Source organism: Paenarthrobacter nitroguajacolicus, assembly GCF_007786235.1.
Classification (GTDB): Bacteria; Actinomycetota; Actinomycetes; order Actinomycetales; family Micrococcaceae; genus Arthrobacter; species Arthrobacter nitroguajacolicus_A.
Genome location: NZ_VNFK01000007.1, coordinates 113,641 through 211,084 on the forward strand (window position 1 = coordinate 113,641; position 97,444 = coordinate 211,084).

General features: G+C 64.2%; 83 protein-coding genes (1 of these 83 cut by a window edge). 32 read left to right on the plus strand and 51 right to left on the minus strand.

The annotated features are described in order from the left end of the window. The 6 genes from FQP90_RS11345 to FQP90_RS11370 all read left to right on the plus strand — a co-directional run. Nucleotides 1–624 carry the 3' portion of an ABC transporter permease gene (locus FQP90_RS11345; protein WP_144650234.1) on the plus strand. 354 nt of this gene lie to the left of the window's left edge, so only the last 624 of its 978 coding nucleotides appear in the window; its start codon lies off the left edge, out of view; its stop codon occupies nucleotides 622–624. A gap of 10 nt (nucleotides 625–634) precedes the next feature. Then, entirely contained in the window at nucleotides 635–1,561 is a 927-nt protein-coding gene (locus tag FQP90_RS11350) for an ABC transporter permease (protein WP_144650236.1), read from the plus strand. Then, nucleotides 1,558–2,520, plus strand: coding sequence for an ABC transporter ATP-binding protein (locus tag FQP90_RS11355; RefSeq protein WP_144650238.1), 963 nt, complete (start codon nucleotides 1,558–1,560; stop codon nucleotides 2,518–2,520). The genes FQP90_RS11350 and FQP90_RS11355 overlap by 4 nt, the downstream gene beginning before the upstream one ends. After that, a complete protein-coding gene (locus FQP90_RS11360) occupies nucleotides 2,517–3,611 on the plus strand; it encodes an ATP-binding cassette domain-containing protein (protein ID WP_144650239.1) in 1,095 nt (364 codons plus the stop codon). Before FQP90_RS11355 ends, FQP90_RS11360 begins: the two co-directional genes overlap by 4 nt. After that, a complete protein-coding gene (locus tag FQP90_RS11365; protein WP_144650241.1) occupies nucleotides 3,608–5,158 on the plus strand; it encodes a glycoside hydrolase family 32 protein in 1,551 nt (516 codons plus the stop codon). Before FQP90_RS11360 ends, FQP90_RS11365 begins: the two co-directional genes overlap by 4 nt. A gap of 143 nt (nucleotides 5,159–5,301) precedes the next feature. Further along, entirely contained in the window at nucleotides 5,302–6,717 is a 1,416-nt protein-coding gene (locus tag FQP90_RS11370; RefSeq protein WP_144650407.1) for a glycoside hydrolase family 32 protein, read from the plus strand. A 24-nt stretch (nucleotides 6,718–6,741) separates the two neighbouring features. On the opposite strand, the gene FQP90_RS11375 is transcribed toward FQP90_RS11370, so the two are convergent. The 12 genes from FQP90_RS11375 to FQP90_RS11430 all read right to left on the minus strand — a co-directional run bounded on the left by FQP90_RS11375 (nucleotide 6,742) and on the right by FQP90_RS11430 (nucleotide 18,663). After that, on the minus strand, nucleotides 6,742–7,218 hold the full coding sequence (locus FQP90_RS11375; RefSeq protein WP_144650243.1) for a heme-degrading domain-containing protein: 477 nt from the start codon (nucleotides 7,216–7,218) through the stop codon (nucleotides 6,742–6,744). Beyond that, a complete protein-coding gene (locus FQP90_RS11380) occupies nucleotides 7,211–8,227 on the minus strand; it encodes a Gfo/Idh/MocA family protein (protein WP_144650244.1) in 1,017 nt (338 codons plus the stop codon). Before FQP90_RS11380 ends, FQP90_RS11375 begins: the two co-directional genes overlap by 8 nt. Before the next feature lie 4 nt (nucleotides 8,228–8,231). Next, complete coding sequence (locus tag FQP90_RS11385; RefSeq protein ID WP_144650246.1) at nucleotides 8,232–9,140, minus strand: TolB family protein; 909 nt, start codon at nucleotides 9,138–9,140, stop codon at nucleotides 8,232–8,234. Nucleotides 9,141–9,235: 95 nt separating this feature from the next. After that, the gene (locus tag FQP90_RS11390) at nucleotides 9,236–10,234 is read right to left on the minus strand and encodes a sugar phosphate isomerase/epimerase family protein (protein WP_144650248.1); all 999 of its coding nucleotides are present in this window, start codon (nucleotides 10,232–10,234) and stop codon (nucleotides 9,236–9,238) included. Between the two features lies 1 nt (nucleotide 10,235). After that, nucleotides 10,236–11,441: a Gfo/Idh/MocA family protein gene (locus FQP90_RS11395; protein ID WP_144650250.1), complete on the minus strand. Its 1,206-nt coding sequence runs from the start codon at nucleotides 11,439–11,441 to the stop codon at nucleotides 10,236–10,238. Nucleotides 11,442–11,474: 33 nt separating this feature from the next. Continuing rightward, nucleotides 11,475–12,596 carry a Gfo/Idh/MocA family protein gene (locus FQP90_RS11400; RefSeq protein WP_144650252.1) on the minus strand — a complete coding sequence of 374 codons (1,122 nt, stop codon included), beginning with the start codon at nucleotides 12,594–12,596 and terminating at the stop codon, nucleotides 11,475–11,477. Beyond that, entirely contained in the window at nucleotides 12,593–13,369 is a 777-nt protein-coding gene (locus tag FQP90_RS11405) for a sugar phosphate isomerase/epimerase family protein (protein ID WP_144650254.1), read from the minus strand. The genes FQP90_RS11400 and FQP90_RS11405 overlap by 4 nt, the downstream gene beginning before the upstream one ends. A gap of 68 nt (nucleotides 13,370–13,437) precedes the next feature. Continuing rightward, nucleotides 13,438–14,331, minus strand: coding sequence for a carbohydrate ABC transporter permease (locus FQP90_RS11410; RefSeq protein ID WP_144650255.1), 894 nt, complete (start codon nucleotides 14,329–14,331; stop codon nucleotides 13,438–13,440). Next, nucleotides 14,331–15,290, minus strand: a complete 960-nt coding sequence (locus FQP90_RS11415; protein ID WP_144650258.1) for a carbohydrate ABC transporter permease — start codon at nucleotides 15,288–15,290, stop codon at nucleotides 14,331–14,333. The genes FQP90_RS11410 and FQP90_RS11415 overlap by 1 nt, the downstream gene beginning before the upstream one ends. A 13-nt stretch (nucleotides 15,291–15,303) precedes the next feature. After that, on the minus strand, nucleotides 15,304–16,632 hold the full coding sequence (locus tag FQP90_RS11420; RefSeq protein WP_144650260.1) for an ABC transporter substrate-binding protein: 1,329 nt from the start codon (nucleotides 16,630–16,632) through the stop codon (nucleotides 15,304–15,306). A 115-nt stretch (nucleotides 16,633–16,747) separates the two neighbouring features. Further along, a complete protein-coding gene (locus FQP90_RS11425; RefSeq protein ID WP_144650261.1) occupies nucleotides 16,748–17,563 on the minus strand; it encodes a hypothetical protein in 816 nt (271 codons plus the stop codon). Further along, complete coding sequence (locus FQP90_RS11430) at nucleotides 17,560–18,663, minus strand: Gfo/Idh/MocA family protein (RefSeq protein WP_144650263.1); 1,104 nt, start codon at nucleotides 18,661–18,663, stop codon at nucleotides 17,560–17,562. Before FQP90_RS11430 ends, FQP90_RS11425 begins: the two co-directional genes overlap by 4 nt. A gap of 199 nt (nucleotides 18,664–18,862) precedes the next feature. Between FQP90_RS11430 and FQP90_RS11435 the strand changes: the two genes are divergently transcribed. Continuing rightward, nucleotides 18,863–20,080 carry an ROK family transcriptional regulator gene (locus tag FQP90_RS11435; protein WP_144650266.1) on the plus strand — a complete coding sequence of 406 codons (1,218 nt, stop codon included), beginning with the start codon at nucleotides 18,863–18,865 and terminating at the stop codon, nucleotides 20,078–20,080. Nucleotides 20,081–20,165: 85 nt separating this feature from the next. Next, entirely contained in the window at nucleotides 20,166–21,359 is a 1,194-nt protein-coding gene (locus FQP90_RS11440) for an MFS transporter (RefSeq protein WP_144650267.1), read from the plus strand. A gap of 213 nt (nucleotides 21,360–21,572) precedes the next feature. On the opposite strand, the gene aceB is transcribed toward FQP90_RS11440, so the two are convergent. Both aceB and aceA read right to left on the minus strand, forming a co-directional pair. Further along, nucleotides 21,573–23,225, minus strand: a complete 1,653-nt coding sequence (aceB, locus tag FQP90_RS11445) for a malate synthase A (RefSeq protein WP_144650269.1) — start codon at nucleotides 23,223–23,225, stop codon at nucleotides 21,573–21,575. 92 nt (nucleotides 23,226–23,317) lie between these two features. Further along, on the minus strand, nucleotides 23,318–24,649 hold the full coding sequence (gene aceA, locus FQP90_RS11450; RefSeq protein ID WP_144650270.1) for an isocitrate lyase: 1,332 nt from the start codon (nucleotides 24,647–24,649) through the stop codon (nucleotides 23,318–23,320). A gap of 156 nt (nucleotides 24,650–24,805) precedes the next feature. Here aceA and FQP90_RS11455 point away from each other — a divergent pair, with 156 nt between their 5' ends. Then, complete coding sequence (locus tag FQP90_RS11455; RefSeq protein WP_144650272.1) at nucleotides 24,806–26,320, plus strand: XRE family transcriptional regulator; 1,515 nt, start codon at nucleotides 24,806–24,808, stop codon at nucleotides 26,318–26,320. Nucleotides 26,321–26,547: 227 nt separating this feature from the next. Next, on the plus strand, nucleotides 26,548–27,303 hold the full coding sequence (locus tag FQP90_RS11460; RefSeq protein WP_244296720.1) for a MerR family transcriptional regulator: 756 nt from the start codon (nucleotides 26,548–26,550) through the stop codon (nucleotides 27,301–27,303). Nucleotides 27,304–27,441: 138 nt separating this feature from the next. On the opposite strand, the gene FQP90_RS11465 is transcribed toward FQP90_RS11460, so the two are convergent. Continuing rightward, a complete protein-coding gene (locus FQP90_RS11465) occupies nucleotides 27,442–28,056 on the minus strand; it encodes a TetR/AcrR family transcriptional regulator (protein WP_144650276.1) in 615 nt (204 codons plus the stop codon). A gap of 303 nt (nucleotides 28,057–28,359) precedes the next feature. On the opposite strand from FQP90_RS11465, the gene FQP90_RS11470 reads away from it, so the two are divergent. Then, nucleotides 28,360–29,292 carry a cytochrome b/b6 domain-containing protein gene (locus FQP90_RS11470; protein ID WP_144650277.1) on the plus strand — a complete coding sequence of 311 codons (933 nt, stop codon included), beginning with the start codon at nucleotides 28,360–28,362 and terminating at the stop codon, nucleotides 29,290–29,292. Between the two features lie 78 nt (nucleotides 29,293–29,370). Here the strand turns inward: FQP90_RS11470 and FQP90_RS11475 are convergent, their stop codons facing one another. The 5 genes from FQP90_RS11475 to FQP90_RS11495 form a co-directional block, all read right to left on the minus strand. Continuing rightward, nucleotides 29,371–30,207 (minus strand): hydroxymethylpyrimidine/phosphomethylpyrimidine kinase, encoded by an 837-nt coding sequence (locus FQP90_RS11475; protein WP_434373259.1) that lies wholly within the window; start codon nucleotides 30,205–30,207, stop codon nucleotides 29,371–29,373. A gap of 48 nt (nucleotides 30,208–30,255) precedes the next feature. Continuing rightward, nucleotides 30,256–31,236, minus strand: coding sequence for a TAXI family TRAP transporter solute-binding subunit (locus FQP90_RS11480; RefSeq protein ID WP_144650281.1), 981 nt, complete (start codon nucleotides 31,234–31,236; stop codon nucleotides 30,256–30,258). Continuing rightward, nucleotides 31,229–32,641: a sensor histidine kinase gene (locus tag FQP90_RS11485; RefSeq protein WP_144650284.1), complete on the minus strand. Its 1,413-nt coding sequence runs from the start codon at nucleotides 32,639–32,641 to the stop codon at nucleotides 31,229–31,231. Before FQP90_RS11485 ends, FQP90_RS11480 begins: the two co-directional genes overlap by 8 nt. Further along, entirely contained in the window at nucleotides 32,638–33,300 is a 663-nt protein-coding gene (locus FQP90_RS11490; protein WP_144650286.1) for a response regulator transcription factor, read from the minus strand. The genes FQP90_RS11485 and FQP90_RS11490 overlap by 4 nt, the downstream gene beginning before the upstream one ends. Nucleotides 33,301–33,446: 146 nt before the next feature. Continuing rightward, nucleotides 33,447–34,844: an MFS transporter gene (locus FQP90_RS11495; protein WP_144650288.1), complete on the minus strand. Its 1,398-nt coding sequence runs from the start codon at nucleotides 34,842–34,844 to the stop codon at nucleotides 33,447–33,449. A 476-nt stretch (nucleotides 34,845–35,320) separates the two neighbouring features. On the opposite strand from FQP90_RS11495, the gene FQP90_RS11500 reads away from it, so the two are divergent. Next, nucleotides 35,321–35,854, plus strand: a complete 534-nt coding sequence (locus tag FQP90_RS11500) for a methyltransferase family protein (protein ID WP_144650290.1) — start codon at nucleotides 35,321–35,323, stop codon at nucleotides 35,852–35,854. 65 nt (nucleotides 35,855–35,919) lie between these two features. Here the strand turns inward: FQP90_RS11500 and FQP90_RS11505 are convergent, their stop codons facing one another. Genes FQP90_RS11505 through FQP90_RS11515 form a run of 3 tightly spaced genes read right to left on the minus strand, consistent with a single transcriptional unit; the run spans nucleotide 35,920 to nucleotide 38,010 of the window. Next, nucleotides 35,920–36,390 carry a hypothetical protein gene (locus FQP90_RS11505; protein WP_144650292.1) on the minus strand — a complete coding sequence of 157 codons (471 nt, stop codon included), beginning with the start codon at nucleotides 36,388–36,390 and terminating at the stop codon, nucleotides 35,920–35,922. A gap of 46 nt (nucleotides 36,391–36,436) precedes the next feature. Next, on the minus strand, nucleotides 36,437–37,351 hold the full coding sequence (locus FQP90_RS11510) for a TIGR01777 family oxidoreductase (protein ID WP_144650294.1): 915 nt from the start codon (nucleotides 37,349–37,351) through the stop codon (nucleotides 36,437–36,439). After that, nucleotides 37,348–38,010, minus strand: coding sequence for a TetR family transcriptional regulator (locus tag FQP90_RS11515; protein ID WP_144650296.1), 663 nt, complete (start codon nucleotides 38,008–38,010; stop codon nucleotides 37,348–37,350). Before FQP90_RS11515 ends, FQP90_RS11510 begins: the two co-directional genes overlap by 4 nt. A 251-nt stretch (nucleotides 38,011–38,261) precedes the next feature. Here FQP90_RS11515 and FQP90_RS11520 point away from each other — a divergent pair, with 251 nt between their 5' ends. Then, complete coding sequence (locus tag FQP90_RS11520; RefSeq protein WP_144650298.1) at nucleotides 38,262–38,966, plus strand: queuosine precursor transporter; 705 nt, start codon at nucleotides 38,262–38,264, stop codon at nucleotides 38,964–38,966. A 144-nt stretch (nucleotides 38,967–39,110) separates the two neighbouring features. Here FQP90_RS11520 and FQP90_RS11525 read toward each other — a convergent pair whose 3' ends face one another. From FQP90_RS11525 to FQP90_RS11565, 9 genes are all read right to left on the minus strand, one after another. After that, nucleotides 39,111–40,040: a type IV toxin-antitoxin system AbiEi family antitoxin domain-containing protein gene (locus tag FQP90_RS11525; protein WP_144650300.1), complete on the minus strand. Its 930-nt coding sequence runs from the start codon at nucleotides 40,038–40,040 to the stop codon at nucleotides 39,111–39,113. 234 nt (nucleotides 40,041–40,274) lie between these two features. Next, nucleotides 40,275–41,585 carry a tRNA guanosine(34) transglycosylase Tgt gene (tgt, locus tag FQP90_RS11530; protein WP_144650302.1) on the minus strand — a complete coding sequence of 437 codons (1,311 nt, stop codon included), beginning with the start codon at nucleotides 41,583–41,585 and terminating at the stop codon, nucleotides 40,275–40,277. 47 nt (nucleotides 41,586–41,632) lie between these two features. After that, complete coding sequence (locus FQP90_RS11535) at nucleotides 41,633–42,343, minus strand: SRPBCC family protein (RefSeq protein WP_144650304.1); 711 nt, start codon at nucleotides 42,341–42,343, stop codon at nucleotides 41,633–41,635. 60 nt (nucleotides 42,344–42,403) lie between these two features. Next, nucleotides 42,404–43,423, minus strand: a complete 1,020-nt coding sequence (locus tag FQP90_RS11540; protein ID WP_144650306.1) for a DUF6707 family protein — start codon at nucleotides 43,421–43,423, stop codon at nucleotides 42,404–42,406. Between the two features lie 73 nt (nucleotides 43,424–43,496). Next, nucleotides 43,497–44,036, minus strand: coding sequence for an NUDIX hydrolase family protein (locus tag FQP90_RS11545; protein ID WP_144650308.1), 540 nt, complete (start codon nucleotides 44,034–44,036; stop codon nucleotides 43,497–43,499). A gap of 77 nt (nucleotides 44,037–44,113) precedes the next feature. Then, the gene (locus FQP90_RS11550; protein ID WP_208759992.1) at nucleotides 44,114–44,722 is read right to left on the minus strand and encodes an RraA family protein; all 609 of its coding nucleotides are present in this window, start codon (nucleotides 44,720–44,722) and stop codon (nucleotides 44,114–44,116) included. Then, on the minus strand, nucleotides 44,719–45,126 hold the full coding sequence (locus FQP90_RS11555; RefSeq protein WP_144650312.1) for a RidA family protein: 408 nt from the start codon (nucleotides 45,124–45,126) through the stop codon (nucleotides 44,719–44,721). The genes FQP90_RS11550 and FQP90_RS11555 overlap by 4 nt, the downstream gene beginning before the upstream one ends. Next, nucleotides 45,123–46,490: an MFS transporter gene (locus FQP90_RS11560; RefSeq protein WP_167510460.1), complete on the minus strand. Its 1,368-nt coding sequence runs from the start codon at nucleotides 46,488–46,490 to the stop codon at nucleotides 45,123–45,125. The genes FQP90_RS11555 and FQP90_RS11560 overlap by 4 nt, the downstream gene beginning before the upstream one ends. Nucleotides 46,491–46,788: 298 nt before the next feature. Next, complete coding sequence (locus FQP90_RS11565; protein WP_144650314.1) at nucleotides 46,789–48,000, minus strand: PucR family transcriptional regulator; 1,212 nt, start codon at nucleotides 47,998–48,000, stop codon at nucleotides 46,789–46,791. Between the two features lie 136 nt (nucleotides 48,001–48,136). Here FQP90_RS11565 and FQP90_RS11570 point away from each other — a divergent pair, with 136 nt between their 5' ends. From FQP90_RS11570 to FQP90_RS11590, 5 genes are read left to right on the plus strand one after another with little or no spacing between them, the layout of a single operon-like run. Further along, complete coding sequence (locus FQP90_RS11570) at nucleotides 48,137–49,468, plus strand: MFS transporter (protein WP_144650316.1); 1,332 nt, start codon at nucleotides 48,137–48,139, stop codon at nucleotides 49,466–49,468. Beyond that, on the plus strand, nucleotides 49,465–51,087 hold the full coding sequence (locus tag FQP90_RS11575) for a thiamine pyrophosphate-dependent enzyme (protein ID WP_144650318.1): 1,623 nt from the start codon (nucleotides 49,465–49,467) through the stop codon (nucleotides 51,085–51,087). The genes FQP90_RS11570 and FQP90_RS11575 overlap by 4 nt, the downstream gene beginning before the upstream one ends. 13 nt (nucleotides 51,088–51,100) lie before the next feature. After that, entirely contained in the window at nucleotides 51,101–52,507 is a 1,407-nt protein-coding gene (locus FQP90_RS11580) for a gamma-aminobutyraldehyde dehydrogenase (protein WP_144650320.1), read from the plus strand. An 8-nt stretch (nucleotides 52,508–52,515) separates the two neighbouring features. Beyond that, the gene (locus tag FQP90_RS11585) at nucleotides 52,516–54,237 is read left to right on the plus strand and encodes an amidohydrolase (RefSeq protein ID WP_144650322.1); all 1,722 of its coding nucleotides are present in this window, start codon (nucleotides 52,516–52,518) and stop codon (nucleotides 54,235–54,237) included. 8 nt (nucleotides 54,238–54,245) lie between these two features. Further along, complete coding sequence (locus FQP90_RS11590) at nucleotides 54,246–55,502, plus strand: M20 family metallo-hydrolase (RefSeq protein ID WP_144650324.1); 1,257 nt, start codon at nucleotides 54,246–54,248, stop codon at nucleotides 55,500–55,502. Here FQP90_RS11590 and FQP90_RS11595 read toward each other — a convergent pair. Beyond that, nucleotides 55,499–56,194 carry a hypothetical protein gene (locus FQP90_RS11595; protein WP_306439406.1) on the minus strand — a complete coding sequence of 232 codons (696 nt, stop codon included), beginning with the start codon at nucleotides 56,192–56,194 and terminating at the stop codon, nucleotides 55,499–55,501. The two genes, FQP90_RS11590 and FQP90_RS11595, sit on opposite strands and share 4 nt — an antisense overlap. Before the next feature lie 128 nt (nucleotides 56,195–56,322). Between FQP90_RS11595 and FQP90_RS11600 the strand changes: the two genes are divergently transcribed. Then, nucleotides 56,323–56,916: a YdeI/OmpD-associated family protein gene (locus tag FQP90_RS11600; protein ID WP_144650328.1), complete on the plus strand. Its 594-nt coding sequence runs from the start codon at nucleotides 56,323–56,325 to the stop codon at nucleotides 56,914–56,916. A 38-nt stretch (nucleotides 56,917–56,954) separates the two neighbouring features. Here the strand turns inward: FQP90_RS11600 and FQP90_RS11605 are convergent, their stop codons facing one another. Continuing rightward, nucleotides 56,955–58,151, minus strand: coding sequence for a glycoside hydrolase family 76 protein (locus FQP90_RS11605; protein ID WP_144650330.1), 1,197 nt, complete (start codon nucleotides 58,149–58,151; stop codon nucleotides 56,955–56,957). A gap of 91 nt (nucleotides 58,152–58,242) precedes the next feature. Here FQP90_RS11605 and FQP90_RS11610 point away from each other — a divergent pair, with 91 nt between their 5' ends. Continuing rightward, nucleotides 58,243–59,031 carry an SDR family NAD(P)-dependent oxidoreductase gene (locus FQP90_RS11610; RefSeq protein ID WP_144650332.1) on the plus strand — a complete coding sequence of 263 codons (789 nt, stop codon included), beginning with the start codon at nucleotides 58,243–58,245 and terminating at the stop codon, nucleotides 59,029–59,031. Next, nucleotides 59,031–60,302, plus strand: a complete 1,272-nt coding sequence (locus FQP90_RS11615; RefSeq protein ID WP_144650414.1) for an acyl-CoA dehydrogenase family protein — start codon at nucleotides 59,031–59,033, stop codon at nucleotides 60,300–60,302. The genes FQP90_RS11610 and FQP90_RS11615 overlap by 1 nt, the downstream gene beginning before the upstream one ends. A gap of 24 nt (nucleotides 60,303–60,326) precedes the next feature. Here FQP90_RS11615 and FQP90_RS11620 read toward each other — a convergent pair whose 3' ends face one another. From FQP90_RS11620 to FQP90_RS11630, 3 genes are all read right to left on the minus strand, one after another. After that, nucleotides 60,327–61,154 carry a DUF1684 domain-containing protein gene (locus FQP90_RS11620; RefSeq protein ID WP_144650334.1) on the minus strand — a complete coding sequence of 276 codons (828 nt, stop codon included), beginning with the start codon at nucleotides 61,152–61,154 and terminating at the stop codon, nucleotides 60,327–60,329. Nucleotides 61,155–61,398: 244 nt separating this feature from the next. Further along, the gene (locus FQP90_RS23290) at nucleotides 61,399–62,679 is read right to left on the minus strand and encodes an Ig-like domain-containing protein (RefSeq protein WP_167510461.1); all 1,281 of its coding nucleotides are present in this window, start codon (nucleotides 62,677–62,679) and stop codon (nucleotides 61,399–61,401) included. A gap of 96 nt (nucleotides 62,680–62,775) precedes the next feature. Continuing rightward, entirely contained in the window at nucleotides 62,776–63,546 is a 771-nt protein-coding gene (locus FQP90_RS11630) for a hypothetical protein (protein WP_144650338.1), read from the minus strand. 150 nt (nucleotides 63,547–63,696) lie between these two features. Between FQP90_RS11630 and FQP90_RS23765 the strand changes: the two genes are divergently transcribed. The 6 genes from FQP90_RS23765 (at nucleotide 63,697) to FQP90_RS11660 (ending at nucleotide 70,655) form a co-directional block, all read left to right on the plus strand. After that, on the plus strand, nucleotides 63,697–65,247 hold the full coding sequence (locus FQP90_RS23765) for a sigma-70 family RNA polymerase sigma factor (RefSeq protein ID WP_280115966.1): 1,551 nt from the start codon (nucleotides 63,697–63,699) through the stop codon (nucleotides 65,245–65,247). Between the two features lie 172 nt (nucleotides 65,248–65,419). After that, complete coding sequence (locus tag FQP90_RS11640; protein WP_144650340.1) at nucleotides 65,420–66,343, plus strand: ATP-grasp domain-containing protein; 924 nt, start codon at nucleotides 65,420–65,422, stop codon at nucleotides 66,341–66,343. Between the two features lie 50 nt (nucleotides 66,344–66,393). Next, nucleotides 66,394–66,951 carry a glycosyltransferase gene (locus FQP90_RS11645; protein WP_144650341.1) on the plus strand — a complete coding sequence of 186 codons (558 nt, stop codon included), beginning with the start codon at nucleotides 66,394–66,396 and terminating at the stop codon, nucleotides 66,949–66,951. A 55-nt stretch (nucleotides 66,952–67,006) separates the two neighbouring features. Then, complete coding sequence (locus tag FQP90_RS11650) at nucleotides 67,007–67,327, plus strand: hypothetical protein (protein ID WP_144650342.1); 321 nt, start codon at nucleotides 67,007–67,009, stop codon at nucleotides 67,325–67,327. A 117-nt stretch (nucleotides 67,328–67,444) separates the two neighbouring features. Beyond that, nucleotides 67,445–70,243, plus strand: coding sequence for a phosphoenolpyruvate carboxylase (gene ppc / locus FQP90_RS11655; RefSeq protein WP_144650344.1), 2,799 nt, complete (start codon nucleotides 67,445–67,447; stop codon nucleotides 70,241–70,243). Between the two features lie 106 nt (nucleotides 70,244–70,349). After that, entirely contained in the window at nucleotides 70,350–70,655 is a 306-nt protein-coding gene (locus FQP90_RS11660) for a hypothetical protein (protein ID WP_144650346.1), read from the plus strand. A gap of 10 nt (nucleotides 70,656–70,665) precedes the next feature. Here FQP90_RS11660 and FQP90_RS11665 read toward each other — a convergent pair whose 3' ends face one another. Then, nucleotides 70,666–71,298 (minus strand): DedA family protein, encoded by a 633-nt coding sequence (locus tag FQP90_RS11665; protein WP_144650348.1) that lies wholly within the window; start codon nucleotides 71,296–71,298, stop codon nucleotides 70,666–70,668. A 54-nt stretch (nucleotides 71,299–71,352) separates the two neighbouring features. Between FQP90_RS11665 and FQP90_RS11670 the strand changes: the two genes are divergently transcribed. After that, nucleotides 71,353–71,892, plus strand: a complete 540-nt coding sequence (locus tag FQP90_RS11670) for an O-acetyl-ADP-ribose deacetylase (RefSeq protein WP_144650350.1) — start codon at nucleotides 71,353–71,355, stop codon at nucleotides 71,890–71,892. A 12-nt stretch (nucleotides 71,893–71,904) separates the two neighbouring features. Here FQP90_RS11670 and FQP90_RS11675 read toward each other — a convergent pair whose 3' ends face one another. Next, nucleotides 71,905–72,834 (minus strand): RluA family pseudouridine synthase, encoded by a 930-nt coding sequence (locus FQP90_RS11675; protein ID WP_144650419.1) that lies wholly within the window; start codon nucleotides 72,832–72,834, stop codon nucleotides 71,905–71,907. A gap of 151 nt (nucleotides 72,835–72,985) precedes the next feature. On the opposite strand from FQP90_RS11675, the gene FQP90_RS11680 reads away from it, so the two are divergent. Then, nucleotides 72,986–73,621, plus strand: coding sequence for a winged helix-turn-helix domain-containing protein (locus FQP90_RS11680; RefSeq protein WP_144650352.1), 636 nt, complete (start codon nucleotides 72,986–72,988; stop codon nucleotides 73,619–73,621). Then, complete coding sequence (locus FQP90_RS11685) at nucleotides 73,614–74,306, plus strand: SRPBCC family protein (protein WP_144650354.1); 693 nt, start codon at nucleotides 73,614–73,616, stop codon at nucleotides 74,304–74,306. The genes FQP90_RS11680 and FQP90_RS11685 overlap by 8 nt, the downstream gene beginning before the upstream one ends. Nucleotides 74,307–74,384: 78 nt before the next feature. On the opposite strand, the gene FQP90_RS11690 is transcribed toward FQP90_RS11685, so the two are convergent. Then, nucleotides 74,385–74,960 carry a TetR-like C-terminal domain-containing protein gene (locus FQP90_RS11690; protein WP_144650356.1) on the minus strand — a complete coding sequence of 192 codons (576 nt, stop codon included), beginning with the start codon at nucleotides 74,958–74,960 and terminating at the stop codon, nucleotides 74,385–74,387. Between the two features lie 88 nt (nucleotides 74,961–75,048). Here FQP90_RS11690 and FQP90_RS11695 point away from each other — a divergent pair, with 88 nt between their 5' ends. Beyond that, nucleotides 75,049–75,546: a DUF4188 domain-containing protein gene (locus FQP90_RS11695; RefSeq protein ID WP_144650358.1), complete on the plus strand. Its 498-nt coding sequence runs from the start codon at nucleotides 75,049–75,051 to the stop codon at nucleotides 75,544–75,546. 60 nt (nucleotides 75,547–75,606) lie between these two features. Here the strand turns inward: FQP90_RS11695 and FQP90_RS11700 are convergent, their stop codons facing one another. Continuing rightward, a complete protein-coding gene (locus FQP90_RS11700) occupies nucleotides 75,607–77,061 on the minus strand; it encodes a MocR-like transcription factor YczR (protein ID WP_144650360.1) in 1,455 nt (484 codons plus the stop codon). Between the two features lie 61 nt (nucleotides 77,062–77,122). On the opposite strand from FQP90_RS11700, the gene FQP90_RS11705 reads away from it, so the two are divergent. Next, nucleotides 77,123–77,752, plus strand: a complete 630-nt coding sequence (locus FQP90_RS11705) for a membrane protein YczE (RefSeq protein WP_144650362.1) — start codon at nucleotides 77,123–77,125, stop codon at nucleotides 77,750–77,752. Between the two features lie 6 nt (nucleotides 77,753–77,758). Here the strand turns inward: FQP90_RS11705 and FQP90_RS11710 are convergent, their stop codons facing one another. The 10 genes from FQP90_RS11710 to FQP90_RS11755 form a co-directional block, all read right to left on the minus strand. Then, the gene (locus FQP90_RS11710) at nucleotides 77,759–78,595 is read right to left on the minus strand and encodes a DNA-formamidopyrimidine glycosylase family protein (protein WP_144650364.1); all 837 of its coding nucleotides are present in this window, start codon (nucleotides 78,593–78,595) and stop codon (nucleotides 77,759–77,761) included. Continuing rightward, nucleotides 78,588–83,567 carry a DNA glycosylase AlkZ-like family protein gene (locus tag FQP90_RS11715; protein ID WP_144650366.1) on the minus strand — a complete coding sequence of 1,660 codons (4,980 nt, stop codon included), beginning with the start codon at nucleotides 83,565–83,567 and terminating at the stop codon, nucleotides 78,588–78,590. The genes FQP90_RS11710 and FQP90_RS11715 overlap by 8 nt, the downstream gene beginning before the upstream one ends. Before the next feature lie 55 nt (nucleotides 83,568–83,622). Beyond that, nucleotides 83,623–84,255 (minus strand): DUF4232 domain-containing protein, encoded by a 633-nt coding sequence (locus FQP90_RS23435; RefSeq protein WP_144650368.1) that lies wholly within the window; start codon nucleotides 84,253–84,255, stop codon nucleotides 83,623–83,625. A gap of 104 nt (nucleotides 84,256–84,359) precedes the next feature. Beyond that, nucleotides 84,360–85,097, minus strand: coding sequence for a YcnI family copper-binding membrane protein (locus FQP90_RS11725; RefSeq protein ID WP_144650370.1), 738 nt, complete (start codon nucleotides 85,095–85,097; stop codon nucleotides 84,360–84,362). A 121-nt stretch (nucleotides 85,098–85,218) separates the two neighbouring features. Further along, the gene (locus FQP90_RS11730) at nucleotides 85,219–85,839 is read right to left on the minus strand and encodes a hypothetical protein (RefSeq protein WP_144650372.1); all 621 of its coding nucleotides are present in this window, start codon (nucleotides 85,837–85,839) and stop codon (nucleotides 85,219–85,221) included. A gap of 119 nt (nucleotides 85,840–85,958) precedes the next feature. Further along, the gene (locus FQP90_RS11735) at nucleotides 85,959–86,519 is read right to left on the minus strand and encodes an SRPBCC family protein (RefSeq protein WP_244296713.1); all 561 of its coding nucleotides are present in this window, start codon (nucleotides 86,517–86,519) and stop codon (nucleotides 85,959–85,961) included. A gap of 123 nt (nucleotides 86,520–86,642) precedes the next feature. Further along, nucleotides 86,643–88,625 (minus strand): serine/threonine-protein kinase, encoded by a 1,983-nt coding sequence (locus FQP90_RS11740; RefSeq protein WP_144650374.1) that lies wholly within the window; start codon nucleotides 88,623–88,625, stop codon nucleotides 86,643–86,645. A gap of 72 nt (nucleotides 88,626–88,697) precedes the next feature. Further along, nucleotides 88,698–92,987 carry an FtsK/SpoIIIE domain-containing protein gene (locus FQP90_RS11745; protein WP_144650376.1) on the minus strand — a complete coding sequence of 1,430 codons (4,290 nt, stop codon included), beginning with the start codon at nucleotides 92,985–92,987 and terminating at the stop codon, nucleotides 88,698–88,700. Nucleotides 92,988–93,044: 57 nt separating this feature from the next. Next, a complete protein-coding gene (locus FQP90_RS11750) occupies nucleotides 93,045–94,388 on the minus strand; it encodes a hypothetical protein (RefSeq protein ID WP_144650378.1) in 1,344 nt (447 codons plus the stop codon). Next, the gene (locus FQP90_RS11755) at nucleotides 94,385–97,246 is read right to left on the minus strand and encodes a hypothetical protein (RefSeq protein WP_144650380.1); all 2,862 of its coding nucleotides are present in this window, start codon (nucleotides 97,244–97,246) and stop codon (nucleotides 94,385–94,387) included. Before FQP90_RS11755 ends, FQP90_RS11750 begins: the two co-directional genes overlap by 4 nt. Between the last annotated feature and the right edge of the window lie 198 nt (nucleotides 97,247–97,444).

Consider the following 97,444-nt stretch of genomic DNA (forward strand, 5'->3'; position numbering starts at 1 on the left):
CTGCTGGGCATCCTGGCCGCTTGGCGGCGCGGGGGAGCCATCGACTCCGCGCTTCCGCCCGTGCTGGTGTTCATTGGCTCGTTCCCGTACTTCTGGCTTGCGATGGGTGCGCTGTACCTGTTCGGCGTAGTGCTGGGTTGGTTCCCGATCCGCCATGCCTTCACCGACGGTTTGGAGCCGGCGTTCACCTGGGAGTTCATCGGCGACGTCGGTGCCCACCTTGTGCTGCCGGCGCTGACGATCGTTCTGGTGTCCATCGGCGGCTGGATGCTCGGCATGCGCAACACCATGATCGCCACGAATTCCGAGGACTACATCACCATGGCCGAAGCCAAGGGACTCCGCCCGGGCCGCATCATGCTCCGCTACGCAGCACGCAACGCCATGCTCCCGTCGGTGACGAGTTTTGGCATGGGACTGGGATTCGTGGTGGGTGGCGCGCTGCTTACGGAGGTGGTGTTTGCGTACCCCGGCGTCGGCTACCAGCTCCTCAACGCCGTCCAGGGACTGGACTACCCGCTGATGCAGGGCCTGTTCCTGACCATCACCGCTGCTGTTCTGCTGGCCAACTTCCTGGTGGACATCCTGTACGTCCGCCTCGACCCGCGCGTGCGCAGCAACTAGAGGACTGATCATGACAACCACACTTCTGAAGCAGACAACACCAACACAGGCTGTCCGCAAGCCCAACCGCAGCTTCATCCACGGCCTTATCAGCAACAAGAAAGCGCTGACAGGCATGGCCGTAATGGTCATTTTCATTGCACTGGCATTGCTGGCACCGGTTTTGTTTCCGGGCGATCCCTCGAGGATCACGGCGATGGCCTCCCTGGAGCCTTCAACCGAGCACTGGCTGGGCACCACCGCCAAAGGACAGGACGTGCTCGCGCTGACCGTCCACGGCTCACGGAGTTCTTTGTTCGTGGGACTGACCGTGGGCCTGGCATCCACCTTTATCGGCATCCTGGTTGGCCTTGCTTCGGCATACTTCGGCAAATTCATTGACGAAGCACTGTCCTTGGTCACCAACGTTTTCCTGCTTCTGCCCGGCCTCCCACTCCTGGTCATCCTGGCCGCCTTCCTTCCGCCGGGTCTGGGCACAGTGATCCTGGTTCTCGTGGTCACCGGCTGGGCCGGGTCAGCCCGCGTCCTGCGCTCACAAGCACTATCCATCCGCTCCAAGGACTTTGTAGCCGCGGCCGTGGTGTCCGGCGAACGTGCAGGCCGGATCATGTTCCGCGAGATCCTGCCCAATATGGCCTCGATCGTCATGGGCACCCTGCTGGCGTGCGTCATTTACGGCATTGGCGCCCAAGCGGGCCTGGAGTTCCTGGGCCTGGGCGATGTCAGCACGGTCTCCTGGGGCAACAACCTCTTCTGGGCCGGCAACGAAGGCGCGCTGCTCACGGGCAGTTGGTGGGTCTTCGTACCCTCAGGCGTATGTATCGCGCTGGTCGCGTTCGCCCTTGCCCTGATCAACTACGCCGTGGATGAAGTCACTAATCCGCGGCTGCGAAAGATCAAGACTCCGAAAGACACCGAAACGAGCGCCGCCAAATGACCATCTCCCAAGTTTCCTTCGGATCCCACGAACCCGTCCTGGACGTCAAGGACCTCACGGTCAAGTACATCGGCGACACCCGCTCTACCACCGCCGTCGATCGTGTTTCCTTCAGCATCGGCACCGGTGAGGTGTTCGGTCTGGCGGGGGAGTCCGGCTGCGGCAAGTCCACCATCGCAAACTCGATCATGCGGCTCCTGAAGGATCCCGCAAAGATCGCCGGTGGCAGCATTTCCTTCGGCGGCAAGGACGTCCTTGCCATGAGCCCTGAAGAACTGCGGCGCTTCCGCTGGCAGGACGTGGCCATGGTGTTCCAGTCGGCCATGAACTCCCTCAATCCGGTGCTGACCATCGGCGAACAGATCGTGGACATCTTCACCACCCACGCCGGTTACTCCCGCAAGGAATCGCTGCGCCGTGCCGGTGAACTGCTGGAGCTCGTGAGGATCGACCCCGCTCGACTCAAGTCCTATCCGCACCAGCTCTCCGGCGGAATGCGTCAACGTGCCGTCATTGCCATGGCCGTGGCGCTCAAGCCGTCACTGTTGATCCTGGACGAGCCCACCACCGCACTGGACGTGGTGGTGCAGCAGGAAATCATGGCGCAGATCAAAGAACTGCAACGCGAACTCGGCTTCTCCGTCCTCTTCATCACGCACGATATGTCCCTCATGGTGGAGCTTTCACACCGCATGGCCGTGATGTACGGCGGCCGGATCGTAGAGACCGCAAAAGCCCAGGACGTCTACGCCACCCCCCGCCACCCCTACACCCAGGCGCTTATGAGCGCGTTTCCGCCACTCACTGGGCCCCGCGTACCGCTGACAGGCCTGCCCGACGGCGTGAAGTTCCGGAACATCCCGGACCTCACCGAGGTGGTACCCGGCCATTTTGTGGCTCCGTTTGGTTCCGACGCTTCGGTGATTGATTCAGCAAACCTGGAAGGAGCTGCGCGATGAGCCACTCCCTGATGGCCCCCTCAGCTGTGTCCAAGACCGGCACCCCTGCCCTGGAGATTCGCGGCCTGGGAAAGACTTTCCCGATTGGTGGTTTGTTCTCCCGCGATTCTGTCCGCGCCCTGCACGGGATCGATCTGACCATCGGCAACGGCGAGATTGTGGCGCTCGTGGGGGAGTCCGGTTCCGGCAAGAGCACTCTGGCTCGCTGTGTGGCACGGCTCGAGAAGCCGAGCTCGGGCAGGATCCTCATTGATGGCGTCGACGTCCTCAAACGCGACCGCTTCCAAGCATCACGGGCGTTTCGATCCCAACTGCAGATGGTGTTCCAGGACCCCTTTGGCTCCTTGAACCCGGCCCACAGGATCGAGCATTTCCTGCGGCGTTCCTTGGCGATCCACGGCAAAGGCGGCGGTTCCGGGGAGCAGACCCAGCGGCGGCTCGAAGAACTTATGACCACTGTTGGCCTGGAAGCTGACATGCTGAACTCATACCCGCACGAGCTCTCGGGCGGCCAGCGCCAACGCGTAGCGATAGCCCGGGCCCTGGCCGTTGAACCCCAGGTTATCCTGGCTGACGAGCCTACCTCCATGCTGGACGTCTCTGTCCGGATCGGCGTGCTGAACCTGATGCGCAAGCTCCGCGACGAGCAAGGTATCTCCATGCTCTACATCACCCACGACCTCGCGTCTGCCCGCTACTTGGCGGACCGGACGGCGGTCATGTTCGCCGGTGAGCTCGTTGAAGAGGGCGAATCCTTGGACCTGTTGGCCAACCCTGCGCACCCCTACACGCAACTCCTGGTCTCGGCCGTCCCGGATCCGGCCCGGGCAGGCTCTTACGATCCCGTCCGCCGGGCCGAATTGCGGCAGGCGGTCATGGCCTCGACACACTGCGTGTTCGACGGCGACCCGAACCAGGCCTGCTCTGCCGAAGAGCCCGTCCGCCATCAGGTGGGGGACCCCGCAAACCGCCACTGGGTGCGCTGCCACTTGTACCGTCCGTGGGCCGCTGCCGGTGGCCATGCCCTGGCGAGTGAACCTATCCAAACCGGCCACCCGGCGTCGAACGCTCAAGAAGAGGCTTCCGCATGACTGAACTGACCCATCCGCTCGCCACCGTTCCGCAGGATGAGTTGGTGACCCGCGCCGAAGCCGATCCGCTGAGGCCGCGCTTCCACTTTGTCTCCCCGGCCGGCTGGCTCAACGACCCCAACGGCGTCAGCCAATGGAACGGAACCTACCACCTCTTCTACCAGTACAACCCGGAAGGCGCGTTCCACCATCGCATCCAGTGGGGCCACGCCACCAGCCCCGATCTCGTCACCTGGACAGACCAGCCGGTTGCCTTGGAGCCTTCCGTAGGACCGGACGCTGAGGGCTGCTGGTCGGGGGTGTTGGTGAACGACGCCGGCACACCCACCTTGGTGTACTCAGGGCGGTTCGAGGGTAAGGAACTGCCCTGTGTCGCGGTGGGATCACCGGACCTGCTGAGCTGGACCAAGGAAGCCGCGAACCCCGTGATTGCAGCCCCTCCAAGCGGAGTGGAGGTCACTGCGTATCGCGACCACTGCGTATGGCGGGAGGGAACCAAATGGCGACAGTTGGTGGGATCAGGCATTCGCCACCGCGGTGGGACGGCGTTCTTATACGAGTCCTCAGACCTTCGCTCCTGGGACTACGTCGGCCCCTTGTTCATCGGCGATGCGTCCCAGGGTGATCCCTCGGACACTGACTGGACCGGAACCATGTGGGAGTGCGTTGACTTGTTCAGGGCGGGTCGTGGAACGTTGGGGTCTGCACCGACTGACAACTCGCCGGATGTGCTGGTCTTCTCTGCATGGGACGACGGCGAAACCCGCCACCCGCTGTACTGGATAGGCCGCTACGCCGGAGATACCTTCGAACCGGAGGCGTTGCACCGGCTGGACTACGGCGGCCGCTTCTTCTACGCCCCGCAGTCTTTCCAGGATCAGTCCGGCCGACGTGTCATGTTCGGCTGGATGCAAGAAGGCCGAAGTGATGCGGCAATGGTGGAAGCCGGCTGGTCCGGGGTCATGAGCCTGCCGCGTGTCACCACTTTGGCGAACGACGGAACCCTGGAGTTCGCACCTCTACCCGAAATCGAGAAACTGCGCAGAAATCACGCCAGCGTGCCGGCCCAGGTGTTGGTGGGGGACGGAACGCCCGTGACAACGGGAGTGTCCGGCAACCAGTTGGACCTTGAGCTGGATGTGCAGCTGGCTCCCGGTGCAGAGCTTCGGCTCGGAGTGCTGGTGTCCACGGATGGTGCTGAGGAAACGCTGATCGTGCTGAGCCGGCCCGCCGACGGAACGCTCGCTGGCACGCTCCGTCTGGACCGCACCCGCAGCAGCCTCAACCCTTCCGTTGATGTGGAAGACAAGTCCGGCCCCGTTCCCATGACGGACGGTCGTGTTCGCCTGCGCGTGTTGGTGGACCGGTCCGCCGTCGAAATTTTCGCCAACGGAAAGCCGCTCACGGCCCGTATCTACCCGACTTTGGGCGGCGAGCACGTCACCCTGGCTGCCACTGAAGGTTCGGTGCGGCTCCTCTCATTCGATGCATGGACCATGGCTGGGGTCTTTGAAGAGACCCGTAGCCTCTTGCCGGAACGGAAGTAAGACCCATGGAAAAATCACTGTCAGTTTCCCGGCGCGGACTTCTGACCGGCGCCGGTGCGGCCGCGCTGGGCGGCTCCCTGGCGCTGTCCACCCCCGTTGGGCCCGCCTCGGCGGCAGGTAACCCCTCGAAAGGATCGTCCCGGATGCGTCCCGTCTATCACTTCAGCGTGACCGACAACTGGAAAAACGATCCCCAACGTCCCATCTACCTGGATGGGGAGTACCACTATTACTACTTGTACAACGCCGACTACATCACGGGTGGTGGCGGCACGTCCTGGCGCCGGGCCACCACTTCAGATCACGTCGCGTTCCGGGACCGTGGTGTCGCGATACCGAAGTTCAGCAACGGCAATGGTGATTGTTGGTCCGGATGCCTGGTGGTGGATGAGGGAAATACTGCGGGATATGGTGCGGGAGCAGTCATTGCCCTTGTTACGCAGGCGCCGGAAGGCCGGCAAGCGCAGTACCTCTGGTACTCCACGGACAAAGGCCGTTCCTTTAAGCCGGGAGGCCAGGCGCCGGTACTGCCCAACCCGGGGGTGCCTGATTTCCGTGATCCCAAGGTGATATGGGATGAGGACCGTGGCAGGTGGTTCATGGCGAATGCCGAGGGACAAAAGCTGGGCTTCTACGCCTCCCGGGACCTGCGGTCCTGGAAACGTGTTGGCGAGTTTCTTCGCAGCGACTTGGGGCTTCTGGAGTGCCCTGACCTCTTTCGGATGACTGCCGACGACGGCACTTCGCATTGGGTCTTGGGCACCAGCGCCAACGGCAAGGGCCGCGGACTGCCAGCGACTTATGCGTATTGGACTGGGGCTTTCGACGGCAGTTCCTTCACGCCTGACCATTCCGAGCCGGAATGGCTCGATTATGGCTTCGATTTCTATGGTGCAGTGACGTACCCGCATCACGATGCGTCGGGGGCGGAGGACCCAACCCTCCGCCGGGCACTTGGTTGGGCCAATTTCTGGGATTACCCCCACAACACCCCAACCCTTGCCACTGACGGCTACAACGGCGATGACATGATTGTCCGCGATGTCCGGCTCAAGCGTGGAAACGGGGCCTATTACCTCGCATCCACCCCCACGTCTGCACTGGGGGAGCACGTGAAGCGCACACATCGACTGGGTGATGTGGCGGTTGCCGGTACTCATGACCTGAAGATCCGCTCGAACGCCTACGATCTGAGCTGCGAGCTGGTCTGGGACCCGGCGGCACCGCCGGCCAATCTCGGACTGGAGGTATGCCGTGCGCCAGATGGAGGCAGGCATGTGGCCGCAGGCGTCTTCCTGCGTGGCCCGTTTACCTACGTCAACCGCCGCCCCACGATCAACCCCACAGCGGGTGAAACCCAAACCCCGGTAGACCCCTCCGCAGGGAGACTCACGCTACGCATCCTGGTGGACCGCACCAGCGTGGAGGTGTTCGTCGGCGACGGGCGTGTGGTGCACTCGCACCGGGTCTTCCCTCTTGAAGGCGATGACGGCATCCGCCTCTACGCCCACGAAGGAGCGGCCACATTCCGGAACCTGACCATCCGTGAGTTCAAGTAAGGTCTAGGGTTTCGCTGAAGCCGACTAAGCCCCAACCGTCTTCAGGTAGTTCCGGATCCCATCCACCACCAGTTGGTGGTCATCGTCCGAGCTCAACCCGGAAACCGTAACCGCCCCCACCACCCCGGCACCACGCACGCGGACGGGGAACGAACCGCCGGCCAGCGTGTAATCCTCGTGGGCGAGCCAGCCCCCACCTACAGGGCTGTGGCCGCGGGCGGCGAAATCTTCGGAGAGCAACGCTGTGCTGTGCTCAAACCGCAGGACGGACGCGGACTTCCGGCGGATCCACTCTTCCTGGTCCGACGTTGCGCCGGGCAGGACACAACGGAAGAGCACGATGTTGTGGCGGCGGATGTCGATCGCCACTCCGAACTCGGAAGCGATGGCGTGGTTGGCGATGAGCGAGCCGAGCCGCCAAGCGTCGTGATGATCGAAGCTGGCGAAGACCAGCTCTTCTTCCTGCTGGCGGAGCTCGGTAAGGCGCGGTGAATCAGTCATTGTCGTTTCCTTCCAAGACGGCGTCTGAGTCGTAGCGGAGCCCTATCTGCCTGCGGATCTCATCCATCGCTGCCATGATGGCCACGCTCTCGCTCGGCGGCAGGATGGTTCCAGCAGTGGAACCGGCCCTGACCAGGCGTTCCAGCTCGGCTGCCTGGTACTGCATGCCCCGGCTGTTCACGGGCTGGTCGTACCGTTCGATAACGCTGCCGTCAACGGCATGAACGGTGAACGGCACGGGGTTGTACCAAGTGTGTTCGATGTCGATCCACCCCTCGGTGCCGATCACCATGGCCCGGTTGGCGCTGGCGGCGTCGAGTTCACAATCCACTAGTGCTTGCTGTCCGCCTGGATAGTCAAAAATGGCGGCCGTCTGCCGGTCCACACCCGTCGCGGTCATGGACGCGCTTGCCCGGATTGCGGCAGGCGTGCCAAGGATGTCGAACGCGAAGGAGATCGGGTAGATCCCCAGGTCCAGCAGCGCGCCACCGCCCAGAGCGGGATCGTTCAGCCGGTGGGCAGGGTCCTTGGGCAGGCTCTGGTTATGGCTGGCCACCACCTTCCGGACCTCGCCAATGGCGCCTTCCTGGATCAGTTCGCGGATGCGGATCATATGGGGGAGGAATCGCGTCCACATGGCCTCCAAAGCCACCAGGCCTTTGGCTTCGGCCAGAGCTACGATCTCCTGGGCTTGGCGGGCATTCATGGTGAACGCCTTTTCCACCAGCACGTGCTTGCCGGCGTTCAACGCCATGAGAGCGTTCGCGTGGTGGAAGGGATGCGGTGTGGCGATGTAGATGACGTCCACGTCATGGTCCGCCACCAGCGCTTCGTAGCTCCCGTGCGCCGTGGTCACACCGTATCGCCCAGCGAACGCCTTGCTTGATTCAAGGTTCCGCGAGCCAACGGCCTGCACGGTAAAGCCGTTCCCGTTGAGGTCCTGCGTTTGCAGGCCAGCGATGAATCCGGTGCCAAGGATGCCCCAGCGAATCGGGGAGGGAGAGGTCACGTCGTTAGTCCTTCGTTGAGTCTGCGAGTGGGTAGGCCACGAACGCAAAGTGCGTCGAGTCCGGCGACCAGCTGTTGACGTTGAGGGTACCTTGGCCACCGAAGAGTGGCCATGTATGGAGGGGAACGGTCCAGTCCTCGGTCGAAACAAGCACGACGGCGACCGGCACGTCGGCGGGGTGGCCAACAGTACCGCTGGGGAACCGGAGATACGTGGCGTGGCTGCCATCGGGGGAGAGGTGCGGGAACCAGTCGACGGTTTCTGAATCGAGGAGTTGTTCAAAGTTGGACCCGTCCACGCGAATCCGGGCGAGCTGGGCATGGCCGGGCGCCGTGGTGAAGGACTCAGTGTTCAGGTAGAGCCATTTCCCATCGGGCGAGTACTCCGGGCCGTCGCAGTGGCCCGAACCGACGTCGAGGGGCCTTGCATCGACCCGGGCGGCAGCACCGCCGTCGGACGCTATGGTCATCAGGCGACCCGGCTGCGTAAAGTCGCCGGCTTCGATCCCCACATACGCGAGTTCCTTGCCATCGGGGCTGACGCCGTGGAGGAAATGGAAGCAGCCGTCGTCATCCGTGATCCTGGTAGCGGGGCCACCCTCCAGCAGTCCACGGTAGATATGGCCGTCGTTGGCGGAGAGGAAGATGCCTTCGCCACCCGGTGCCAGGACGTGGTCGTTGTTCAGGGCCGGGATGCCGCTGAGTGGGATCTCCTTGGGCTGGCCGCCCGAACCGCCCGAGACCTCCAGCGTCCATAACCTCCCGTCGCCGTTGAGGACGAGCGCGCCGCCGTCAAGGGTCCAGTTGGGGGCTTCGAACAATACGCCGTCGGTGCTGTACACCAGCTCGGCCTGACCGGTCACCGACGCGATCCACACCTCGCAGCGCTGGCCGGGTTGAAGGGTGCGGATCACGGTTGGCTCCTTGCCACTTTGATGGGAGTTTTTGTACAGCTAACGCCCTGAAGAAGGCTTCTAAAGGGCGTTAGCTGTACAAAAACTCAGGAGGGTTAGTCCTGGCTGAAGGCGGCGTCGAAGCTGGTTTGGGAGGCGGGGAAGTCGAATTTCTTCAGGGCCGCGAGGGCTTCGGGGGCGCCGTGGAGGCGGTCCATGCCGGCGTCTTCCCATTCCACGGAGATGGGTCCGTTGTAGCCGATGGCGGTGAGGGCGCGGAAGGACGATTCCCAGGGCACGTCGCCGCGCCCGGCGGAGACGAAGTCCCAGCCGCGGCGGGGGTCGCCCCACGGCAGGTGCGAGCCCATGACCGTGTTCCGGCCGGTGGGGCGCAGCTTGGTGTCCTTGCAGTCCACGTGGTAGATCCGGTCCTTGAAGTCCCAGATGAAGGAGACGGGGTCGATGCCTTGCCACATGAAGTGCGACGGGTCCCAGTTCAGGCCGAACGCTTCGCGGTGGCCGATCGCTTCCAGGGTCCGGACGGTGGTCCAGTAGTCGTAGGCGATCTCACTCGGGTGGACTTCGTGGGCGAAGCGGACACCGTTTTCGTCGAAGACGTCCAGGATGGGGTTCCAGCGGTCGGCGAAGTCCTGGTAGCCGGCTTCGATGACTTTTTCGGGGACGGGCGGGAACATGGCCACGTACTGCCAGATGGACGAGCCGGTGAACCCGACGACGGTGTCCACACCCAAGGCCTTGGCGAGGCGGGCGGTGTGCTTCATTTCCTCGGCGGCCCGTTGGCGGACGCCTTCGGGTTCCCCGTCGCCCCAGACGCGGGAGCCGACGATGGCTTCGTGGCGGAAGTCGATGGGGTCATCACACACGGCCTGGCCCTTGAGGTGGTTGGAGATGGCCCAGACCTTCAGGTTGTACTTGTCCAGGATGGCGAGTTTGGACTCGACGTAGCCGGGTTCGTCCCAGCGCCAGGCGTCCAGGTGGTCTCCGGAGACGGCGATTTCCAGACCGTCGTAGCCCCAGCCCGAGGCAAGGCGCGCGACTTCCTCGAAGGGGAGGTCGGCCCACTGGCCGGTGAACAGGGTGTACGGGCGGGGCATGTCAGGCTCCTTCAATAGGGTTTGCGTGCAACTGGATCAGTGAGCTTTTGGCGGCCGCGGACTCTTCCACGGCAGCAAGGATGTGTTGGACGTTCAGGCCTTCTTCGAACGACGGCGACGGCGCCTCACCGGCCGCAACGGCGGTGAGGAAGTCCCGGATCTGGTGCGTGAAAGTGTGTTCCCAGCCGATGATGTGTCCCTGCGGCCACCAGGCTTCGAGGTAGGGGTGCTCGGGTTCGTTGACCAGGATCCGGCGGAAACCCTGTTCTCGGACGGGCACGGTAGCGTCCAGGAAGCCGAGTTCGTTCAGCGCTTCGAGGTCGAAGAGGATGGTGCCCTTGTCGCCGTAGATTTCGAGCTTGAGGGAGTTCTTTTGGCCCGTCGCCATGCGGGAGACCTCTACTGAGGCGATTGCTCCGGAGGCGAGGGTCAGCGTGGCCCAAGCGGCGTCGTCGACTGTTACATCTTCCAGGCCGTCAGCCCCGGGGCGGCGGTCCACGAAGGTGTGCAGGCGGCCGGAGACCTCGGTGACGGCATCGCCCAGGAGGAACAGGACTTGGTCGATCGCGTGGGAAGCGATGTCGCCCAGGGCGCCGGAGCCGGCGGTTTCCTTGCGGAGGCGCCAGGTCATGGGGGCTTCGGCGTCGGAGAGCCAGTCCTGCAGGTAGGCGGCACGGACGTGCCGGACGGTGCCGAGGCGGCCTTCGGCAATGAGTTCGCGGGCCAGCGCCAGGGCTGGGACGCGGCGGTAGTTGAACCCGATCATGGACTGGACCCCCTGGGCCCGCGCCGTAATGGCCGCGGCAGTCATGGCTTCGGCTTCGGCAATGGTGTTGGCGAGCGGCTTTTCCACCAGAACATGCTTGCCCGCGGCCAAGGCGGCAGTGGCGATTTCGGCGTGCATCCACCCCGGGGCGCAGATATCGACAATGTGGATGTCGTCCCGTTCAAGCACGGAGCGCCAGTCGGTGGCGGACTCGGCCCAACCGTACTTGGCTGCTGCCTCCGCTACTTGGGCGGCGTCCCGGCCAACCAGCACTTTCTGCTCGAAGGCCGGGACGTCGAAGAAGCTGGCCACGTTCCGCCACGCGTTCGAATGGGCCTTCCCCATGAAGGCATAGCCGATGGCGGCAACCCCTAACGGGGAGGATGCTGGGCGTTCGGCCGGGGAAGGCGTGTGGTCGGACGGGTGGGCGGGGGTGGTCATGTTCTTGTTCTCTTCCTATCGCCTTGCGGGCTGCTAGAGCGTTGCGGTTTCGGGCGCCCAGTCTTCAGGGAGGGCAGCCGAGACGGGTGCATTGCTGGTGACGTCCACGAACGAGCCGGATTCCACGGACTCGGCGATCGAGACCATGCTGTCCAGCACGTGGTAGGCGAGGTCGCCCGTGGCGCGGTGTGCGGTGCCGGCACGCAGTGCGCGGGCCATGTCCAGCACACCCAGGCCGCGGCCGTTGGCAGGCCCGGTTGCCGGGATGATCTCCGGTTCTTCCGCGCCCGGACGCCACAGCTTCAGGTCGCCGTCGAAATAGTTCGGGTCCGGTAGTGACAGCGTAGCCTCCGAGCCCGTGATCTCCACGAAGCCCATCCGCAGGCGCGGCGATTCGAAGCTGAACACGCTGTGGCTGGATTGTCCGCCTTCGAACTGCGCCATCGCGGACACATGCGTGGGGACCTCGACGGCGAATTCCTCGCCGGCCTTGGGCCCGGAACCAATGACACGGGTCGCCTTGGCGGAGGAGCCGACGGCGGCCACCTTGCGGATCGATCCGAACGTCTGGATCAGGGCGGTCAGGTAGTACGGGCCCATATCGAACAGGGGGCCGGCGCCGTGCTGGAACAGGAAGGCCGGGTTCGGGTGCCAGGATTCCGGCCCCGGCGTCTGGAACGTGGTCATGCCGGTCAGGGGCGTGCCGATGTCGCCGCGCTCGATGATGCGCCGGGCGGTCTGCAAGCCTGCGCCGAGGAACGTGTCCGGGGCGGTGCCGAGGCGGATCCCGGCAGCATCGGCTGCTTTGAGCAGGCCCAGCCCGGATTCGCGGTCCAGCGAGAACGGCTTCTCGGTCCAGACGTGCTTACCCGCGTTGACTGCCGCCGTGGCCACCTCGACATGCGCTGCCGGGATGGTCAGGTTCACGATGATTTCGACGTCGGGATGGTTCAGTGCCAGCTCAGGGGCACCGAACTCCGGGATCCCGTATTCCTTGGCCCGTGCCTCGGCGGCCTCCACGAAGAGGTCGGCGATCACCAGGACCTTCAGGTCGGGGAAGACGGTGAGGTTGTCCAGGTATTGCTTGCTGATGTTGCCCGCGCCGATGACGGCGACGCCCACCGGGCCTTTACGGGTGGAGGGTGCGAAGCTCATGCGCCGGCCTCCTGGGAAACGGCTCCTTCTGCTGCATCTGCGCTGGCGGCGGCAGTCAGGTAGTTCAGGCTCTCGGTGATGCCTTCGAAGATGTCTCCTGAGTAGTCGTCGAATTCCACCACGCCAACTTCCAAGGACTTGGCAGCAGCGATGACGTCCAACACGGGGATGGTGCCCTGCCCGGCGGGCTGCTGGGCTTTGGTGTCAGTGTTTCCCGGGCCGTCCTTAATGTGGATCAGCTTCACGCGGTCACCCAAACGAGCCAGGAGTTCCACGGGATCCTGGCCACCTACGGCCACCCAGTAGGTGTCGACCTCAAGGACGAGTTCCGGATCCAGCAGTCCTTCGAAGTACTCCAGCGCTGTCTTGCCCTCGATGGTGGACTCCAGCTCCCATGCGTGGTTGTGGTAACCCACGCGAATGCCATACTCAGCACCCTTCTTGGCGGCAGCATTGAGTTTGGCTGCCGTGCCCTGGATGGTCTCGGCGTCCTGCCAGTGCTCGGCCGGCAGGAAGGGATCGATCACCGTGGTGATGCCCAGTTCCTTGGCCGCGGCGAAGATCTCATCCTGATCCTGGGACAGGAGCGGTGCGTGCCCTGAAGGAGCGGTAAGTCCGTTCTCCTTCAGCGCGGCTCCGAGCTCTTTGGCGGTAGCCACGAAGTTGTACGGTTCAACCTGCGTGAAGCCGATCCCGGCTACCTTCTTGATGGTTCCAGGCAGGTCCTCCTGGATGGCATTGCGGAGGGTGTACAGCTGGAGTGAGTACGACATTGGGTTCCTTTTCGGGAGAGGGTTGTGCAGGGAATTCAGATTGGTGAAGGGAGTTGGCGCCAGTCTAGTTAGCGCCCGGCAAGGGAGCCACCGATTCCGCCAACGCTGAAGTACTTATTCAGGGTGGCGAAGACGATGATCGGCGGAAGCATCATCACCACGGCCAACGCCATCACGGAGGTCCAGTCCGTGGCGTTCTGCTGGAAGAAGGATTGGACACCCATCGGCAGTGTGAAGATCTCGTTGGAGCGGAGGAACACGATGGCTACCAGGTAGTCGTTCCAGGCCAGCAGGAAGGCGAAGATGGCGGTGGAGAGGATGCCGGGCAATGAGTTCCGGAGCACCACTTTGGTGAAGGAACCGAACACCGAGCAGCCATCAATCCAGGACGCTTCTTCGAGGCTGATGGGGATGGAGTCGAAGTAGGCGGCCATCATCCAGGTGGCCACGGTCATGGTGGAGCCGACGTAGATGATGGTGATGCCCAGCAGGTTATCCACCAGGCCCATGCCTGCGAACAGGATGAACAGCGGAACAACGGAGGTGATGATCGGCAAGGACTGCATCACGAACAGCAGCAGGGAGTACCCGGACACGGCCTTGCTGCGGCCGCGGGAGAGGACGTAGCCGGCGGGCGCTGCCACAGCGACGGAAACCACCACGGTGGAGAGGGTGGTCACCAGGCTGTTCTGCAGCCACGTTGCGGCCAGCGTGCCGTTGAAGACATTGGCGAGGTTCTCGAAGGTGAGGCCGGTTGCCGTGCTGTTGACGCCGGGGGTGAAGGCCAGGACCACGGTGACCATGATGGGGACCAGGACGATCACAGTGATGGCCAGGATCAGGACGAAGCGCCACCAGCGTCCGCGCATGCCGGCTTCGGAGAGGACGCGGCGGGTCTTGCCCGTATCTGCGATGCCGAGGGCCGGGCCGGATTCGGGGTGTGCGTGGAGTACAGCGCTCATTATTCGACGCTCGACTTTCGGATCTGGCGGTACAGGATGACGGAGATGACCACCAAGGTCATGGTCATGAGGAAGGCGATGGCCACGCCGGGGCCGGTGGCGAAGTCCTGGAAGACCGTGCGGTAGGCCAGCACCACCAAGGAGGTGGTGGCGCTGACAGGGCCGCCGCCAGTGAGCAGGTAAATGGTGGGGAAGTCGTTGACGCAGAAGATCGTCATGAGGATCCACGAGATGTAGGTGGAGCGCGCGATCAGCGGCAGGGTGATCTGGGTGAACTGCTGCCACTTGGAGGCGCCGTCCATGCTGGCTGCTTCGTAGACGGTGGTGTCAACGGACGCCAAGGCCGCGGAAATCATCATCATCATGAACGGGAAGCTGACCCAGACCTTGAAGACCATGACGGTGATGGAGGCGAGCGTCGGATCTGCCAGGAACAGCGGGGTTCCAAAGCCTAGGCCACGGAAGATCGACGGAATGAGGCTGTCCGGTGTGGCCACGAGCCAGTTCCAGGCGGTGGAGGAGACCACGATCGGCACCACCCACGGCAGGAGCAGCAGGACTTTGAAGGTGTTGCCGGCAGGGATTTTGGTCCGCAGCAGGAGGGCCAGTCCCAGGCCGACGAGCCAGGAGCCGAACACGCCAACAATCGTGAACCAGAGCGTGAACTGCGCTGCTTTCCAGAACGCGGGCGAGGACAGGACGCTGGCGAAGTTCTCGCCGCCTACGAAGTTGCCGGTCTGGAGCAGGTCGCCGTCGTGGGTTGCCTGGACGGCGGCATGGATCAGGGGGTAGCCGTGGATCAGGACCAGCAGGACCACGGAAGGGAGCAGCAGCCAGAAGAAGGTCCGGGTGGTTTGTGCGCTGAGCTTGCTCTTGCGCCCCGGGGAGGCCCCCGAGCCGCCGGGGGCCAGCCCCCGGCGGGCCCGGGACAGGCCTGATGTAGCAGTGGTGGATGACATGGCAGGTACCGTTCTACTTCTTCAGGACCGATTCGAGGCCGGACTGGAAAGTCTGGAGCGCGGTCTTGGCGTCGGGTGCCTGGCCGGTCAGGATCGACTGGCTGAACTGGTTCAATGCCTGGCCGCCGTCGAGGGCTGCGAGGTTGGCGTTGAGCGTGCTGCCCTGGGCCGCGAAGGTCTTGGCGATGGGCTGCCAGTCCTTGACGATCTTCACGTTGTTGGGGTCGTCGGCGAACTCGGGGAGCTCGGTGATGGACTTGAACACCGGGAGGGCTGACATGAGCTTCTGCTTCCACAGTTCCTTGAGCTGGCCCAGGTAGTACACCAGGAACTCTTCCGAGGCGTCCTGTGACGGGGTGTTCTTGTACATCATGATGTTGTTCGGGAACACGATGGTGGCTTTGTCGCCGTGCGGGCCGGTAATGGGATCGGCCACCAGCAAGTCGCCGGAGGTGTCACCAACGCGCTGCGGAACGTTGACCTGGAACAGCCCGAAGCCAGCCTTCCCGTCCTTCCACTGAGCCGACATGTTGTCCGTGGTGTAGCTGACGGCCGCGGGATCAACGATGCCGTTGGAGACGAGTTCGCGGACGAATTCGATTGCTTCGACGTTACGGTCGTTGAGCAGGTCCAGTTCGCCGTCCTTGTTCCACACGCCGCCCCCGTTGTTGACCATCATCATGATCATGGAGTGGTTGCCGTAGTTATTGCCTGAGCCTGCTCCGGTGGCGAAGCCGAACGCACCAAGCTTCTTCAGCGCCTTGCCGGCTTCCAGCAGGGACGGCCAGTCAGTGGGCAGTGCCACGTTGGCCTTTTCAAACAGCGACTTCCGGTACCAGAACACGCGCATGTCCAGCTGCCACGGCACAGCCACATAGCCCTTGTCCGACTTGAACGGGTCCAGTACGCCGGGGAGGAAGTCGTCGAACTGGCCGTTGGACTTCAGCTTCTCAATGACCTTGTCCGCGTAAGCGATCTGGCCCTGCTGCTCGAACTGGAAGGCCTGGAAACCGCCGCCGGTGGATACGGCCGGGCCCGTCTTGGACGCGATGGCGGAGGAGAACGTTTGATAGAAGTTGTTCCACTGGATGATCTGGTAGTTGGCCTTGGCATTGTTCGCGCCGGCGAAGCCTTCAGCGATCTTCTTGGCGGAGTCGTTGTAGGCGGGCGTCGCCCATGGCATGTCCCAGAACTTGACGGTCCCACCGGCACCGCCGCCTCCGCCCTGGGTTGCTGAACCGCCACCGCAGGCGGCAAGGAGCGGCACTGAGGCTGCTGCTGCCGTCAGGCCAAGGAAATTGCGGCGGGAGAAGGGACGGGTAGCTGCTGACTGAACATTCATAGTGATTCCTTTCGGGACCGGCAACGCGATGGTGGCGTTGGTCTTCCGGTCCAGCTCAACTTTGAGTAGGGCAAACGGATACTGAATGGCTTGGTAGTGCTGTTGTGGTGGTGATTCAGGTGAGGGTTGCGATGGATTCCGACGTCGCGGCGAAGCGCTGCAGATCGGAGGGGATGGTGCCGGCGTCGAGGTGTTCCTTGAGCCGGCGCCAGGTAGCGCGATGGGCGGATTCGTAGATGGTGGGAAGAAGCAGCTCGCCCTGGGGTCCGGTGACTCTGACCGTTGCCGGCCACGCAGCCACGGGTGACGGCAGCGTGGCGCTGACGCCGCCGTCGTCGGTCAACAGCGTGACGTTGACGCCCGCGGGCCGTGCGCCGGTCACGATGCCCTGCACTGCAACCGGCGCACTGTTGGCAAGCACCGCCGTCGCCGTGTAACCGTGCGGTCCGCGGGTAACCAGCCGGAGGTTCGCCAACGGTCCCGCCATGCGGACGACGGCGGCAATATGGTCTGCGAGCAGCTCACCGATGTCGGTTCCCACCGGAGCGGTGGCGACGGTGTCGAGGACGGCGGCGCGGCCGGTCATGGAACGCATGGCGTCCTCGACTGCCGGGAGGGCGGGGTTGGTCGCCCAGCGCTGGTCGAGGACCACCACGGCGGCGTTTCGTTGGGCGGTTGCCTGCAGGGATTCGGTGTTTTCCGGTGCCGGGTTCACCACCACCACTCCGCGGGCTCCCGCAGTGATGGCTTGTGCAGCGTCGGCGGTCCAGCCCGGACGGCCAGCGATGACGACGACGTCGGCTGCGTTTCCACCGACTGCCGGACCGAACGATTCTGGAAGGGACGCGACGGCAAGTGCCACGGCGCCGGCTTCCTGGGCCTCAGGCGTGGCCTGGACGGTGTACTGCTTGGTGTCCACGGGGGCGCTCATGCGTGGGCTCCTTCGGGGACGGCGGGCAAGGTTGTGTGCCGGGCGTCGAAGCGGGCAACCGTGGCATCTGCGATGTCCAAGGCGAACGTGAGGTCGTCGATGAGGGTCTGTGCGGGCGGTGGCTGCTTGGTGCCGGTGGCCAGGGCAGCGAGTTCACGCCACTCGCCTTCGTAGCCGTTGTGCTCGAAGGGGCCAAGGCTTGTGGTCACGGCACCGGTTGTCCCTCCGCTTTTCGAGAACGTCGCCACCGCGGAGCCGGCCTGGACGTAGGACGGAGTGAAGTCGATGCGGAGGGCGGCGTCGTCGGAAAAGGCCTCAAAGCTCCATTCAGGCTTCCAGGTGTTGTTCATGGCGGCACGGAGTTCGATGGTCCGGGTAGGGGTTCGCAGCGAGATGACGTAGCCAAACGGCCGGACATGGCGGGCCTCCAGCACTTCGATGTCCTTGAAGTCGGGCGTGAACCTGCGAATCAAGGGAAGGTCGTGGATTGCCAGTCCCATGATGCCGCCGCGGAGTGCGCCCTTGATGACCTCTGGGTCCGAGTAATCCGGGGAGCCGCCTGCTGGACGGGTGATGATCTCGGTGGCGAAGTCCTCAAATCGTGCGTTGGGCGGAAGGACGATGGAGGAGCGGACGGTGTGCGCGGTCTCGGGGAGGTCATCCCAGTTCTCCTGGGCAGCGAGCCAGCCGGGATCGAAGGTGTGCATGGCGCCCACAATGATCGGGACTCCGGTTTCCTCGCTGACGGCGGAGATCTGTGCGGCTTCTTCGGCGTTCATGGCGAACGGCTTCTCGCACAGGACCGCTTTCTTACCGGCTCGGCAAGCGGCGATGACTTGTTCTGCATGGAACTGGTGCGGACTGCAGATGGCGACAATTTCCACCGCGGGGTCCCCAAGGAGGGCTTCGAGGCTGGTGCTGTGGGCGGCTCCCACGCGGGCTGCGACTGACTCAGCCACGGCGGGGTCGACGTCCATGATGTGGCGGACGGTGAGGATGTCGCCCAAACGGGCGAGGGACGGCAAGTGGATGGCCTGGGTGACCGGGCCGGCGCCGAGGATGCCGACTCCCAAAGGGGCGGCGTCTAGGTGGCTGGACAAGTTCAGTTACCTCTTCGTAAGCGGACTGGCTCTTGAATGGAAGGGGAACTCGATGCTGCTGGGACTCATCATCGAGGGGCTTGCTGTGCTGCTCATCACAACCTAGGGGGACTTTTGTCGAGCGTCAAGCAAAAGTTGAAATATTGCCGACAAACTTCTGTTGCATGACACGCATAAGCAATCGTGCTTCACTAAAGGCATGACAACAGCCGCCGGAAACGACCCCGGAAATACCTCCGTCCTGGAGGCCGGCAATCTCTCGCGCGCTGGCGACCTCTTCCAACTTCTCCGCGACGGCCGAGCCCGCACCCGCGCCGAACTCGCCGTCACCACCGGGCTGGCCCGTTCCACCGTCGCGTCCCGCATTGACGCCCTCATCAATTCCGGTCTGGTTGGACCGGCCGGTGAGGCAACCTCCAGCGGCGGCAGGCCGCCGTCGCGCTTTGCCTTCAACCCCGCCGCGCGCGTCGTCCTGGCCGTCGACGTCGGAGCTACCCACGTGATTGTCGCCGTCACCGACCTCAGCGGAAGCATCCTCGCCGAGCGGCGGCTGGGCCAGGAAGTCGCCGACGGGCCGGAAGTCGTCCTGGGGCGCGTTGTCTCCGCCGGCCGTGAACTTCTCGCCGAAGCGGGCCGCGAACTTGGCGACCTCGCAGGCATGGGAATCGGACTGCCCGGCCCCGTGGAACACGACACCGGACGGCCCGTGAAGCCGCCGATCATGCCGGGGTGGGACGGATTCGACGTCGTCACGTACGTTCAGCGCTCGCTGCCCGTTCCGGTCTTGGTGGACAACGACGTCAACATCATGGCCCTGGGCGAACGAACCGCGTATTGGCCGGACCACCACAACTTTTTGTTCATCAAGGTAGCCACAGGCATTGGTGCGGGCATCATCAGCAGCGGTGAACTGCAGCGCGGAGCCAACGGCACCGCCGGCGACCTCGGCCATGTACGTGTGCCACGGGGCGACGACGTCCTCTGCCGGTGTGGCAACCACGGCTGCCTTGAAGCGCTCGCCTCAGGTCCCGCCGTCGCGCGTCAACTGCAGTCCCAGGGGCTGGAGGCTACCAACGGCGCTGACGTCCTGCGGCTGGTGGGCGAGGGGAATCTGCAGGCCATCCAAGCCCTGCGGCAGGCCGGACGCGACGTTGGCGATGTACTGGCAACCGTGGTCAACCTGCTCAATCCGTCCATGATCATCATCGGTGGCAGCGTGGGGGAGGCCGGTGAACACCTCGTGGCCGGCATCCGCGAAGTGGTCTATCGGCGCTCCCTGCCGCTGGCCACTACGCACTTGCGCATCGGTATTTCGATGGCCGGTGACCGCGCGGCCATCCTTGGTGCCAGTCAGATGGTCACCCAACACGTCCTGTCCCCGGCAGTGATTGAGGCCACGCTCCAAGCGACGGGATAAACGCCGTTGGGTGCAGCTTGGCAGCTGACGGCGTGATAGCAATGAAAGTGATGAAAACGCTTCCTGCCACCGTTCGCAGCACACCATGAGCCAATTCCTCGCCAAGATTCCCCGCGGCTGGCTGATCCTTGCCTGCATCGGCCTCATTGCCCTCAACATGCGCGGACCCTTCGTGGCCGTGGCGCCCGTGGTGGACCTGCTGCGGCAGGACCTGGGGTTCTCACCGGTGGAACTCGGGCTGCTGACCGGAATTCCGGTGCTCTGCTTCTCCCTCGCGTCCCCTTTGGCGTCGTTGGCAGGCCGCAGGCTGGGGGCTGAATTCGCCGTCATGCTCACTTTGCTGGGCGTGCTGGCCGGCGTGGTGATCCGCTCCAGCGGCGGGGGTGCGTTGGTGATGGCTGGAACGGTCATCATCGGCGTGGCCATCACCATCGGCAACATCGCGGTGCCGCTGATCATCCGGCGCGACTTCGCTCCCAGACGGCAGGCCACCGCGATGGGCGTATACACGGCCGCCCTGAACATCGGCTCCTTCCTCACCTCCGTGGCCACCGCGCCGCTGGCGGAGCTGGTGGGCTGGCGGCTTGCCCTGGCCGCGAGTGCCCTGCTGGCCTTGGCCGCGATCCTGTTCTGGGTGCCCACTGTCGGTGCACGGCGCGCGTTCGTTCCGGCGGCCGTGCCTGTTGCTCCTGCTTCCTCGTCCGGCGGCGTTGCGGGCGTCCGTTGGCTGACCGTGGGCCTGACTCTTGGCTTCGCGGGCCAGGCCTTCTCCTACTACGGCGTCACCGCGTGGTTGCCGAGCTTCCTGTCCGACGAACTCGCCATGGGCACCGCCGAAGCCGGCGCGGGCTCCTCGCTCTTCCAGATCTTCGCGATTGTGGGCGGCTTGGGCGTTCCGCTCCTGGCCCGCTTCGCCAGTACGACGACGGTGGCGGTCACCTTGAGCGCGCTGTGGCTGACGGTCCCCGTGGGTTTACTGCTGGCCCCTGGTTTCTGGTGGCTGTGGTCCTCGCTGGGCGGGGTTGCCCAGGGCGGTGGCATCACGGTGATCTTCATTGCCATCATCCAGTTCGCCCATTCACAGGCCGCCGCGGGGAAGATGTCCGCCGTGGTGCAGGGGGTGGGCTACTGCTTCGCCGCCCTGGCTCCCACCATTGTTGGGTACGTGCACAGTGTGTCCGACGGCTGGACGGTGCCGCTCTTCGTGATCCTCGGCTCGGTGCTCGCGTTCTGCGTGTGCACCACGTTGTCCGTGCGCTGGGTGGCCCGGCAGCGCTAGGTCGCTGTGCGGCGGGCGGGTTTGCCCCTTCCGCCGCCGATTCGGGGGTTCCCTGCGGAGGATGCCGTTCGCACGGCATCCTGTGCAGCGAAACCCCGAACCGGGAGGTCCTGAGCATGGAAATGCCCCGGTGCTGGGCTGCCTCCCCGACGGTCGGGGTCACTTGTTGCGAAGAGTGCAGGCAGCCCAGCGTCGGGGCTTGGTTCGTCGCTGCTAGGCGGCGACGAGTTCCTCCTCCGTGGCCTCTTCACGGGCCTCGGTGAGGAAGCGGGCGTACGCCGGAATGGTCAGGAACGTGGGGAACTCCTCGGCCAGCGTGACTTCCTCGAAGATGGCGCGGGCATCAGCGAATCGGTCGCCGTCGAAGCGTTCCAGGCGGGCGAATTCCTCGTCCAACAGGTCCTCCACCCATTCACGGGTGATGATGTCGCCGTTCTCGACGATGGCGTGGGAGTGAATCCACTGCCACAACTGGGAACGGGAGATCTCCGCGGTGGCGGCGTCCTCCATGAGGTTGTGGATGGCCACAGCCCCGTTGCCCCGCAGCCAGGACTCGATGTAGCGGATGCCCACCTCGATGTTCAGCCGAACCCCGGACTCCGTGATGGTGCCCTCGGTGCTGGCGATGTCGATGAGTGCGCGGTCATCCGGCGTGACGTCCTCGCGGCTGCGGTCCAGCTGGTTGGGGCGGTCTCCAAGAACCTCGTCGAAGACCGAGCGGCATACCGGCACCAGGTCCGGGTGCGCCACCCAGGAGCCGTCGAAACCGTCGTTGGCTTCGCGGGTCTTGTCCGCACGGACCTTCTCGAACGACGCCGTGTTGGCCGCCTCGTCCTTCCGGTTCGGGACCGCTGCTGCCATGCCCCCAATTGCCATGGCACCGCGGCGGTGGCAAGCCCGGACCAACTGTTCGGTGTAGGCCCGCATGAACGGCTGGGTCATGGTTACCTGGCCGCGGTCCGGGAGCACGAAGCGCGGACCCCGGGTGCGGAAGTTCTTGATCAGGGAGAAGATGTAGTCCCAGCGCCCGGCATTCAAGCCGCTCGCATGGTCGCGCAGTTCGTACAGGATCTCCTCCATCTCGAAGGCTGCCGTGATGGTTTCAATCAAGACCGTGGCGCGGATGGTGCCCTGCGGAATGCCGAGCAGATCCTGTGCCAGGACGAAAATGTCATTCCACAAGCGGGCTTCGAGGTGGTTCTCGATCTTCGGCAGGTAGAAGTACGGGCCTTTGCCCTGAGCGAGCAGGCGGCGGGCGTTGTGGAAGAAGAACAGGCCGAAGTCCACGATGCCGCCGGCGATCGGCTTGCCGTCGATCAGCATGTGCTTCTCCGGCAGGTGCCAGCCACGCGGGCGGACCACGATGGTGGGCAGGTCCTCGGCCGACTTGAGCTTGTATTCCTTGCCCTCAGGGGTGGTGAAATCGATCCGGCGTTCCAAGGCGTCCGTCAGGTTCAACTGCCCCTGGATGACGTTTCGCCACGTCGGCGTGGACGAATCCTCCATGTCGGCCAGCCACACCTTGGCGCCGGAGTTCAGGGCGTTGATGGTCATCTTCTTGTCCACCGGACCGGTGATCTCGACGCGACGATCCTCCAAGCCCGGAGCCGGGGGAGCCACGCGCCAGGACGGATCGTTCCGGATTGCCTCAGTCTGCGGCAGGAAACGGGGGTCTTGGCCGCTGGAAATCTGGTTGCGGCGTGCATGCCGCGCTTGCATCAGCTCCTGACGACGATCAGCCGTAGCCCGGTGCAGTTGGCCGATGAACTCCAAAGCGTCCGGCGTGAGGACCTCGTTCTGCCGGCAAATGGGCTGCGCGGTCAAGGTAATGCCATTGATAGTGAAGTTGTCAGTGAAGCTGTTCATGGGAATGTCCTTTCAAGGTCCCAACTGACTGGCAGTAGTGGTTGTTCTGAGCCTTCAAAACAACCACTACTGCTATCTAGTTGGGCAAGTTCTTAGTGGAATTGGCCTTCTTCGGTGGATCCCACCAGGGCCAAAGTGGATGCGTTCGGGTTGAGCGCGGTTGCGATGTCGTCGAAGTAGCCGGTGCCGACTTCGCGCTGGTGCTTGGTGGCGGTGTAGCCGCGGGACTCGGAGGCGAATTCCTTTTCCTGGAGCTCGACGTAGGCGCTCATGCCTTCACGTGCGTAGCCGTGGGCGAGGTCGAACATCGAGTAGTTCAGGGCGTGGAAGCCGGCCAAAGTGATGAACTGGAACGTGAAGCCCATGGCACCGAGTTCGCGCTGGAACTTGGCGATGGTGGTGTCGTCCAGGTGCTTGCGCCAGTTGAAGGACGGGGAGCAGTTGTAGGAGAGCATCTGGTCCGGGAACTCGGCCTTGACCGATTCGGCGAACTTGCGGGCCAACTCCAGGTCCGGGGTGCCGGTCTCCATCCAGATGAGGTCGGAGTACGGTGCGTAGGCCTTGGCGCGGGCGATGCAGGGTTCGATGCCGTTGCGGACTTTGTAGAAGCCCTCAGCGGTACGTTCGCCGGTGATGAATTCCTGGTCCCGCTCGTCGACGTCGGAGGTGATCAGCGTTGCTGCTTCGGCGTCGGTGCGGGCGATGACCACCGTCGGGGTACCGGCGACGTCGGCTGCCAGGCGGGCTGCGTTCAGGGTCCGGATGTGCTGCTGGGTGGGGATCAGCACCTTGCCGCCCAGGTGGCCGCACTTCTTTTCCGAAGCGAGCTGGTCTTCCCAGTGAACGCCCGAGGCGCCGGCGGTAATCATGGATTTCATGAGTTCGTAGGCGTTCAGCGGGCCACCGAAGCCGGCTTCAGCGTCGGCGACGATCGGGACCAGCCAGTCTTCAACGGTCTTGACGCCTTCGGCATACTCGATCTGGTCTGCGCGGAGCAAGGCGTTGTTGATACGACGGACAACCTGCGGCACCGAGTTGGCCGGGTACAGGGACTGGTCCGGGTAGGTCTGGCCCGACAGGTTGGCGTCGGCGGCGACCTGCCAGCCGGAGAGGTAGATGGCGCGGAGGCCGGCCTTGACCTGCTGCACAGCCTGGTTACCGGTCAGTGCGCCCAGGGCATTGGTGTAGCCGCCGGTGGGAGCTTCCTCGGTGAGCTGCTTCCAGAGCTTCTCCGAACCGCGCCGGGCCAGGGTGTGCTCTTCGGAGACGCGGCCACGGAGGCGGACGACGTCGGAAGCCGAGTAATCACGGGTGACGCCTTCCCACCGCGGGTTGGCGGACCATTCGAGTTCCAGCGCTGCTGCCTGCTCGCTTGCTGTCTCCTGTGTGGAGTGCTGTTCTGCTGGTTCAAACGATGCGGTCATTGCATGTCTCCTAATAATCCAAGCGGGGCTGCCCGGGCCGGCCTCCGCTGCACCTTTGCTGCATCGGCCGGCTTACCCGGGGTCTGTATTTCTTTTTCGTAAGACCTACTTTTCTGCACTTCCAAGAGGGTTGCTAGAGGAAAACTATGGAAAGAAATGCACTTCTTCGCGTATTCTCAAGAAATGTCGCCTGTGAGCTGGAATCGCGAAGTCGCGTCGCCGCCGTTGTCCCCTGCGTCCCCCGAACTGGACGTCATCAGCCTTGGCCGCCGCGTGCGCCATTTGCGCAAACAGGCGGGACTGACGCTCGATGACCTAAGTGCCGCCGTCGGGACCGCTCCAAGCCAGCTGAGCCTGATCGAAAACGGCAAGCGCGAACCCAAACTGGGGCTGCTGCAGCAGCTTGCTGCCTCCCTCAACGTGAGCATCGACCAGCTGCTCGGGGCCGAACCGCCCAGCCGTCGCGCTGCCCTGGAAATAGAGCTGGAGCGGTACCAGCGCGGACCGCTCTACGAATCGTTGAACCTGCCCAAAATCCGCATCAGCTCGCGGCTTCCGCTGGATGTGCTGGAGTCGCAGGTGGGGCTGCTTCAGGAGCTCGAACGCAAACTTAATGAGCAAGTCGCGACGCCGGAAGAGGCCCGCCGCGCGAACGGCGAGTTGCGTGCCATGATGCGTGAGCGCGGTAACTATTTCCCCGAGTATGAAGCCGAAGCGCAGAAGGTCCTCAAGGGGGTTGGTTACACCACGGGTCCGTTGAGCCAGCACGTCATTGCAGACATCGCTGAGAACCTTGGTTTCAGCCTGCATCACGTGGGCGATCTGCCACATTCCACGCGGTCGGTGACTGACTTGAAGAACCGCAGAATTTATCTGACGCAGAACCAGCGCCAGGATCACGACCCCCGCTCAGTCCTGCTTCAGGCCCTGGGTCACTATGTCCTGGGGCATGAGACTCCGCGTAACTACGGCGATTTCCTGGCGCAGCGGGTGGCCACCAACTACTTCGCTGCGGCATTGCTGCTGCCGGAGCAGGCCACGGTGGAGTTCCTCCAAAAGGCCAAGGCCGCCAAGGAGATCGCAGTGGAGGACATCCGCGACGCCTTCGCCGTGTCCTACGAAACAGCTGCGCACCGGTTCACGAACCTCGCCACCAAGCACCTGGGCATCACCACACACTTCCAGAAGACGCACCAATCCGGCATCATCTACAAGGCCTACGAGAACGATGGCGTGACCTTCCCGCAGGACCACACCGGGGCGATCGAGGGGCAGCCGTCGTGCAAGGCATGGACATCCCGGGCCGTTTTCGATGTGCCGGACAAGTTCAGCGCCTACAGCCAGTACACGGATACGCCGTCGGGCACGTACTGGTGCACGGCCCGTACGGAGCGCTCCGCAGCCGGGGAGTTTTCGTTGAGCATTGGCGTGCCGTACCAGCACGTGAAGTGGTTCCGTGGCCGAGAGACGACTGCCCGTGCCACATCCAACTGCCCGGACCCGAACTGCTGCAAGCGGCCCCCGGCTTCTTTGGCGAACGAGTGGGCCGGTAACGCGTGGCCCTCCGCCCGGGCCCACTCGCACCTGCTCGCAGCCATGCCTCCGGGTGCGTTCCCCGGCGTGGACGAGACCGAGGTGTACTCCTTCCTTGCGGCGCACTCCGAGCGCTGACGCTCTCTCACATTCCAGCAGCATTTGGCGATCCCTCTCTCACATCGCGTGTGCCTGAGTTTGGGCTCTTGAGAGGCAGCCCTCGCAGAAAGGTTCGGTGCGGGGCTGCGGACCACCGGGTTGCGACTGATTCGAGCGACACTTGACTCTGACACTGTGGAAGGCGGGAGAACTAAGACATGTTATCCATCGGAGCTTTCGCGCAGATCGGGCAGGTGACCCACCGCATGCTTCGGCATTGGGATGCCGCAGGTCTGCTCGTGCCAACTCACGTGGACGAGTACAGCGGCTACAGATCCTATGATCCTTCTCAACTTGAGCGTCTGCATCGAATCGTTGCCCTGCGCCAGCTTGGTTTCGGTCTCAATGACATTTCGTCGATTCTTGACCAAGGCGTCGAGGCTGATCGCATCGCAGCTCTGTTGCGGATCCGCCGCGCAGAGGTGGAGCAGGAACATCAGATCGCTGCTGGCCGTCTCCTTGACGTGCAACGGCGGCTCCATCTCATCGAGAAAGAGAATCACATGTCCCAGATCGAGATTATCGAGAAACCCCTGCCCGCCGTCCGTCTCGCAGCCCGCCGCGCGGTCGTAGCAGACCAACCTGAGGTCGCCGGTATCGTGGGCCCCTCCTTTGACGCTGTTGCCGAGGTCATCGGCGATGAGTGTGGGGTTCTGACAACGCCGGTCGCGCAGTACCAGACCGTTGAAGAGGGCCTGCAGATCATTGCCGGCTACGCCTATGGGGGACCCGCAGGTGAAGGCTTCGAGATCATCGAACTTCCCGCCGTGGAAACTGCTGTTTGCGGGGTCCACCTGGGCTCCATGGACCACATTGCCGAGAGCTGGCAGGCTCTCCACGCTGAGATATTCGCGCGGGGGCTTGTCCATTCAGGGCCATGCCGGGAATTGTATGTCCGAGCGATTTCAGAGGATCAGTCCGACTGGGTTACCGAGTTGCAGCAGCCTGTTCGCCGCGTCTAAGGCAATCCATGGTTCTTCCCATTGCTCGAATTGGAGATCCTTGCAGGGGGTAGGGCGCCCGTGGAGGATCACCCGCCCGTGGCTGGTCGAGGTGGCTTTGAATCAACACCTTGAATAAACGAGGGGCAGGAGTGGGGATCAGCGGACCAGCCGCTGCACCAGCACCGCTGCGGCGTTGACTACCTCGTCCGCCTCGCGCTTGGTGGCACTCAATGCCACTTCCTGGCCCGACACCGTCACGATGTCCGTGATCACGGCAACGGTGAGCCGGCCCAAGGTGTCGTCACTGGTCCCGAGGAGTACCGAATTTTGGCGGACCCACTCGCGTCCGCGTTCGCGCCGCAAAACCTCGAAGCCCGGGGGAGTGTCGCCTTCAATGAACACCCGCTCCAGCTCCCGGTGCTTCCAGGTGTAGTCGAAGTAGCTGCGGCTGCCCACGTTGAAGAGCGCCAGGGGATCGTTTTCGCCGGCCTTGCGGGCTTTGGCCACGGCCGCTGCAACGAGTCTCTCGTGCTCGTTTTGGTAGTCGTCCCACAGGGCAAGGAAGAGCTCGGTCTTGCCGCCGAAGTGGTGGTAGAGGCTGCCGACGCTCGACCCTGCGCGGGAAACGATGTCGGAGATGCTCGCGTCGGTGAAGCCATGTTCGACGAACACTTCGGTGGCCGCGTCCAACAGGGTGCGCTGGGTTGCCGCGGTGCGGGTCCACTGCCAGGAGCCCGCGTTGCTGGCAACGTCGGAGGTCTTGCGGACCATGGTGATGCTCCTCCCGCAGTCAGGACGAAGACCGGAGTGTCGACCCCGGCTATTTTTGGAATCCTACCCTCGGAAGAATCCACATAGCCAGCAGCAAGCCTTGACGGACTTATGAATCAGAGGAAATAATTCTGGAAGTCTGTTCTAGAAATACATGTTGCGGCATGTATCCGAATGCTGCGATTTTTGACGTCGGACGCCCCGAAACCCGGGTGCCGTTTTCACCGTCGGGCTGCAACTGGTTGAATCGCTATATAGCGCCAACTGGTCGCAGCCAAACAAGCCAGAGAGGAACGCGGCCTGATGTCCGTTTCAAGCAAGTCGTCCGGGATCACGTCGAACAGGTGGTTCAAGCCCGTCGTCGTCACCGCAGGAGCTTTGGTGGTGGCCCTGATCCTGGTGCTCGTCGCGCAATGGCTGCGGACCCTTCAACCGGTCCAGCAATTCCTGGTGGACTACCCCGGGCACTCGGCAGTTCCTGAAGGCACTCCCACTGGCTTCCCCGCCTGGCTGGGGTGGCAACACTTCCTGAACATGTTCTTCATCGTCCTGATCATCCGGTCGGGGTGGCAAGTGCGGACCACCACGCGTCCGGCCGCAAACTGGACCCGGAACAACAAGGGCTTCATCAAGACCAAGAACCCGCCAACCAAGATCAGCCTGGATCTGTGGTTCCACCTGACGCTGGATGCCCTCTGGGTTCTGAACGGCATCATCTTCATCGTGCTGCTCTTCGCCACCGGCCAATGGTTGAGGATCGTCCCCACCACCTGGGATGTCTTCCCCAACGCCATCTCAGCGGGACTGCAGTACGCTTCGCTGAACTGGCCAGTCGAGAACGGCTGGAACAACTACAACAGCCTCCAGCTCCTGACCTACTTCATCACGGTGTTCATCGCAGCACCTTTGGCCATCATTACCGGCCTTCGGATGTCCGGTGCATGGCCCAAGAAGGCCGCAATCAACAAGTTCTACCCGATCGAACTGGCCCGCAAGATCCACTTCCCGGTGATGATCTACTTCGTTGCCTTCGTGATCGTCCACGTGACACTGGTGCTGGCCACGGGCGCGCTGAGAAACCTCAACCATATGTACGCCTCGAACGACGACAACAACAGCTGGTGGGGGTTCGGTATCTTCGCGGCTTCGATCATCTTCACGGCGGCAGCCTGGTTCCTTGCCCGCCCGCTGTTCCTCCGACCCATCGCCTCACTCATGGGTAAGGTCTCGCGCTGACCCGCACGCAAGAACCCGCACGCAAAGAAACAGCCGCCCCGGAAGCGATCCAGGGCGGCTGTTCTCGTTGTGCAAGAGCTAGGACAAAGCGCCGCCCTGCCACAGAGCATCAAAGGGGGCCCCGGAGGATACACGGTTCTTGATGCCCGCCGTCACAAAAGCCTTCGCCGTACGAGCTGCTTCCAGCGGCGTTGCGCCCTTGGCCAGCTCGGCGGTCACTGCGGCAGCCAGCGAGCATCCGGCGCCGGACACGGCAACCTCGCCCACCTTCGCTGCCCGCAGAACTTCCAGCGTCTCGCCGTCGTAGTAAACGTCGACGGCGTCCGGGCCTTCCAGCCGCACCCCGCCCTTGGCGAGGACTGCTGCGCCGCTGATCTCGTGGATACGGATGGCGGCAGCCTTGAGCGACTCTTCATCGGTAATGGTCAGCCCTGACAGGGACTCGGCCTCGAAATGGTTCGGCGTGACGAAGGTTGCCAGCGGCAGGATCTGCGCCTTCAAAGCCTGGTCGGTGTCCAGTGCGTGGCCCGGCTCCTGGCCCTTGCAGATCAACACGGGATCCAACACCACGTGCTTGAACGAGCCGTCCGTCAAGGCCTTCTCTACGGTGCTGATGGTTGCCGGGCTTCCGAGCATGCCAATCTTCACGGTATCCAGCACCGACGGTGCGCCGGAAGCGGCACCGTAGGCCGCCGTCGTGGCTTCCAACTGGTCCGCGATGACCTGCTGGTCCACCGGCACAAAGCGGTGGTTCCAGTTGTCCTGCGGGTTAAAGGAAACGATGCACGTGAGGTTCGCGATGCCGAACACTCCGAGTTCCTGGAAAGTCTTGAGGTCCGCCTGCGCGCCGGCGCCACCGGTCGCTTCGGAGCCGGCAATGGTCAGGGCAATGGCAGGGGCAACGGCTGAAGTCATGGTTTCCATTTTGCCAGTTGCCCTGCCGTCCGCCGATTCGAGGGCGGCTCAGCCGTGCAGAAGCCGATATGCCGCTTCCGCTGCGGGGTGCAGGGGAACTCCCGCGGTGTTGATCAGAGTCTCGGGGCTGAGGAATTGGACGCCAGTGCTCGATTTCGGAACCAGGTCCTGGGCCTGTTCCACCAACAGTTCCACGGTCTGCCGAACCACATGGTCGGCCAGATCCCTCCGGCACAGGAGCAGGTTCGCGACGCCGATGGTCCACACGGCGGGTGCGTCGCCGTAGCTGTTGGCGGGAATCAGGACGCGGTCATAGAAGAACCCCGACTCCGCCCGTGTTGCGGGAATGAGGTCGGAAAGATCCAGGAGCCGGACCGCAATGCCCTGGGCAGCGGCGGCGATGGGGGCCGTCGGAACGCCACCCGACTGGATCATGACGTCGATCGACCCGTCCTTCAGCGAAGCCAGTGCCTGGTTCAGGCCGAGGTTCACCTGCTTCAGAGCGCGGCCCGGGCCGGACAACCCAGCGGCCGTAATGATGCGCCCAGCAGTCAGCGTGGTCCCCGAGCCAACTTCGCCCACGCCGGCGGTCCTCCCGGCGAGGTCGGCGAAGGTTTGGATACCGCTGTCCTCCCGCACGATGCAGTGGACGTAGTTCTGGTACACCTTGCCCAGGGCCACCAGGCCCTCTCCGGACTGTGTTGATTCCCCGCCGGGAGCCGTTGCCTGGGCGGCTGCATCGGCCAGGGCGACGGCGAAGGTCGCCTCGCCGGACAGGACCCGCTGGATATTCTCGAGACTCCCGCCAGTAGTGAGCGCAACGGCCCGTTCGGCGACGCGCTCCCGCTGGAGCAAGTCCGCCAGCAGCGTGGCGAACTCAAGGTAAAAGCCGCCTGATTCACCACCGGCAACCGTAAGTTCCCTTGGGCGTTCCTCCGGCGTGCAGGCGGCAGTTGATCCGAGCAGACCGCCCAGGCCAAGAGCGACGGCTGATTTGAGGGCGCTTCGCCGGGACAGATGATCAGGCATGCATGTCCTCCTCCGGCTTCGCGAATTCGAGGCGCGCCGTCAGGCCGTGCGGCTTGTGCGGTTCCAGGACCAGCCGGCCGCGGTTGGCCTGTGCCAGCCGCTCCACGATGGTCATGCCCAAGCCGTTGCCGGGGATCTTGCTGTGCTGCGGCGCGCGCCAGAACCTGCTGGTGGAGGCAGCGAGCTGTTCGGCTGGGAGGCCTGGACCGTCGTCGGAAATCACGACGGCGGTACCGCCTTGCGTCTGCAGGGTCGCCACTGTGATGTGGGCGCCCGGGGCGTACTTGATGGCGTTGGTGAGGAGTTCGCCCACCATGTGTGCAAGTTCGTCGGGGTCGCAGGCGATCTGGTTTCCGGGCGCGGGGCCTTCCAAAGACAGCTGGGATCCAGCATTCCTGGCTGCGGGGGCCGCGCGTTCCACTTCGCCCTGCAGGATCGGGAAGGGATCAATGACGGCGTGGCGTTGGTGCTCCGCTTGGTCCGCACGGGCAGCCCCTTCGAAGGCGCGATGTTCCGCAGTAGCCAGCTTCAGCACGCCGTCGAGCATTTCCTCCACGCGCTCAAGTTCCGCCACGACGCCTGCCGCCGCAGCCTTTTCCGGCTCACTTTTCAGCTCGAGCTGCAGAAGATCGATCCGCAAGCGCAGCGCACCAACAGGGTTGCGGAGCTGGTGCGAGGTATCGGCGATGAGCCGGCGCTGGGACTCCATGCTGTCGGTCACGGTGCCGGCCATGGCGGTGAACGAACGGCTCAGCTCGCGCAATTCGGGCGGACCGGCCTCGGGAAGCTGACCCGTTTTGCCCGTGGTTTCCAGTTCGTGGACAGCCCTGCTCAGTCTGTGGACCGGACGGAGAACCCAAGCCGTGATGCGCGCTGCCGCCAGCAAGAGCAGGGCACCCAGGGCCACTGCGGCAAGCACGACGGCGATCCAACGCTCCCGTAGCTTCTGTCGCGCCGCGTCCAGATTCACCTCCATGACAACCTCACCAAGTACTTGGCTGGCCGTGCCGAAGGACCTTGAGATGGTGTCTCCGCCGGTTCCGAAGGCCCGGACAGGGTTGAGTGTGGTGTCGCTGAGATTGAGGCTTGCCCGGTTCAGTGCATTGCCGACGTCGGGGTGGTCCTCGCTGAGACCGCCGGAATGGATGATTCGCCCCTGCAACCTGATCAGGATTCCCTCGCCGTAGAGTTCGGAGTACCGATCCATCTCGCGCTGGAGCTGGGTAGTGTCGTTGTCCTCCGCGGCATCGCTGGCCAGCTGCGCGAAACGGTTGAGGGCTGCGACGCGGTTGATTTGCAGTTCCTGCGTGAGCTCCCGGCTGGCCGAGGTCAGGATCACGCTGGACACCGTCACCACGATGATCACCACCAGCAGGCTCAAGATGCCAAGTACGCGGACTTTCACGGCTGCTCAACGCGATAGCCGACGCCGCGCACGTTGATGATGAAGCCAGGCAACTGAAGCTTGGACCTGAGCCCGGTGAGGTGCACGTCCAAGGAACGTGAGTGTGCCAGGAAAGCGTCGCCCCAGAGGGCATCCAGGATCTGCTCGCGGGTGACCACCGAGCCTGCGTTCCTGACGAGGAGGCTGAGAAGGTCGAACTCCGTTGCCGTGAGGGCCAGTTGCCGTTCCCCGACGGCGGCCACGCGGCGATCGAGGTCCACTTCCAGTTCTCCGAGCACGATGCTGTGCGGAGCATCCTGGCCGGCGCGGTTGGTACGCCGAGTCACTGCCTCGATCCTGGCGAGCAACTCCACGAGTTTCACGGGCTTCACCAGGTAGTCATCAGCCCCCGAACGCAGGCCCAGCACCACGCTTCGCTCGTCGTCACGGGCCGTCAGGATCAGGATGGGAACTGTTGTGACTTGGCGCAGCTTCCGCAAGACGTCCAAACCGTCCATGTCCGGAAGGCCAAGGTCCAGCAGGATGACCTCGTGCTGTCGGTGGGCCAGGAGCGCGTCCTCGCCACGGGACACCCGGGTGTGTTTGTGGCCGGCCGAGGCGACGGCTGCGCTCAGGGCTGACGCCATGGCGTCGTCATCCTCGACGATGAGCACGTGCACGGTCTGATCCTTCGGGTTGCGGGCTGGTTCGCTGCGGGCTGGTTCGCTACGGTCTGGTTCGCTACTAGAGCTTAACGTTGTGAGGCCCGCCCTGCGCCCTTCGGAGGATCCAAAGGGCGCAGAACGGGCCTCGCAAGGCAGCCAGGTCAGGCGTTGACGAGGTCCTTCTTGTCGTCGTCGTCCTTCGCCGTGCCTTTGGCGACGAAGGCGTTGCCCTGCTCGGCATCCAAGTGCGTCGGCTTCTTGTTCTTGAGGGCGAAAATGTACACCAGCAGCGAGATGAAGATGGCGGCCGTGACGTAGGTGAAGAACATGTCCACCTGGCCGGACTTCTGCAACGCTGCACCAATCAGCGGAACCGTACCGCCGAACAGCGAGTTGGCGATCGCGTAGCCCAGGCCTACGCCGAGCGCACGGATGGACGCAGGGAACAGTTCAGCCTTCACCAGCGCGTTGATGGACGTGTAGCCACCCACCATCAGCAGTCCACCAAACATCAGCAGGAATGCCACGAACGGATCCTTGGTCCCGGCCAGCGCCGAGAGCAGGGGCCAGGTGAACAGAACGCCCGTCACACCGAACCAGATCAGCAGCGGCTTCCGGCCGATCTTGTCGGAGAGCATGCCGTAGACGGGCTGGAGCAGCATGAAGATGAAGAGCGCCCAGAAGTTGATCACGGAGGTATCCGTCTTGGCGATACCGGACGTATCGTTCATGAACTTCAGGATGAAGTTGGTGTATGTGTAGAAGGCAACCGTGCCGCCGAGCGTGATGCCGATGCAGATCAGTAGCGGCTTCCAATGCTTGGTGAACAGGAGCTTCATGGTGCCCGGCTGGGCTTCGCCTTCAACCTTGACGTGCGCAGCGCGCAGCTGATCGGCAGAGAGGGTCTCTTCCATGGAGCGTCGCAGCCAGAGCACTACCAGGGCAGCGACGCCACCAATCGCGAAGGGAATCCTCCAGCCCCACTGCGTCAGGTCTTCCTTGCTCATGGTGTTCTGCAGGATCACGAGCACCAGGAGGGCCAGCATCTGGCCGCCAATCAGCGTCACGTATTGGAAGCTGGAGAAGAAGCCACGGCGTTTGGCCGTCGCTGCCTCGGACATGTAGGTGGCGCTGGTTCCGTACTCGCCGCCCACCGAGAAGCCTTGGACCATGCGGATGAAGACCAGGAGGATCATGGCCCACAGACCGATGACATCCTGGGTGGGCATGATCGCAATGGCGAACGAGCCGGCGGACATCATGGTCACGCTGAGCGTGAGCGCGGCTTTACGGCCCTTGCGGTCGGCATAGCGGCCGAAGAACCAGCTACCGATCGGGCGCATGAGGAACGACGTCGAGAAGACGGCCATCGCTTCAAGGCCGGCCTGGAGATCGTCGGAGGAGTTGAAGAAGTGCGACTGGAAATACGCCGCAAATGCGGTGTAAACGTACACGTCGAACCACTCCACGAGGTTGCCCGCGGAGCCTTTGAGGATGTTGCTCACTGCCTTGCGTGTCTGGGCGGCTTCGCTCAGAGGTACAGCTTGTTGGGTGCTCATCAATGAACCTTCCTGGCGGCTGCGCATACGGCAGCCGTGTCTTGCATGAGTTCGTTCTGTCCATGAAGCTCGTGCTCATGGCGTCCTTGCGCATGGCTCTTCGTCGACTAAGAAAGGCCCTCCGGGGTGAAGAGGACATGTTCCAAACTATGGGTGATGCACGGCACAGCCATAGTTGGCCGGGCATTTCCTAACACTTCCTTAGGTTTCGGATGAGGCCGGTCAGCGCTCGCCCCACCGTCGCTCTCTCACATCCCGTCGTGTTTTGGTGGACGCTCTCTCACATCCCGTCGTGTTTTGGTGGACGCTCTCTCACATCCCGTCGTGTTTTGGTGGACGCTCTCTCACATCCCGTCGTGTTTTGGTGGACGCTCTCTCACATCCCGTCGTGTTTTGGTGGACGCTCTCTCACATCCCGTCGTGTTTTGGTGGACGCTCTCTCACATCACAGGGATTTTCGGGAGTACCGTGCTGGCATGGCGAGATTATCGGGGGCGGCCGAGGGGACGTTGCCCAGCTGGAAGAGAGCCTTCGGCAATGTTCCGCTGCCTCCTGGACAAGTGACTGGGCTGGCGGTGTGCGTCCTGCTCCAAAGGCTGCATCCCGTGCGGCTTCCCGGTCCGCGGCTCCTTAACGGACTGGTGGGAACCGGACTGGTGCTCGCCGGCGTCGGTATCAATACATGGGCACTTATTGAACGGCGACGACGGTCGGCTGGCCCGTTCGCTCTTGAGCGGCCGGACGTTCTGGTCACCAGCGGCCCATATGCGTACACCCGTCATCCGATGTACGTCGGTTGGTGGCTCGTCCATCTGGGTGCCGGCGGTTTAGCTGGTACGGCCTGGGCCTTTGCCACGATGCCTGCCGGGATGCTCGCGGAACATTGGGGTGTGCTTCATGAGGAGGCCACACTGTCGGAGCAGTTTCAACAGGCTTACGCCGACTATTCGGCAAGGGTTCCCCGCTACGTCGGATTCCGGCGACGCGACCCTGGGGGACCGCCGTCGTAATGGCGTGATGTGAGCGAGCGTTACCTCAACGGTGCGAATATCTGAGAGAGGATCGGGTGAAACCCTCACTTATGTGAGAGAGGGTTCTCCCAAGAGGGTTGCTCGTTCGTCACGACGAGCCTCCAGATGGCCAAGCGGCCGACGCCGGCCGCGAGGGCGATGGACAACGAGAACAGCAGCGGACCGGTTGCCGAGAGTCCGCCAAAGGGCAGGCACATGAGCAACCCAACTGTGAAGAAGGCCGCAACGTGAAGCCACTGGTTACGGACACGACGCAGGGCCAGGCCTACGAGTGATCCCACCACTGCGCCGACTACCCAGGCGGGGAGCAGACTGTAGATGAAAAGGATCAAGGCCCATCCCAAGGAGTGAAACGCCCAGAAGATGCAAAACGTCAGGTGCGCTACGGCGATTCCAACTGCCAGTCCTTTGCCGTCGAGGACCACTCGATCCTTCGCGCCGTAGCGCCAATCGCTTGACGGCCTCCGCACTGCCAGCGAGTACTCATCCTCGTCAGTCCATGGTTCCTGGCTCATGGGGACCTTCCTAGTGATGTGAGAGAGGGGTCGGCTGAGGTGGTGGTTATGTGAGAGAGGGATCGGAATGCCCTGCGGCGATCTCGCCGAGCGCACCGGCCAACGAAGGGTACTCAAACGCGAAACCCGCGTCGAGCAACTTCCGGGGTTCCACCCACCGGCTCTTCAGCACCAATTCGGTCTGGGTCCGGATGAGCACGGCCCCGGCCTCGAGCAGCCACGATGGCGTCGGGACGCCAAAGGGGACACCCATGCTCCGCCTGACCAATGACATGAGCTCACGGTTATCCACCGGCTGGGGCGTCGCCGCGTTCACTGGACCGCTAAGGCCAAGCTGCCCGTGGACGAACAGGACAACACGGAACAAGTCCTCCACATGGATCCAGCTGAACTTCTGCGTTCCGGGCCCCATGTGCCCACCCAAACCCAGCCGGGCGAGGTTCCGGAGGGGGCTCATGACGCCACCTGCCCCCAGCACGATCGCCATGCGAAGCGGCACCTTGCGCGTGCCGGGCACAACCGCAGCCTCCAACTCGTTCTCCCAGGCACGGGCCACGTCCACGGAGAACCCGCTGCCCAATTCACCCGAGCCCTCGGACTGCGGATGGTCGTCCGCGTGCCGGTAAATGGTTCCGGTACTGGAGTTGATCCATGTACGGGGAGGTTCGGCACACGCGGCCACCGCCCGCCCCAGGGTCCGCGTGGTCAGAACCCGGGAGTCCAAGAGCTCCCTCCTGTGCCGCTCGTCATAACGGCAATTCACGGATCGTCCGGCGAGGTTCACCAGCAGTTCGGCACCGTCCAGCACTTTGGTGATGGCGCCGTCGTCGTACCACTGCGCGTCAGCCGAAGCGTCCCGCCCAACGGTCCGGACCTGCCAGCCCTCTTGAAGGAACCGCCGCTGGAAGTAGCTGCCAATGAAGCCGGAAGCGCCCGCGATCACCACCGTCGACGGGGTCATGAGTCTGCCTTGACGTTGCGCACGAGTCCCAGGACGTCGTCGAACACTTTGCTCACGCCGGGAATCTTCGCGAGCGATAAGCCGCGCGCCACCAGTGGCGCGGCGCCGTCGATCAGCTTGCGGGTGCGGCGTTGGCCCTCTGACGTGTCGTAGACCCAGAACAGCGCGACTCCCATGTACATCAGCCACAGCAGCTCGGGCAAATCGCCGCGCAGCTTCTTCGCGACGGCGGGGGAGGAGCCCTCGACGGCGGACCGGAAGATCGCGAGCGAGGCCTCGCGGGCGGCAGTGGACGCCTCACCGAACGGGTTGACGGGCGACGTCGGCCGGATCGCGGTGGCAATGAAGTCGGAGCCGAACTGGTGGTACGGGTTCATGACATCGACGCCGGTGTGCAGCACTGCCTTGAGTCGTCCGGCGAGATCCTGGACGCCTTCGAGGGCCTCGGCCGCCACCACCGCATGCTCGTCCTGCACCTGGATGTACAGCTCTTGGACCAGTTCGTCCTTGGACGCGAAGTAGTAGTAGGCATTGCCGACCGAGACGCCGGCCTCTTGGGCTATGGCGCGCATGGTGGTCTTTTCGAAGCCGATTTCGCGGAACATCTTCAGTGCGACGTCGGCCACCAGTTGGCGGGTCTGTTCACTCTTTGCAGCCATGCGTTGCTCCTCGCGGAAAGTTTTGAACGTGTTCAACAATGAGTATGCCATCATTTCTGAACGTGTTCAAAATGAGATTGGTGGGTGGGACGTGAGAGAGGGATGCCCGAAAGGGGTGGGATGTGAGAGAGGGTCCGTGGGTGGGAGAATGGAAGCGGTGCCGGGCCGAATGCCCCACCACCCACAGTGCTAATACAGCGGGGCAACCTCACCTAGGAAGCCTGCGCGAACCACTAAGAAATGGATGACCCATGCCCTCGCCCTCCGGCTCCAGTACCTTGAGCAAGCCCGCTCCGCGCTTCGCTTCAATCGGCTCCCCGTACTTCGGCATCATGCTGGCCGTCATGGCCGTGGTGCTGATCCTGTCCAATATCGGCGCGTCCAAGGGCGTGGTGCTCGGGCCCATCATCACCGATGGCGGGTTCTTCCTTTTCCCGCTGGCCTACATCCTGGGTGATGTGATGAGCGAGGTTTACGGCTTCAAAGTGGCGCGGAAGGCCATCATTACTTCGTTCGCGCTCTCAGTGTTCGCGTCCCTCTGCTACTGGATCATCATCGTGCTGCCCGGCTTCACCGACGACTACGGAACCGCCAAGCAGGCTGCCATCGAAGGTGCCCTCGGTCCCGTGCCGCAGATCGTGCTCGCGTCGCTGCTTGCGTTCCTGGCAGGTCAGACCATCAACTCGTGGATCCTGGTGAAAATGAAGGCACGCACCGGCGAAAAGAGCCTGTGGGCACGCCTCATGGGCTCCTCCGTGGTGGGCGAATTCGTGGACACGTTGATCTTCTGCAGCATCGCGGCGTCGGTCATCGGCATCACGGACGCGGGATCATTCGTCAATTACGTCCTGGTGGGCTTCGTCTACAAGACCGCCGTGGAGTTCCTGTTCGTGCCGGTCACCGTGCTGGTTGTTGGCTGGATCAAGAAGCGCGAGCCCAGCTACGGAGTTAGCTAAGCACGCAGGAACAGCGCCACAGACGCGGGAGCTGTGCGAGATCGCCGGATACGAGCGGCGATCTCGCACGGATCCCGCTTCCCCGCACAGGCTCGGCGATCTCGCGAACCGGCACGACGGCGGTACGCGCGGCCCGCGTCGAGCTCACCGATGGAGGGCCTTCAGAACGCGCGCTTTGAACTCCTGCTCCTGAAACAGGTCCCGCCACTCCACCCGGATGAAGAGCCAGCCGTCCTCAACGAGCGCTTTCTCCCGGCGTCGTTCCTCGAAGATCACCCGGTCCGTTCGGGCGTACTTGAAGTACTTGACCTCTCCGTCGAACTCGAGGGCCACCTTCTCCCGCTTCCACGCAAAGTCCATCCGATAGCGACCGATCCGGCTTTGCACCTCTACCTGCGCCGCGGGCATCGGTACCTTGAGCCGTTGGAGGAGTTCCCGGCATAGCGTCTCTCCTGCGGATTCGGAGGTGGGGTCAGCATTGGCCAAGCATCTCCGCAGAGTCGTGACTCCCCGCCTTCCCGACAAGGTGCCCGCGTGCGCCATCATGAGCGGCTTGTCCGCTCCGAGCCGAAGCGCGTGATCCATGATGATCAGGGCCTGCCGGTAGCTCAACGTCATGGCACAGTCCACCACCGTTCGTTCCAGGTCGGTCACCGGAAGATACTCCACCATGACGATCTGGGAGGGAGGCAACCGCAGCCTGTGGCCGCGGACATCCTTGCCAAGCCGACCGCTGGAGGGGTTGGTGGGAAGAATGAGATGGATCAGCTGGTCCACGTTCCATAGGAACAAGCCGTGGAGCCGAGCCGCAGAAGTATGACTGTAGACGAAGCCCCCATTGGACGTGATGAGAGTTCCGTGAGCATGCGCGTGTATCAGTTGTTTGCCGCGGGCATCGACTGGCTGTTTGTCCCACGCCGCCTTTCGGACGTAGCATCCCTGGCGCACGCGGAGAAGCTCACCCTTCCGGACGAGTTCGGCGATTGCGCGTGAACCAAGTCCCAGTTCATTGAGCTGTTGTGTGCGCCAAAGCGTTCCCAGCTGGGGGAGGGTCGACGTCTGTTTCTGACTCATGTACCAAGCCTTGGCTGCGCACACGGCCCAAGGTAGCCCCTGCTGCCGCTATGTGGACAACGCCTGAGATCGCTGTGCGCATGCCGACGACGCGGGAGCCGTGCGAAGTCGCGGCTCAGCTCCAGCGATTTGGCACAGCTCCAGCGATTTGGCTCCGCTCCAGCGATTTGGCACAGCTCCAGCGATTTGGCTCAGCTCCAGCGATCTCGGGGCGGGAGCGAGCCCATGCCGGGTCTACGAGTAGTACCGGCCCAGCGTCTCGGCCTTAAACTCGAAGAAGTCCCCGGATTCGATGGCCAGGCGGGCATCGTCCACCATCTTCACCACGAACCGCTCGTTGTGGATGGAGATCAGCGTTGCCGAGATCATTTCCTTGGCCTTGAACAGATGGTGGATGTACGCGCGGGAGTAGTTCACGCACGTGTAGCAGTCGCAGCCGTCCTGCAGGGGGCCGAAGTCCGTCTTGTAACGGGCTCCGGACAGGTTGAAGCGCCCGAACGGGGTGTAGAACGCGGAATTCCGGGCCACGCGGGTGGGGGAGACACAGTCGAACGTGTCGGCGCCGTTCTCGATGGCCGTGAAGATGTCGTCCGGTTCGGAGATGCCCAGCAGGTGCCGCGGTTTGTCCTCGGGAAGTTCCTCGTTGCACCAGCGGACAATCGTGCCCAGGTTTTCCTTTTCCAGCGCACCGCCGATTCCATAGCCATCAAAGGGCATGGCGCCAAGGTCCTGGCAGGCCTTGCGGCGCAGGTCCTCGTACTGGGCGCCCTGGATCACGCCGAACAGCGCCTGGTACGGCTTACCAACGCGGGACGCGGTCAGGGAAGCATGTTCCGTCAAGCACCGCAGCGCCCACAAACGCGTCCGCTCCAGGGATTCCTCCTGATACGCCCGCGAGTTCTGCAACGTGGTGAGCTCGTCAAAGGCGAACATGATGTCCGCGCCGATCTGGTGCTGGACCTGCATGGAGATCTCGGGGGAGAAGCGATGCCGGTCCCCGTTCAGGTGCGACTTGAACCAGACGCCGTCATCGTCAATGTGCGCCAGCCGTTCCTTGCCGGGAGCCACGGCGTCATCCGGACCGGAAGAATCCACGTTCTTCATGTCGATGACCTTCTTGAACCCCGAGCCCAGGCTCATCACCTGGAATCCGCCGGAGTCGGTGAACGTGGGACCGGACCAGTTCATGAACGCGCCCAGCCCGCCCGCGGCATCGAGGATTTCGGGCCCCGGCTGCAGGTACAGGTGGTAGGCGTTGGCCAGGACTGCCTGGGCGCCGAGCTCAGCGATGGACTCAGGAAGCACTGCTTTCACGGTGGCTTTGGTCCCGACGGCGATGAACGCGGGCGTCTGGATGGTCCCGTGCGGCGTGGTGATGGTTCCGGTCCGGCCCAGGAACGCGCCGCCGTTGGCGTCTACTTGGGCGTCCGACGGCGAGCACGTTTCAGTGAGGCGCGTGCCCACCGAGAAGGAGAACTCTGATTGCCGGTGGGACAATCCGGGCAGCGCAGGAGAAGAAGCAGGAGCAGAAGAGGAAGCTGGCACGCTACCAAGTGTGCCAGCTTTACCGGGAGTAACCTGCGGAGCGGGCCCTACGACCCGTAGTTCTCAGCCTTCCAGTTGTCCCACGACGACCGGATGTCCGCCAAGGTGTGCGCCCCCAAATCGTATGTGGAGGCAATCACCATGGAGCCGCCGTCGGGCCTTTTCTCCGGAATCGGCAGTTGCTCGGCGACGATCAAAAGCCCATCTCCGTGCTCGGCGTAGCTGTGGACGGTGAGGCCAACCTGGTGCCGGCTCTTGAACCAGACCTTGCCGGAGATCTTCTCACCCGTCGCGAGGGTGAGCGAGTACTCCTCCCCAACGGGCGGCAAATCTCCGAGCCCCAGCTTCTCGATCGCGGGGCCGCCTTTGCCCGGCAGCGTGACGAAGTGCGTCCGTCGGTGCCCGTGCGGGTGCCGTTCCAGGGCGAAGCGCAGCTGGTGCAGGAACGTGAGCCAGCCTTGCGTGATGTCCTCGTCCCAGTCAGCCCATTCGGAATCGTGGTCCAGGGCGACCCTGGTGATTCTTACTTCCGTGCCGCCGGAGACGGGGTGCAGTTCAAAGATGTCCCCGCCGTTGACGGTGAGGCTGGTGTGATCGGGTCCTTCCACAACGTCCGTGTTGAAGTAGATTTGCTTGATTTCGTCGGCGAGATCGTCAGCTTCCCAACCGTGCCATTGGGCAACCAACGACGGTTCGCGCAGCATGGTCCAAACCTGCTGCGCATCGGCATTAACCACAACGCTCAGATTGTTCGTCATGGCCCCGAATCTACCGCCGTTGGCGCCCACATAACAGGTCTTGAAATCCCCCAAAAAGGCTTAAGCGCGCACCGATTCCAGCTCGTTGCCGATCCGCCGGGCCAACTCGTCCTCACCGATGGTCTTGGACCCGCCGTGGGCGCGCAGGAACATGAGTGCTTCCAGACGCAGGAACCGCCATTCGCGTTCGGCTTCGTGGTTGCCGTTGTCGATTGCGCGGAAGATTTCCTTGTCGTACAGGTTGGGTTCGTTGAGCGAGCGCTGGCGCACCCTGGCGTTGATCCGGGCCTTGAACGGGTCCTCTTCCTGGGACTCGGGGGCTCGGAGCAGCTTCTCGTAGACGGCGGCACGCTCGGCTTGGCCTGCTTCGCGGCAGATGAAACTGGACAATGCCAATGCCCTCTCGATCGACGCCCAGCGATCCAGGTTTCCGTCAAAGGGCAGCACGTTCAGCAGGTCCGCGACGGCCAAAGCGTGGTCCGGATCGCGAAGCACGATGCATAGATCGAACGCGAGGTCGCTCAGGTCCCGGAGGCAGCTGCCGGATTTGGTGTTGATGCCTTTCGAGAGCCGTTCGGCAAGTACTTGAACGCCGTTCTTGCCCTTGTGGTTGGCGGCGGCGGCGCTCACCACAGCTTCGGGGGTTCCTTCGGGTTCGGGAATGAGCGCGAGTTCTTCAGCGCTCGGTCCGGTATACGTCGGCGGCGACTCGGGGCGCGGAGGTACGACGACGGCAGGTCCAGCGGGAGCATCGGCGTCGGCATCCGCGGTGGTGCTGGAGTCGGTGGTGCCGGAGTCGGGCCCGGGCGATTCGGCTGTGCCGGCGTCGCCGGCGTCCGCGCCTGAGCCGGCCGCTACTCCGTCACCCACAGGAACACTGGACCCGACAGCTATCCGTACCGTGCCGCCGTCGACCATTGTCGCCAGCAGCAGGGCGGCCACGCCGTAGTCGTCGTTGTGCACCTCGATGCTGCGGATTTCCTCGGCTGGTCCGTCACCGGGCGGGAACACAAAGTCTCCGGGCTGCAGGTCCCCAGCCTGCTTCTCTCTGTACTGCTGTGTGGCTGGGCTGTGAGTCATCGGAAGTCCTTTGGTTCTCTTGGGGTCCGCCGTCCAGTCTACAAAGACCGGCCGCTGCAGGGCTCGGGACCCGCTAGAGAACCACGCCCGAGAATGCCAAGGCCTGCCGCACAAGGTTTCCGCGGCCGCCCTCGAATTCCTGCTGGACGTCGTCGCTCAGCACCTCCTGAGGCGTCATCCAGGTCAGTTCCAAGGCGTCCTGTCGCGGTTCGCATTCGCCGGTCACGGGAATGATGTAGACCAGCGACACAGCGTGCTGGCGGTCGTCCGTGAAGCCCGTCTGGGACGGGGCCGGGAAGTATTCGGCCACTGTGAACGGAACCGGGCTGATGGGCAACTGCGGGAAGGCAAGGGGACCGAGGTCCTTTTCCATGTGCCGCAGGAGCGCCGCGCGGATGGTTTCGCGGTAGAGGACGCGGCCGGAGACGAGGTAGCGCACCATGTTGCCGTCGGCGTCGCCCTGCAGGAGCGTGCCAACCTCATTCACATACCCGAGCGGATCCAGCCTGACCGGAACAGCCTCCACGTAGACCATGGGGAGGCGGCCGCGGGCTTCGAAGAGGTCTTCATCTGAAAGCCAGCCTGGATACGGGTCGGGTGTACGTACGCTCATGGTTAAGTTCTACCCCATCCCCAGCCGAAGTTCCTTGGTGGCGTCCCGGCGGCTGGGCGGTTACGCTCTCGGCGGCATTAGAGCGCCAGAATCGATTCGAGTGGCTCCCCGGATGTTATGCGCGCAAGGATGTCCGGCTCGGCGGCGTCAGATTGCAGCGCCTTGGCCAGGACGTCCTGTGCAGCGTCCGGTGAAAGCACGATCAGCCCGTTGTCGTCCCCCAGCACCAGGTCGCCGGGGTTGACCTCCACGCCGCCGCACCTCACGGGGACGTTCACGGCGGACCCGTTCCCGTGGAGACGCTTGGTGGTGAGGCACGAGGTCCCGCGGGCGAACACCGGCAAGCCGGTTTGCCGCAGTTCCAGCACGTCGGTGGCCACGCCATCAACCACGACGGCGGCAGCACCTTGGGCGAGCGCCGCGGCTGCAGTCACGGCCCCGACGGGCGCATGCCGGTGGTCGCCGAGCATGTCCACCACCAGGACGTCCCCGGGTTTGAGTGCCAAGAGAGCGCGGTTCATGGCGATGGCGTCGTGGTCGGCGATCCGGACGGTGACGGCTGGGCCGGCGATCTTCACGTTGTCCAGAAGCGACTGGACAGCGGGGGAGACGAAGCCCTCTTCGAGGAAGTGGCCGATGGTCGGGTAACTGACGTCGGTCAGGTCCTCCAAGATGGTGGGGGTCACTGGGCAACCTCTGGTTTCCCGGCAAGGACTGCCACGCATTCAATTTCCAAGGAGACGCCCCACAAGCTCACGCACACGGTGGTCCGGGCAGGCTTGGCCGTTCCGAAGTACTCCACGTATATGCGGTTGTATTCCTCCAGCTGGTCCGGGCTGGTCAGGTAGGTGTTGACCTTGACCACGTGCTGCAGGCTGGATCCTGCAGCCGCCAACACCCCGGCGAGGTTCTGGATGGTTTGCCGGACCTGCCCTTCGAAGGTGTCCGGTTGATCGTCAAGTCCCGTGATGGCGGGGATCTGGCCGGAGGTGAACACAAAGCCGTTCGCAATGACCGCCGGGGAAAAGGGCCCGACGGCGGGCGCCTGGCCGGGGATGCCGGCCAGGCGCTCGATGGTGGTGACGGTCACCGGGCTGCCGCGGCTTCTGCGGAGCCAGCGGACGCGGGTGCCTCGTCGACGGCGTCGATGTTGCCGTACCGGGTTTCGGTCAGCAGGAAGAGTGCCACCAGGGACAGTCCGGCTGCGGCCATGATGTACCAGGCGATGGACGAGCTCTGACCCGTCATGCCCAAGAGCCACGTGGTAACGAACGGGGTGGCGGCACTGCCCAGGAGGCCGGACAACATGTAAGCCACCGACAGGCCGGAGTAGCGGACCTTGGAGCCGAACAGCTCGGCCAGGAACGTGGCGATGGGGCCGTAGTTGGCGCAGAACGCGGTCATCATGGCCAGGTAGGCGACGAAGAGCAGTGCCACCGATTTGGTGTCCATGAGCCAGAACATGGGGAAGGCGAGTGCTGCCTCGGCTGCCACGCCGGCGAAGATGATGGGTTTTCGACCGTACTTATCCGACAGCTTGCCGAAGAACGGGATGAGGAACAGTCCCAGGATGCAGGAGGCCAGGACCACCCAGAGCATCAGGCTCTCGGAGTGGCCGAGTTCCTTCTTGCCATAGGAGACGCCGGAGGCCACCAACAGGGTGAATGTGCTGCCCGTGGAAAGGGTGGCGACGCCGCCCAGGACAACCTGCTTCCAGTACTTGGCCATCAGTGCCGCGAACGGCATCTTGGCCTTGGCTCCGGCGGTCTTGACTGCCTGGAAGGAAGGAGTTTCCTCGATGTGCAGGCGGATGTAGATGCCCACAGTGACCAGGAGGACCGAGGCCAGGAACGGGATGCGCCAGCCCCACGAATACAGGGCTTCGGTGCTGACGGTGGAGGCAACAATCAGGAAGGCCACGTTGGCGATCAAGGTGCCGGCGGGAACGCCGACCTGCACCAGCGAACCGTAGAAACCACGGCGGGCAGGAGGAGCGTGTTCAACGGTCATGAGCACGGCGCCGCCCCATTCGCCGCCGAGGGCCAGGCCCTGGACGACGCGGAGGAAGAGCAACAGGAGCGGGGCCATGATGCCGATGCTGTTGTAGTCCGGCAACAGGCCAATGGCGAACGTAGCTGCCCCCATAGTCAGGAGGGAGACCAGGAGCATGGACTTGCGGCCCAGCCGGTCACCGAAGTGTCCGAAGATGATGGCGCCGACCATGCGGGCAATGTAGGCGGAAGCGAAGGTGCCGAAGGCCAGCATGGTGCCGACGATCGGATCGAAGCTGGGGAAGAAGATCTTGTTGAAGACAAGGGCCGACGCCGTCCCGAAGACGAAAAGGTCGTACCACTCGACGGTGGTGCCAATAACGCTGGCGAGGGCAATCTTGCGCATCTTTGCCAGGTCCAGCCTGGATGTTGATGCGGAGGCAGTATCTACCGTGTGGGCCATCTGATTCTCCGGATGGGGTGCGGGGACGAGTGTCCGGTGCAAGGTAGCTCCAACTATGGTGTGTGCCCGATCACACCATCAATGGCATAACTTCCAGCAAACCGAGCCCGGGAATGTGAGAACACACACCGACGCCACGGGGCGCGGAATTCCCGGCGCCGGGCCTCCTGGTGGGGGCTGCCGCCGCGGCTTGGTGACCTCATTTTGACCCCAGACGAGCCGAAATCAACCCTTTTCGGTCACTTTTCGCCTTCGCAGCCGGAAAACAAGGTCAGGAAGCAACGCGGCCGCGAAAGTGTTAGGCCCACGCCACCACCAGCCGGGCCGTCTTTGCGGGAACGGCAAGGTCTATCCCCGTCAGCTCCTGGAACCGGTTGAGGCGGTTGAGGATGGTGTTGCGGTGGCAGAAGAGTTGCTCGGAGGTGACGGTGATGTTGCCCGTGCTGAGGTAGTTCCGGACTGTTTCCAGCAAGCGTTCGCGCTCGCCGCCCCGGCAGTCAGCCAAGGCCTCCTCGAGTTCTGCGGCGAGGTCCAGCCCGGCGTCTTGCAGGTTCTGCTGGGCCAGCCGCGCCCAGGCGGAATCGGCGGAGAGGGGGCCGGTGTCCCGGGGGCGGAGCAGGGCAGCCAGGCTTTCGGCGGTTCGAGCAGCCCCCGGTAGGGCGCGCAGGCCCAGGACTTCGGGCACGTACCCGCACGGGACATTCACGACGCCGGGTGGCAGCTGCTGGCTGTCGGCTTCCGGGCTGTGAGCCTCGCCTCGGGGTTCAGGTCCTCGCGTCCGTGCCGCAGGGAGCGCCCAGAAGACGTAGGTGTTGCCGCCGGATTCGTGCAGGAACAACCGCTGCCGGGTGTGCTGCCCCGATCCGAACTGGGACGTGGCTGCCCGCAGCCGTGCACCGGGTTCGCCGCTGGCTGCCACCAGGGCGAACCGCGACTCCGGGTTGATGCCTAACGCGGAAGCCACTTGCGCGGAGGTTTCCAACGATGGGCTGCTCTGGTTGAACAGGCGGGCGATGAACTCGCGTTGGATGCTCGACTCTTCCTGGGCCATCCTGACCCGCTCGGTCAGATAGCTCGTGTGGGTGCGGGTGGCGAATTCGTCCACGACGCTCCACACCTGGTCCACCCTGGTGGCCAGCAGGGCGGCATCTTCGGTGTGGGCGATCTCCAGCAGTTCGGCCCACAGGATGCTGAAGTCCAAGCGCACGGCGGAGGTCAGCGACTCCGGTGGGATACCGGCCCGGGCGCGCTTGGACCCGAGGTCGGAAGCGAAGTCCAGCAGGCCATCGCGGCTGTCGATGCGGCCATTCCTGAGGCCGCTGATCAGGCGCCGAAAAGTCTCCCGTGCTGTCTCCTGGATTTCCAGGACCGTCACTTGGCTTTCGCCGTATTCGGGGATCTCACGGACCCTCGTGGTGAAGGCCTGCGCCAGGGTGTCCAGCCTGCCCTCGAGCTGATCCACCAGCTCAGTCCACCGAACAGCATGCCCCGAGGTATCAGAATTGTGCATTCACACATTCTAGCGCCATGATTCCGTGGTGGATTGCTAGTCATTTTGGGAAAAACTACTGGCACTATGGATTGAGTCACACAAATTTGCCCGGGCACCCCCAACGTCCGGTCCCGTTCGCACTCATGGAGCAACAATGGCAAGCACGGTCAGCGGAGCCACGGACACCAGTCCCACGGCAGTACGCGTCGTCGATGAAAGCGTTACCAAGAAGGTGGCCCTGGCCGCCCTGGTGGGCACTGCGCTGGAATGGTACGACTTCTTCCTTTTCACCACAGCCGCTGCGCTGGTGTTCAACGCACAGTTCTTCGTCTCCCAGGACCCCTTCGTGGCGGCCATGGGATCCTTCGCAACACTCGCGGTAGGCTTCGTGGCCCGACCGATCGGTGGCTTCATCTTCGGCGCCCTCGGAGACAAGGTGGGCCGCAAGAAGATCCTCATGGTCACCATCGTGGGCATCGGCATTGTCACCGGTCTCATCGGCTTGCTGCCGAACTACATGACCATCGGCTTGGCCGCCCCCATCCTCCTGGTGGCGCTGCGCATCGTCCAGGGACTCGCCGTCGGCGGTGAGTGGAGCGGCGCGGTGATCATCGCCGTCGAGAATGCTCCGGTGGAAAAGCGCGCACGCTACGCCGCCCTGCCGCAGATCGGTTCCCCGATCGGCACCATCCTCTCCTCCGGTGGCTTCTTCGGCATGCTGTTCCTGGTAGGACAGACCAACTTTGACGCTTGGGGCTGGCGCATCCCGTTCATCGCCGCCATCCCGTTGCTGGCCATCTCGCTGTGGATCCGCAGCCGCCTCAGCGAATCCCCCGAATTCGAAGCCCTGATGGAATCCGGCGAGACGGAGCACGCTCCCATCCGCGGCGTGCTGAAGAACAGCTGGCGGCAAATCCTGGTGGGCATGTGCTCGGCGTTGCTCGGCATTGGTGGCTTCTACCTCATCACCAGCTTCGTGGTCTTCTACGGCACCAAGGTCCTGAAGTTGCCCTCTGAACTCCTGCTCCTGGGCACCCTGCTTGCTGCGGCACTTGAGATCGCCGCACTGATCTGGGCAGGCCGCCTGGGCGAGAAGTACGGCGCCAGCAAGGTCATCCTGTGGGGCGGCGTGGCCTCGGCCATCATTGCGATCCCCGTCTTCCTGGCCATCGACAGCCGCAACCCCGTCCTGGTTGTCCTCGCCATGATGATCGGCGTCGCTGTCCTCTCCATCCCTTACGCCGTCTCCGGAACCGCGCTGACTGCGCTGTTCGCCACGAAGGTCCGCTACACCGGCGTCGCCATCACCTCCAACACTGCAGGCGTCATCTCAGGCTTCGTGCCGCTGATCGCCACCGCCCTGGTAGCCGCCAACAACTCCTTCTGGCCTGGAGCGATCATCCTCCTGGTCGTGTCCGCACTGACTGCGCTCTCCGGCCTGTTCCTCCCCGCCCTTTCCATCGAAGAAGAAGGAATGAAGCATTGAGCACAACCACCGCCGGCCACCTGATTGTTGGCCAACTCGAACGGGCAGGCGTCCAACGCGTCTACACCGTGCCGGGCGAGAGCTTCCTGGACGTCCTTGACGGACTGCACGGCTCGCCGATCCGGAACGTGGTGGCCCGGCAGGAGGGCGGTGCCGGGTTCATGGCACTGGCCGAAGGCCGCCTGACCGAGCTTCCTGGCATCGCCATGGTGACCCGTGGTCCGGGTGCTGCCAATGCCTTCATTGCCATCCATACCGCCCACCAGGACGCCACACCGCTGATCCTGTTCGTCGGCCTGATCCCGGTGGCTGATCGTGGCCGCGAGTCGTTCCAGGAGTTCGACATCAATGCTTGGTTCGGCAGCACAGCCAAGAAGGTAGTGACCCTCGACGACGCCGCTTCCGCCGCCCGCGTGGTGGACGACGCGATCTTCACCGCCCTCAGCGGACGCCCCGGACCCGTGGTGATCGGCCTGCCGGAGGATGTTCTGGTGCACGTCGTTGAGGACGCCACTGTGGAACCTCGTACGGTTGCCCGTCCCGAGCCCGCCGCGGCCGACCTCTCCGGCCTCACCCAAAAGTTGGAGAAGGCGCGCAAGCCGCTGGTCGTCGTCGGCGGTGAAGGCTGGACGCAGGAGTCCGGCGAGCAGCTGGCCGCGTGGGCGAGCCGCAACAGCGTCCCGGTGGTGGCCGACTTCCGCGCTTACGACGCCGTCCCGCACCGCAGCGACGCCTACGCCGGCTATCTGGGCTACGGCCGCAGCGACGCCAACGCCCAGCGCCTGGACGACGCCGATTTGCTGATCTTTGTTGGCTGCGTCCGCGGCGACGTCCTGTCCGACGGCTACAAGCGCGGGCTCGACGCCGAGACCGTAATAGTCAACGCCGATGCCAACCTCCTGGGCCACTTCGGCCGCGTGGACCAGCACATCATCGCGGACGTCAGCGCCTTCGCCGCTGTGCTGGCTTCATTTCCTGCGGCCGGCGAGCGCGAGGACGGCTGGTTCGCCAGCGCCCGCGCCGATCAGCTCACGTTCTCCACGCCGCGGCCCGACGGCGGCATTGGCGTCGACTTGGGTGTCGCCATGGAGGTCCTCAAGAAGGAAATGGACCCCGACACCGTCCTGACGTTCGGTGCCGGAAACCATGCGATCTGGCCCGCTCGTTACCTGGACCACAACTCCGCCAACTCCCTGGCCGCTCCGCGTAACGGGGCCATGGGCATGGGCATCCCGGCGGCCGTAGCGGCGTCGCTGGCATACCCCGGCCGGCAGGTCATTTCCGTGGCCGGTGATGGCTGCTTCATGATGAACGGCCAGGAGATCGCCACGGCTATGGGCTACGGCGCCAAGTTCATCGTCCTGGTAGTGGACAACGGCATTTTCGCCACCATCCGCGAACATCAGGAAGCGCACTACCCGGACCGACCGTCCGGCACGCACATGACCAACCCGGACTTCGCGGCACTCGCCCGCTCCTACGGCGGCTACGGCGAGCGCGTGGACCGCACGGAAGACTTCGCTGCCGCGTTCCGCCGCGCCGTCGATTCCGGCCTCCCGGCCCTCTTGCATTTGCCGCAGGACCCCACCACGCGTTCCCCCAAGACTTCAACAAACTGACCGGAGCCTCACCGTGATCCAGCTTCAGAACATCATCAACGGCGAGTCCGTGGACGACGCGGCCAGCCTGCCGTTCTTCGACCCCGCCACGGGCCAGCAAATCGGCACGGCGCCGGACAGTGGCGCCGCCGCCGTCGACTCCGCCTTCCAAGCCGCCGCCGCGGCTTTCAAGAGTTACAAGCGCACGACGCCGGGAACGCGCCAGTCGCTGCTGTTGCAGTTGGCGGACCTCATTGAGGCGAATGCCGATCGTCTCCTCGAGGCAGAGGTTGCCTGCACGGGCAAGCCAGCAGCCCTTACCAAGGAGCTCGAAATCCTGCGCGGCGCGGACCAACTGCGTTTCTTCGCCGGGGCCTGCCGGGTTGTTTCCGGCACGGCCCAGACAGAGTACGTTGAGGGCTTCTCATCCACCATCCGGCGGGAACCCATTGGGGTGGTCGCCCAGATCACGCCGTGGAACTACCCGTTCATGATGGCCATCTGGAAGATCGGTCCCGCCCTCGCAGCGGGCAACACCCTGGTCCTCAAGCCCGCCGACACCACACCCTGGTCCACCGTGGTCCTGGGGGAACTGGCCCAGCAGGTGTACCCGGCCGGCGTGGTGAACGTGGTCTGCGGTGGTCGGGAAGCCGGCGCTGCGATGGTGGAGCACGACATCCCGGAGATGGTTTCCATCACCGGTTCCACCCGGGCCGGTGCCCAGGTCATGTCGGCGGCTTCCAAGACCCTGAAGGACGTCCATTTGGAGCTCGGTGGCAAAGCGCCCGCCGTGGTGTTTGCCGACGTCGACATCCGGCGGACCGCGGGCGAAATCGCCCTTGCTGCCTTCTTCAATGCCGGGCAGGACTGCACGGCGGTGACCCGGGTGCTGGTCCACCAGGACATCCACACCGAGTTCGCGGCGGCTCTGGCCGACGCCGCTTCCGCCCTGAAGGTAGGGGGCGACGATGCCGACCTTGGTCCGCTCAACAGCGCTGCCCAGTTGGAGCGCGTGGAGGGCTTCATGTCCCGGCTGCCTGCCAACGCCCGTGTCCTGTCCGGTGGCAAGCGCACTGGCACGGGCTTCCACTTCGAGCCGACGGTCATCGATGGCGTGTTCCAGACGGACGAAGTGGTGTGCGATGAAATCTTCGGCCCCGTGCTGACGGTCCAGCCGTTCGCCACCGAGGACGAAGCCATTGAACTGGCCAACGGCACCAAGTACGCCCTGGCATCCAGCGTGTGGTCCGAGAATCACGGTGTGGTGACCCGCGTGTCCAACGAGCTCGATTTCGGTGCCGTATGGATCAACTGCCACCAGGTGATTCCGGCCGAAGCGCCCCACGGCGGATTCAAGCACTCCGGAACCGGCAAGGATCTCTCCGTGTACGGCCTCGAGGACTACACGCGCATCAAGTCCGTCACCACTTCGCACCGCTAGAACCTGACATGAAACTCGATCTCCTCCTGCGGAACGCAGGCATCATCACCATGGACCCGTCGCGCCCGGTGGCCAGTTCGCTGGGCATCTGGCAAGGGCGCATCGTGGGCCTCGACGAGGACGTCGCCGGGCTGGATGCCCGTGAGGTTTTGGACCTCGGCGGCGCCACGGTAACGCCAGGCTTCATCGACGCCCATTGCCACACCACGTGGTTCGGGCTGGGCCTGGCGGAACTGGACGTCTCCGGCGCCCGCGGTCTGGAGGAGCTGTATGGGCTTCTCCGCGGTGCTGTGACTCGCGGCGGGGCCGACCGCGGGGCGTGGCTTTTCGCCACCGGCTTCAGCCAGACCCAGCACGGCGGTTCCTTCCCGGACATCGCCGAGCTGGACCGCATCACGGGGGAGCGGCCGCTGTTCATGCGGCACAACTCCGGGCACATGGCTGTGGTCAACACAGCCGCGTTGCGGCTGGCAGGTGCCGAGTCGCCGTCGTTCCCCGATCCCGACGGCGGAGCGATCGTCCGCGATGCAGCTGGACGTCCCACGGGACTCGTCCAGGAGACGGCCCAGGAACTGATCCAGCAGCTGATCCTGCCGTATTCGCTGGAGGACATCGAGGCCGCCCTCGAACGGGCAACGCTGTACTACGCGTCCGAAGGCATCACGAGCTTCACCGAGGCCGGCGTGGGTGGCGGGTGGATCGGGCACAGCCCGGCCGAGCTCGCCGCCTACCAAGGCGCCGCGGCGCACGGACGGCTCCACGCCCGGGCACAGGTGATGCCGGTGCTGGACGTGCTGCACGGACTCAACGGGCATGCCTCCGACAGTGTTGGCGCGGCCCCGGCCGGGCTGGACCTTGGCATCACCAGCGGTTTCGGAAACGAGTACCTGTCCCTTGGTCCCGCGAAGGTCTTCCTTGACGGCTCGCTACTTGGCGAAACCGCGGCCGTGAGCCACGAGTTCTGCAGTCACGGGCACAAGGACAACCGCGGCAACATTGGCTACTTCCAAGCAGACCCCGCCCAACTGCGGGAACGCATTGAGGCCGCCTACGCCGCCGGGTGGTCCATCGCGGCGCACGCCATCGGGGACCGGGCCATCGACCTCGCCGTGGACATCATCACGGACTGCCAAGCTGTGTACGGGCCGCGTCGGGTGCCCAACAGGATCGAACACGCCTCCATGACGCGCCCCGATCAACTCGCCAGGCTTGCGGACGCCGGCATCGCCGTGACACCCCAGGCAAGCTTCTTCCGGGACGGTGGGGACGGCATGACCGCTTCCCTCGGACCGGACCGCCTGCCGTGGGCGTACCGGGCAGCCAGCTTCCTGGAAGCAGGAGTGGTGCTCGCGGGAAGCTCGGACCGGCCCGTCGCGGACGGGAACGTCCTCCGCGGCATGCAAGCTTTTGTTGACCGCAAGACGGAGTCCGGGGCCGTCTTTGGCAACCCGGACGAGCGCCTCACCCCGCAGCAGGCACTTGCCGCGTACACCAGCGCGGCCGCCGCAGCCACCGGATCCCTTGCGGAGAAGGGCACGCTGTCACCGGGCAAGCTCGCCGATTTCGTTGTCCTGTCCGCCTCACCGCTGACCGTACCGGCCATCAGCCAACTGCGGGTCCTGGCCACCGCCGTCGGAGGCCGTTTCACCCATCAATCAACCGACTTCAACGCTGAACTTTCCAAAGAAAGTCCGTTCGCGGGCCGTGTTTCAGCGACACAGAGCTCATAGGGGAGACCATGACAACCACCACACGTTTCACCGCCCAGGACACCGCCTTCGTGCAGGACTTCCACACCATGAGCGCCTTCGGTGCCACCGAAAACGGAGGCGTGGACCGCCAGGCCGCCACCATTCCCGACGGCGAACAGCGCCGCTGGCTCTCGGGCCTCCTCGAGGAGCACGGCTTCACGGTGAAGTTCGACCACGCAGGCAACCAGTGGGGCCTCTACGAGGCCGTGCCCGGTGCGCCCTTCGTGGTGGTCGGCTCCCACATGGATTCACAGCCGACGGCGGGACGATACGACGGCGCGTACGGCGTCCTCGCCGCTGCCCACGCCGCGTTCCGCCTGGCAGCGCGCTGGGAAGCCGGCGCCACGGCACCCACGTTCAACCTCGCCGTCGTCAACTGGTTCAACGAAGAAGGCAGCCGCTTCAAGCCGTCCATGATGGGCTCGTCCGTGTACACCGGCAAACTGGACCTGGAGGATGCGCTCGACACCAAGGACGCCGCCGGAATTTCCGTGCGGGACGCGCTGGACGCGATCGGTTGCCGCGGAACGTTTGAAGGGCCGGAGGCGGCCTACTGCGCCGAAATCCACATCGAGCAGGGACGCAGCTTGGAGCGTGAGGGCGTTACCATCGGCCTGGTCAGCTCCAACTGGGCAGCGAACAAGTATGAGTTCGTGGTCCACGGCGAGCAGGCACACACCGGGTCCACGGTGATCGCTGACCGCAAGGACGCCCTCCTCGGCGCCTCGATGCTGGTGGTCGCGGCACGTGAACTCGCCGACCGCTTCCCGGGCGTCCTGCACACCTCGGTGGGGCAGCTCAACGTGTACCCCAACTCACCCGTGGTGGTCCCTTCCCGCGTGAACCTGCTGCTGGATCTGCGCAGCGCCGACGAAGCAGTCCTGGCCGAGGCCGATGCACTGCTGCACGCCCGCATCACGGAGATCGAACGGCTCGCCAACGTGTCCGTTGAAAAGAACCACTCACATTCCTGGGCCGTCACGCCGTACCAGCCGGAAGGGGTGGAACTCGCGGCCAAGGTCGCCGCCGACCTGGGGCTGTCCAACAAGGAAGTCATGACCCTCGCCGGGCACGACTCCACCAACATGAAGGACCTGGTCCCCACTGTGATGCTCTTTGTACCCAGCGTGGATGGCATCTCCCACAACGAGCACGAATACACCAAGGACGAAGACATCGTCGCCGGGCTCACCATGCTCACCGAGGTGGTTGCCCGTCTATGTGACGGGGCGCTGGAAGACTAGCTTCCCGGGTTGGCCGGTGTCTGTTGTGCGGGGGCCTTCTCCACCACAATCGACGCCGGCGCCGCCCCACCCGCTGCATCAGGATTAGCGACGTACAGGACGGCCTCGCTGATCCGCGCCTCAATTTTCGCTCCGGTGAGCCGTCTCAGCACGGGTTCCAACTCGCCGTCGTACTCCAAAGCCAGGTCCCCGGACCTGGCAACGGCGCCGTGGATCACGCGCAGGATGCCGCCGTTCTTGGTGCTGAAGGTGGCTGATTCGTCGTCCGAGGTCCGCGGCCGGGCACCGATGTTACGGAGCTCCCGGGCGGAACCGTCGACGTCGGGACTCACCCAGGTGGCCACCACCATGAGGACCGGGTCGGCTCGATGCGAGGTAGCCCACGTGCCGTCTTCCGCTGCGTGGGCTTGATCGGCGAGGAACTGGAAACCGTCCTTGGCGGTCACTTGGACCGTGGTTCCGTGGGACGCTTCGGTGACGTCCGCCTGCGTGCCATCTTCCCGAGTCCGGCGGGCGAACTCCTCCAAGATCCCCACCTCCACGCCAAACACCGTTGTCCCATCCTCCGGGGAACCGTGCGCTGCGGCATGCAGCGCGAGGCGACCGGATCCGGCGTCGAACTCCCGCCAGTCGCCCTGATCCACCACCTTGACCAGGCCCAGGGCGGTGAGCACCTCGGTCCATTGCTCCATGCGTGACGTGAAATGTAGGGGGCGGGCTCGCAACATTGGTCCTCCTGGGGTGTGGCAGGGCTTCTACGTTTCAGCCTAGGCCGTGATGGTTGTTTCCCTGCAGTGCCTGTTCACAGCAGAATGGGGCCATGCCCATTGAGCTTGAGGAACTTCTTATCCACGACGGGCCCGCGTGGCGCGCGTGGTTGGCCGAACACGCTGCCGACAGTCCTGGAGTGTGGCTGATCCTGCATAAAAAGGGCGGGAACGTCACGGAGCTGGACTATGACGCCGCCTTGGACGAAGCCCTGTGTTTCGGCTGGATCGACGGCCAAGCGAGAAGCCGCGACGCCGAAAGCTACTTCCAGCGGATGACGCCGCGGGGCCGCAAGAGCATCTGGTCCGTGCGGAACGTGGGGCATATCGCCCGGCTGGAATCCGAAGGCAAGATGACCGACGCCGGGCGTGCCGCCGTCGAGGCCGCCAAAGCCGATGGCCGCTGGGAGGCTGCTTACGCCGGCCCCGCCGACTCCGTCGTTCCGGACGACCTCGCCGCGGCCATAGCTGCCGTCCCCGAAGCCCAGGCCATGTTCGACGTCCTGACCTCCCAGAACCGCTTCGCACTCATCCACCGCACCAACGGGGTCAAGCGTGCCGAGACGCGGGCGCGCAAAATCGCCGGCTTCGTGGAGATGCTTGCCCGGCACGAAACGCCGTACCCGCAGCGCAAGAAACCCAACTGACTGGCAGTAGTGGTTGTTTTGAAGCGTCATAACAACCACTACTGCGAGTTAGTTGGGGCAAGCGTCGCCGCAGCTTCCAGCGCCATCCACGCCTGAAGCTGCGTGGAAAGTTCGACGGCGGTACCCACCGGATACGTTTCCATCGCCGGCCGCAGGGGATCGAAGGAGAACACCACGGCAGGGACTCCGCGACGGACCTTACTTCCAGCCCCTGCTGTACTTCCAGCCTCTGCTTCGTGGCGTCCCGCCCAGAACGCTTCGGCTGTGCTGAGGACCAAGGACCTGGCTGTTTCCCTGGTGGTCGCGGAGAGCCGTTGGTCCCTTGCGGCCAACGCAAGATAGCGGAGCAGGATGCCGGTGAAGAGCCCGCCATCGCCGGTGCCATCGCCCCGGACGACACGCGTGCCTGGAAGCGTCAGCTCACGGGCCACGGCGTCCACCAGCTGGCCCGCCCGGCGCAGGTTGTCGTCGCCGCCGAGTTCCAGCAGCGCGCCCAGCACGGGGCCTTGGTTATAGGTGTAAACGGCGTCGTCAACCACCAACTGGCCGTTGCTGATCCGCAGACCATCCAAATACACGCCGCGTTCGGGGTGGAGGAGCTTGCTGTTGAGCCAGTTCACCAGCGATTGCGCCTGTTCACGGTGGTCAGTCCGCGCATAGTAAAGGGCCACGGGGGCAGTGGCCGGGGTGTTCTTGAAGTCCCGCTTGGTGCTCCAGAACGTTCCTCCGCCGAAGTCGTCAGTGGATGCCGAATCAAACTGCAGGGTCAGGCTCTTGCGCACATACGCATTACGACGACGGCCCGGTTTCTTGGTCTCCTCGGCCAGTTTCTCCAAGCGAAGCGTGGCGAGCGCGAGCCATGCCATGTCGTCGTAGTAATCGTTCACGAACCGGAACAGGTTGCGCAGGCGGATGGTGGTGACCAGCCTCGAAGCGAGCCGGCCCGCGCTGGGGCGGGAGCCGCCGTCGAACTTTGCTTTGCCCGCGAGTTCACGGCGGCCGGCGTCCACCAGGCAATCGACGTAGTGTGCCTGCCACCAGTAGTGCCACGGGCCGGCGAGGCGCTGGGTGGCTTTGCCCGGCAGGCTCACCGCGCCGATGTGTGTGCCGGGCAGGAAGAACAGGCGCCGGCCGAAACTACGCGTCACGGAGCGGGCTGCTTGGTTGGCGCGCTCAGCCCATTCAGTCGCGTCAGCAGTGGAGGTCGGGCGGCCGGCAGGTTCGTGGACGGGCATGGGACCAGCCTATCGGGGCTGCCGGGGTGCACTGGCTCACAATTACAGTTAACATGCATTAACGGATTTGAGTCTGCATCAAGGAGGATGAATGGACATCAAGGGCACGGTCGCGCTGGTTACCGGCGGGGCATCGGGGCTGGGGGCTGCCACCGCGAAGCGCTTGTTCGACGCAGGAGCATCGGTGGTACTGGTGGATCTGCCGCAGTCAGCGGGTGAAGACTATGCGGCGGAGCTCAACGACGGTTCGGGTTCGCGAGCGATCTTTGCACCCGCGGACGTGACCAACGAAGCGCAAGTCCAGGCCGCCGTCGATGCCGCAGTTTCGCTGGGGCCGCTCCGGATCGTGGTCAACTGCGCCGGGATCGCGACGCCGGGGAAGGTTCTTGGCCGCGACGGTGTGCTGCCCCTTGAGACCTTCAACAAGGTCATCCAGATCAACCTTGTAGGCACCTTCAACGTGGTCCGTCTTGCCGCCGCGGCCATGGTGGACAGCGAGCCGGTATCCACGGAACTGGGTGGACCCGAGCGCGGGGTCATCATCAACACCGCGTCCGTTGCAGCCTTTGAGGGGCAGATCGGGCAGCCCGCCTACGCCGCTTCCAAGGGCGCCGTTGCGGCCATGACCCTTCCGTTGGCGCGCGAATTTGCCCGTTCGCTGATCAGGGTAGCAACCATCGCGCCGGGCATCTTTGAAACACCCATGATGGCCGGACTTCCCCAAGCAGCCCAGGATTCGCTGGGCCAGCAGGTCCCGCATCCTGCCCGACTGGGACGTGCAGCCGAGTACGCCAACCTGGCCGCCCACATCGTGGAGAACGCAATGCTCAACGGGGAAACCATCCGCTTGGACGGTGCCATCCGCATGGGGGTCAAATGATGGGCGACTATAGCGGCGGGCACCTCCCGGGCGGTTCCGCAGGGCCTATCCCGGCGTCGATAGCGGACCTGCCCACCGCAGACTTTTTCGACTTCGAGTCGCTGCTCAGCGTTCAGGAGCAGCGGAAACTCAACGAACTACGGGCATTCCTTGCCTCCGAAATCGCGCCGTACGCCGGCCAATGGTGGGAGAAGGCCGAATTCCCTGAGCACATTCTCCCCAAGCTTGCGGCCCTTCGCCTCAGCGCGCCGGCGCAGCGTGGCTACACGCACCTCTTCGCTGGCCTGGTGATCGCCGAGATGACACGCGTCGATACCTCCATCGCCACCTTCTTCATGGTTCACCACGATCTCTTCGTCGAGTCGCTCTACGACTTCGGCAGCGATGCGCAACAGGACCGCTATCTGGACGACGCCTCCAACCTCCGCACCACCGGCGCCTTCGCCCTTACCGAGCCAAACCACGGTTCCGATGTTGCGGGGGGAATGGAGACCACTGCGCGTCGGGTCGAGCGGGCAGAGTCCGACGGCGGTGACTACTGGGTGATCAACGGCGCCAAGCGCTGGATCGGCAACGGGACGTTCTGCGACTACATGCTCGTCTGGGCGAAGGACGAAAGTGGCGGTGCCGTGCGTGCCTTCATTGTGGATGCTTCTTTGCCGGGCATCACGCGGACCCGGATTGAGAACAAGATTGCCCTGCGGACAGTGCAGAACGCCGACATCGTGTTCACCGACGTCCAGGTCTCGGAGGCGGATCGTTTCGCCGGCATCAGCAGCTTCGCCGACACCAACCACCTGCTGCGCGGCTCCAGGATCATGGTTGCCTGGCAGGCCGTGGGGCAGCAACTGGCAGCGTTCGATGTCGCCCGACAGTATGCCGTTGAGCGGATTCAATTCGGGAAGCCCTTGGCCAAGTTCCAGCTCATTCAGCAACACCTGGTGGATATGCTCGGCAACGCGGTGGCCAGCATGGGCATGATGGTCCGCATCGCGCAACTACAGGAAGACATCTTCTCGGACGCCCAAGGCGTGCGTCATGGGGGCGCCGACATGGCGCAGGTGGCGCTCGCCAAGGCGTATTGCAGCGCAAGGATGCGGGAGACGGTGGCCCTGGGCCGTTCCATTCTTGGCGGGAACGGAATTGTCACCGACTACCGGATCGCCAAGATTTTCGCGGACGCCGAAGCCATCTTCACCTACGAAGGCTCCTACGAGATCAACTCGCTCATTGTTGGCCGTGCAGTGACTGGAGTTTCGGCCATCGTCTAGGCCTGACGTCCCAGTGTCCAAGCGCTAGTCCTGAGGGAGCTTCTCTCCGGCCTCAACCCGCACGTCGATGGAATTGCCTCGTACGGGCATAGGGCATGTGCCGTACGGCGTGAAAGCGCTGGGATAGTTGATGGTGCGGTTGAAGTCGATCACCACGGATCCATCCGGGCGGGGGCGGGGGATGAACACTTTTCGCCACTCGTCGGTAGTGTCGCCGTTGGTCTCGTCGTGGAAGGTCACGTTGAGCGCACCCAGTTTCTCCTCTTCGGCATGGAGGCGAATCTCATGCCGGACACCTGGCACGCGGAAAACCACCTCGCCCACGGAGCGGTGGACACCATCCACCAGGGGGTTGGCCGTGCCGATGGGTACGTCTTGGGGCTCGGCGTAGGCCTCGAACCGGCCCTCGATAACCCAGTCCGGGTTGTAGTCGTACGTGGGGACACTCCTGAACTCGGTCAGCACTGGAGATCCGTTGTCCCGTGTGCGGATGGCGTACTTATCCGCGCGCATAGCTAGCTCCACCACCACCTGTTTGCCATCGGCGCCACCGTATTGCACCCACATCAGGGACTCTTCGTCGTGCAGCACTGCGCTTATGGTGCCTTCCACCGTGTTGCCGGTCTCGACGAAAGTGAGTCCGTCCTCGGCGCTCGCCGAGAGAAAAGCCGTTGTGCCATCGGTAGACCAGAGACCCGGAACAAATTCGACATCCGAGGGTTTTTCTTCCAGCCATTGGAATGAAGTCAACGTCAACCAGCCATGGTCAGCGGCGAGCGCGGCATTTCGACCGGCACGAAACCGTTCCCATCGGGCGAGTTGGGCATCGGTGGCGATGGTGGGCGAGCTCATGGTTCTCCTCGGCTGGTGTTCGCGGCGTTTGCACTGTTCTCATCTATGCACGGTGCTCAAACTATGCACCGTGCTCAACTATGCACTGTGCTCAACTATCCGCTGGACCTCGGCATTCCCAGAATCCGTGGGCTGGGGACGTGGGCGGGGGACCGGTCCGTCAGCAGGCGTGGAACGACTCGCGCTGGCCCCCAACCCATGCCAGCGCGAGCCGTGGTTTTGCCCCTCTGGTACGACCCTCCTACTACGACCGTCGCCTCACCCAACGAGCACCAACGAACGCCAGCAAGGACCCGAGGGCCAGGAATGCGGCGGCCACGAAGATGAACGCCGATCCCTGGGCGCCGGTGTTGGCCAGCTGCTCAGAGGTATCCGCCTGGGTAGGTTCCGACGGTATTTCCGTGGGCACCACATTCACAGGGCTGGTGGGTGTGGGTGTGGGTGTGGGTGTGGGGGTCGGTGTGGGTGTGGGTGTGGGTGTGGGGGTGGGGGTTGCTGTGGTGGGGGTGGGTGTGGGGGTGGGGGTTGCTGTGGTGGGGGTGGGTGTGGGCGCGGGCATGGTGGTGCCATCTCCGGTGCCGCCTGCGTCATTTCGACGAAGCTGTGCCACTACAGGGCTTTCTTTGCCTGCGATGGTCACTGTCCCACTGTTCTCGTAGACGTCCAAGGATGGGTCCGTCACCTTGGTTGCGACAAAGAGTTCCACATGCTCGCCTTCGGGGAGCCCGGTCCAGCTGACAGTGAGCTCCTGCGGGGTGCAGTCGATGGTCGCTGGGTACAGGTTGTTGTCATAGGGCTCAACAACGTTGCCGGTGCTGCTCACGTTCTTCCCAACGCGCGGCGTAACCCTGTTGCAGTCCATTTCCAGGCCGGGTGCGGGAGTATCGGTAACCACAACGTCGTTGGTTTCCGAGGCCATGGGGGGCATGGAGAATATCGATTCGAGCTCGGTCTGGGAGGAATCAATCCATCGCATTGACTTGCCGGCTGAGGTTGGCACGCCAGGGCCGCAGTCTCCGGTGCACGGCTCGATGACCACGGGGACCCGAACCACGCTGGATCCCACCGTGAAGGTCAGTTCCTTCGTTTCACCGGGTCCAGGCTCCAATGAGTACTGAGTGCTGAATGAACATGTCCCACCAACGTTGAGCGGATGCGAGACCACGAAATCGGTCAAGGTGAACACCACCAGGCCTGCGTCGTTTGCCACCGCCGTGGCAACCGTCTCGCCGTCGGGGTTGTCCAGATTGAAAGAAGTAGCTCCGAACCAGCGCAGTTCGGACGGGAGCTGGATGCTGAAAGTGTCACCGGGTTGTGAATTGTCCGGGACGGACCATTCACAGGTCAGGTCCATTTGGTCCCATTGACTCGACACCACTGATTCCGTGCTGATGGTGATTTCCGCCTCCGTCAGGTTTGCGGCTTTGGCCGGCAACGCCCACATGCACACTCCCAGGAGGGTCAAGGCAGCGGCCAAGAGCGCGGCCACCCTCGACAAGGTTTTTAGATGGATCTGGTAGTTCATGAGATGGATGGTCCCTAACGTCCTCGGTGAAGTGTTCCGTCGGATGTTGAGTGTTCGTACCAACGGGTTCATGACGCCATCAGGTTGCCGTCCGGCCTATTTTGTTTCGCAGGAGGAGTCTTGGGCCGCTGCTGCAGGGGTGGCAGGCAATGACGCAGCCGCCGCGGAAAGCGGGTAAAACTTCATGTGCGCAGGACTCAGCGCACCGTCGCCCAGAGCTTCCATGGCGGCTTTGCACTTCACCAGTCGGGAAAGGTTGCTCTCGCTGAGGGGGAACAGAACATGGATGGCGGAGTTTTGGTACATGGCCGTTGCGCCGGTTCCACCTAGTTGCCCTTGGACCGTTTCCCCCATGCGGGCCAACAGTGTCCAGCAATGGCTGCGGCTGTCACGGGGTTGGGGTACGGAAATGACGGCCAGCGCGTGCCGCCCAAGGCACTCCGACCCAAACATTGACACTTCGTGGATCCGACGCTGGAAGTGGGCCTGGGTTGCAAGCCCGGTGTAGACATCCGTGCAAGAGATGGGAGGTGCCGTTTCCGCGACTTCTGCCCACCCTTCTGCCAACGACTGGAGGGCATCGACATCCGGGGTTTGCCCTGCGGCGGCGAACAGGGCTCGTAGGTCGGTCATCGTTTCACTGATGCTGACGCCATTCCTGGCGCGGGCGGCGCCCAGGGACTTCGCCGTCGCCCCCGGAATCATTGCGCGGGTTGCCAGTGACGTCACAACTGTCCGGACTTCGGGCAGGAACCAATCGGCGCGGAACCGCCAACCTGTCTCATAACTCGTGGTCTGCCATCTACGCAGCAGAAGGTGCCGCGAGAACGTGCATTCAGCGAATGAATTTGTCCGGAACGATGTCATATCCGAACAGTGCGCGGAGTGGCCATTTCGTGACGTGGTTGGTCCGGGGATTCGTTGCTAAAGACACTGTACAAAATCGCGTCACGACTGGCCGCCCCGAGTCACTTCATTAACATGGGCAGGTTTCTTTACGGTTTGGGGGTGCCATAGATGGCACAGCGGTCGCATGCGAGCAGCAGCAACGTGGACGTCGATAGCGACGGTCACCTTATAGATTTGGTCCGCGGCGGGGATATGTCCGCATTTGACGACCTCTATGAACGCCACCTCTCCATTGCCTCCACCGTCGCCCGGCGCAACGTGGACAACCCCAGTGATGCTGAGGACGTTGTGGCCGAGGCCTTCCAGTCGGTCCTGCAAAGCCTCGTCGCGGGCAAGGGGCCGGATACCTTCTTCCGCGCTTACCTGCTGTCCACTGTCACGAGGTTGTCCCACCAACGGAATCGCAAGGCTGGCAGGGTCCTCCCCAGCGGTGACGAATCTGTTCTTGACCAAACGTTGACCGATTCGGACGCCGCCGTCAGCGCTTTTGAGTCGCGGACGGTGGCCAAAGCTTTCCGCTCCCTGCCGGAACGTTGGCAGGCAGTGCTGTGGTATTTAGACGTTGAACGGATGAAGCCGGCCGTTGTGGCGCCAATCCTCGGGCTCTCTCCCAATGCGGTTTCGGCGCTCGCTCTCCGCGCACGTGAGGGCCTGAGGCGGCAATACCTGCAATGCCACATCGCTGATCAGCCTGATGCCAGATGTGCCGAGTACGCCTCGAAGCTGGGCAACTTCATCCGAGGAGGCCTTTCCAACGCCGCGGAGCGCAAGGTTCGTGAGCACCTGCAGGGTTGTTCCCAATGCACGTCCGCGCTCGCTGAGCTAAAGGATGTTCAGGGAAGCATGAGGGCTGTACTCCTACCCCTGGTGACTGGCGTTCCCCTTGCACTGTGGGCGGGAAAAGGCGCGGGGCTGGGCGTTCTCGGCGGGATAGTCCCCGTCAAGGTGGCCATCGCTATTCCAACCCTTGCGCAGCCGGTTGTTATGGCCGTCATCGCAGCAGCCGGGGTTGGGTTGGTGTTGGGGGCCGTGGGAATCGTGGACCACCTGACTCCGGATGCCTACATGGAGCAGCCGGCAGTGGCGACGGAGGCCACGCGGCTGAAAGGGGATCCCGGGCCGGCCGATCCAACCCCGACACCATCAGTCATTCCGGCTCCGGCGCCCCCCTTTCAGTCTCCACTGCCTGTCGCGCCGGAGCCCCCAGCGCAGGAAGTTCTCCCGGAGCCGCTGGTCACTCCTTCTGCGGTTGCTCCTCCGGCTCGCACTCCAACGCCGGAGCCTTCCGCGGCGTCACCCAGGACGAGTTCGGTGGAGATCACTGCATCGGCGGAGCGGAACCGCAACCGTGACTCCGGAGACACCACTGTGGAAGTGGACTTCACAGCTTCCGGCACCCAACCCCTGAGTGGCGGCAAGGCAGTTTTCTCAGTTGGGGAGGGCTCTTGGATTGTGGAAGATTCCGTTAGCGCCCCGGATGGGTGGACATGCAGCGTGGAAAGCCACAAAGTTGTCATTTGCGCTACCAAATCGGTGCAGCGAGATGATCTTCACTTCCGCGTCACAACAGACTCCAAGCGGAAGCGGGACGTCCGTGTCCTGACGTATTCCCTGAACGGCGCCTACATAGCCCCGAACAAGTTTTCATATACCTATTGACCCGAACCAGCGAGTATCCACCTCGAATCAGTGAGCAGGATGGCGTCACGAAGCTCATCATCGGTGCACTCATCCATGGACGCTGCACGAACGGCAGATGTGCGCACGGACCTAGGGGGGAAATGAAAGCAACGTTGGGTAGGCCGGCGCAGACTCCTGTGGGGCGGTTCTGATGGCACGAATTTTGGTGACAGGAGTTGGCGGCGCCGCCGGTTCCTCATTGGCTCGCCAACTCATGGCCAAGGGCCACTGGGTCCTGGGAGTAGACAGGCAGCGCACCCGCCCCGGGGTTGCCGATATCGTGGCCGTCGTTTCTCCCTGTCGTGCCCCCGAATATCTCTGGGAGTTGCGTGGCCTCGTGGCCAAGTATGATATTCAATTCCTCATTCCGACTGTCAGCGAGGAACTGGTATTAGCAGCCGAAGCCCGCGACGATTTCGCGCCGGGTGTGGATGTCGTGATCGCTCAACCGGCCCCTGTCCGGACGGCTAACGACAAATACCTGACCATGACCTGCCTTCAGAGCGCCGGGGTCAGTGTTCCGGCTTTCGGGCTGCCGAGTGTTCTTGGCTCTGTGCATGAAGCCATGGACACTCTGGGCGGGGCGCTGGTGGTCAAGCCCCGGATTTCACGAGACGGCCGTGGTATCCGGCTTCTGGAAAGAACGTCCGACGGCGGGGCCCGGGCCGCGCGCATCTGGGCCACCCTGGATGATTCATGGATTGTGCAGCGCTTTGCATCGGGGACCGAATATGCTTCCGCGATCCTTCGGGGCGGGTCCACCCCCGAGCCTGGGGATCTGGTTGTGGTCTTGGAAAAGACGTTGCCCCCAATGCCTCGAAGCGGTCGTTCCTACAGCATCCGAAAGCTGGACGGGATAGCAGAGCCGGATGTTGGCCGGTTGGCCACAGCCGCCGCATCCTCCTTGGGCCTGACAGGTCCTGTTGGCGTGGACATCCGGCGCATGCAGAACGGCATCCCGGTGGTGCTGGAGGTTGAGGCCCGGTTTGGGGCATACAGTGCCCATGCCCCACAGCTCGTGGACAACGTGCTGGGCCGTTACCTGCATGGCCAGCTGTTGGGGCGGTCTGCGTGACGCTGTCGGAACTCCCTGGAACTGGATGGCGCACCTGGTTTAACCGGGCTATGCCCGCGAAGGTTCGGTACTCGCTCATCGACGAGCGGCCTTTGGTATCCGTGATTGTGCCGGGCTGCAACCACGCCGAAGTCATCAATCAGTGCGTGGAGTCAGTCCTTGCAAGCCGCTACTTGCGCATGGAGATCGTTTTGGTGGACGGCGGTTCCACGGACTCTACTGCCCGTATTATGCAGGGTCTCGCCCAGCAGCACGATCGGGTGCGGTTCTTATCCGATGCTCCGGCCGGGGAGGGGGCGGCCTTGGCCCGTGGAATGGATGCTGCGCTCGGGGACATCTTGGTGGTGGTCGAAGCAGAGGCAGTCTGTGCCTCAGGAACTTTGCTTCACCTGCTTGAGGGATTCGACCATCCGAATGTGGGTGCTGTGCGCCTGCTGGACGGCACCGCCGCCTTCAGGAACGAGGCGGTCAGGGAGGTCGGCGGGTTCCCGCCGGGAACCCCGGTGAGGGTTCTTGAATTGGCGCAGCGGGTCCACAAGGCTGGTTATCGTGTTCGGTCCCGGCCCGCTGGCCACAGCATCGGCGAAGTAGTCCATACGATCACCTGAACAGTTGGTACGGGGAAGGCTGTGGTGGCCCGCTCTTGCGGAGTACCCTGACCGCATGGGGATCGATGCTGTGGTTGCTCTGGTGGTCAGTGTTGCGCTGATCCTTGGTTCGATGTGGGCGGGTATGCGCCTGCTCCAGCGAGGGGTTCCGGCGAAAGGTGCCACGGGCACACTGGGCAGCGTCTTGTCCATGATTGAGCCAGCTACCGGCGCGCCCACCAGGTTGGAGGCCGCTGCAGCCCTTGAGGAGTTGCGGCAGCGGAGGCACGAAAGTCTTTCTGCAGGTCCGGGCCCTGCAGGCGACGAGCTGTTGGGCGGGAAGGTGATCCTTCCAGGTCCTTCCGAAAGTATCCCAAAAGGTGACGCCAGAATCTGAGACGTATTGCTTGCGTTTACTTCGGTACGGGTAAGATCCCGTAGGAAACATCAGTAATCCGGCTCACAGTATCCAGCGCAGTGTACGAGCCAAACCAGATCCCGAAGGTATGTATCCATGGTTCACACTGCCCATCAAGCCGCCGATCTTGCCGCCGAACTGCGAGCCGATGTTCGCCGCGTTTCCACTCTGCTGGGCGAGTCCCTGGTACGGCAGCACGGTCCGGAGCTGCTCCAACTCGTTGAGCAGGTCCGCCTGCTGACCAAGGAATCGAAGGAAGCCGCCCGCGGCGGCGCGGATGCCACCGGACCTTGGAGCGCGCACGACGTCGTTGCCCAGGTCCGCGAGTTGCTCGCCTCGTTGCCACTTGACCAGGCGACGGACCTGGTCCGGGCCTTCGCTTTTTATTTCCACCTCAGCAACGCGGCCGAGCAAGTGCACCGCGTCCGGGGACTCCGCACTCGCCAGGAGAAGGATGGCTGGCTGGCAAAGGCTGTTTCCGAGATCGCCGGCCAAGCAGGACCGCAGGTCCTGCAGGACGTCATCAACGAACTCGATGTACGCCCCATTTTTACGGCGCACCCCACTGAAGCGTCACGTCGTTCGGTGCTCGATAAGGTTCGGAAGCTGTCCGATGTCCTCGCCGAGCCCACTGCCGAGGGGACGTCCGCGAGGCGTCGCCAAGACCGCCAGCTTGCCGAGATCATCGACCAGATGTGGCAGACGGATGAGCTTCGCCAGGTCCGGCCCACTCCCGTGGATGAGGCGCGCAACGCCATCTACTACTTGAACAGCATCCTTACCGACGCCATGCCGGAAATGCTCACCGACCTCTCAGAACTCCTCGGCGAGCACGGCGTCGCCCTGCCGGCCAGTGCTGCGCCGATTCGCTTCGGCTCGTGGATTGGTGGCGACCGTGACGGCAACCCGAATGTCACTGCGGCCGTGACCCGTGAAATCCTGCAACTCCAGAACCAGAACGCTGTTCGCATCAGCATTGCTTTGATCGACGAACTCATTTCGGTTCTCTCCAATTCCACCGCGCTGTTCGGGGCCGATCAGGAGTTGCTGGATTCGATCACCGAAGACCTCAAGAACCTTCCGGGGCTGGACAAGCGCATCCTTGAACTGAACGCGCAGGAGCCCTACAGGCTTAAGCTCACGTGCATCAAGGCCAAGCTCATCAACACAGGGCGTCGCGTTTCCGGCTCGACGTACCACCAGCCCGGACGCGACTACGCCACCACGTCCGAGTTGCTGGCAGAGTTCGGCCTGCTCGAAGCGTCGCTGCGAAACCACTCGGCTGGACTGGTGGCGGATGGCGCCCTGGCGCGGGTGCGCCGGGCTATCGCTGCGTTCGGCCTGCACTTGGCCACGCTGGACATCCGTGAGCACGCTGACTACCACCATGATGCTGTTGGGCAGTTGGTGGACAGGCTCGGCACTGAAAAGCCGTACGGTGATCTGACCCGCGAGGAGCGCTTTGAGTTCCTCGGTGCGGAGCTGGCTTCCCGCCGCCCTCTCTCAGGCCATCCGATCAAGCTCGAGGGCACTGCAGACGGGACCTACGACGTCTTCCGCAGCATTCGCCAGGCACTGCACACCTATGGGCCCGATGTCGTGGAGACCTACATCATCTCCATGACCCGAGGCGCCGACGACGTCTTGGCTGCAGCTGTCCTTGCCCGCGAGGCCGGGCTGATTGATCTCTTCGGCGCCAAGCCGCACGCCAAGATCGGCTTCGCTCCGCTGCTGGAGACTGTGGAAGAACTGCGCGCCTCGGCTGAAATCGTGGACCAATTGCTGTCCGATCCGTCGTACAGGGAACTCGTGCGTCTCCGTGGCGATGTCCAAGAGGTCATGCTCGGGTACTCCGATTCCAACAAGGAATCCGGAGTGATGACCAGTCAGTGGGAGATCCACAAGACCCAACGCAAGCTGCGTGATGTGGCCGCCAAACACGGCGTCCGGGTCCGTCTGTTCCATGGTCGCGGTGGTTCAGTGGGCCGCGGCGGTGGACCCACCTATGACGCCATCATGGCCCAGCCCAACGGCGTTCTCGAAGGTGAAATCAAGTTCACCGAACAGGGCGAAGTGATCTCGGACAAATACTCGCTCCCTGAGCTTGCCCGCGAGAATCTCGAGCTGTCCTTGGCCGCAGTCATGCAGGGTTCCGCCCTGCACCGCACCCCGCGCACCTCGGAAGACGAACGCGAGCGGTTCGCCAACGTCATGGAGACCATCTCGGACGCCGCGTTCGCCCGCTACCGTAGGCTGATCGACGATCCCGAGCTGCCTGCCTACTTCCTTGCTTCCACGCCGGTGGAACAGTTGGGATCGTTGAACATCGGATCGCGTCCCTCCAAGCGCCCGGACTCCGGCGCGGGACTTGGCGGCCTCCGCGCCATCCCGTGGGTGTTCGGCTGGACCCAGTCCCGCCAGATCGTCCCCGGTTGGTTCGGCGTGGGGTCAGGTCTGAAGGCTGCCCGCGAGGCCGGCAGCACGGATCAGTTGGTCGAAATGATGGACCGCTGGCATTTCTTCCGCTCTGTGATCTCCAATGTGGAAATGACGCTGGCGAAGACAGACATGGAGATTGCGGGACATTACGTTTCTTCGCTCGTCCCGGAAGAACTGCACCGGTTGTTCCACATGATCCGTGACGAGTACGAACTCACTGTCGCCGAAATCGAAAGGCTCACCGGCGAGACCGAATTGCTGGATGCGCAGCCTACGCTGAAGCGTTCCCTGGAAATCCGTGACCAATACCTTGACCCCATCAGCTACCTGCAGGTGGAACTTCTTCGCCGCGTTCGCGAAGAGTCGGTGTCCGGCGCCGAGATTGACGAGAGGCTCCAGCGCGCCATGCTGATTACCGTCAACGGTGTAGCTGCCGGCCTGCGCAACACCGGCTAGCAGACGCTCTCTCACATCCAGCGGGCTTTTGGCGATCCCTCTCTCATTCGGTGAGAGAGGGATCCGCCCGGGGGTGTGGGATGTGAGAGAGCGTTAGGGTAGTGGGATGCCGTCGTTCCAGACCAAGTTGAAGATCACTGGCCTCAAACCGGGCAATGCACCTGAGTCAGTCATGGCCGCAGCCGTAGAAGCCTTGGAAACCCGCCACCATGTGGAAGCCAACCAGCTGGATATCGTGGGTGGCGTCCCCCAGATCAGCCTGCGCTTCACGGTGAATGACCGCGACTACTCGGGTGAGAACGACGAAGCCCGGACGTCGGCCGCCATGATGCGTGACGCCGTCGAGCGTGTTGCGGTGACCGGAAGCCTGTACGTGTTGCGCCGCAACCGCGGGCGCTGGGCCCCGGTCTAGAAGGTCGGCGCTACTCGGGTTGGGGCACGTCGCCGTCGTATGGTTCATCCACGGGTGACCGGGTTCCGCGTCGCCGCGTAACGATCAACCCGACCACTACGCCGATCACCAGTCCGACGCCCACGCCAATCAGGGAGCTGGCCCAGAAGGGGAGCTTGGTGGTGGAACCGGTGAAGTAGCCCAGGCCCACTTGCCATACCGCCCACAGCACCGCCCCCAATCCGGCGCAGAGGGAAAACCCGCGGACCGAAACGTTGGCAATGCCCGCAGCGGAGGAGGTGGCGAGCCTGCCGCCGGGGATGAAACGAGCGCCGATGATGGCACCGTAGGTTGAGGATCGGCCGGCTTTCGCGATGGCCTCATGGATTCCGCGATGGATTCTGCGGCCCCACGACCAGCGGTCCAGGACGTGACTGATGCGCCGCTTGAAAAGCATGAACACGGCCATGTCGCCAAGCCAGGAAGCGAACGCGGCCAAGAACAGGATCAGCCAGAAGTTGGCGTGACCGTCGGCGGCCAGGGCTCCACCGGTGATGACCACCATCTCGGAAGGGATCGGCGGGAAAATGGCGTCGCCCAGCACAATGGGGACGATCCACAGGTAAATTGCGGATCCCCACGTCTCGGGGGCGGTGAAGTCCATGGGCACAAGGTACCGCACTTGCCGCTCATGCCGCGCCGGCGCCAGACTGGCGGCATGCGAATCGACATCCTGCACGACGACATCACCAAGCGCACTGTGGACGTGATCGTTAACGCGGCCAACTCTTCTCTGCTCGGTGGAGGGGGAGTGGACGGTGCCATTCACCGCGCCGCCGGCCCGGACCTTCTTGAGGCATGCCGAGAATTGCGTCGGACGGAACTGCCTGCCGGCCTGCCGGTGGGTGCCGCCGTCGCGACGCCTGGCTTCCGCCTCCCGGCACGCTGGGTGATCCATACCGTGGGACCCAATCGGCACGCCGGGCAGACCGATCCGGCGCTGCTCTCGTCCTGCTTCCGGGAAAGCCTGAAGGTGGCAGCGGAGCTTGGTGCGCGCTCCCTCGCGTTCCCGGCGATCAGCGCCGGAATCTACGGTTGGGACGCCCGTCAGGTTGCCGAAAAAGCGTTCGACGTCGTGAGGTCCTTCTCGTCGTCAGCGTCTGTAGGTGCCGCTCCGGACAGCCCGCTGGAGGTGGTGGAGTTCGTGCTGTTTTCGGAGGAGACCACAGCGGTCTTCCGGTCCGTGTTTGAATCCTGACCGGCGGAAGGGTCAGCCGTGGGCTTCGCTGAGCTCGAGCTGGCTCCGGTATTCAACGGGCTGCTTGGTGATGGGGTCCACGAACGTGATGCCGCGGGCCAGCAGCTGGAGTGGCTTGCCGTAGTCGTCCGGGGCCTTGTCCAGCAGATCCGGGTAGAAGGCATCGTTGACGATACCCAGCCCGAGCGAGGCCATGTGCACCCGGAGCTGGTGCGTCTTTCCCGTGTGCGGCTCCAAGCGGTAGAGCGCGCGCTGGTGAGTGCCGGCGTCGAACGTTCTTGTCTGTTCAATGCGCGTCTCCGCATTCGGTTCGCCGTCGATGACTTCGGCCAGCAGGTAGCTGCGGGACTTGGTCATCCGGTTGCGGACGGTGGCGGGAAATTCGATGGCGGGAAAACCTGCCGCCGGTGCCGCGGCGGACACGCACTCGTATTCCTTCCGGACCTGGCGTTTCTCGAAGAGCACCTGGTACTTGCCGCGCGTTTCCGGGTTGGTGGAGAGCAGCAGCAGGCCGGCGGTCATGCGGTCCAGGCGGTGCATGGGGATGAGGTCCGGGAGATCCAGCAGGTTCCGGAGCCGGACCAAGGCTGACTCTTGGATGTACGTGCCGCCGGGCGTGGTGGGGAGGAAGTGCGGCTTGTCCACCACCAGGATGTGCTCGTCCTGGTGCAGGATGTTGATCTCCACCGGCAACCGCGTCTCCGGCGGGAGGGTGCGGTAGTACCAGATGAAGGTGTGGTCCTCCAGCTTAGTGCTGCGGTCCAGCGGTACACCGCCTTCGCCCACGATTTCGCCGGCGTCGAACCGGTCCTCGATGCCCTGGGGATCGATGTGTCCCCAGCGGTGCATCATGTAGTCCATGGCGGTGGTCCATGGGCCCTCGTCCGGCAGGCGCAGGCGAGTGGCGTTCACGCCGTCGCGCACGGGGAGGGGGGATTGCATCACCGAATGATTCTACTTTGCCTGCGTTGTGAGGCCTGCTTTGCGTCCAATTCGTGGCTGAAAGCGCGCAGAAGAGGCCCCACAACAGATGCAGCTTCCGAACATAAAAAAGTTCTTGACAATAAAAGTTGTCGGTGGCCATACTGGAAGCATGTTGGACATCGAAGTGATTGAGGACCCGGCTGCGGCGGAAGCGTCGTTGGACCCCATCCGCACCCGCATCCTCCAGGAACTCGCTGAACCCGCGTCGGCCACGCAACTGGCCACCAAAGTTGGGCTGCCCCGCCAAAAGGTGAACTACCACCTCAAAGCCCTGGAACGCCACGGCCTGGTGGCATTGGTGGAGGAGCGCAGGAAGGGCAACGTTACCGAGCGCGTCCTGCAGGCGACGGCGGCCTCCTACCTCATCTCGCCGGTGGCGTTGGCGTCCGTGGCGCCGGACCCGCGGCGTTTCTCGGACCGGTTCTCCGCTTTCTGGCTCCTCTCGCTGGCCTCCCGGACAGTACAGGAGATGGGCAAGCTCATCGCTGGCGCTGCCGTGGCCAAGAAGAAGCTGGCCAGTTTCGCTATCGACGGCGAGATCACGTTCCGCTCCGCCTCAGAACGCGCAGCGTTCGCCGAAGAGCTCGGCGTAGCGGTGACGCAGCTCGTGGATAAGTACCACGACGACGGTGCTGCCGCAGTGGCGGGCGGCGCACGAAAGCACCGGCTCGTCGTCGTACTTCACCCCGCACTCAAGACCCCTTCAACTGAAGTCACAGCAGAAAAGGACCACAACAATGACTGACAACCGTAAATTCGAAATCGTCGCGGACACCGAACTGCCCGGCACTCCGGAGCGAGTGTGGGAAGCGGTCACCAAGGGTACGCCGGCGTGGATGTTCCCCACTGATCAGTGGCCGGACGTGAAAACGGTCCAGGAATACCCGGGTCATCTGGTGTCCCGGATGGACGGTCCGGACGGCTGGTTCAACCAGCTGGAACACGTCCTGGAACCTGCGGAAGGCGGCCGCGCCAAGCTGCACTACGTCCACAGTGGGATCTTCGCCGACAACTGGGACGAGCAGTACGACGGCGCCAGCAAGCACACCGAGTTCTACCTCCATACGCTGGGCCAGTACCTGCAGTACTTCGACGGCAAGCCAGTGGTATTCACGGACATCCAGTCGCCTGCTTCGTCGCAGACGCCCGGTGGATTTGTGCAGCTGAAGCAGGCTTTGGGGGTGGACGGCGTCGCTGCTGGCTCGGCTTTTGAGGTGGAGCTCGACGGCGTGGGGCGGCTGAGCGGCGAGGTGGACTTCTCCAACGAGAACTTCCTTGGGCTGCGGACGTCGGACACGCTCTACCGCTTCTTTGGCCGGAACGCGTTCGGGGCACCCGTGGGCATGACGGTGCACGACTTCAGTGGCTCGGGGGATTCCGAACTCACGGCGAAGGCGTGGACCGGGTTCCTGGAGAAGGTGTACGCGTAAGGGGTACTCGCCCAACTGGCTGGCATTAGTGGTTGTTTTCAGCGCTGAGAACAACCACTAATGCCAGTCAGTTTCCGTTTAAGGGGCCCAAGCGCGCGCCACGGACTCGAGCGCGGCTTCGTAGATTCCCGACCAGTCCGTTGCGGGGTGGTTCATCTGGGCCAACTCCAAAGCAACCAGCCCGTGCACCTGGCCCCAGATGGCCATCGCCACCACTGCGGGGTCGTCGGTCCGGAGCCGCCCCGCCGCCTGTGCTGCGGTGACGGCCTCCACCAGGGGGAGCATCGAGTCGGAGGCGACTTCCGGCGTCGGACTGCAATCAATATAGGCAGCCAAAGCGCCGCCAAACATGAGGCGGTAGAGGGCTGGATGCTCCAGCGCCCAAACGCGGTACGCCCGGCCGAGTTCCAAGAGCCCGCCGGTGGCGGCCTCCCGTTGGGATTCGCCGAAGGACCGGAAACCGTGGTCGACGGCGGCCGTCAACAGTTGTGCTTTCCCGCCGAACAGCGAGTAGATCGCCGTGGTGGACGTGTCCGCAGCGGCAGCGACGTCGCGGAGAGTCACGCGTGCCGGTCCCTCGCGGTCCACGAGTTCGGCCGTGACGGCCAGAAGCCGCTGCTGGACGTGCTGATCATGAACGATGGGTCTTGCCATGCCTCCAAGTGTTTCATAACATTGTTTCATAACAACGTTATGAAACCTCACCACAGGAACTTGGCGGTTCCCCAACCGAAGGATTCACATGGCACAGGAGATCTTCCCCGGACGGTTCACCGCGGAAATCGGGCGCGACACAGTGACCGTCTTCCTCATCGGGATGCGGGCCAATCGGTGGTGGAAGACGGGCCGCGTAGCAAAAGTGGCGTCGGCAATGCCCAAGATGATGCAGCACCTCGCCGCGAATCCGGAGGCGGGCCTGCTGGGCAGCGAGCAGTGGTTTGGGCGGACCACCGTCCTGCTCAGCTACTGGGAAAGCCCGGAGCACTTGAGGCGCTTCGCCGCGGACAGGGATTCACCGCATCTGGGTCCGTGGCGGAAGTTCATGAAGGAGATTGCCGGCAGCGGAGACGTTGGCGTGTGGCACGAGACGTACCAGGTGCCGGCGTCGGGAATTGAGGTGGTGTACAACGGCATGCCGCTGTTTGGCCTGGCCAAGGCAACCTCGCACGTTCCCGTAGGGCCCGGCAGCAATACTGCGAAACAGCGCATGGGTTCGGCCGCGCGCGAGTCTGCCAAGTAGCTGACAATAGTGGTTGTTCTCAGCGCTCAGAACAACCACTAATGCCAGTTAGTTGGGATGTTAGGCGACCGCGACGGCGGCGGGCCGCTCAGTCTTGAGGGTCCGGCGGAGTTGGGGCGAGGCATCCAGCTTGTCCTGGGCGGCACGGAGCGCGCGGACGGCCAATTCCAGCTGGGCTGGTGGCAGCGTGTAGGGCACGCGCATGTAGTGCTCAAAGGCACCCCCCACTCCGAAGCGGGGTCCGGCCGCCAGTCGAACCCCGAAGTCCGGCGCGAGCACCGTTAGGGCCGTGCTGCACGGTGAGGGCAGGCGGCACCACACCGTGAGCCCGCCCCGCGGGCGCTCCAGCTCCCATTCCGGCAGATGCTCAGCCAGCAGTCCCAATAGCGATTCCCGATTGTGCCGGAGCTCCTCAAGCCGGGCGTCCAACGGCTCGGCGAAGGATCTGACCAGGCGCGCCGCGGCCAGTTGCTCAACTACGGGACCACCCAGGTCCATGACGGTCCGCGTTGCGACAAAGCGGGCAATCAGGTCCTCATCTGCCCGGATCCAACCGGTCCGCAGGCCCGCCCAGTGGGACTTGCTCAGCGACCCTATCGAAACCACCGCGGAACCGAAGGCCGACATCGGCGCGGTACGGACGCCGTCGAGGTTCAACCCCCGCAATGTCTCATCAACCACCAGTACCGTGCCCGCGGAAGCGGCTGCGCGCACCAGCCGTCGGCGCTGCAAATCTGACATGATGCGCCCGGTGGGGTTGTGGAAGTCCGGAACGAGGTAGGCCATGGCGGGCCGTTGGTGGTTCATCAGGGCCACCATGGCATCGATGTCCCAAGCCGGTGATGTGCCGGCGGGCAGTGCAACAGGCAGGGGTTTGCATCCTGCGGCGCGGATCGCGTCCAGGGCGTTGGGGTAGGTGGGATGCTCCACCATCACCCGGTCCTGCTTGCCGGCGAGGGCGCGCAGCACGATGTTGAGGGCATGCTGCGCGCCGGAGGTGACCAGGACCTGCTCGGGTGTGGTGGGGACCCCCTCCGCGGTGTACTTGTGGGCGATTGCTTCGCGAAGGGCCGGCACTCCCACTGCGTCGTATCCGAATCCCGGCAGGAGCGCAGGCAGTTCGGTCAGGGCGTCCGCGAAGGCCCGGTGCACTACCTCGCCCGCTGCGGACAACGACGCGTACGCCAGATCCAGGAGCCCCTCCGGGGCGGCGAGGCCCGGCATGCTGGCGGGCGCGGTACGGTGCGGAATGCAAGTCCGGCCCCGGCTGCCCTGACCGGCGGTGAGGAAGCCCTGCTCACGCAGGTTCGCATAGGCGGCGGTAACGGTGGTCCGGCTGAGGCCAAGTGTCTGCGCCAGCGACCGCTCGCTGGGCAGAGCGACGTCCAGCGGGATGCGGCCATCCATCACCAGCAAACGTACGACGTCGGCCAACTCGCGGTAAGCGGGCAGGGCACCGGAGTTCCAGGAGCCCAGAAGGCGGACGAGTGCTGTGGGATTCAATGAGCCGGGCATAAGACCAGTATTCCAAACTGGCTATGGAATACAAGGCCAGTTCTCTTGGAAGATGTAGTTCATGATGACCCGAAGAATCACACAACTCCTGATCGGCCTCGCAATGTATGGCATCTCCTTGGCCATGTTCATCCGGGCCGGCCTTGGCTTGGACCCCTGGGATGTGTTCCACCAAGGGGTGTCCGAAAAAACCGGGTTCAGCATCGGCGTTGTGGTGATCGCGGTCAGCTTCCTGGTTCTCCTCCTATGGATCCCCTTGCGGCAGATGCCAGGCATCGGGACCATCGCCAACGCAGTGCTGGTGGGCCTATTCGCCGACCTCGGCCTTTGGCTCATTCCGGAGTTCTCCCACCTCGGCGGACAGATCGCCATGTTGGCCGGGGCCGTGATCCTCAACGGCATCGCCTCCGCCTGCTACATCGGTGCCCGCTTGGGCCCCGGTGCCCGGGACGGGCTCATGACGGGTCTGGTTCGGCGGACAGGTTGGTCCGTGCGGTTGGTTCGTACCGGCATCGAAGTGGTTGTCCTGGCCGTGGGCTTCCTCCTGGGCGGGTCCGTGGGCGTGGGCACTGTGGTGTACGCCCTCGCGATCGGGCCCATCGTGCAGGTCCTGCTGCCGAAATTCATGGTGCCGGAACGGTCAAAGGGAACGGCCCCCACGGAAGCCGTGGAGGCCGCAACCGCCGCCTAGCGGCGCCTAGGGAGAGGGAGCCGGTTGGCAACGCGGGCAAAAGTAGATGTCCCGTTCCTCGGTTCCATCCGGGCCGGCCAGCAGGCCACGGCGGATCGTGGCACCGCACCGCCTGCATGGTTGGCGTTCCCGGCCGTAAACCCAGTACCCGGGACGCAGGGCTCGTGGGCCCAGTGTGGTGCGGCGGCCAGGTCCAAGGTTTTCGCCCAGGAGGCGTTTGGCGTCGGTGACGGTCTTGGCCAGGTCCGGGACGTCTCCGACAGGCAGGGCCGGGTGGATGCCGGACAGGAAACAGGCCTCGCAGCGGTAAATGTTGCCGATCCCTGCCAGTTTCCGCTGGTCCAGCAAGGCGAAGCCGACCGTAACGTCCGGCTCGGCCCGGAGTCTGCGGAGTGCTTCCTCTTCGTCCCAGTCCGGGCCGAGCAGGTCCGGCCCCAAGTGTCCTACCACCTTGTTTTCCTCCGCCGTGGGCACTACTTCCAGGATGCCCAACGAGAATCCGACGGCGTCGGCGGTACTCGTCCGAAGGACACATCGTGCCGTGTGGCCGGGCTTGGTCCAACGACCACCGGGCTGGTAGATCATCCAGTTGCCTTCCATTTTCAGGTGGGAGTGGATGGTCAGGGCACGGGGTTTCCTGCTGGCGCCGGGCTCCTCATCAACGGGTCCCGCCAAGCGCATCAGAAGGTGCTTGCCCCGGGGCACCACCTCGGTGATGGTCCAGCCCGCCAGGTTGAGCGTGGCGAAACGTGGCACGCGGAAGTCCGAAGCGGTGATGATTTTTCCTGCCAACGCCTGGTTCAAGCGTGACGCGGCCCGCCAGATGGAATCGCCTTCAGGCACGGATCCGGAGTCCCTTCGGTGTTGAGTACGCGCCCGCGGCGGCCAAGGCAACAGCAATAGGTGTCTCAAGGAGATCGTGGCCGTTGACCTTCTCCATGAAGAGCTTGTCCACGGCACCGCGCCGCACCACATCAACCAACGCTTGGGCAGCAGCTGCCAGCACTGCCTCGTCCTGGCTGAAGGTGAGCAGCGTCTTTCCGCCGCGTTCCACGTAAAGGACCAACGCGCCGTCGACCATCACCACCAGCGCCCCTGCCTTCCGCCCCGGACGGTGCCCCGATCCGGCGTCCACGGACAGCGCGGGCCAGGGGAGTGCGGCGCCGTAGGGATTGGCAGGGTCTGTTGCCGCCAGCGCCAACGCCGACGGTTCCGCCTTGGAGATGCGGGCGTCTTCCGTGAAGGACCTCAGCCGGTCCACCGTCGCGGGAACGGCGAACTGGGCCGCTCCGAGGTGCTCTATGAAGTAACCACGGCGGCACCGGCCAGCCTCTTCGAGCCGGGCCAGGACTTTGTACATCAGCCCGAAGCCCCCAATGATGTTCTCTGCCATGACCGAACCGCGGGTGAGCACGCCGTACCTGTCCAGCAGGAGTTCAGCCGTGCCTCGGGCATGGATGGTGGGGTCCAGTTCGGGCGCAGGCAGCGCAGACCACCGGCCCACAGCCGACGGTGGTGCGGGTGCGATGCCGCCGCTCACTGAGCCGTACCGTCCGCCGGTGAGACCGGGCGAGCCCAGCAACCCGGTTCCGTGCGAGCGGCCAAGCCTGCTCATCCGCGGAGTCCTCGCCCTGGGGGCCTTGGCAACTTGCCGGTGGGCCGTCTTGCCGCCGGAGATCATGGCCCGCACGGGGGCGAAGGTATCGCCGGTGACGCGGCCGGCCCACACCAGGTCCCACAGGGCCGTAACGACGGCGTCGTCGCTGAGCACTGCATCCATGCCGCCTGCCACTTCGGTAAGTTGCCGGAAGAAGTAGCCGCCCCCGGCACTGAAGTGCTCAAGGAGCCGCTGCTGCGCGTCGCCCGGTTCAAAGTCAGGGGCGGGATTGAGGGTCAGTTCTGCGGAATCGGCCACGTGCAGGCTGATCCAGCCGTCGTTCCCCGGCAACGACCCCGCACCGGACCAGAGCAGTTCCCCTGCAGCCATCAGCTCGTCCAGCATGGCCGGTTTGTAGTCCGCCACCCGGCTTGCCAACACCAGCGGTTCCCAAGCGGAGGCCGGGATAGGCACACCGGAGAGTTGGTCCACGGCCGTGATGATGCCGTCGAGTCCGCGCAGCGCCTGGCTGCGGGACTTCCCGGGGGCGGTCACGTTCTGCCACGCAGGCAGGAACCGCCCGTAGGCCGCCGTGTCCACGGGTTCCACTTCCGCTCGCAGCGCTGCGAGCGAACGTCGCCGGAGCTTTCTGAGGACCTCGGCATCGCACCACTCGCTGGACGGCGGAGCGTCAAGGGTCATAAGTTCCGGTTCAGCAGCCTCAGTGGGTTGCTCCGCGACAGCGTGTGGCCGGAACTCGCCTTCCACTACGCGGCCATCCCCAGCCAGGCGTTTCAGGGCGGTATTGACGACGGCGACACCCAGTCCCAGCCTTGCCGCTGCCTCAGCTGCCGTGAAGGGCCCGTGGGTTCGGGCGTAGCGGGAAACGAGATCGCCCAAGGGGTCGCTGACCGGTTCAATGAAGGCCAGCGGAACACCCATGGGCAGCGGTACGCCGATAGCGTCGCGCAACCGGGCCGCGTCCTCAATGGCCGCAAAACGCTCGACGCCGCCGATGGTCACCTTGAGCGCACGATTGGCTTTCTGCAGGGCTGCGAGGTGGGCTCCGGCGTCGAGGATGCTGCCCGGTGGTGCGGTCGGGGGCGTGTCCTCCATCTGCTCTGTCGCGTCGAGCTGTTCCGGAGCGTCGGGCTGCGTGCTTGTATCCGGCTGCTGGGCACCCTCGAGCCGCTCAGCCACCTCTTCAACGCTGAGTGGTCCGAGCAGCCGCAGGAGATCCGCCACCCCCTCCATCCCACGAACTCTTCGGTCCGGGGCGAGGCGCTGAAGCTCCCGTTCGGTGGAATCGATGACCGCTGCGTCCAGGAGTTCGCGAAGTTCCACGCGGCCCAGGAGTTCGTTGAGGAGCGTCGAGTCCAAGGCCAGCGCGGCGGCCCGCCGCTCGGCCAGGGGGGAATCGCCCTCGTAGAGGAACTGGGCCACGTACCCGAACAGCAATGACTTAGCGAAGGGGGACGGCTGCTGGGTGGTGGTCTCCACGATCCGAAGTTCACGCCGCTCAACGGATGCCGCAATGTCTTTCAGCGCGGGCAGATCGTAGACGTCTTGAAGGCATTCGCGCACCGTTTCGAGCACGATGGGGAACGACGGGTACTTCCGGGCGACATCCAGCAACTGGGCAGAGCGCTGGCGCTGCTGCCACAGGGGTTGGCGCTTGGCGGGATTCTGGCGGGGGAGGAGCAGGGCCCTGGAAGCGCACTCGCGGAACCTTGAGGCGAACAGGGCGCTGCCACCGACCTCTGCCGTGACGATTTGCTCGAGTTCCTCGGGGTCGAAGAGGAACAGCTCAGCTCCGGGTGGTTCGTCTTCCATCATGGGCACGCGCAGGACGATCCCGTCGTCAGCCGCCATGGCCGAGCCGTCCAGGCCGTAGCGCTGCTGGAGGCGCTGCCCCACGGCGAGGGCCCACGGGGCGTGGACCGGCATGCCGAAGGGACTGTGCAGGACCACTCGCCAGTCTCCGAGTTCATCGTGGAATCGCTCCACCACCAGGGTCCGGTCACTGGGGACGATCTCCGTGGCTTCTTTTTGCTCCCGGAGGTACTGGAGCAGGTTGCTCGCGGCGAAGGCGTCCAATCCACTGGCTTGGCAGCGCTCCATGGCGGGAGCCTCGTCGGCAGCCGAAAGTTCCCGAATGAAGGCACCCAAGGCGCGCCCCAGATCCACGGGCCGGCCGAGGGAATCACCCTTCCAGAACGGAAGTTTGCCGGGTTGGCCGAAAGCGGGGGACACCAGGACGCGATCATGGGTGATGTCCTCGATCTTCCAACTGGTGGCACCGAGCGCGAAGACATCGCCCACCCGGGACTCGTAGACCATCTCTTCATCCAGTTCACCAACCCGGCGACCACCCTTGGCAGCGCGGGCAGAGGCTGTGGGTTCACTGCCGTCCGTACCGGCCGGGGAGGACGAGCCCTCAACTTCTGTGCCGATGATGTACACGCCGAACAACCCACGGTCCGGGATGGTGCCACCAGAAGTGACAGCCAGGCGTTGGGCGCCGGGCCGGCCTTCGATGGTTCCAGCGTGCCGGTCCCAGATGATGCGGGGCCTGAGTTCTGCGAATTCGTCCGAGGGATAGCGTCCGGCCAACAGATCCAAGGTTGCCTCGAACGCTGAGCGGGGCAGGCTCGCAAATGGAGCCGACCGCCGCACCGTGCTGAACCAGTCCTCCACGTCAATGCTGCCCAATGCCGTGGCCGCCACGGTTTGTTGGGCCAGGATGTCCAACGGATTGGCAGGGATGCTCAGGCGCTCGATCTGCCCGCTGAGCATGCGTTCCACGGTGACGCTGGTGTGGAGAAGATCAGCGCGATGCTTGGGGAACAGCACGCCCTCGGAGATTTCGCCCACCTGGTGACCGGCACGCCCCACACGCTGGAGGCCGCTGGCCACCGAGGGAGGCGACTCCACCTGGACCACCAGGTCCACGGCTCCCATGTCGATGCCCAGTTCCAGGGATGAGGTAGCAACCACGCAGCGCAGCCGGCCGGACTTGAGGTCGTCCTCGATCATGGCCCGTTGGTCCTTGGAGACCGAACCGTGGTGCGCGCGGGCCAGCACGGGGTCCGCACCAGTGGTGCTGCCGGCCTGGGCCATCATGTGTGCTGGCGTTGCCGTGGAGGCGGGGACGGCTGGCGCCGGAACGCCGGCGTTCGACTCGGGGGAAGCCCACTCGCCACCGCCCACCGCCATCAGTTGGCGTTCGGCATAGATTTCGTTCAACCGGGCGGTCAGGCGCTCAGAGAGTCGACGGGAGTTGGCGAAAACGATGGTGGACTGCTTGGACAGGACCAGATCGACGATCTGTTCCTCCACATGCGGCCAGATGGACGCCTGGGGCTGCAACCCGGAGGCCGGGCCGGAATCGAACGCGCCGGCAGCACCCTGCAGGTCCGACATGTCCTCTACAGGCACAGTGACGGTGAGGTTCCAGTTCTTCTTGGACGGCGGAGCGACAATCTCCACAGGAGCCTGTCCAGCCAGGAACTGTGCCACGAGTTCGCGCGGCTGCACCGTGGCCGACAGTCCAATGCGCTGTGCCGGCTTGGGCAGGAGGGCGTCGAGCCGTTCCAAGGAGACGGCCAAGTGTGCGCCGCGCTTGGTTCCCGCGACAGCGTGAACCTCATCAATGATGATCGTGTCTACTTCGCTGAGGGTTTCCCGGGCGCGGGACGTCAGCATAAGGAACAGGGATTCCGGGGTGGTAATGAGGATATCCGGTGGGTTGGTCAACAGCGTTCGGCGATCTGCCGCCGTCGTATCTCCGGAGCGGACACCCACCGTCACCAGCGGTGCCGGTAACCCCAGCCGCTTGGCGGTTTGGGTGATGCCGATCAGGGGCGCACGGAGGTTGCGCTCAACGTCCACGCCCAGCGCCTTCAGCGGCGAGATATAGAGGACGCGGGTTTTGGTCTTGGGGCGTTTGGCTCGGCCCTTCCCGTTGGCTGGCACTGTCTCGAGCCCCGGCAGCGTGTCGGTCGGCCTGGCATGCAGCCTGTCCAGTGCCCAGAGGAAGGCAGCGAGGGTCTTACCCGAACCAGTGGGCGCCACAACAAGGGCATGCGAGCCCGAGGAGATCGCGTTCCAGGCGCCGTCCTGGGCGGGCGTGGGCTCGGAGAAAGCGCCGAGGAACCATTCCCTGGTTGCCTGGCTGAAACGGCTGATGGCGCCATCCGGCGCCTGCGGCTCCTGCATCCCTCCATCATGCCCCACGGCCCCGACAGAATAAGCCGGAGCCGTGGGCCGAAGGTCAAACGGCCTGGAAAGCGGTGATGGTCAGGAGCTTGATGCCGGCATTGCTGCACGCGTCGTGAGGTTCGGCGACGAAGAGCGACGCTGTGTCGTTCGGCGGGTAGATCCGGAATCCTGCTGCAGGGACCTTGGTGCAATCGCCGTAGTTACCGGCTTGCGTGTACCGGATTTCGGCCCAGGCAGACTTGCCCGGTGCCAGCTCAATTTTGGTGACCGGGGTGGTGGTTTCGCGGGTCGCCGGTTCGCCGATGGGTTCGCCACTGGAATCGGCGGTCAGGGAGACGCCGGCGAAGCCTTCCAGTACGCACGGCGTGGTCCCGGAGTTGGTCAGGATCAACTTCTCGTAGATGCTGCCTGCTGCGCCGCCGCCGGTCGCATCGGTGGCCGCTGTCAGCGACGCCGCCTTGCACAGGGCTGGAGCGGCGGGCGCTGCCGACGTTGCCGTTGCGGACGGTGATGGTTGCGTGGTGGCCGTTTCAGAAGGAGAGGCCGATGCCGACGGGGATGAAGAAGTCGGCGGTGCGCTGCTGGTTCCTGAAGGGCTGGGGCTTGGCCCACACGCTGCAAGAAGCAGCAGTGAAGCGGCTGCCGTCGTCGTCACAAGGCCGGTTTTGATGCGCTGAGTCCACATGGGCACCAGCCTTGCGGCGCGTGTGACGCGAGTCAATTCAGCCACGGCCGTGACGGCGGATTGGCGCCCGGATCGTGATCTTCCGGGCGCCCAACCTTCCTCTGCTACTTGGTGGTGGCCTTGGCCGGGGCAGGCTTGGCGGAGCGGCTGCGGAAGAACGCCGCGCCACCGAGCCCAAGGCCCGCGATGCCCGCGATCAGGCCGGCCCAGCTCCGGGCCTGCGACCCGTCGTCGGTGACGGCAGCCGCCTGCACCGTGGACACGGTGGATGCCGCGTGGTGGTCGCCCGCTGCGTCGGCCGGGGTGATGGCGATGGCCGGCGCCGGCGACTTCAGGTCATCCTCGCTCTGGCCATCCTTGGGGATCTCGATCCAGTCCGTCTTGCCCGTTTCGCAGGTCTGGTACGTGGGGAAATAGATGGTCTTACCGGCGGCGTCCGGCAGCTTTACCGAGAGGACCAAGGCATCGCGCATGTGCGGATCCAGTGGCGCCTTGGCCGTGTACACGATCTGGCTGGTGCGCTTGGTGATGGATGTGCCGTCTTCCAGCTTCTTGGGTTCAGGCAGGTTCTCTGTGACTTTCTCCACCGTCCAGTTGGCGTTCACGGTGGGGGTTGCGTCGGTCAGTTCCTCGGGAAGGCTGATGGCCACTTTTGTGGTGCCGGATGTGCCGCAGCCGTGGGGTACACCGAAGGTCAGCAGCGCATACGAGTTCGCCGCGGTCTTGTTGGGATCGACGGAAACGTGCGCTGACGCGCCGGCGATGCCGGCCATCATCAGGGCTGCGGTTCCACCGGCAACGGCGGTGGCGGACAGGGTGCGACGGAGCGAGGACTTCTTCATGGGATTGCCTTTCGGGGGCGCCAAATGAGGGCGCGGGGGTACGGGTTTGGGCCCGTCACCTTGCAAAGGCTTGTGCTGGCTTTGCAGCTTTGGTGCTTTGCAGCTTTGGTGCCGGGCGGAACTAGGGAAGTACGACGGCGGCGGGCGGGCCGCGCCGGCTGTCTTGCCTGAGGTTCCGCCAAGGGCGGGGGATGAAAACGGCGGGTGCGGCGACAGCCACAGCCGAGGTGCCGGCGTCGGGCCTGAACAACAACGTGGGCAGGGCGACCAGCGGACGCAGCCACGCGGCCAGCTGCCACAGCGCATCCTCGCCCTTGGCCAGGACGACCGCCGAACCGAGAGTGGCAATGACGTGGCTCAGCACCATCAAGGCGCCGAAGGTGGTGCCGAGTTCATGCGTGTGTTCGGTGGCGGCATGGAGCGCCGGGCTTAGTGACTCGTTGGCCAGGTGATGGGCTGGACCTTGCGTGCTGGCAGTAACTGGCCCCAGGGCACTGAAGGCTTCATGCAGGGCGAGTTGTCCTGCGCCCAGGAGCGCGGCCATGGTCACTACGTTCAGCTTGAACCGCGTGGCCAGTGTTGTGGCCAGCGCCGTCAGGGCAATGAGTGCCAACAGGACCGGTGCCGTGGGGAGTACGCCGCCACCAGCGACGTGGGCTCCGGCGGCAAGAAGCACCACCACCAATGAGATCGCGCCGGACCGCAGCGCATGGAAGGGCGCCCTGGACTGCGATGTGCGCACGGGTCCCCCCCATCTCTGTGACTGCTGCCGGATTGTCAGCGTTTTGATTCTATCGGGAGTTCGGTGCCGGCCCGTCCTCGGATGGGTCCTATGTGGATACGTGCGACGCAAGGTGAGTGCTAACCCCTCGAAGTCCGCACGAAGGTGGCTTTCGGTGGCTCGGGTACCTTCGCTGCAGCTCCGGAACGTCGACGGCGGAGCTCAAGTTTGAGGCTCTCCTCACCGCGCGCCATGGCCCATTGGTGATTGGCGGAGAAGGCAGGCTTGAGGAGCCAACTCAACCGTCTGAGGAGGGGCTTCGCGGCACTGACCCGCCAGTCGTAGGTGATGACAACCTCCGGGCCGTCGGCATCGAAGGTCCAGCGGCCGGTCCCGTTGAGGTCCCCTTGGGCTGTCAGTGCGAAGCCGTTAAGCGTGACCGGTTCGGTGATGGTGAGCCGCCAGCGCAGCGTGTACGGGAGCCAGCCCTTGGTATGCAGGTCGAAGGAGGCGCCCACGCCGTCGGGGCCGCCCTGGGCTACAGGTGTCACCGAGAGGTAGACCGAGGGCCACCATTGCTTGAGGGTCGTGGCGTTGCCAAGGACGCCGACCACTTCTTCACGAGTGCCTGCCACCCGCCATACAGTGACGAACGCATAATCCGTGCTTTTGCCCGCTAGTATGGCCACTGTTGCCTCCACGGTCCGCAGGTTCAGGGGGTGTCTGACGGCATCCGTGATTAATCTACTCTTGGCTGCGCGGAAGGGTTAGGTCCCGTCTCCTTCAGCGCTCGAAAGTGTTGAGGTCCCTCGGCAACCGGAGACCTAGTCGCCCGAGTTCTCCCGCGATGTGATGCCGAACGGCGGCGACTGAAGCTCAGTGAAGTTTCCGACGCTGGCCCGCACCGTGCATTGTGGCGTGATCTGCAAGGCCGTCACCGTGAGCCCTGAGCTGTCCACTGCCAAAGCACCGCCGCAGCCGTCAGCGAACCGCACCCCCTTCTCGCCGCCGGTTACGGAGGCGAGCATTTGCGAGGGTTTGCCGGACGCAGGACTGACGTACAGCGGATTGAGTTCATCGGCTCCGCCGGCCCACACCGGAACCAAGGTGATTTTCAAGGGGCTGGGCGTGACCACCCGGGCAGGCATCCGCACCTCCACACCCTTCAGGCGTTGGACGGGATACGCGGTGCCTTTGACTGCAGGGTCCTGAGTGGCGGCCGCGGTTGCCTCGGACCCGGCGCGCAGCCACGAGTCCATTGCCTTCTGGTCTGCGGGAGCCACCGGAACCTTGGCGGTCAGCTGCACTGATCCTCCAGCGGGGATCTCCACGCCGGACAGTTTCCATCCGCACGCAACATCCACACCTGTGATGGACGCCTGGTTGCGGCCCGCGGTGCCGCCATCCCACGTCACGGCCGGGCATGCTTCTCCATCAGCCAACCCCGGGATGACCTCAAGGAACTCACCGGACAACGGCGCTTTCTGTGCCGCGTAGGACACTGTCAAACGGACCTGGCCGGACGACGGCTCGTACGTGGCACTCCGGGAAATGGTGAGTCCAGTGGGTAGGGCTGGGTCTTGCAACTGCGCTGACAACTGCTGTCCGGGAGGCGTGGGCGCGGCCTGCTGGGTGGTGGGGGACAAAAGAACAAAGCCCACAACCATCGCCACGATCAGTAGGACCGCACCACCGGCAAGGAGCAGCGCTTTGCGGGTCCGCCAAAACGGAGTCGCATCCTTCTCCTTTTTCGACTCCTCCGCCGGGGGCCGCATTTCGCGGCGGGGCATGGGGCGGGCGATGGTTGCGCTGCCGGCCTGCCCGAGGTCCGGAACCACGGCATCGACGCCGGCAGCCGGGGCCGCCGCGAAGGCTGCGAGTTCGTCATCGGTAAAGGCGCCACGCACCACCGTGGCGGGACGCTCGACGTCGTCGAAGTCTTCGGGCGCCTCCCCCCGGGCGATCGGGCTGCTGCCGGCAAGACCGGGTGCCAGCCGCCGGAGCGTCGAAGCAGCCTCACGCGCAGTTGGGCGGGAAGCAGGGTCCTTGGACAACAGCTGATCGAGGATGCCCCAGAGTGCGTCGTCCACGGGAATGCGCGGTGGACGTGCGGAAACATGGCGGTATGCAACGCTGAAGTCCGTGCCGGGACCTGCGAACGGAGTCCTTCCCGCAAGGAGTTCGTACAGCAGGACGCCCGTGGAGTAGACATCGCCGGGAGGTCCGGACCGGCCTTGGCTGATGAGCTCGGGAGGCATGTATTGCGGAGTGCCGATGAGTCCGGTGGTCTGGCGGATTTTCTCGCCTACGACATCGGAAATGCCGAAGTCGGAAACCCTGATGTCCCCGGTTTCACGCTCGGACCACGGACGGGTGAGGAGCACATTGTCCGGCTTGATATCCCGATGCGTTACGCCTCGCGAATGTGCGAATGCGAGGGCGTCGAAGATTTCAGCGGCAATGTTTACGGCATCTTCGGGTGCCAGCGGTCCGGCTTCCTTGACCATGTCGCGTAACGAACCGCCGGCGATGTAGTCCATGACGATGGCCAGCCGTTCACCCTCAACCACCATGTCCCGCACGGTGACGATGTGGGAGTCCTGAAGTCCCAACAGCACGGATCGCTCGCGGACGAACCTCTCCACCAGGGACGGATCATCGGCATGCTCCGGACGCAACACTTTGGCCGCCAATGTCCGGCCGTCCGTCGAAGTGACGGTCCAGACCTCGCCAACAGCACCGGAACCCACCCGTTCGCCGAAGCGGTAAGACGCTCCGAGCGCCTGCCCCGTCTGTGCCAATTGCATGTCCGTACTCTCCAAAGCTATCGATCTGATTCCCCAAAGCCATCCAGCGCAAGGCGCCTGCTTCCCGTCGGCTCAGCTCCCGGGACTTACCGACTGGATGAGCGACACTTGCCCGCCCACCCCTATGTACCCGCGCCCGGCAGTCAGCGCCACGGGAGCCTTCCGCGGAAGGGTGGCACCCAGCAGTTCGCCGTCGTAATTCACGTCCGGCTGGAGCAGCACGCCCAGGCGCGATTTGCGGACAGTCTTGGTCCAGTGGCTGTACAGTCCTCGCAGATCAGTGGCCCGCCCGGCCGCGATGATACACAACCCCGGCGGCCCGGAGGCCACGATCCCGGCGATGGACTGATCGGTGTCCTCGAAGCGTTCGGCATCATCTATCAGCAGGAACACCGGGCCGCGCTCGATCCGCAGGGAAGCGAGCAGCGCCGGCACCTCGTCCGCGCCAACGGCTACCCGATCCAGGGTGGCCGTGGCCAAAGGCGAGCGGCGGTCGCAGATCCCCCAGACCTGGGCCGGACCCCGGGAGGTGGCTACGCCAGTAACGGCCTCGGCCAGGGCCAGCAGCAAGGTGGACTTGCCCGAACGGGCCGGTCCGGCGATCAAGGCGTGCTCGCCCTCATAGATTTCCAGGAAGGCGGGGGCGAGGTCAGTCTCGCGGATTCCCACGGGGATGTGCCAGGGCTCGGTTTCCAGTTGCGGCTTCACTCCCAAATCCGCCATGCTGACGTCAGTGGGTAGGCTCCGGATCGCCGTGGTCTTCGCCGGTGCATCTGCCCAGCTGTGCCGGACGCGATCCACAGCGGCCTCCAACCCGATTCCGGGAGTGGCAACGTGCATTTGCAGGGAGGTGCGAGGGTCCACGCAGCGCCCAGGGAGTGCCGCGGGGACATTCTTGGCCCGCACGCCCAGCGAGGAGTAGTCGTAGTTATCGGCGAGCCGGAAGAGCCACTTCTGAAGCGTTACTTCATTCATGACGGAGGGAACCGCTTTGGCACGGGTGGTGGTCACGGCGAAGGACAGGCCAAGCGCCGGGCCGTCGGCGTATGCGCGGTACAGCAGGCCCAGAAGTTGCTGCCCTTCAAAGTCCTGGAATTCGTCACGGAGGGATGCCAGGCCGTCAAGCAGCACCACCATGCGGCGATGCGTACCCGGTGCCGCGCGGCGGCTCTCCAGCTCAGTGCTCAGATGGCGCAGGAATCGGGCTTGCTGCTCTTTGGCACCGGCACCCGTTCCTACGTATGCCACGGTGTGCGGCAGGCGTTTCAGCATCTCAAGGTCCCCGGAGCCCATGTCCAGAATCATCAGATCCAGTTCAGTTGGATCTGCCTCCCTGGCAAGCGTCAACGCGATGGACGCCAGAGTGGTGCTCGTGCCGGAGCCTGCCACACCCATCAGCATCAGGTTGCCCACGGACATGTCCCATCCGGCTGCGGACTGGCGCTGCAGTTCTGGCTCGTCCAGCAGGGTCACCATCACGGCGGACCCATGGACGCGGCCCACTGTCGGTCGCCCTGGGGTAGGGGCGTGTGACGGAGAGGCCTCCGCCGCGAACCCGTCCAGCTCCACACGCTCACCCAACGCCTTCGGCCAGACCTGCCGCGGAGGAGCGTAGCCGGCCTCGGTATTGGCCTCCACAACGGCGTCGATGAGGAGATCCAGATCATTCTCGTCCACTGCTGCGGACCGCGGAACTGCCGGTGCCGGGGCGGGGACCCCGAACTGCCGGATGTCGCGGACATCGACGGCGGGACCGCCGTCGAGCTGTGCCTGACCGGTGACCAGCGCGGTCTGAACCGGCGTGATGTCGTCCTGGCCAAGTTTTACAAAGGCGCGGCCCATCTGCGCCCTGCCGATGGCAGAAGCGGCGGGTACGCCGATGACGTTGTTGGAGTCGTCACGGCTCTGGACACGTAGCGCCACCCGCAGGTTGGTGTTTGCGAGGATGTCGTCGCTGACCACACCAGCCGGCCGCTGCGTCGCCAGGATCATATGGACTCCCAAGGTACGGCCCACAGCGCCGATGCTGACGAGGGCGGTGAGCACGTCCGGGAAATCCTTGGCCAGCATGGCGAATTCATCCACCACCAGCAGCAGGCGTGGCATTGGTTCGGCCGGGTTCGTGGCCAGGTAGGCATTGAGGTTGTCGATGCCTTCGCCTGCCTCGGCGAAAACCCGCTGGCGGCGTTCCATCTCCGCTTCCAAAGCGATCAGGGCGCGGTCTGCCAGCTGTTCGTCCAGGTTGGAGATGGTTCCGATGGTGTGCGGCAGGCGTTCGCAGGCCTTGAAGGCGGCGCCACCCTTGAAGTCAACCAGGATGAAGTTGAGACGGGTCGGATCGTTGCGGGCAGCGAGGCCGGCCACGAGCGAGCGCAGGAACTCGGACTTTCCGGATCCGGTGGTGCCGCCCACAAGGCCGTGCGGGCCGTCCTTGACGAGGTCCAGGGTCAGTGGCCCGTTTTCGCCAGTACCTATTGGCGTGGAGACACCGGTGGGGGCCTGCCACAGCCGGCGGATCGTCGCCGCGTCGGGGCGCTCGAAGCCCAGCAGACCGGGCAGCCGGACCAGTGAGGGCAGGGACGCCCCGGGGACGCTGAGCTCCGGGTCGTCGAAATGCGCCAGGCGCGTGGCACAGCGCAGAGCCTCTTCTTGGTCGAGGCCTGCCAGGATGACGTCCTCCACGCGCGTCAGGTCTTCCGGCTGGTCCACGGTGGCCGCAGCATCCGTCCCCACCCTGATGATGGTGGTGCAGGACGCAGGCAATTGCTCTTCGGACGTGGCGATGACGATGCCCGCCACCCGGGGTGGGCGCTGCTGCGGGTTGATGTGGCCTCCCGGGACGGAACGGCCCATGCCGAGCAGTGCTCGGGCCGGGGCGTCCCTGCCTTCAGTGAGGACATCGGAATCGAGGACCACCATAAGAGCCGGCGTGGGCAGTTCTTCCACGGAGTCCTTAAGGGCGCGCAGCATTGCCAGGCTCGTCTCGCGGTGCGCGCACATCCATCGCTCGCCCGTGCTGCTGCCCGTTTGGCGGGTATGGGGAAGCCACGAGGCCCATTCCCACTCATCGGCCCGGCCGGCGTCACAGAAAACACCGATTGTCAGATCCGCCGGACCAACGTGCACCGCGGCCTGGGCTACAAGGGAGCGGGCCAAGGCCAAAGCGCCGTCCCGCGAGCCAACGATGCCCACCACGCCGGCGTCTGTGAGGTCCACGAGCACGGGTGCGGCCAAGAGACGGGCTGCGGTGAGGGATTCCTTGACTTTTTCGTCCGGACGCGAGCCTGCAGCCCGGTCCACTTCAGGCTTCCACGGCACATCACCGGTGCCGGCATGCAGGGCCAGGAAGTCGTCCGAGTCCGCACGGCGTTGCCACAGCGAGGTAGCCGGGAGCGCAGGACGACGTACAACCGTGGCGGGATCGGGGACCATCCGGTGTCTCCGGGCGGTTTCCACCTCGGCGGCCTTGCGGATCTGCTGCTCGAACTCCTTGAGCGCCCCGTCGAAGCGCTCTGCCTCTTCCTTGAGGCCGCGGGCGTGGCGGCGTTTCTGCTCGAACCACATGCCCACCGCCATCACGGGACTCAGCATGGCGAACATGGCGAAGCGCATGTCCCTCAGGATCATCACCATCGCAACCGCCATGACCAGTGGCGCCAGAACCGTGATGTAACTGAACTTGTTGGCCGGCGGCACGTCCTTGCGGCTCGGAGGAACCAACGGATCGCCGGCCGGGGCGCGGCCGGGACGCGGTGGTCTGTTGAAGGGAGCGGTTGAAGCCGGAGTCAGGTTGTGCAGGCTCCCCGGGGCGGGGGCGGGTGTTTCCTCCAGGTTTGGTCGGAGGAGAAGGACCGTGCCGCCTGCCGTGATGGTGGCTGTCTGAGTGACCAGGACTCCGTCCTCGCCCACGGGCTCGCCGTTGACCAAGGTGCCGTTGGTGGAGCCTCCATCCACCACCCGAAGTCCGTCCTCTTCGCGGCGAAGACGGAAGTGATCCCACGACGCGCTCTCAGTAGGCAGACTGAGATCGGCATGGGGAGACCTGCCGATGAGCATGTCGCGCCCCTGCGGAACCTCCACCACACCACCGGTGCGCTGACCACCGGCCAGCGTCAGGCTCCACCCACGTACGCGGTCCGGAACAGGCCAGGGCGCTCGCGAGATGCGGCTGCCTTCCAGCAGAATCAGTTCGGAGAGTGGCGTGGCACCCCGGACCTCTGTCTCATTGACGAACACCGGCTCGTCAGGCGAAACCCTGGGGCCCCCGGAGGCTTCCACTAAGTCGGACAGTGTGATGGCGGGCGCAGCGTGGGCAACCTCGCACTCAAAACGACGATCGTCCAAGTCGATCAGCACACGCACCGGGGCGCTCCTCCTCTAGTGGATCTGTTCCTGCAGACGCGGGGACAGGAAGGTTGGTTAGGGGCTGACTGGCGCCGGGACCCAGACAAGCCGCGGGGCGTTCTCATCCGCTGGACGGAGCCCGAGGTCCTGAGGGGATGCGTACACCGGGGTTGCTTCAGCGGTGAGCGCCTGCGATTGCGAGAAGTCCAGCGTGGGCCCGGCGAGGCCTTCTCCGGGACCGAAGGACATGGTGCGAAGAGACGCTGCCACCTTCGACGGATCGGTGCTCCCGGCCAGGGCGCCTGCGCGGACCAGGGCCACCACAGCGTCATGGCTGCGTGCGTCCGCAGCCCAGGCGTCCGCCGAGAACGGTGTATCGTCCGTCAGGTTCTTGATCTCCGGATTCCCGGTAGCCAGTCTGATGCCGGCGAGGAATGCGGACATTCCCCGCCCTTGGGCGTCCTGCTGGAGCGCGACAGCGTCGCCGGTTGCCGGCGCAATGCTGACCAGCTGTCCCGAAGCAGTGCCGTCCAGCTCCGAAAGCGAGGATGCGAACGCGGGGGTGGTGGCGCCGTCGGGAAGTACCAGCGGTACTGACACGTCGCGTGACTGGAGGGCCTGTACAAGCCGTGCCAAGCGCTGCGGGGTGGCCGCCGACACCACAACAGCGTCTGCGGGGTTGGCAATCCGTGTGCCCTCAGCATCAGCCGGCGCATCCTTGGACGGCGGACGAAGCTGGTCGCCTGTACGGATGGCAGCTTCCTGGGCCAAACCGGACACGTCGGCGAAGCCATCCAGTGCCAGCGTGTCCGCGGGTGCGACGGACGCCGGGACCTGGCCGCCGTCGCTGACCAGCAGCACCCGGCTCTTGCCGGCAAGGGCGGTCCCCAAGCCAGCCTGGACAGAGGCTGCTGTTGGTCCAGTAGTCCACGTGGTTTGGGTCGGTTCTGACGCCTCGCTGTAGGGCAAGATGACCGGGAGGTTGAGTTCCTCAGCCGCCTTCGCGGCTGCACGGGCTTGCGGCCCTGTGCTGGCTACGACAACACCGGACACACCCTGCTCGGCGAGTGCAGCGACGGCGGCGCGGGCGCCGTCTTCCGTCCCCCGGTCGTTGTGGGTGGGGAGGGCGACTGTTGCCCCGCCTTGGGCGAAACGCTGTGCCGCCACCACGGCACCCTGTGCTGCCCGGTTGTATTCGGTACCGGGTTCGCCGGACTGGCCGAACGTCATGACGATGCCGATCGAAAAGTCCGCCGGCAGGCCGTCAGCCTTCAGGGCAACTGGTACTGTCGCGGCCACAGGATCGGGCCGGGGAGCTTCCGCGGGGCGGTTCAGCGTGATGGTCAAGACCACGGCAGCAGCAATTACGACGGCGGCTCCCGCAGCGATCAGGGCGAAGAGACGGTTCCGGGGGCTCACGCGTTGCCGCCGATCTTCAGTGTGTACAGCGTCTGTGACGTCGCACCTGCAGGGACCTCGAGTTGGAACGGCGGCAGTTCATCCACCGCAGTGAGCGAGGCCTTGAACTGAGCTTGGCGCAGCAGGAGTCCTGCAACATCGCGGGAGCGGATGTTGGCGTAGCCTTCAGCGTTCTGGGAGGCCAACGCCAACTGGAAGTCCGCGGTATCCGCTTTGGCCGCGCTGGTCGCCATGGAGCCGAGCAGGCCCGAGCCGTTGACCGCGCGGTCGCCAAGATCCAGCATCACTTTGTTGAGGCTGGAGGCGAGAAGGGCGCTGGCACCTTCGACGTCGCGGGTGGAGCCGGACGTGCTGGACGCGATGTTGTCCAGCGAGGACTGTGTGCTCTTGGACAGGGCGGCTGTGAGGTCACCGCTCTGCCCCAACAGCTCGTCCCGCTGTTTGTTGACCGTTCCCTCGGCATCCTTCACAACATCGTCCGAAGTGGACTTCAGCCCGGAAATGGACCGGTTGAAGGCTGTGGTCACGGCTTCAGAGCTTGCATCGCCGATGTCGGCAACCTGACGTACTTGTTCGCCCACGGTTTTGTAGACCTCGGCAGCAGTTTCGGCGGAAACGTCGCGCAGGGAATCCTTGATCTTTTCGCCAAGGCCGTCCTGCTGCTCTTTCAACTTCGCGAGTGCGGTGGTCACTGTTCCGGAGGAGTCAATCGCGTCAGCGAGTGCAGCATCCAGCGCCTCAAGTCCCCGTTTGGTGCCGTTGACGTTTCCTGTTGCGGCGCCGTCGAGCGTCTTGACGGCCGTCTTGATCGCTTCGAGTTTGGTGTCGGCGTCGTCGAAGGTGGTCTCCAATGCAGAGAACGCCTGGCCGATTGCCTGGTCGGCAGCGGTGGTGTCGGTGGCTGCAAGAACCTCGTCCCAAGCAGCTGACTGGCCTCCAAGCCGAACGTCCAAAGGCTCTTTGAAGCCCGGGGGCGTATTCAGCGCGGGTGAGGGATTGCTGTCCTCATCAGTCGGTTCGCATGGCACGGACGTCAAATAGGAACGCAGCCGCTCAACGTCCTTCGCGGACAACTTGCCTTTGCCGGGGATGAGGCCGTCATCGGATAGCTTGCACAGCTCGTCTGCCACCTTCTGGTTCTGCTGCAGCATGGAGCCGTTCAGCCATGTCCCTTGACCGAGTTCGCCCTTTGCGGACTTGGCATTGGTGGCGATGGCGAGCAGTTTCTGCCGGAGGGCGTCCACGCTGGTTTGGGCAGCGGTGGCTGCTTTCCGCGTCGTGGCTGCAGAGTCGGCAGCGGACTTGATGGCCATGTCCAGAGCAGCCAGTGCCTTGCTGTAATCCTCGGAAGTTCCGGAGCCGTCAAGCATCGCACCGAGGTCGGTGCGCACTTTTTCAAGTGCGACGGCGGAAGTCGCCTGGTCTTTGATCGCGCCTTCGACGACCTGCGGCTGGAGGCCAGAGACAAGCTCGTCGCCCTTTTGCACCAGGCCCAGAAGGGCTCCGGTAACTGTCACGGCCGAGCCGTAAAGGGAGCAGGTCATGGAACCCTGCTCAGCGCACTCCGCAGGCGTGGGGTTTTCGGGTCCCATGGTGGCTTTGAGGGCGCCGGCAACAGTGTCCCTGCAACTCGCGCTGACTTTCGCGTAGGCATCCAACTGTGAAGACATCGTGAGGACGCTGGAGTACACCGTGGCCGCCGGCGATGCCTTGGCAACCTCAGCGGTGCAACCGTCACCGGTGATGGGAGCGACCGGGGGCGTGGCGGACGTATCGCCCAGCATCGCGTCCACGGCGGAGACCGTCAGCTTCAACTGGGACATGGTGGTGGATTGGGTGGCTGTGGTGGAAGACTCCAAATCAGTGCCGAGAACCTTCAGCTGCTGCTTCAGGTCCGACATCGTCGCAGCCAGTGCCTGGGAGTTATCGCGCAGTTCACCGGCTGTCTTGGCGCCGAGGGTCTGCGACGTTGCCTGCAGGTTCCGGCGAACCTCGGTGATAGTGGACCCGGCCTTGGCCAGGACCGTGTTGACGTCCGAAACCAGCGAGATTGTCCGGCGCTGCAGCTCCATTTCCGAACCTGTCCCGGACGAGAAGGCGCTGGAGAGCACTCCGTTGGCACTGAGGTCCGTATTGAGGCCAGGCTGAACAGCGACGTCGAATTCGGGAACCTGGAAGTCCTTCACGTCTGCGGCGAGACGCAGCGTCGTGCTCGCTCCGGAACGTGGGGGAGCCAGGACTGTGGCCCACTGGACCACGGTGGCGCCGTCTTCAGTGCTGCTCAGGACGCCGTTGGTACCTGTGGCGCCGTCGGCCGATCCGGCCCTGACATCGTCTGCGCGGACACCGGGAAGTTTCGTCGATGCGGCAATTGTCAGCGGGGCGCCTACCAAAGCGGTGTCGGAGCGGGTCTGCCCTGCGGCGTCATACTGGATGTTCTGCGGTTTGACGGTGAGGTTTTCGAGAGTCAGGTTGATCTCCACCGGACCGGTGTGGCCTTTCAGCTCAGCGAGGTCGGAGCCTGACTTTTCCCCGGCACGGTACTGAAGGCTCACACGCACCGGGAGTTCGCCCACTACCTGGGCGGTGTCGTACGTGGTGTTCTCCGCGGAGGAGTCCCCTGCAGCGGATACGGAAATGGTGGTGCCTTCAATCGTCTGGACTCCGGCAGCAGGGGACAAGCCCACGCGCACGCTCTGAAGGAGTTTGACGGGGTTGGTCACCGGCTCCGGCTCGGGAGTCTGGGTGCAGGATGTCGTCGCGATCAATCCCAGGGCAACCAAGGCGATGCCGAGTGCGCGGCCCGGGGGGATGCGACGCCCCGGGTGGTGCTGGTTAAAACTAGCCTGCCTGGGCATGGATCGTCCCCTCATTCGTTCACGGTGCCTTGAGTATCATACGGGGTTGCGCTCACGAATGGACTAATCCTTCCGCATAGAGATCGTGCAGGTCACAGCCGGAAACGCGAAGCAAGAGTTATTTGTCCGTTTGTTGGATTTATTGGGTGGTGTTGGTAGTTTAGGCATCGTCTGGTCGCCTGGGCTGGTTTTGGTTTG

Bases quoted from the DNA above. Each gene is read 5' to 3' on its own strand.
- FQP90_RS11350 (WP_144650236.1), top strand. From the start codon at position 635: ATGACAACCACACTTCTGAAGCAGACAACACCAACACAGGCTGTCCGC.
- FQP90_RS11355 (WP_144650238.1), top strand. From the start codon at position 1,558: ATGACCATCTCCCAAGTTTCCTTCGGATCCCACGAACCCGTCCTGGAC.
- FQP90_RS11360 (WP_144650239.1), top strand. From the start codon at position 2,517: ATGAGCCACTCCCTGATGGCCCCCTCAGCTGTGTCCAAGACCGGCACC.
- FQP90_RS11365 (WP_144650241.1), top strand. From the start codon at position 3,608: ATGACTGAACTGACCCATCCGCTCGCCACCGTTCCGCAGGATGAGTTG.
- FQP90_RS11370 (WP_144650407.1), top strand. From the start codon at position 5,302: ATGCGTCCCGTCTATCACTTCAGCGTGACCGACAACTGGAAAAACGAT.
- FQP90_RS11375 (WP_144650243.1), bottom strand. From the start codon at position 7,218: ATGACTGATTCACCGCGCCTTACCGAGCTCCGCCAGCAGGAAGAAGAG.
- FQP90_RS11390 (WP_144650248.1), bottom strand. From the start codon at position 10,234: ATGCCCCGCCCGTACACCCTGTTCACCGGCCAGTGGGCCGACCTCCCC.
- FQP90_RS11395 (WP_144650250.1), bottom strand. From the start codon at position 11,441: ATGACCACCCCCGCCCACCCGTCCGACCACACGCCTTCCCCGGCCGAA.
- FQP90_RS11400 (WP_144650252.1), bottom strand. From the start codon at position 12,596: ATGAGCTTCGCACCCTCCACCCGTAAAGGCCCGGTGGGCGTCGCCGTC.
- FQP90_RS11405 (WP_144650254.1), bottom strand. From the start codon at position 13,369: ATGTCGTACTCACTCCAGCTGTACACCCTCCGCAATGCCATCCAGGAG.
- FQP90_RS11410 (WP_144650255.1), bottom strand. From the start codon at position 14,331: ATGAGCGCTGTACTCCACGCACACCCCGAATCCGGCCCGGCCCTCGGC.
- FQP90_RS11415 (WP_144650258.1), bottom strand. From the start codon at position 15,290: ATGTCATCCACCACTGCTACATCAGGCCTGTCCCGGGCCCGCCGGGGG.
- FQP90_RS11420 (WP_144650260.1), bottom strand. From the start codon at position 16,632: ATGAATGTTCAGTCAGCAGCTACCCGTCCCTTCTCCCGCCGCAATTTC.
- FQP90_RS11425 (WP_144650261.1), bottom strand. From the start codon at position 17,563: ATGAGCGCCCCCGTGGACACCAAGCAGTACACCGTCCAGGCCACGCCT.
- FQP90_RS11435 (WP_144650266.1), top strand. From the start codon at position 18,863: ATGACAACAGCCGCCGGAAACGACCCCGGAAATACCTCCGTCCTGGAG.
- FQP90_RS11440 (WP_144650267.1), top strand. From the start codon at position 20,166: ATGAGCCAATTCCTCGCCAAGATTCCCCGCGGCTGGCTGATCCTTGCC.
- aceB (WP_144650269.1), bottom strand. From the start codon at position 23,225: ATGAACAGCTTCACTGACAACTTCACTATCAATGGCATTACCTTGACC.
- aceA (WP_144650270.1), bottom strand. From the start codon at position 24,649: ATGACCGCATCGTTTGAACCAGCAGAACAGCACTCCACACAGGAGACA.
- FQP90_RS11455 (WP_144650272.1), top strand. From the start codon at position 24,806: ATGCACTTCTTCGCGTATTCTCAAGAAATGTCGCCTGTGAGCTGGAAT.
- FQP90_RS11460 (WP_244296720.1), top strand. From the start codon at position 26,548: ATGCTTCGGCATTGGGATGCCGCAGGTCTGCTCGTGCCAACTCACGTG.
- FQP90_RS11465 (WP_144650276.1), bottom strand. From the start codon at position 28,056: ATGGTCCGCAAGACCTCCGACGTTGCCAGCAACGCGGGCTCCTGGCAG.
- FQP90_RS11470 (WP_144650277.1), top strand. From the start codon at position 28,360: ATGTCCGTTTCAAGCAAGTCGTCCGGGATCACGTCGAACAGGTGGTTC.
- FQP90_RS11475 (WP_434373259.1), bottom strand. From the start codon at position 30,207: ATGACTTCAGCCGTTGCCCCTGCCATTGCCCTGACCATTGCCGGCTCC.
- FQP90_RS11480 (WP_144650281.1), bottom strand. From the start codon at position 31,236: ATGCCTGATCATCTGTCCCGGCGAAGCGCCCTCAAATCAGCCGTCGCT.
- FQP90_RS11495 (WP_144650288.1), bottom strand. From the start codon at position 34,844: ATGAGCACCCAACAAGCTGTACCTCTGAGCGAAGCCGCCCAGACACGC.
- FQP90_RS11500 (WP_144650290.1), top strand. From the start codon at position 35,321: ATGGCGAGATTATCGGGGGCGGCCGAGGGGACGTTGCCCAGCTGGAAG.
- FQP90_RS11505 (WP_144650292.1), bottom strand. From the start codon at position 36,390: ATGAGCCAGGAACCATGGACTGACGAGGATGAGTACTCGCTGGCAGTG.
- FQP90_RS11510 (WP_144650294.1), bottom strand. From the start codon at position 37,351: ATGACCCCGTCGACGGTGGTGATCGCGGGCGCTTCCGGCTTCATTGGC.
- FQP90_RS11515 (WP_144650296.1), bottom strand. From the start codon at position 38,010: ATGGCTGCAAAGAGTGAACAGACCCGCCAACTGGTGGCCGACGTCGCA.
- FQP90_RS11520 (WP_144650298.1), top strand. From the start codon at position 38,262: ATGCCCTCGCCCTCCGGCTCCAGTACCTTGAGCAAGCCCGCTCCGCGC.
- FQP90_RS11525 (WP_144650300.1), bottom strand. From the start codon at position 40,040: ATGAGTCAGAAACAGACGTCGACCCTCCCCCAGCTGGGAACGCTTTGG.
- FQP90_RS11535 (WP_144650304.1), bottom strand. From the start codon at position 42,343: ATGACGAACAATCTGAGCGTTGTGGTTAATGCCGATGCGCAGCAGGTT.
- FQP90_RS11540 (WP_144650306.1), bottom strand. From the start codon at position 43,423: ATGACTCACAGCCCAGCCACACAGCAGTACAGAGAGAAGCAGGCTGGG.
- FQP90_RS11545 (WP_144650308.1), bottom strand. From the start codon at position 44,036: ATGAGCGTACGTACACCCGACCCGTATCCAGGCTGGCTTTCAGATGAA.
- FQP90_RS11560 (WP_167510460.1), bottom strand. From the start codon at position 46,490: ATGGCCCACACGGTAGATACTGCCTCCGCATCAACATCCAGGCTGGAC.
- FQP90_RS11565 (WP_144650314.1), bottom strand. From the start codon at position 48,000: ATGCACAATTCTGATACCTCGGGGCATGCTGTTCGGTGGACTGAGCTG.
- FQP90_RS11570 (WP_144650316.1), top strand. From the start codon at position 48,137: ATGGCAAGCACGGTCAGCGGAGCCACGGACACCAGTCCCACGGCAGTA.
- FQP90_RS11585 (WP_144650322.1), top strand. From the start codon at position 52,516: ATGAAACTCGATCTCCTCCTGCGGAACGCAGGCATCATCACCATGGAC.
- FQP90_RS11590 (WP_144650324.1), top strand. From the start codon at position 54,246: ATGACAACCACCACACGTTTCACCGCCCAGGACACCGCCTTCGTGCAG.
- FQP90_RS11595 (WP_306439406.1), bottom strand. From the start codon at position 56,194: ATGGAGCAATGGACCGAGGTGCTCACCGCCCTGGGCCTGGTCAAGGTG.
- FQP90_RS11600 (WP_144650328.1), top strand. From the start codon at position 56,323: ATGCCCATTGAGCTTGAGGAACTTCTTATCCACGACGGGCCCGCGTGG.
- FQP90_RS11605 (WP_144650330.1), bottom strand. From the start codon at position 58,151: ATGCCCGTCCACGAACCTGCCGGCCGCCCGACCTCCACTGCTGACGCG.
- FQP90_RS11610 (WP_144650332.1), top strand. From the start codon at position 58,243: ATGGACATCAAGGGCACGGTCGCGCTGGTTACCGGCGGGGCATCGGGG.
- FQP90_RS11615 (WP_144650414.1), top strand. From the start codon at position 59,031: ATGGGCGACTATAGCGGCGGGCACCTCCCGGGCGGTTCCGCAGGGCCT.
- FQP90_RS11620 (WP_144650334.1), bottom strand. From the start codon at position 61,154: ATGAGCTCGCCCACCATCGCCACCGATGCCCAACTCGCCCGATGGGAA.
- FQP90_RS23290 (WP_167510461.1), bottom strand. From the start codon at position 62,679: ATGAACTACCAGATCCATCTAAAAACCTTGTCGAGGGTGGCCGCGCTC.
- FQP90_RS11630 (WP_144650338.1), bottom strand. From the start codon at position 63,546: ATGACATCGTTCCGGACAAATTCATTCGCTGAATGCACGTTCTCGCGG.
- FQP90_RS23765 (WP_280115966.1), top strand. From the start codon at position 63,697: ATGGCACAGCGGTCGCATGCGAGCAGCAGCAACGTGGACGTCGATAGC.
- FQP90_RS11640 (WP_144650340.1), top strand. From the start codon at position 65,420: ATGGCACGAATTTTGGTGACAGGAGTTGGCGGCGCCGCCGGTTCCTCA.
- FQP90_RS11645 (WP_144650341.1), top strand. From the start codon at position 66,394: ATGCCCGCGAAGGTTCGGTACTCGCTCATCGACGAGCGGCCTTTGGTA.
- FQP90_RS11650 (WP_144650342.1), top strand. From the start codon at position 67,007: ATGGGGATCGATGCTGTGGTTGCTCTGGTGGTCAGTGTTGCGCTGATC.
- ppc (WP_144650344.1), top strand. From the start codon at position 67,445: ATGGTTCACACTGCCCATCAAGCCGCCGATCTTGCCGCCGAACTGCGA.
- FQP90_RS11660 (WP_144650346.1), top strand. From the start codon at position 70,350: ATGCCGTCGTTCCAGACCAAGTTGAAGATCACTGGCCTCAAACCGGGC.
- FQP90_RS11665 (WP_144650348.1), bottom strand. From the start codon at position 71,298: ATGGACTTCACCGCCCCCGAGACGTGGGGATCCGCAATTTACCTGTGG.
- FQP90_RS11670 (WP_144650350.1), top strand. From the start codon at position 71,353: ATGCGAATCGACATCCTGCACGACGACATCACCAAGCGCACTGTGGAC.
- FQP90_RS11675 (WP_144650419.1), bottom strand. From the start codon at position 72,834: ATGCAATCCCCCCTCCCCGTGCGCGACGGCGTGAACGCCACTCGCCTG.
- FQP90_RS11680 (WP_144650352.1), top strand. From the start codon at position 72,986: ATGTTGGACATCGAAGTGATTGAGGACCCGGCTGCGGCGGAAGCGTCG.
- FQP90_RS11685 (WP_144650354.1), top strand. From the start codon at position 73,614: ATGACTGACAACCGTAAATTCGAAATCGTCGCGGACACCGAACTGCCC.
- FQP90_RS11690 (WP_144650356.1), bottom strand. From the start codon at position 74,960: ATGGCAAGACCCATCGTTCATGATCAGCACGTCCAGCAGCGGCTTCTG.
- FQP90_RS11695 (WP_144650358.1), top strand. From the start codon at position 75,049: ATGGCACAGGAGATCTTCCCCGGACGGTTCACCGCGGAAATCGGGCGC.
- FQP90_RS11700 (WP_144650360.1), bottom strand. From the start codon at position 77,061: ATGCCCGGCTCATTGAATCCCACAGCACTCGTCCGCCTTCTGGGCTCC.
- FQP90_RS11705 (WP_144650362.1), top strand. From the start codon at position 77,123: ATGATGACCCGAAGAATCACACAACTCCTGATCGGCCTCGCAATGTAT.
- FQP90_RS11715 (WP_144650366.1), bottom strand. From the start codon at position 83,567: ATGCAGGAGCCGCAGGCGCCGGATGGCGCCATCAGCCGTTTCAGCCAG.
- FQP90_RS23435 (WP_144650368.1), bottom strand. From the start codon at position 84,255: ATGTGGACTCAGCGCATCAAAACCGGCCTTGTGACGACGACGGCAGCC.
- FQP90_RS11725 (WP_144650370.1), bottom strand. From the start codon at position 85,097: ATGAAGAAGTCCTCGCTCCGTCGCACCCTGTCCGCCACCGCCGTTGCC.
- FQP90_RS11740 (WP_144650374.1), bottom strand. From the start codon at position 88,625: ATGCAATTGGCACAGACGGGGCAGGCGCTCGGAGCGTCTTACCGCTTC.
- FQP90_RS11755 (WP_144650380.1), bottom strand. From the start codon at position 97,246: ATGCCCAGGCAGGCTAGTTTTAACCAGCACCACCCGGGGCGTCGCATC.